Below are 99,512 nucleotides of genomic sequence, written 5' to 3'. Positions count from 1 at the left end.
CCGCTAAGGTTGGGGCTTTCTGTAATTTCATAACCTAAAAATAAGACTTGAGAACTTAATTTACAAACAGTTATTCAATATAATAATAGATTCAATTGATTTGACCTTGCAACGGTCTTAAATCGATGTATTCACTCATTTTCATTTTGGCATGAGGCGAGTTAAAACCATCTTTAAAATTTACAGGTCTATCGTCGTAAAGCGGAATAGTTTTATTGCCAGCAACAGATTTAATATATTCTAAACTCCATTTAGAATATGCCGGCCAATGGTCTATAAAATGCTCGATAACCACAGGTTTTTGTGGTTTAAAATATAGGTTTATAAAATCCTCTTTAGTAATTGTTTTTACGCGAGGAACGTCTAGAAGATTTAATTTCAAAAGCAAAAATAATTAGATCTGCAAGTTAATAAATAGTTATAGATATTTACCTAGTATGAATAAATCACATCAGACTTTTAACTAAAAAAAGATAAAATATCTCGTTTTAAATAGGCTATATTTTAGGTTGGATTTTTACTGTGTTTTTTTGAAGTAATGATTCCAAGTGTAAATCAGATTCTTGTTTTAATTGAAATTTAAAATAATCATTCAATAGTTTGATTTATAGATTTTTACATGATAATTAAATAATAAAAAGGTTTATTTGAAAGTGTATTTTAAGCCAAAAAGAGCGCTACCTTTAGGCATAGGTACGTTGTTTGTTTCGGTATATTCTGTATTGAAAATGTTACTTGCTATAAATGAAAACTCTATACTCCTAAACATATATGTTATGCTTGCATCTACTACAGAATAGCTTTCTCCAGTTGTGCGTTCTGCATATTTATAAATGATGGATTGCGATAAGTTTTTGATAAACTGAGAGGAATATCGTGCTATAAAATGATTCTTTAATGAGTTTATTGAGTATCTAGAAAATTCGGCATCTACTTGTTGGACCTCATCATTAATATAAGTGTAAGATGTGTTTATAGTTTGACCAAATTCTGCAATTCTAAAGTTGTAATTTAAATTCACATCAATTCCTTTCGTTTTCAGTTCTTGTATGTTATATGCCATCCATAAATCGTCTTCATCATCTTTAACATAATCGATTAAGTTTTTTGAATCGCGATTAAAAAGGGCTAGAGATGCATTGAACCTTTGGCTGTTATATTTAATCCCGATTTCTTCGGAGATTGCTTCTTCGGGATCTAAATTTTCGTTTCCATTGGTTGTTGGATCGCTATAATACAAATCTGTATATGTTGGAATTCTATAAGTGTACCCAATGTTTCCGTATAATTTAAAATTAGTATTAATTTTATAACCTATATCCATTCCTGGGAAAGCATGCCATTTAAAATCAGAGAAATAAGTAACTGCAATTCCAGGTGTTACATCTAATTTGTCATCGAAAAAATTAAACAGTTGTTCTAAAAACATTGTGGTTACAAAACGATCGTGATCGCCTAAATTATTACTTGCAATAAACACTTCAGAGATGTCAACTCCAAAACCTGTAACTCCTAAATTAGAAGTGTAAGACCCATTAAGTTCGGCACCAACTTTATTGGTAATATGTAAATTTCTATACCCCGTTGGGTTATTTCTGTCGTATAGATACATATCCTGGTTTCTTCTCCAATATATTTGAGGTTTAAAAACCCAATCGTTTCGATTAAATTGGGTCTGAACTCCTATCAAACTTGTTTGAGTTTCTTCGTATTGTTCTGTAGCCGATGGTGTGGCATAGAAACCGTTTGCTCCAAAATTTAGATTATTCATTGTCGCCAATAAATGAATGGGTTGTTTGCTTTTATTGAAACTACTTTTCAAAAAATAGTTATAATTATCGTAATCTGTATTATATCTATATCCAGCGGAAGTGTTTTTAGATACGTGTACAAGGTGACTAGTATCATCGAAATCTAGACCTGCAGTAATGGAACCATTTAAGGTGTGAAATGAACCCGTTTGCCCTTCAATAGATAACATTCTTTTAGTTTCTTTTTTTGTAACAATGTTTACAGCACCCGTAAAAGCATTCTGACCGAATACACGAGCTGCTGGCCCAGAAATAATTTCAATACGTTCAATAACATCTAGAGGTAGTGCAATATTCATTGTATGATGCCCAGTTTGCGCATCTTCTACTTTTATACCATCAATAAGCAATAAGGTTTGGTCAAAACTTCCTCCACGAATATATAAATCGGCTTGCGTTCCAGCTGGTCCACGACGACGAATATCTACACCAGAAACCTGTTGTAATAAATCGGCGACATTAGTGGCAGCAGACGCTTGAATATCTTTTGATGTTATAATATTAATAGATCTGGAGTTTTTTGAAAATGGAAGGTCAATTCTACTAGAGGTTATAATAACTTCTTCTAAAGTTTCCTCAGGAACAGGTTCTTGAGCAAAGGCTAATGTCGAAATTAAAATACTTAGGGAGGTAATTATTTTGGTTGGCTTCATGGCTAATATTAAAAACGTTGCAAAAGTCGTAACTTTACGGACTATTAGAATAGTCCAGTTGTAAAACAATGAATAGTCCGGTCGATACCCTTTTTGTAAAATTAATAGATTTTGATAAATCAAAATCAAAACCCTTGTATATACAGGTTTCTGAACAAATAGTGAATTTAATACAACGTGGTTATTTATTAAAAGGAACTATTTTACCTGGAACTCGTGTTTTAAGCCAGTTATTAAAAATTCATAGGAATACGGCAGTTGCTATTTACGACGAATTAGCTGCTCAGGGTTGGGTAGAAATCCTACCAAATAAAGGAACTTTTGTTTTGTTACCAGAACAAAAAACGGCAAAGATTAAAGCTGTAACATTTCCTATTAGTCAGGCTTATAATTATTCTGAAAATACAGGTTTTCCTTTTCAAAAATCCATGAATTTGGCTTCGACAGTACAGGCTACCAAAGCCGAATATGTTATTAATGATGGAAAACCCGATTTAAGATTACATCCTACATTTCAATTTTCTAGATGGTACAGTACAGCCATGAAACGAAAAACGTTGATAAAAAAATGGAACAGGACAAATGAGGGTTCCTATTCTGTTTTCGAAAATCAGCTTTGTAATTATTTAAATGCTACCCGAGGGTTTCATATTAAACCTGTTAACCTAATAAGCACACGGAGTACAGAAATGAGTTTGTATATAGTGTCGCAGTTACTTATAAAAAAAAACGATGTTGTTTTAGTAGGGAATTTAAGTAATTATGCTGCAAATATGATTTTTCAGCAAGCAGGAGCATCTATAAAAACAATTCCTGTCGATGAAGATGGTTTGGATATTGACTATATCAAAACACATTTTGTAAAAGGTACAATTAGGTGTGTTTATGTTTGTGCGCATAGAGATTATCCTACAACAATTACGTTAAGTGCACAACGGCGTTTAAAACTTATGCAATTGGCGAAACTATATAAGTTTGCTATTATTGAAGACGATTTTGATTACGATTTTCAGTTTGAAGGCTCTGCCATGCTACCTTTGGCAAGTTCCGATGCCAATGGACTTGTTATTTATTTAGGAAAGTTAGGGCAGTCTTTGTTTCCAAGTTTTCAAACAGGATTTGTCGTGGCGCCAGAAAATTTAATTTCTGAAGCCAAAAACTATCTCCAATTGTTAGACCAGCAAGGAGATTTAATTCAGGAACAAATGCTTTCCGAATTAATTTCAGAAGGTGAGATTAATCGTCTTATAAAAAAGAATATTTTAATTTATAAGCAACGTCGAGATTGTTTGTGCGAATGCCTAACAACTTATTTTGGAGCTGCTATTCGTTGGGAAATACCTTCCGGCGGATTAGCAATTTGGTTGCAGTTTAAGCCTGAAATTTCGTTGGTTAAACTTGCTGAAATCGCTGAAAGAAACAACGTGTTTTTACCAAAAACCATTCTGTATCAAGATAAAAATACATGTGCCATTCGTTTTGGCTTCGGTCATTTAAAAGAAGAAGAAATAGAAATTGTTGTTAGCACCTTAAAAACTATTTATGACACGGTCTCTTTTCAAGAAATTACTGCTGAAAACAAATAGTTTTAATGAACTAAAATCAAAAATAATCAATTCTGAATAATTAAGATAAAAATAATTTTAGTTTTAATAAAAATGTATTTTATTCGTTGATTATGAGTTATTTGTGTGTTTTTTAATAATGAAATTTTAGACATAAAAAACCCCGAGTTTAACCATCATCTCGGGGTTTAAAAACAAACTAACTCAATGTAACTCTTAAATATGTTTAGAGATTATTTCTAAAGCATCAACTATAGCAATCTCAACATCTACATGGTCTTGTTTTAAAACCTTAAGATTATTTTTTAATTGCTCTTTTGCTGAATTTGAAAGGGGTTTATTATTTGCTTTTTGAAGTATAATTGTAGCAGCTTCAGAAAGATTTTTAGAGATTGGTTCCAAACTGTTTAAAATTGGTGTTTTGTTTAGTTTAGAAAACGCTTCGTAATTTTTAGACCATATTTTTAAATACGATATAATTTCTGTTTTTGTGTTTTCAGAAGGAGATGAAACATAATTTTTTACTAAACGATTAAACGTCATAGCATCTTTTGCATCTACAGTACAAGCATCTGCAAATAATGTAAAAGGGGAGAAGGTTTTATATTCTACACCATCTTTATTTCTAGTGTAAATTTTAAGTGGCTCACAAATATTCATCAAGGTTTCTAATGAAGAAATATCTTGATTATTTGTTAAGTTTCTTAGAATAACAGTTTTGTTTGTAATGTGTGTTAAGCCTAATTCCTCTAATCTGAAATTAACGACTGCTAACCGTTTTAACATATTATCTACATTGTTCACAGATTTAGGCGACCATAAACGTTCTGCAATAGCTGCTGTTCTTGGCCAGATTCTAGAATCTAAAGTTTCAGATGTTACTAATTCGCTCCACATGGTTGCTTCTCCTCCTAAAATTCGAGCTTGTTCATCTGTTGTCAATTCTATATCTCCAATAGGTTCATTTTGGTAATGACCTACTACAGATTGCATTCTATCAATATAAAAACCGTTAGATAAAATTGTGTTGTATCCTTGCTTGGCAGCTTCAATTAAAGAGCCTCCTTTTGGTAAACCTTCATTTTCAGATCTCCACGAATGGATCACAGCTGTTGTAGGCATGGTAGGCGTCATAATTTCATCCCAACCCACAAGTTTTTTCCCTGATTTATTCAGAATTTTTTCAAGTTTTATATTAAAATATGTCTGTAAATCGTGATTCGTTTTTAAGTTATTTGCTTCTTTAAATTCCTGAATGTTTTCGTTTTCATCCCAATGTTTACCTTCATTTTCATCTCCACCTATATGGAAATAGGGGTCTGGAAAAAGTGGAGCGATTTCGGTAAACAGATTGTATAGAAATACATATGTTTCTTCGTTTGTAGGATCTAAAGTTGGATCGAAAATTCCTGAATTACGTTCTATTGTATATGTTGCTCCAGGCTTACTTCCTAATTCAGGAAAAGCCGTTAAAATAGCCGATGCATGTCCAGGAACATCTATCTCTGGAATAACACGAATTCCTAATTTAGAAGCATAAACAACGACCTCTTTAATTTGTTCCTGAGTATAAAATAATCCGTCTGAAGCTAATGCTGTTAATTGCGGATAGATTTTAGATTCAATGCGAATACCTTGATCGTCGATTAAATGCCAGTGAAATACATTCATTTTAACTGATGCCATTCCGTCTAAATTACGCTTTATCACATTTACGGGATGAAAATGTCTAGAGACATCAATCATTAAACCACGCCAAACAAAACGTGGAGCATCGGAAATTTCTGCCCCTTGAAAGTAAAAATTTGTAGCATTGCTATTCGTTAATTGTAATAAGGTTTCTATTCCTCTTAAGGCTCCAATATCTGTTTGTGCCGTAATGGTTGCTCCAGAATTAGTAACGTTTAATTGATAAGATTCGTCATTATCATTAGTTAAGGTTCCTTCGTTTTTATAACTAATTTTTATAGTTGCGTTTGTATTGTCTTTTGCAGAAGTCGGAAAACCAGAATTTATAAATACTCCAGTACGTCCTGAAAGCCGTCTTAAAAAGGAAGTCGCTACAAATCTTACACGTTCTTGTGATGGACCGTTTATAGAAATGGTTAAATTTTCAGTAATAGGAAGCATTTGCTCCGTACCCTGTATGTTTTTTGGCCAAGGCATTAAATCATAAGTGTTTGCTAACGCATCCTGAGCATAACTCAATTGGCTTGTAACGTTTATGATTATAATTAGTAATATTATTTTTTTCATTGTGTCTTGTTTAAGGCTCAATTTAGTTTGATGTACTTTTCTGTGATAGCTCTATTAATTCCTGCGGCTTTAATACGTTCTATGCCAGATTGAATTAGCGTGTCTCCTTTAATTTGAATTTTAAAGGAGAATTTGTGGTTTTTAATGTTTTCTGAAGATGTGTAACTTAAAATCTCTTCATAGTCATTTCCGTTTAAAATATAAGTTCCTCCACCACCGTAAAAATTTTCAGTGTTGTTTGTATTCTGATTGAAAAAAGCAAAATGAGAGTCATTAATAATTTTAATGAATTCGGTATGTTTTAAGTCTTTAATTTTTATTGAATCATTCTCAATAATTTCAGCATAAACCATTTTCCATGTTCCAGAAATTCCAAGGGGGATAGATTTCTTTTCACAAGAAAAGCAGATTATAGCCAAAATTATTAAGATTGATTTTTTCATTATATATTAAAAATGATAACGTTTAAAAGCTTCAATGGCAGCATAATCTGCAAGCCCTAAATCGTTATATTTTTTCGCAGTTAAGCGGTTACGGTCTTCGGCGCGAACCCAGAATTCTCTGGAATCGTCGCCTTGAAACATAACACCATCTTTTTGAGATTGGTGATAGAAAATCGCATGACGTTTTTTAAGTACTTGATCTGGACTCATTGGTACAGCCATTTCAATTTCGTAAGATTCCCATTCGTGCCAAGCACCACGGTATAACCAAACCCAGCAATCGTCCATATATGCTTTTGGTTTAAGAATGTCTATGGCTGCAAAAAGAGCATCTAAACACACTTTATGTGTACCATGCGGATCGGCTAAATCACCAGCAGCATAGATTTGATGAGGTTTAACGTGATCTATTAAAGAGACGACTATGTCTATATCTTCTTTAGTTAAGTTTCCTTTTTTTATTGTTCCTGTTTCATAAAAAGGAAGGTTTAAAAAGTGAACATTTTTGTCTTTTACTCCCAAATAACGAGTTGCTGCCAAAGATTCACTTTGTCTTATTAAGCCTTTTAATTGTCTTAGTTCTCGAGAATCAATGTCCTTGTCGGTTTTACTTTTTAGAAAACTTATTATATTTAAAGCTTCGGTAGCATCTGGATTTAATTTACAGATTATTTCGGCAAATTTTAAAGCTTCTTCGTCAGAAACAGCTATGTTTCCAGAGGTTTGGTAAGCGATATGTACATCGTGACCTTGCTCTACTAATCTATCGAAAGTCCCACCCATAGAAATAACATCGTCGTCTGGATGCGGACTAAAAATTATTACTCGTTTTTTAGCCGGATTAGCACGTTCTGGTCGGTAAGAATCATCGGCATTTGGTTTTCCTCCTGGCCAACCTGTAATGGAGTGTTGCAGGTTATTAAACATTTTTATGTTTAGGTCGTAAGCAGTGCCTTCTTCTGTTAATAAACCAGACATTCCATTATCGTTATAATCTTTGTCTGTTAATTTTAAAATGGCCTTATTTAATAATTCACTAAGCCACACTACAGCTTTTAGTTTTAAAGTGTCTGTCCAATGGCAAGATGCTACTAACCAAGGTGTTTTTACACGTGTTAATTCCGAAGAAGCTTCACTATCTATTACAAAAGTAGTATTGTCGTGATCTTGTAAATATGTAGCAGGCACGCTAGACGTTTCCTCGCCTTCAATAGTCTTTTTAAGTACTTTAGCTTTGTTTAAACCCCAACCTAATAACACAACACGTTTTGCACTTTTAACGGTTCCAATTCCCATAGTTATGGCTTTTCTTGGAACGTTGTCTATACCTAAAAAAGCAGGGGCTGCATCTGCTCGTGTTACGTGATCTAGAGTGATACTTCGTGTTCCTGAATTTGAATGAGAACCGGGTTCGTTAAAACCGATATGTCCTGTTCTTCCAATTCCTAAAAGCTGAAAATCTAATCCGCCGTAAGATTTAATTTTTAATTCGTAATCGATACAATATTGATATAAATCGTCTGCACTTACCATACCGTTTGGAATGTTTATGTTTTCTGGAAGAATATCTACATGATTAAAAAGATGTTCATGCATGAAGTAGAAATAACTCTGAATATTATCTTTCCCCATTGGGTAATATTCGTCTAAGTTAAAGGTTACCACATTAGAAAAGCTTAGCCCTTCTTCTCTGTGCATTCTAACCAATTCTTCATAAACTTTTATTGGAGACGATCCTGTAGCTAAACCTAATACACAAGGTTGGTTTAACTTTTCCTTCTCTAAAATTAATGCAGCTATTTCTTGTGCAACAATAATTGATGCTTCATTTGAAGAGTTGAAAATAACGTTGTGAATCTTTTCAAAACGTGTTTCTTCGAACTTACCAGCCTCCGTGTAGGCTATACTTTTTAAATCAGTACTATCTACTTTCATTTTAATTTCTTTTTGATAAAGTAAACGAGACGCTAATCCCGTTTACTTTGTGAACTAATCAAACACTTAATCGATTTATAAACTAATTACTTATGAATTAAAAATTAGGTAACCCAGTGTCCCACCATAATCTTGTTCCACCGGTGTCAGGTCCTTTTAGCATACCAACAGCAGCAGTTACATTGGCACCGTTTACATCTTTTTCTGTTTGCACAAAATTAATACGACGTACTTGTTCTTGTGTATCTATGGTTCCACCACTATTATTTATTACAACAGGGAATACTTTTGGGTAACCTGTGCGTCTAAATTCACTCCAAGCTTCTTGTCCGTCAGGGAAGCCAGCGATCCATTTTTGAGTAATAATTTGTTCTAATTGTTCGTCATTAGTACCAGCATCGTTGTAAGCAATTTTTACATCGCTAGGGTAAACATAATTGTTAGCAGGATTATTTGCATCGATATAATTTGCAGGTGTACTAGTCGTATCTGCTAAATAAGCGTCAACATTTGAAGCATCAGCAAGCGTAAAAGCTGCTCTAACTCCCATTTCGTAATTTTGTTTAGCATCTCCAGCGCCAGACCATCCTCTTAAAGACGCTTCTGCTTTTAAGAAATAGACTTCTGCTTGAGTCATCCATATTTTTGTTGGACCCTCAAGAAAAGATCCTAACATAGAGTGTGAACCATATTCAGATTTTGCCTCAATTTTAATTCCTTGACGAATCCCTTTATAATCACCTAATGCAGGGTTTGCTGGGTGTGCAAAAAATGTTGAGATTCTTGGGTCGTTAAAACCAGTAAGAATCGATTCCATCTCGGCACTCATACCTACATCACCCCAACCGTTACTAATTTCTATTAATGGGTGAGAAAAGCCATCCATACCAACTCGCATATCTCCTCTTTCTAAGAAACCTGCATTACTTGCTAGTGATTTTTCACCTTCAATTCTTGCTAATTCTGGAGCCACTTTAGATACTCTTATTGCTAAACGTAAGCGTAAGGCATTAGCAAAACCACGCCAATTGGCAATGTTATCTCCTGCAGGCGATGCAAAATCAGATTTATCGAAAGGCACAAATTGTTGGTTTCCTGTAAAAGGTTCTAATCCATCTATGGCTTCGTCTAACTCGTTAAAGAATGTTTCGTAAACTGTTTCTTGAGAATCGTACTCGCCAGTTGTTTCGTAGTCTCCATATTTCGAGTAGCGTATTGGTCCGAATACATCTGTAACACGATGCATACCCATAACTTTAACGGTGTTTGATAGATATACAAACATCATACTGTTTTCGTTCCCAGATGCATCTGCATTAACATTTATTTTTTCAGCAAATGGCATCACTCCATTTCCACTATTACCGTCGTAAGCATCACTCCAAATAAATCCATTCCATCCATCAACTAAACTATATGTTTGGTTGTTTATGTTTCCTGCAAAAGGAGTTGGAGATGCCATATAGCCCGAAAATACATCGGCGTTTAGGTTTTGTTGTAATTGGTAGTTCCAACCTGGATTAGTTCTGATAATATTATCGAAGATTGTAGAAAAACCAGATCCAATATTATTGAATTGCTGTGAAAGTTCCTCGTCTGAATATCCATAGGTATTTGTATTGATGTCTTCAAAATCTCCCGTACAGTTCGATAAACTTATGGCAGTCATTGCGACCATAGTATATTTAAGTATATTTTTCATTTTTCTTAGAAATTTATGTTAATGTTTAACCCGATACTTCTTGTAGAAGGCTGGTTATAAATATCTACCCCTTGTAATCCCATTCCTGTACTAGATGTAATGTTTGGATCGAATGGTGCGTCTTTGTAGAAAAAGAATAGATTAGTCGCTATTAATGAGAAATTAATGTTGTCTACAAATTTATTATCGAAAGGTAATTTGTATCCTAAAGACAGTTCACGTAAACTAATATTTGTAGCATCGTAAACATATTCTCCTAATAAACCAGCTCTTCCTCCAACAGCACTGTAATAGTCGTTGGCAGAAATTTGTGCGCTAGTACCATTCTGGTCTACCACGTTTACCATACCGTTATTGTTGTTTCTAGCATTGGCAGAATTTTGAGAAACTCCATATTGGTCATTTATAGCTTCGGTAACACTCATTACGCTTCCGCCAAAATTACCATCGATAAGGAAGTTTAAATAAAAGTTTCCATATTCGAAATCGTTATTCCATCCTAATGTAAAGTCTGGTTGTGCATAACCAACTGTTTCGAAATCTGTAGATTGTAATGCATAGCTTGTAGATCCATCTTCTTCGCTTGTAGATGTTACAACAGGAACTCCATTTTCGTCTCTAATTAAAGATCTTGCTTTAATACTACCAAAATCTTCACCTTCAATTAAAGAATATCCATATCCGTTAACTCCAGGAGCAGTAATTATAGCTTCACCGTTGTCTAAAGATGGGTGAACAGATACTACTTTGTTGGTGTTTTGTGCAAAGTTAATTGCCGTATTCCATGAGAATTTATCTGTAACTATAGGTTTTGCATTTAAAACAATTTCGAAACCTGCATTAGAAATTTCTCCTGCATTTACAATGTTTTGAGAATACCCATATGAGTTAGGTTCTGCGGTGATAAAAAATATTTGATCGTATGTTTTAGAGTTGTAATATGTAAAATCGAATCCTAAACGATTACCAAAGAATCTCCATTCTGTACCAATTTCAAATCCTTTTTGTTTTTCAGGTCTTAACGTTTCCCCTTCAATAGGAGCGTAAGGAACTATAGAAATACTATTGTTATTTTGGTTAATATAGTTTAAAGGCACTGTAACGTCTACAGGTATATCTTTACCAACTTCGGCATAAGATCCTCTAATTTTTGCAAATGAAATGGCTTCTGGCATATCAACTATTTCAGATAATACAGCTGTTATACCTACCGAAGGATAGAAAAATGAATAACTATCTGTATTTGCTAATGTAGAAGACCAGTCATTACGACCCGTAACATCTAAGAATAATAAGCCCTTGTAACCGAAGTTAGCTGAAGCAAATAAAGATTGTACTTCTCTATTCGCAACACTCTGACGGATGTTATTTGTGTTTTCGAAATTCTGAATTGCAAAATAGTTAGGGTAATTAAGCCCAGCACCATCACGACCAGAATCTAAGTAGGTTTGGTCTCCCGTTTGGTATTTTGTTAAACTTGTACCTATAAGTCCTGTAAATGTAAAGTCTTCTCCAAACGTAGTATTATAAGTTCCTATTAAGTCTATGTACTGTTGGGTATTTTCTGTTTTTTCTAAAATGTAACGTCCGTTAGACCCTGAGTTTGCAGTATCTGTTCCTGCATATTGTTTCTTTTCGTAAGTGTAGAATAATTTATCGTAACTCCCTCTAGATTGTAAAGTGAACGCATCAGAAATATTATACTTCACAGATAAGTTTGCTAAAACACGTTGCGCAACATCTTCGCTCGGGCTTCTGTTAATTAACCAATAAGGGTTTTGTTGAATGTTTTCAGAAAAAGACGTTGCGTATTGATCCATTTGGTTTAATTCAGCATTAAAATACTCATATTTGTTTTCATAAGTATCTCTGCTAATGCCTACTGGGTTTAAGTATACAGCTGTTAAGGGATTGGCATATAAACCGTTTGTTGGACGATTAGCGATGCGTTGGTCTGATAAGTTAACACTAGCAGAAACTTCTATTTTGTCGTCTAGAAATTTAGCTGTTTCTCTTATTGTAATTGTGTTCTTTGTAAGGTCGTTACCTTGAATAACACCTTCTCCAACAGTATTCGCATAAGAAAAATACGTTTGTGCTTTTTGGGTTCCTGCAGTTAAGGATATTGCATTTATAGATGTGAAACCCGTTTGAAAGAAGTCTTTGGCATCATTACTTAACCCATCTGTTTTAGTACCCCAAGACATTGGGTCTGTAACGTTTCCATTTTCGGCTATAGGCTGTCCTACAGATTTACTTTGATATTGTGATTGTAGTTCTGGTAAAGAAACTACATTATCTACCATAAAGCTAGAATTAAAATTTACTGAAACAGCACCATCTTTTCCTGTTTTAGTAGTGATTAAGATTACACCATTTGCACCTTGGCTACCGTAAAGAGCAGAAGCAGAAGCTCCTTTTAGTACAGTCATACTTTCAATATCATCAGGATTAATTAAAGACAAGGCATCTCCACCATCTCTGTTACCAGTTTGGCTACCAAAAATATCTGTGCCTGGTTCGTTACCGTCAGATCCATTTCCTCTGTTAAGCATTGGTATACCATTTACAACATATAACGGATCGTTATTCGTTGTAGAAGAATTTCCTCTTAAAACGACTTTAGAGGTTCCTCCTAATCCGGAAGAACTTTTTGTAATAGAAATACCAGCAGATTTACCCGCTAAACTATTAATAGGATTGGTTCGCTTAACACGAGTTAATTCGTCTCCAGAAACTTCTTGAGCAGAATAGGTAAGTGCTTTTTTCTCTTTCTTAATACCTAAAGCAGTTATTACCACTTCGTTTAATTGTTCGCTATCCTCGTCTAATTTAATATTGTAATTACTTGAATTGGCTACAGTAATTTGAGTTGTAGTCATTCCTAAATAAGAGAATTTTAAAATATCTCCTAAATTAGCGTCTAAAGTATAGTTCCCATCAAAATCGGTTAATGTTCCGTTCGATGTTCCTAAAACTACCACATTTACCCCAGCGATTGGCATGCCATCTGCTATAGAGGTCACAGTTCCTTTTATCTCTTTGCTTTGTGCTTGCATGAGCTGCGCACTAAAGAACAATAAAGAAAAAAGGAAAGTCATTCTTAAAAAGTGTTTCATAATTTGATTGTTTAGTCTCGGTTATTTGATTCAAGTTTATCCCTTTTTATATTTATTTTAAAATAAAATATCTAAACGACATGATTTAACATATAAATAACATTGGATTTACGATAAGCGTTTTTGAGAAATAAAGAAAGGTGTATTTTATTGTGAATTAACTATTATATTATTAAAATTGCTTAATTAATCTTGGGTTTTTTAAAATAACATTAAAGAATCTTAAAAAATTATCCAGTTGTTCACATTCAAAATAAAGCAATCTATTTCTATTAAATATCACATCCTTTTTTGGTTGGGTTACTTTGTGTTTAATGTAGTACGTTGGGGGAGTTATTTTCAAGATTATTGGTACTCCTTGAAATCCAACTTAGTAGAGTTTCCTATTCATATTATAGTTGTATATATAAACGTGTATTTCTTAATTCCTAGATTAATATTACGTAAACGCTATTGGAGTTATTTGTTTTCTTTAATTTTTATGTTAGCCATGGTTTATTTGGTAAGAACAGGATTAAATTATGTTTTAGTAACTAAAAGTATTTGGCCTGAAGCCGAAAGCAGCGGTAATTTTTTTCAGCTAAATCATATTATTGCGGTTGTTTTAGGTGAATTGTATGTTATAGCATTTGTGTCTGCTATAAAATTGTTGATAGATTGGAGTATAGAAAAACACCGAAATGAAGAATTAGCAAAACTTCAGTTAAGTACAGAACTTAAATATTTACGAACACAGATTCAGCCACATTTCTTTTTTAATACCTTAAATAATTTATATGCATTAACTTTAACTAAATCTGATAGTGCACCACAATTGGTTATTAAAATATCGGATATGATGCAATATGTGTTGTACGAGGTAAATAGTTCGAAAGCCGATTTGTTAGAAGAAATAAATCATCTCAATAATTTTATAGATATTGCGCGTTTGCGTTTTAATGAAAGCATAGATTTTGAAATGGATATTACTGGAGATATCGAAGATGTAGAAGTGCCGCCATTATTATTTTTAAATTTTGTAGAAAATTGTTTTAAACATGGTTTAAAGAATAGTGATAAAGTAACCGTACGAATGAGTATTAAAATTTTACAGAAAGATTATTTAGAGTTCACTTTAGTGAATAGTTTTAAATCTAATCCCGATATTACAAGCGAACAAGGTATAGGTATTGTAAATACTAAGCGCAGACTAAATTTACTGTTTGGAAGCAACTATATTTTAGAAAATACGATTAAAGATAATACGTATAATCTGTTTTTAAAAATTCCCATTCGATGAAAATTAAATGCTTAATTATTGATGACGAATCTTTAGCAATAAAGGTAATAGAGGATCATTTAAAAAATTTCGATCATATAGAAATTGTCGCGACTTTTAATAATCCATTAAAGGCATATCCTATAATAGAACAAGAAAAAATAGACGTTATTTTTCTAGATATTAATATGCCACAACTTAGCGGATTCGCCTTTATAGAAAACCTAAGTTATAAACCGTTAATTGTATTTACAACAGCGTATCGTGAGTATGCAGTTAAGAGTTTCGAACTAAATGTATTAGATTATTTAGTAAAACCCATCCCATTTAATAGGTTTTTAAAAACCATGAATAAAGTCTATCAACAGGCATATATTACAAGTGCAACTTCAGAATTAAATTTACAGCAAGAACCTCATATTTTTCTTAAGGTGAGCAAAAAATTAATAAAAGTGAATTTAAATGATATTCTGTATATAGAAAGCCTTAAAGATTACATTAAAGTAATTACGGCTTTTGGCGATTATGTTGTGCATAAATCATTAACCGCGATTTCTGAAGAATTACCACAGTCTAATTTTCTACGAGTACATAGGTCGTATACCATTTCCATAAATAAAATAAAGTCGGTTGAAGGTAATACCATAGAAATTGCCAACCGGAGAATACCAATAGGGAGAAATTATGTTAAAGTCACGCGAGAGCGCATCTTTAAAAGCGAAGACTCTTAAAACTAAAACAACCAATATTAATTTAAAAATCACTTACTAAAACATCATGTCTAAAACCGCAGAAACACACGCGGCACCTAAGAATACTTCTTTAGTGCCTATACTAATTATTGCCGGATTGTTCTTCATTTTCGGATTTGTTACTTGGATTAACGGTGCATTAATCCCCTTTATGAAAACCATAAACGAACTCACCGATGCGCAATCGTATTTGGTCGCTTCAGCATCCTATATTTCTTTTGTCGTTATGGCTTTACCGGCTTCTTATATTATTGGAAAAGTAGGTTATAAAAAAGGAATGTCTTTTGGGTTAGCTTTAATGGGAATTGGAGCACTGGTGTTTATACCTGCAGCCGAAGCGAGAACATATACGTTGTTCCTAACTGGAATTTTTATTCAAGGTTTAGGAATGACGCTTTTACAAACAGCATCTAATCCATACATCACCATTTTAGGTCCAATGGAAAGCGCAGCAAAACGTATTGCTATTATGGGAATAGCCAATAAGGTAGCAGGAGCATTAGGATCTTTAATTTTTGGAGCTATTTTGTTGTCTGGTATAGACGAAATTAAAGAGAAATTAACTACAGTTTCTGTAGATGAAAAAACAACTTTATTAAACGAAATGGCCGATAGTGTTGTGATGCCCTATATTATTATGGCTGTGGTGTTATTTATTTTAGCTGTTTTAATTACCAAAGCACCATTGCCTCATGTTGAAGCAGATGAAGTAGAAGACGAAAGTACTAACGGCGCTCAAGCTGTAAAAAAGACAAGCATTTTTCAGTTTCCACATTTATGGTTAGGTGTACTTGCTTTGTTTGTGTATGTAGGTGTTGAGGTTATTGCAGGAGACACGATTATCTCTTACGGATTGTCTCTTGGAATGCCTGGAGAAGAAGCCAAATCGTTTACTTTAATGACACTTTTGGCTATGGTTGCAACCTATGCTTTAGGTGTGTTTTTAATACCTAAATATGTGAGTCAAGTGTTAGCTTTAAAAGTGAGTGCTATTTTGGGTGTTGTATTTGCTATTTGCGTGTTATCGACTACAGGATTTACATCTGTACTTTTTGTTGCGGCTCTAGGGATTTCTAATGCTTTGGTATGGCCAGCAATTTGGCCTTTGGCATTAACTGGTATGGGCAAATTTACAAAAACGGCTTCAGCATTACTCATTATGGCTATTTCTGGGGGAGCAATTATTCCACCTTTATACGGTGCTCTAGTCGATTCTAAAAAGGAAGAATTAATAGTTCAAGGCTTAGATTATGCAACAGCGTCGGCTCAAGCCGCAACTTCTGGATATTGGATTTTAATTCCGTGTTATTTAATCATATTGTTTTATGCTGTTTACGGACATAAAATTGGTTTGAAAATATCATAAGAAAACACTAATGAAACAACGCATTGAATCTGTAGATCTGTTACGTGGTATAACCATTGCTGCAATGATTTTGGTAAATACACCAGGAGACTGGGGGAGTGTTTATGCACCATTTTTACATGCAGATTGGCATGGATTAACACCTACAGATTTAATTTTTCCGTTTTTTCTATTTATCGTGGGAATTTCAATTTATTACGCTTACAAATTTAAGTCGGCGACAGTCGAAAATTATAAAAAAATAGCCATTCGGAGTTTAAAACTCATCGGATTAGGGTTGTTTCTTAATGTTTTTACTCCAATTCCACCGTTTTTCGAAACATTGGAAACTGTCCGTATTCCAGGCGTGCTTCAACGTATAGGAATTGTGTTTTTTATAACGGCTTGGTTGTATCTCAATTGTAATTGGAAAACCTTGTTAGGTATTGCAATAGCTATTTTAATTGGTTATTGGGTTTTCCTTGGATTTATACCTCTGCCAAACGGAGTACCGCCAACATTTGCTCGTGCGGCTAACAATTGGTCTAATTATATCGATTTGCATGTTTTAGGAAAACATATGTGGCAACCTGATTACGACCCCGAAGGATTAATAGGAACCTTGCCATCTATAGCTACTAGTATTTTTGGTGTGTTAATCGGAAAATTTTTAGATTCTGAAACGACCAACAAAACAATTAAACTTATCGGATTTGGCATAATTGGTATTGTTTTAGGCTATTTATGGAATTCGGTTTTCCCTTTAAATAAGGCACTATGGAGTAGTAGTTTTGTATTAGCAACAGTTGGAATAGCAACAGTAATTTTAGGAATTATTTATTATATAGTTGATGTAAGAGGGGTGCATTTTGGATCTATTTTTAAATATGCTGGAATGAATGCGATTACTGTATATTTTCTATCCAGTTTAATTAGTAAAATCTTTTACCTTATACCGTTAGGAAAGGGGCAAAATATTCACTCTTGGTTGTATAATGCCTTTTTTGTTCACGATGTTATGGCTTTAAATTTATCGTCATTATTATATGCCCTAGCTGTTGTTTTATGTTATTTAGGCCTAGGATATTATCTGTATAAGAAGAGAATTTTCATTAAAGTTTAACACTCAAACACACAAGGTGCTTTAAAAGGATACATGAAAAAAATGTACCTTTATGCCATGTATGCCTTAGTCGATTGTAACAATTTTTATGCCTCTTGCGAACGTGTTTTTAATCCCGATTTGCGAGGAAAACCTATTGCCATTTTATCTAATAACGATGGTTGTGTTATCGCGCGAAGTGACGAAGCTAAAGCCTTAAACCTTCCTATGGGAGCGCCAGCCTTTAAATATGAATCGTTTTTTAAGGCAAATAATATTCAGGTGTTTTCGTCAAACTATCCGTTGTATGGCGATATGAGTTCACGTGTTATGCGTATTTTAGAACAGTTTAGTCCAGATGTTGAGGTTTATAGTATAGATGAAGCTTTTCTAGAATTAAAAGGGTTTCAAAATATAGATATTACGGCTTACGGACATGAAATGCGAACGCGTATTTTAAAATGGACAGGAATACCAACATGCGTTGGAATTGCGCCAACCAAGGCATTATCTAAAGTAGCTAATAAAATTGCGAGGAAGTTTCCCGAACACACTAAAGGTGTTTTTTTAATTGATTCTGATGTGTCTCGAATTAAAGCTTTAAAATGGCTTAAAATTGAAGATGTTTGGGGCGTTGGCAGACGATTGTCTAAACGATTAAAATCTATAAATTGTCATACTGCATACGATTTTACACAACTTCCAGACGATTATATAAGAAAACAATTTTCTATTGTCGAATGGCGATTAAAACAGGATTTGTTAGGGCATCCTACATTAAAACTGGAAGAGCCATCTCCTAAAAAAGCAATTGCAACAACACGAAGTTTTGAAGGCACTATTTCTGATTTAGATAATATTACCGAACGGATTTCTACATTTGCAACAAGTTGTGCAGAGAAATTAAGAAAGCAGAAAAGCAGTTGCCATATGATTATTGTGCAATTAAGTAGCGATCGTCATAAAAAAGACATGGCTCACGAATATGGAAGTAAAATGATTACCTTGCCGTATCCTACTGATTCATCATTAATTATAAGTACGCAAGCTGTAGCAGCCGCTAAACAATTATTTAAAGCGGGTGTGAAGTATAAACGTGCAGGTATTGTTGTAACCGGTTTGGTGCCTAATGATGCATTTCAGTTAGATTTGTTTACGTCTGAAAATCCTAAACACAAACCTTTAATGCGTGTAATAGATGCTTTAAACTCCAAGTATAAAAGTCATGCCATTAAATTAGGAAATCAGGATTTACAACGCACATGGAAAATGAAACAGGAGCGTTTATCCCCAAAATATACCACCAATATTAACGATATTATTACAGTAAAATGATGCTACATACAACTTCAAAATTAACCTTTTTTACGCCAGAAATTGTACCGGATTCTGGAGCTATTTTTGTGGACTCAGGCATTTCGGCAGGGTTTCCTTCACCAGCAGACGATTTTAAAGAAGAACGTTTATCGTTGGATGCTGAATTGGTAAGAAATAAGGAAGCGACTTTTTTTGCACGTGTTAGCGGGCAATCTATGATTGGTGCTGGACTCGATGACAACGATTTGTTGGTTATTGATAGAAGTTTAGCTCCAACTCATAATAAAATTGCTGTGTGTTTCTTAGATGGTGAATTTACAGTAAAGCGTTTAAAAGTTGAAGGTGGCGAAGTATGGCTACAACCAGAAAATCCAAATTATAGTGCAGTACAAGTTACAGATGCAAACGATTTTGTGATTTGGGGCATAGTTACCAACGTGATTAAAAGAGTGTGATAGAATGAGTGGAATTTACATCTGCTGAAATATATAAAACTAAAAACGCCTCAAAAAATTAATTTTTTGAGGCGTTTTTTATATGAGTAATAAGGTTTTTAATCCGCTAAGATTATAACTTTATTGTCTTTAGATTCTAAAGTACCAGACTTAATCTTAATAGTTAATATTTTACTATCTGACATATGTGGTTCCACTTCAGGATGTAATTTGTCGTAATCTAAATGCGACTGAGTATGTACTTTAATTTTTACAGTTCCGGCTGTTAAAAGTGATACTATAGCAGCGTGATGATTAAGCATTTCAAACTCTCCATCGGTACCTGGTACAGTAACAGCATCTACTTCCGAACTAAATAAAGTGGCTTCTGGCGATACAATTTCTAAATACATATTATATAGTTGTTTGTTAGTCGTTTATGGTCGATGGTTAAACTAGCAACCAACAACTAAAAACTATTAACTAATTATGCTTCTGCTAACATTTTTTCTCCAGTTTCAATAGCGTCTTCAATAGAACCCTTAAGGTTAAATGCTGCTTCTGGTAAGTGATCTAATTCACCAGCCATAATCATATTAAATCCTTTAATGGTGTCTTTAATGTCTACTAAAACACCTTTAAGACCTGTAAATTGTTCTGCAACGTGGAATGGTTGAGATAAGAAACGTTGTACACGTCTTGCTCTACCTACGGCTAATTTATCTTCTTCAGATAATTCTTCCATACCTAAAATTGCAATAATATCTTGTAATTCTTTATAGCGTTGTAATAACTCCTTAACATTTTGAGCACAGTCGTAATGATCTTTTCCTAAAATATCTGCAGTTAAAATTCTTGATGTAGAATCTAATGGATCTACTGCTGGGTAAATACCTAGCTCAGCAATTTTACGAGACAATACCGTTGTTGCATCTAAGTGAGCAAAGGTTGTAGCAGGAGCAGGGTCAGTTAAATCATCTGCAGGTACGTAAACCGCTTGTACAGATGTAATAGATCCTGTTTTAGTTGATGTAATACGCTCTTGCATAGCACCCATTTCTGTTGCTAACGTTGGTTGGTAACCTACGGCAGAAGGCATACGTCCTAATAATGCAGATACCTCTGAACCAGCTTGTGTAAAACGGAAAATGTTATCTACGAAGAACAAAACGTCTTTCCCTTGACCATCTCCAGCACCAGCTCCATCACGGAAATATTCTGCGATACATAAACCAGATAAGGCTACACGAGCACGTGCTCCAGGTGGTTCGTTCATTTGTCCGAAAACGAAAGTCGCTTTAGATTCTTTCATGATGTTTTTATCTACTTTAGATAAATCCCATCCTCCATCTTCCATAGAGTGCATAAAGTCATCTCCGTATTTAATAATACCAGACTCTAACATCTCTCTTAAAAGGTCATTTCCTTCACGAGTTCTTTCTCCAACTCCAGCAAAAACTGAAAGTCCACCGTGACCCTTTGCAATATTGTTAATCAATTCCTGAATTAATACTGTTTTACCAACTCCGGCACCACCAAATAATCCAATTTTACCCCCTTTTGCGTAAGGCTCAATTAAATCAATTACTTTAATACCTGTGAATAAAACTTCAGTAGATGTTGATAGATCTTCGAATCGAGGTGCTTGTCTGTGGATTGGTAATCCCGCAGCACCTGCTTTTGGCAAGTTTCCTAAACCATCAATAGCATCTCCAATTACATTGAAAAGTCTACCATATACATCATCTCCAATTGGCATTTGTATTGGGGCTCCTGTAGCAACTACTTCTGTCCCTCTACTTAATCCATCTGAAGAGTCCATCGCGATTGTACGAACAGTGTCTTCACCAATGTGAGATTGTACTTCTAATACTAGAAGTGTACCATCACGTCTTGTAATTTCTAATGAATCGTAAATTTTTGGAAGAGCTCCTTCAGAGTCGAATACAACATCGATAACTGGACCAACGATTTGTGCAACTTTACCTGTAATTTTTGACATTACTTAAATGTTTATAGATTTTTGCTTAAATTTCTTGAAAAATAACTATTTTTTCGCGCTGCAAATATAATAGTTTATAATTTAAAAAGAAATATGTTTTTATCTTTTTTATAGAATACCAAACGTCTTCAATTTGAAGACGTTTCGTTTTTTGGTGTTTATTTAATTTATTGAAGCAAAGGAGAATAGTTTGTTGGATAATCCCCAAGGTTTGTAAAGTTTCCTGAAGTTTCGAAATTCGTTTCGTAAGTAGCATCAATTGCTTTCATAAATTCGTTTGCAATTAAAGCATATCCTCTAGATGTTGGATGAACACCATCTAACGAAAAAGCCCCTCCGGTAACTAAATCACTGTTTAAAATAAAGCCATTATAACCATAACCTCCAGGTGAAGCTACTTTTTGTAATACTGAATTAGCGTCTACAAAAGCTAGACCCGCCTGATTTGCTGCAGCTTTAATTGTAATGTTGAAATTATCTACAGCCATTTTAATTTCATTTTGTTCAGAAGGGATTAAAACCCATTTATCTTCTAGCGGAAGCGTTACACCTTCAACAGAAAATTGATTTGCAATATTTTCAGGTAAACCTTGAGCGATTAAAGCGTCTGCCATAGTCTGATTAACAGTTCCTATAATTGCACTACTTCTTAGTACAAACAAATCTTCAGCAGTAGCTTGTCTTATTTGTCCATAAAAAGATCCCAATAAAGGCGCTACTATTGGGGCCGCCGCCGCGGGTAATCCCATGGATTCTAGGAAAGCTGGAAATGTTGGGCTTGCTAGTAAAGCTGCAGTAATTTCAGAAGACATATCGCTTAAATTTTCATCGTTTATAACCACAGCATTCGCACTCGTTGTTGTAAATACTACGTTACGTTCCGATTGACCATACGCATTGAATATGCTATTTAAAGATCCATAAACCAAATTCAATGTTGGAATTTGTGGTCCGAAATCAGGATTAGTTGGGTCTAATGGGTTATAAGGGACGGTTGTAAAATGTGCAATACTTGTTATATAAGGAATGTTGGCAACTACACCTTTAGCGCCTCCCGATGTTAATGTGTTTACTAATGTGCTATACGCGTAATCAAAAGTAGGCTGATCTGTAATAGGATCGGAACCATCTCCTCCAGTTGATGCATATCCTAGAATGTCGTTGTTGCCTATCCAAAGCGAAAAGAATGTTGGGCTTTGTGCCATAGTTAATTCTAACATAGAGGCATTTGGGGTATTTCCTGTCATTCTTACAAAATACGGATTTGCAAGTCCAGCTGATAAGTTTGCTATATTTCCATATCCGTTTGCTAATAAATGATAGCTTTTTGCTCCAGGAACGCCCATATTATTAAATGGTCCTGAAGGGTTGTTAAGAACAATATCTGTAGTTACAGTTACCGGTCCTATAACCGATTCTAAAGATACTGGCGGTCCTCCAGTTGTTACTAATCTGGGATTAAATCCAGGAATTCGAGTGCCATTTAAGGCTAATCCACCGTAATTATCATTTGTTAATGGTTGAATAAATTCGCTACCACCAATTATTTCGAACCGTTCTGATAACATTTTTGGAAACGAGTTTTCTTGACCTGAAATAAATAAAGCTCCATCTGTATAACCAGAAGTTAGTGAGTTTCCTAAAGATATAAAATTTGAAAAATCTGCTGAACCCGAAGTTAATGGTGGATAAATAGCCGAATCATTATCCGTACTACTATCGTCATCGTTATTACACGCAGCAAATGTTAGGGCTAGGGCTACGCACCATATATATTTTACTTTCATAAGTTAAGTTTATTATAAGTTATTGATTGTCCAAGACACATAATACATAGAACCGATGTATCCGGTTCCTATTGCAGTATAATATTCTTCACCTAAAAAGTTTGTTGCTCCTATTTTAAATGAAGATTTTAGCTTTGGCACTCTGTAGTTTACTTGTGCATCGAAGGTGTGATACGATGGAATGTTCCCATCTCCAAAGGTCGCTTGCCACAAATAAGAATCACTCCAAAGCCATGACACGTTAAAACCAAAGTTTTGAAATACATTTGCATTCCCAAAAGTCGCTTTCACTTTATTTTCCGGCGTATTAAAACTGGTTCTAAAATCTGGATAAGCAGCTTGGTCGAAATATTGCTTTGCGAATGTGTAAATGGCAGATATATCGTAATTATTAAATATTTTGGTTGAAATCTGGATTGAAGATCCTAATGATTCTATTCCGGCAGCCGAGTTTGTATATGTTTGATACGCTTTATAATCGCCGTTTTGAACAGCGGCTAAAGACAATGAGTTGTCTCCAACGGTACCGTAGAAAGGAACTAGAACGGTTTCGTTAGATATGAAATTTTTGTACTTGTTGTAATATATTTCAAAATCTACAATAAAAAGATTTAATTTTCCGCGATATCCAATCTCAAAAGACGTAACCTGTTCCGGTTGAACCAATGATATATCGGCGGCAACAGGAGCTCCCATTTGAACAGAATTTAAAGTAAATGCATTTTCGTATGCAGCTCCTCCAATAATCTCTACTGTAGCTGGCTGCCCTAATTCTTGTCCGCTTGCACTAACATCGTAAGTTCTTATGTCGCGATCTAAATTACTTTTTGCCGATCCAACCAGAATAGCACTACCTGCATCTAAACCAATAAATAAATCTTGTGTTGTTGGATTTCTAAACCCAGACTGAATAGATCCTCTAATATTATGTTGTTCTCTGGCTCCTAAGGTATAGCCTACAGAAATTCTAGGCGAAATGAAGCCATCAAATAATTCGGATTTATCGTATCGTAAAGAGGCTGTTAATTTTAAAGCTTCCTCTTTTAAGAATGTTTTCTGAAGCTGTGTGTAAATACCCATTTCAGAATATTGTATATTTTGAAATTCATCGGTGTAAATGGTTCCAGAAGAATTTAAATCGTATTTTCTATACGAGCCACCAACTTGAATTTCTGCCCAGTTTGTTAAATGACTAAAATTATAATTAGCATCTGCATGGTAATATTTAGAAGCGTCTTGAAATTTAGAACCTGAATTTAAATCGGGTTCGCTAGTTACTGTATCAAAAGCGTCATTAAATTCTTTTGTACCCGGAAGAAATCTCCCTTCATCTGCAGAAGCTCTTGCTGCGGAATGTGCTTGAGAATCTGTAGCTCCGTTTAGTGTAGCCCCTGCATACGATTGTATATAATCTCCAAACCATTGTTGGTCACTTTTCCACGTACGATTTACATTTATACCTGTAAATACCATGTCGTAGGAATCTCCTGCATTATCTGCAACGATATACCCTCTAACAAAAAAATTATCGTTTCTTACTTCGATTTTATGTTGTTGTTGGAAGAAATTTGCAATGTTATATCTGTTAGTACCTTGATAAATCGTGTTTCCTGTTCCCATTTTTCCAACGTATGCAATTTCAAATTCATCTTTCCAAGGTCTTAAATATAATCCCCAATCAGCTTTTAAGTTTTCAGCATTATAATTGGTTAAATCAATTTCATCGTAACCTGTCCTACTCACTTCTACATCCGGGATAATTCCTAATCCACCAGAAGCTGCTTTTATATTTGTAGAAACTTCATCTCCATATACATTATAGCCATCATAATCGGGAGATGCTCTTGTTGCTCCTGTGCCTGGTTTTCCTGCGTAATTATCGGCTTCCCAATCGGTACCTTTTAACCAAGAAAAGTTGACTTTTGCAGCAAATACTTCACTAAACTTGTGTGCGATTCTTACACCAACATCGGTATAGGAATTTACTCCTGCAGCATCTTGTGAAGTAACTCCTTGCTTTACATATCCGCTAATTCCAGGATAATCAAAAGGGTTTTTACTTCTCATAAACAAAATTCCGTTAAAGGCATTTGCACCATATAAGGCTGATGAAGCACCAGGTAATAATTCGATACTAATAACATCTGTTTCATTAAGACCAACTAAGTTTCCTAATGGGAAATTTAAAGCAGGGGTAGAGTTGTCCATGCCATCTACCAATTGCATAAATCGGGTATTTGAAAACGAAGCAAATCCTCGCGTATTAATAGATTTAAAAGTTAAACTGTTGGTATTTATATCTACTCCTTTTAGGTTTTCTAATCCGTCATAAAAATCTACAGAAGTCGTATTTCTAATATCTGTTAGCCCAAAACGCTCTACGGTTACTGGTGAATTAAAAATACGTTCTGGAGTACGAGATGCGGAAATAATAACTTCATCTAAAAAGGTACCTTCTATAAGTACAATGTCTATAATTTGATTATTGGAATCCACAGTTTTTATAATGGGGTCGTAGCCTACGCTACTAGCAATTATTCTAAAAGGAGGGTTTTTATCTACTGTAAATGTAAAATGGCCATCAAAATTAGTAACGGTTCCAACAGACGTCTCTTCAATTATAATATTTGCACCGGGGAGTGGCTGACTATTATTATCGACTACAGTTCCGGAAACTGTAGTTTGCGAATAGGTTATAGAATAAGTAAGTAACACGAGAAAAGTAAAGATGTATTTCATATACAGGTTTAATTAGGTTATCTAAGGAACAATATACATGTTTAAATCAAATTTTAAAACTATATTGTTAATATTAGAGTGTAATTTTTAGTAATTTCATAAATAATGAATTGGTATTTTGTGAAATTAATAATTTGGATATAGAGTGGTTGAGTTATATGAAAACAAAAAGGCATCTTCAACGTAAGTTAAAGATGCCTTTTAATATGTAATAAAAAATATGTTATTCTACAGTAACAGATTTAGCTAAGTTACGAGGTTGATCTACGTTTCTACCTAATTTAACCGCAATATGATACGATAATAATTGAAGCGGAATGGTTGTTAATAAAGGTGATAAAGATTCTGAACAATCAGGAACTTCAATAACGTAGTCTGCAAGATTTCTTACACTTTCGTCTCCTTCTGTAACGATACCTATAATTTTTCCTTTTCTAGATTTAATTTCTTGAATATTACTAACTACTTTTTCGTAATGTCCTTTTTTGGTTGCAATAACAATAACTGGCATGTGCTCGTCTATTAAAGCAATAGGACCATGTTTCATTTCTGCAGCAGGATAACCTTCCGCATGAATGTATGAAATCTCTTTTAATTTTAAAGCGCCTTCTAAAGCTACAGGGAAATTATATCCTCTTCCTAAATATAAACAGTTTTTAGCGTCTTTATAAATCTCTGCTATGGTGTTTACGTAAGCGTCAGATTCTAAAGCTTTTTTAACTTTATCTGGGATAAGTTCTAATTCGATTAAATGACGACGGAAATCTGAACTTGACATTGTGCCTTTAGCTCTAGCCAATCTTAACGCCATTAACGTTAATACAGTTATTTGAGTTGTAAATGCTTTGGTTGATGCTACTCCAATTTCTGGTCCAGCATGCGTGTAAGCACCTGCGTGGGTTTCTCTAGCAATAGAAGAACCTACAACATTACAAACACCGAAAACAAAAGCGCCTTTAGATTTCGCTAATTTAATAGCTGCTAAAGTATCTGCAGTTTCACCAGATTGAGAAATTGCAATAACAATATCTTTTTCGGTTATAACAGGATTTCTATATCTAAATTCTGAAGCATATTCTACTTCAACAGGAATGCGTGCTAAATCTTCAAAAATGTATTCTGCAACTAATCCAGCATGCCATGATGTACCACAAGCCACAATTATAATACGATCTGCGTTAAGGAACTTTTTCATGTTATCCTCAATTCCAGACATTTTAATTAGACCTTCATTTGCTCGAAGTCTCCCTCTAAAGGTGTCTAAGATTGCATTTGGTTGTTCGAAAATTTCTTTCAACATAAAATGTTCGTACCCACCTTTTTCAATTTGTTCAAGGTTTAATTGAAGCTCTTGAATATAAGGGTCGACCATAGTGTCGTCTTTTATTTTTCTAACTTTTATTTCTTTGCCTAAGCGAATAATAGCCATCTCTTCATCTTCAAGATAAATGGCATTTTTTGTGAATTCTAAAAAAGGAGAAGCATCACTAGCAATAAAAAATTCGTTTTCTCCAACACCAATTGCTAAGGGACTTCCTAGTCTAGCAGCAATTATTTCGTTTGGTTTCTTTTTATCGAAAACAGCAATTGCATAGGCGCCTACAACTTGGTTTAAAGCGATTTGAACTGCTTTTCCTAGTTTTAGGCCTTTTTCTTTTTTCAAGACTTCTTCAATCAGATTTACTAATATTTCAGTATCTGTGTCCGATTTAAAAGTATATCCTCTTGTAATTAATTCCTTTTTTAAAGATTCGTAATTTTCAATAATACCATTATGGATTATTACTAAATCTCCAGAATTTGAATAATGAGGATGTGAGTTTACATCGTTAGGAACACCATGTGTTGCCCATCGTGTATGACCAATTGCTACAGTACCATTAGTAGAAATTTCTTTTTCTACACGGGCTTCTAAGTCTGAAACTTTTCCTTTGGTTTTGCAAACTTTTAGATTTTTGCCATCGTATATTGCAATTCCTGCACTGTCGTAGCCACGGTATTCTAAACGTTTAAGACCGTTAATTACTATTGGGTAAGCTTCTCTATAGCCTATATATCCTACAATGCCACACATAAATTTTTAGTTTTTTGGTTCGGTATAATAAATTTCTAACTTTGCTCGTAAATTACTAGGAACACTAGGATTACTTCCGTGTAAAATAGTTCCTTTTGGAGATAGTACAGCACCTTCTGGAAGTGTTGTGACAACATCTCCTTCGCTGTCTAACAACTGAGCATTCAGTGTGTTATTTACGTTGGATGATAAAACTAAACCAATTTTTGTATTTGTGGAATCATTTGTCAGAATATTTTTAATATGTTCTGTAATTCGTATCTTGTATTTGTAAGTGCCTTGACTTCCAGAACGCTGCCCTAAATGGGCTATTTTGGAAGCAAGCGGATAGGTTGTGTTTACATTCGGGTCGTAAGCGTAGTCTTTTAAAGTAGTTAGATTTTTAACATCGTAAACATAAAGTCTATCGTAGGTGTGATAATCGTTGGTAGTATAAACTTTACTTGCATCTTCGTAAAATGTTAACGTCGCTTCGTTAATTAACCAATTACCTTTATGCATTAAAAAATCATCTAAGTAACTATCTGGTTGCCCGTCGCCATCTAGGTCTGGACCTTCAAATAGATTAATTACAGCCATAGAGCCTTCTCCTCCTTTTAAATATAAATCTACATCTCCAGTAAGATCATTACCAGTTTCATAATTTGTATCACTTTCGTAAGTACTTAATCTATTGATGTTGAAATTTAAAACATACTCACCTTCAGATCTGCCATCAGGATCTGTCTCTGATGAATCATCATAATCGTATGAGTATTTTACTGAAATTTCTGCATCTGTGGAATTAATATCAATTAAGAATTGATTACCCATTCCATTTATCGCTTCAGCTTTAAGATAAATACCTCTAAAATAATTTGCAAAATTATTCTGATTACTCAATTCTGCACTACCTTGTTTATCAAAAAGTAACTTTTCCCAAAATTGATTATTATTTAATAACTCGACTTGTAATCTTGGAGAATAACGTTCTGTAACTTCTAACTCTCCAGTATCTTCGTTTTCTTCTTTAACTTGAATCTCTTCATTACTTGGAAAAAAATCACCATCGAAATATAATAATTCACCTTGAAAATTATTGAAATTAATTGTTTCGTTAGAATTAGAATAGTATAACTGGCTTTCGTCGAAATTAGAAGACGGATCTGTTTCTCTTAGATAATAAGTATTCTGATAGATAGATAATTTAATAGGGCTGCCTCCATATACAGAATCTAATTCGTAAATAGTTTCGCCATCTTCTTCAATTTCTATAGCTGTAGAAAAATAAGGAATAGTTAATGTTACCGATTCTATCTGAGGATTGTCTCCGAATGTAGGTGAATACGTTTGAGGTGTCATTTGCGACACTACACTGGCAGTTGTTAAACCGTATTCTGGATCTTTAAATGCTCCCAATAAGCTGGCAGATAATCCGTTAGTTTGTACGGGTTTAACCTTTAGTGTGTATGCAAGTATAGGAAATTGAATACTATCGGTTACAAAACCTTTGCTACCAATAATATCTGTTCCAATAGAATTATAATCTTTATCGCACGCAGTAAAGACTGTAATTAGCAATAGAAATATGCTAGAGAGTTTAAATGCTTGTAAAATCTTTTTCATATATTTTTTATGAAGTAAAACGTATTATTTTAAAACTTCGTTTATGTAGAAGTTAGAATACGCCTCGCCAAATTCTTCTTTGTTTTTATATCCTAAAACTGGCTTTTTAGAATCGTTTAAATGTGAAGTTAGTTCTTCAGGAATATCTTCAGAACCAATAATAATAGCATCAGAATAATCGATAGCTACTTTCATTAAATTATTGTAGGTTGGGTCGCTTAAAGTTTTTACAACATCATCGTTAATATTGTCAAATTTCACTTTAGTGGCCATATCCTTGTTAAGCGTACCTTCGTAACCTTGGTTGTAAATAGAAGTCACAACTTTACTGTCGTTAAACAAAGGTTCTCCTGCGAAATATTCTTTTAAATACAGCGGAAGTAAAGATGCAAGCCATCCATGAACATGTATAATGTCTGGCGCCCAATTTAATTTTTTAACCGTTTCAATAACACCCTTTGCAAAGAAAATAGCACGCTCGTCATTATCTGAAAATAAAGCACCATTCTCATCTGTTAAAGTTGCTTTACGTTTAAAATATTCGTCGTTGTCTATAAAATATACTTGGATACGTTCCTTAGGTATCGATGCTACTTTTATAATTAGTGGCATGTCTAAGTCATTAATTACTAGGTTTATACCAGATAGTCTTATAACTTCGTGTAGTTGATGCCTTCTCTCGTTAATGTTTCCATATCTAGGCATAAAAATCCTGATTTGACCACCTTGTTGATTTACCATTCTAGGTGTTTCAAACGACATAGATGATATTTCAGTTTCAGGTAAATAAGGAACTACTTCAGATGATACATATAATATCCTCTTATCTTTCATAAATTACTGGGCTTTTGAGAATTCAAAATAAAAAACACGCAAAATTACAAAATTTTATGCAGATTGATGTTAAAATAATAACTTTGCCTCCGTTAATTTTTTATTAAAAGTGAAGGTAATAACAGAACAATCGGAATTAAAAAAGGAATTACAACAGCTAAAATCTCAAGGTAAGACCCTGGGATTTGTTCCTACAATGGGTGCTTTACACAAGGGACATTTGTCTTTGGTGCAACGTGCTTTAAAAGAAAATGATGCTCTTGTAGTTAGCATTTTCGTCAATCCAACTCAGTTTAACAACCCAGACGATTTGGTTAAATACCCAAGAACATTAGAGAACGATGTTGCTTTATTGCAAACGGTTTCAGATAATATATTGGTATATGCACCTACTGCAAACGACGTTTATGGAGACGAAATAGTGTCTATGCAATATGATTTTGAGGGCTTGGAACATAAAATGGAAGGTCAATTTAGACCTGGTCATTTTAATGGTGTTGGTACAATTGTAAAGCGTTTATTTGAAATCGTGACTCCAAACAGTGCTTATTTTGGAGAAAAAGATTTTCAGCAATTAGCAATCATTAAAAAAATGGTAGAGAAGCACAATGTTCCTGTTAACATAGTGGCTTGCGAGATATTACGCGAAGATAATGGATTGGCCATGAGTTCTCGGAATGTAAGATTGAAGCCAGAGTACGCAGAAGCAGCTCTGTTTATTTATAAAACATTACAAGCTGCCAAAGTTATGTTTGGCATAGAATGTGCTAATACGGTGACTAAATGGGTTGAGAATCAGTTTGAAAATCACCCCTTATTAGAGTTGGAATATTTTGTGATTGCAGATGTTGAAACTCTTGAAACCTTAGAACATAAAGATGAAAATACACTATATCGCGCCTTTATTGCAGTATATGCAGACGATATAAGATTAATAGACAATTTAGCACTAAATTAATTATCTTTGCCACATGCAAATTCACGTAGTAAAATCGAAAATTCACAGAGTAAAATGTACAGGTGCAGATTTAAATTACATTGGTAGTATTACTATTGATGAAGATTTAATGGATGCAGCAAACATTATTCAAGGTGAAAAAGTTCAAATTGTAAATAATAACAATGGTGAACGTTTAGAGACTTACGCAATTCCTGGACAGCGTAATAGTGGGGAAATTACATTAAATGGTGCAGCCGCAAGACGCGTCGCAACTGGAGATGTATTAATCCTAATTACTTATTGTATTATGGATTTGGAGGAAGCGAAAATATTTAAACCGTCTTTAGTTTTTCCAGACGAAGCAACCAATAAGCTCATTTAATTATTGAATCTAAAATTATCTAAAATATTAAAAATTACACTCCCAATTTTATTGGGAGTTTTTTTGATAGCATATTCTTTGTCTAAAGTGTCTGTAGACGAGCTTATTGTGTATTTTAAAAATGCCAATTATTGGTGGATTTTGCTTGGAGCCGTTTTAGGTTTATTAAGTCATTTATCTCGAGCTTATCGCTGGTTATTTATGTTAGAACCTATGGGATATCACGTAAAACTATCTAATAGTATTATGGCTGTTTTTGCTGCATATTTAATAAATTATACCATTCCAAGAGCTGGCGAGGTGGCTCGTGTTTCAATACTTACAACTTACGAAGGTGTGCCTTTCGATAAAGGTTTTGGAACCGTTGTTGCAGAACGTATTGCCGATTTAATTGTCATGTTTAGTATTATTTTAGTGACACTTTTCCTTCAATTCGATTTTATTTTTAATTTCTTCTTGTTAAAATTCAACTTATCAAAACTTGTTTTTGCAATGTTAGGTATGGTCGTTTTAGGTGTGGCTGGGATTTTTTATTTAAGAAAAAGCCGTTCGGGGCTGGCTATAAAAATTAGAACCTTTATTTTGGGTTTAATAGAAGGCGTTTTAAGTATTTTTAAAATGAAAAAAAAGTGGCAATTTATTGCACATACACTATTTATCTGGGCTATGTACATTTTAATGTTTTATGTTACCACTTTCGCTATAAAAGGTTTACAACCAATTTCTATGGGCGCTATTCTAATCGGGTTTATTTCTGCAAGTTTTAGTATTGCGGCTACAAATGGAGGAATTGGTTCTTATCCGGTTGCTGTTTATGCGGCATTTTCTTTATTCGGAATTGCTCAAGGACCAAGTATAGCTTTCGGTTGGATAATGTGGTCGTCTCAAACATTATTAATTATACTTTGTGGTGGCCTCTCTCTTTTGTTTCTTCCTGTTTTTAATAGAAAAAACAACCTAAAAAAGGGAAATTAGCAATTCTTTTATTAACGAATAAATTTCCTTTAACAAAAAAAGTATTTTTCATACCTTGCATTAGACTAACCATGTTCAAAAATGAAAAAAATACTTTACCTACTTATATTCATATTCTCTTGTCAAATAGCTTCGGCTCAGGCTATTTACGAAACTATAAAATCGGAGAAACTTGAGGCTACCAGACAACTAAAGATCCAATTACCTAGAAATTACAGCGAAAATATTGAGAAAAAATACCCGATAGTTATTGTTTTAGACGGTGACTATCTGTTTGAAGTGGTTGCAGGAAACATAGATTATTATTCGTATTGGGAAGATGTTCCTGAAGTTATTGTTGTTGGTATTAACGAAATTGGAGACAGATACTACGATACCATGTTTTCAGAACAGAATTCCTTACCCATAGATGCTAGTGCAAAATTTTTCGAATTTATTGGAATGGAATTGATCCCATTCATTGAGGAAAAATACAGAACAGAAGATTTTAAATTGGCTGTTGGTCATGGAGAAACAGCAAACTTTATAAACTATTACTTATTAAAAGATAAGCCATTGTTTCAGGCATATATGGTGATAAGTCCAGATTTGGCACCAAATATGACAAAATATATTCCAGATCGTTTAGGTAAAATTGATACAAAAACGTTCTATTATTTAGCAACAAGTACAGACGACCTTAAATCTGTAAAAACAGGAACTGAATTGTTAGACTTAAAATTGAATACTATAGATAACGATTATTTGCATTACGATTTTGATATGTTCGAAGGTTTAACGCATTATTCTGTGGTTGCTCAAGCAGTTCCTAGAGCTTTGGAGCGTATTTTTTATGTGTTTCAGCCTATTACTTCTAGAGAATTTGAAAAGGAAATTATGGCTTCTGACGAGCCTCCAATCGACTATTTAATAAATAAATATGCATCGATTGAAGAATTGTATGGAGTGAAAAAAACCATATTGGTAAACGATTACAAAGCTATTGCTGCTGCAATAGAAAAAAAATCAGCATTTAAAGAATATGAAGAATTAGGTAAAATGGCTCGTAAGTCATATCCTGAATCTATGTTAGGCCAATATTACTTAGCACGTTATTACGAAGAAACAAATCAGCCTAAAAAAGCTATGAAAATGTATCAGTCATCTTATATCTTTGATGAGATTGCAGGTTTAACAAAAGATAATATGATTGAGCGTGCAAACCAACTTAAAGCAGATTTCGGATATTAATGGCGAAAGTAAAAACTACATTTTTCTGTCAGAGTTGCGGAGCACAATATGCGAAATGGCAAGGCCAATGTAATTCATGTAAAGCGTGGAATACTATAGTTGAAGAAGTGATTCAAACTCCAGAAAAGAGCGATTGGAAAACACCTACTTCAAATGCTACAAAACAAGCCTCGAAACCGCTTTTAATTAATGAAATTGATGCGTCTAAAGAAGCGCGATTAGACACCTTCGATCAAGAATTTAATCGTGTTTTAGGTGGCGGAATTGTGCCGGGTTCGTTAACGCTTTTAGGAGGTGAGCCTGGAATTGGTAAAAGTACATTATTACTTCAGATCGCATTAAAATTACCGTATAAAACACTTTATGTTTCAGGAGAAGAAAGCCAGAAGCAAATAAAAATGCGTGCAGAGCGCATCAATCCCAACAACAGTAATTGCTACATTTTAACCGAAACAAAAACGCAAAATATCTTCAAACAAATTGAAGCTTTGCAGCCCGATATTGTTATTGTAGATTCTATTCAAACTCTACATAGCGATTATATCGAATCGTCTTCGGGAAGTATTTCACAAGTAAAAGAATGTACGTCAGAACTTATAAAATTCGCTAAAGAAACATCAACACCTGTTATTTTAATTGGTCATATTACAAAAGACGGACATATTGCTGGTCCAAAAATATTAGAGCATATGGTAGATACGGTACTTCAGTTTGAAGGCGATCGTAATCATGTGTTTCGGATTTTAAGAGCAAACAAAAATAGATTTGGTTCGACTAACGAGCTCGGAATTTACGAAATGCAAGGTTCTGGTTTGCGAGAAGTCTCTAATCCTTCAGAAATTTTAATTTCCAAAAAAGACGAAGAATTAAGCGGTAATGCTGTCGCTGCTACTTTAGAAGGAATGCGTCCGTTAATGATCGAAGTTCAGGCTTTGGTAAGTACGGCAGTTTACGGAACACCGCAACGTTCGGCAACAGGATTTAATGCCAAGCGCTTAAACATGTTGTTGGCTGTTTTAGAAAAACGTGCCGGTTTTAGGTTAGGAGCAAAAGATGTCTTTTTAAATATTACTGGAGGAATAACAGTCGATGATCCCGCAATAGATTTAGCGGTTGTGGCTGCCATTTTATCTTCAAATGAAGATCAAGCGCTTGCTAAGGATTACTGTTTCGCTGCCGAAGTTGGTTTGTCTGGTGAAATCCGTCCGGTACAACGCGTGGAGCAGCGCATTCTAGAAGCAGAAAAGTTAGGGTTTTCAACGATATTTGTATCTAAGTATAATAAAATATCATTAAAACCAAAAGCTATAAAAATTCAATTAATTTCTAAGATTGAGGATTTAGTAGACTTAATTGTGTGATTTTAGTAGATATTTCAATTTTAGAGTAACATTTTAAGGCAAATATAGACTAAGCCTTATAATGTTCTCTTTTTTGAACAAAATTCAAAAATTCAATTCAAACTTAAATTTATGAAAACAAACATTTTAAAATCAGCTGTACTTAGTGCAATTGCTTTTGGAAGCTTAACCGCTTGTAAAGACGATGCCAAAAAGGAAACAGCAGAAGTTGTTGTAGAAGAAGTTGTGCCTGGAATCAATTTAGATTATATGGACAATTCGGTGAAGCCAAACGACGATTTCTTTAAGTACGTTAACGGAAATTGGTTGAAAAACAATACAATTCCAGACGATAGATCAAGATGGGGAAGTTTTGACGAATTAAGACAAAAAACAGACGAAGATGTTTTAGGGATTCTAAAATCAGCAATGTCTGAAGATAAGGATTTAGAAAAAATAGTTGTGCTTCCAGGTTCAGATCAAGAAAAAGCAGTTTTTCTTTATGAAACTATTATGGATACAGTCGCTAGAAATAAAGCTGGTATTGAGCCCTTAAAACCAACTTTAGCGAAAATTGATGCTATTAATAATATTGATGATTTAGAAGCCTATTTAATAGAAATGGAACCTAAGGGAGGTGCTGGTTTTTTTAGCTTTGGAGTAACTGCAGATGCTAAAGACAGTAATAAAAACGTTGCCTATTTAGGTACTGGTGGTTTAGGTCTTCCTGATAGAGATTACTATGTTAAAGACGATACAGATTCTAAAGAAACGAGAGCAGAATATGTTGCACATATTACTAGAATGCTTCAGTTTTTAGGAGATACAGAAGAAGTTGCCAATGCGCAAGCAAAACAAGTTTTAGCTTTTGAAACGAGTTTAGCTGAACCTAAAATGGATAAAGTAGAATTAAGAGACGATAGAAAAACGTATAATCCTACTTCGGTTTCAGATTTACAAAAAATGGCTCCGGCTATAGATTGGAATGAATTTTTTCAAGGTATTGGAGCTAAAAATTTAGACACTATAATTGTTAGTCAGCCACAATATTTAAAAGCATTACAATCTATTTTAGTAAAAAACAATGTTAGCGATTGGAAAGCATATTTACGTTGGTCTGCACTTAACAGTGCCGCTGGTATGTTGAGTGATGAATTAGATTATGCAAACTGGGAGTTTTACAATAAAACGCTTCGTGGAGATATAAAACAACGACCGAGAGATGAACGTGCTTTACAAACTATTAATTGGACTGTTGGTGAGGCTTTAGGAAAATTATATGTAGACAAAAAATTCCCGCCAGAAGCAAAAGCTAAGGCTGAAGAAATGATTAAAAATGTGATTCTTGCTTTTGAAAACAGAATCGCAGTATTACCTTGGATGAGTGAAGATACGCGCCAAAAAGCGATAGAAAAACTAAGAGCAACTCAGATAAAAATTGCATATCCAGACACCTGGAAAGATTATTCTGCATTGGAAATTATGAGTATTGGCGATGGTGGAACTTATCTTCAAAACATTCAAAATGCAAGAGCTTGGAATTTTCAAGAAGATATAGATAAATTAGGCAAACCTGTAGATAAGAGCGAATGGTATATGGCACCACAAGTTGTGAATGCTTATTTCAATCCGTCTTACAACGAGATTGTGTTTCCAGCAGCTATTTTACAACCTCCGTTTTATAATTATCAAGCAGACGATGCTGTAAATTATGGTGGAATTGGAGCTGTAATTGGTCACGAGATTTCTCATAGTTTCGACGATTCTGGCGCACGTTACGACAAAGATGGAAACTTAAATAACTGGTGGACAGATCAAGATTTAGAAGAGTTTACGAAATTAGGAAAAGCATTGGCAGACCAATACAGTGGCCTAGAAGTGTTGCCAGAAACATTTATTAATGGAGAATTTACTTTAGGTGAAAACATTGGAGATTTGGGTGGTGTAAATGCTGCTTACGATGCCTTGCAATTAAGTTTTATAGAAAATGGAATGCCTGAAGATATAGATGGATTTACAGCAGATCAGCGTTTCTTTATGTCTTGGGCAACGGTTTGGAGAAGTTTATATAGAGACGATGCTTTAAAAAATCAGATTAAAACAGATCCGCATTCTCCTGGTATGAATCGTGCCGTGCAACCGCTTTTAAATGTAGATGCGTTTTATAAGGCATTTACAATTAAAGAAGGAGATAGTATGTATATCGAACCAGAAAACAGAGTGAAAATCTGGTAAGCTCATTCATTTGAGTTAATAATTTATAAACCCCCGACAATGTGTTCGGGGGTTTTCTTTTACCTTTCGTTTTAGATTAAAATTGCAAACGAATAAAATGTGATTTTTAATATATAACCATTATGAAAACAAAAGGGATTTTATTAGTCGTATTATGTGTAACTCTTTGGTCTTGCGGAACTCGGACACATCAAAGTGATGCTGAAATAGTAGAATCATTAAATAGTTACATAGTTAAAGTTAATGATAACAGTACTTTAGAGCAATCTGTAGTTGAAGGCGTTTTAACAGATATTCAAGGTGCAGAAGATATAGGAACGTATACGTATTATGATTATTCAGATACGGAAAGTAAAGCTTTGTATCGTATTAAAAATATAGAGAAAACAGGAAATACAAGAGAAGAAAATTATTATTTTAAAGATAACAAACTGGTTGCTATTACTGTAAAATCTTCAGTGACTGAGAATAAAAAAATCTACCTCAATAATGGTAAAATTATTTCATCATTAAATATAGATTCTAAAGAACAAGACCTGCTTTTAACAAAAGCCAAACGCTTTCAAAATGAATATAAAAGCAAGTAAAAAACTAAATTTTAAAGCCGATTATTTTCAATCGGTTTTTTTGAGTATTAACACCGCTGTTTTCTTAAAATTCATTAATTTCGCGTTCATATAAGAAAATAGAACGGATGAGCATGAGATTTCCTGAGTATAAAGGTCTTAACTTACCAAACGTCGCAGAAGAAATTCTTGATTTTTGGGAGTCTAATAATATATTTGAAAAGAGTATCACAACTAGAGAAGGGAAGGAACCTTATGTCTTTTTTGAAGGCCCTCCATCTGCAAATGGTTTACCTGGTGTTCACCATGTTTTAGCACGTTCTATTAAAGATATTTTTCCGCGTTACAAAACCATGAAAGGGTTTCAAGTAAAGCGTAAAGCTGGTTGGGATACGCACGGTTTACCAATTGAACTTGGTGTAGAAAAGGAATTAGGTATTACCAAAGAAGATATTGGTAAAACTATTTCTGTTGAAGATTATAATGCGGCCTGCCGTACTGCCGTAATGCGATACACAGGAATTTGGAACGACCTAACTCGTAAAATGGGATATTGGGTAAATATGGACGATCCGTATATTACTTACGAACCAAAATACATGGAAAGTGTGTGGTGGTTGTTAAAGCAGATTTACGACAAAAAGTTAATCTACAAAGGATACACTATTCAGCCATATTCTCCAAAAGCTGGAACGGGTTTAAGTTCTCACGAATTAAATCAACCAGGAACGTATCAAGATGTTACCGATACAACGATTGTTGCTCAGTTTAAAGCAAATGCAGATTCGTTACCGGACTTTTTACAAGATGAAGGCGATATCTTTTTCTTAGCTTGGACAACAACGCCTTGGACATTACCAAGTAACACAGCCTTGACTGTTGGGAATAAAATTGACTACGTTTTAGTCGAAACCTATAACCAATACACATTCGAACCTATGAATGTGGTGCTTGCAAAACCATTATTAGCAAAACAATTTGCTGGTAAATGTTTTGAAGTAGATAATAAACCTGCATTATTAGATTATAAGCATGGTGATAAGAAAATTCCGTTTTACGTTGTAAAAGAATTCAAAGGAAAAGATTTAGTTGGAATTACGTACGAGCAATTAATGCCTTACGCACTTCCAAACGATAATCCAGAAAATGCCTTTAGAATTATTGCTGGTGATTTTGTAACCACAGAAGATGGAACAGGTATTGTACATACAGCGCCTACTTTTGGGGCAGACGATGCCTTGGTTGCAAAGCAAGCCGTACCAGAAATTCCACCACTATTGGTAAAAGACGAAAATGGAAACTTAGTGCCGTTAGTAAATTTACAGGGAAAATTCAGACCAGAAATGGGAGAATATGCTGGTAAATATGTGAAAAACGAATATTATAACGATGGTGAAGCTCCAGAACGTTCTGTAGATGTTGAAATAGCCATTCGTTTAAAAGAAGAAAATAAAGCCTTTAAGGTTGAAAAATATAAGCACAGTTATCCAAATTGTTGGAGAACAGACAAACCTATTTTATATTACCCATTAGATTCTTGGTTCATAAAAGTAACCGACGTTAAAGGACGTATGGTTGAGCTAAATGATACCATAAACTGGAAACCAAAATCTACAGGAACAGGACGTTTCGGAAATTGGTTGGCAAATGCTAACGACTGGAACTTATCACGTTCTCGCTATTGGGGAATTCCGTTACCAATTTGGAGAACCGAAGATGGTACAGAAGAAATATGTTTAGGATCTGTTGCCGAATTAAAAGCTGAAATGGCTAAAGCTGTTGAAGCGGGCGTTTTAGAAAAAGATATTTTCGAAAGTTTTGAAGTCGGAAATAACTCTGAAGAAAACTATGCACAAATCGATTTACATAAAAATATTGTAGACCAAATTACTTTAGTTTCTGCTTCGGGGCAACCTATGAAACGCGAAAGTGACTTGATCGATGTATGGTTCGATTCTGGTTCCATGCCGTATGCACAATGGCATTACCCATTTGAAAATAAAGAAAAAATTGATGGAAACGAATCCTATCCTGCAGATTTTATTGCAGAAGGTGTAGACCAAACTCGTGGATGGTTTTATACGCTTCACGCCATTGCGACTATGGTATTCGATTCTGTAGCCTATAAAAACGTAGTGTCTAACGGATTAGTGTTAGATAAAAACGGACAAAAAATGTCGAAGCGTTTAGGAAATGCTGTAGATCCCTTTGAAACACTTACAGCTTACGGTCCAGATGCCACACGTTGGTATATGATTGCAAATGCAAATCCGTGGGACAATTTAAAATTCGATAGTGAAGGTATAGAAGAGGTGAAACGTAAATTCTTCGGGACACTTTATAATACATATTCATTCTTCAGCTTATATACTAATTTAGATAAATTTAGCTATAGTGAAGCAGATATTCCTCTAGCCGAACGTCCGGAATTAGACCGTTGGATTTTGTCAGAATTACATTCACTTATTCAACGTGTAGACGAATATTATGCAGAATACGAGCCTACAAAAGCGGCACGTGCGATTTCTGAGTTTACACAAGATTATTTAAGTAACTGGTATGTGCGTTTAAGTAGAAGACGTTTTTGGAAAGGCGACTACCAACAAGATAAGATATCGGCTTACCAAACACTATATACGTGTATGTTAACCATTGCAAAATTAGGGGCTCCAATTGCACCATTTTTCATGGATAAACTTTACCGAGACTTAACACAAGTGACTCAAAAGGAAACATTCGAAAGTGTACATTTGGCTGAGTTTCCTGTATTTGACGAAGCGTTTATAGACAAGTCTCTAGAACGTAAAATGGGACGCGCACAAATCATTTCATCATTGGTGTTATCCTTACGTGCTAAAGAAAAAATTAAAGTACGTCAGCCATTACAAAAAATCATGATTCCTGTAGACACTAAGGAGCAAAAGGAAGAGATTTTAGCGGTTGCCGATTTAATTAAGCATGAAGTGAATATAAAAGATATTGAGCTTATAGAAGATGCTTCAGATATATTAGTAAAACAAATAAAGCCAGATTTTAAAGTTTTAGGGCCTCGTTTTGGTAAGGATATGAAGTTGATAGCTAGTGAAATAGCGAAGTTCAGTTCAGATGATATTAAAAAAATAGAGCAAAGCGGTAGCCTAAATATTGAAGTTAATGGAAAAAGTATTACTTTAGGTCGCGAAGATGTTGAAATTATATCGCAAGATATTGAAGGTTGGTTAGTTGCCAACGAAGGAAATTTAACTGTTGCTCTTGATATTACAATTTCTGAAGAGTTAAGGAAAGAAGGAATTGCAAGAGAATTAATAAATAGAATACAAAATTTACGTAAAGATTCAGGTTTTGAAGTTACCGACCGTATTACTGTTAAACTTCAGAAGCATGAAGATATTGTAAATGCTGTAAATGTGAATTTAGAATATATAAAGGCAGAAACCTTAACCGCCAAATTAGAAATTATTGACCAAGTAAACGATGGGATAGATATTGCGTTTGATGATATAGAAACAAAATTGTTTATAGAAAAACACTAACATTATGAGCGTAGATGTAAACGTAAGATTTTCCGATAAGGATTTGGCCGAATTTAAGTTATTAATTCAGGACAAAATTGTAAAAGCTAAGCGCGACTTAGATTTAATTAAAAGTGCTTACATGAATGATTTAAATAATGGAACAGACGATACGTCTCCTACATTTAAAGCATTCGAAGAAGGTAGTGAAACGATGAGTAAAGAAGCGAATTCGCAATTAGCAATTCGTCAAGAAAAGTTTATCCGCGACCTTAAAAATGCACTTATAAGAATTGAAAATAAAACCTACGGTGTTTGCCGTGTTACAGGTAAATTAATTAATAAAGACCGTTTAAGATTAGTACCTCATGCTACACTTAGTATTGAAGCTAAAAACATGCAATAAAAGTACTTTTTAAACTTATAAAATTAAACGCCTTGCATATTTATGTAAAGGCGTTTTCTGCTTTATTATGAAATCTATATTGTTAGTTATAATCGGTTTATGTTGTTCGTTATTGAGCGCTCAAAAACGAGTTGATAAAAGTATTGATGCACAAGATATTACTACTCTTCAAATTAATGGAAAGAATTGCTTTAAAATACATGTGATTTCTACCCACACAAATCAAATAGTAATTCAGACTAGAATTGATGGTGAGCATAGCGAAGAGATGATAGTAATTACTAGAAAAAGTAACGATTCACTCTATGTGTCTACCCAATTTCAGCCATTGTTTGAAGCCGATAATGATAAATTAAGTGCTCATAAACTTATGTCTATCGAGTTAGAAATCCAAATTCCGAAACACTTTAATCTCAATATTAAAAGTGATATTTCAAGCGTAGTTACGCAAGGTGTTTTTAACACGGCTTTTATCGAGCTAAATCAAGGAAATTGTAGATTAGAATCGTTTGTAGGTTCGGCGACGATTAACACTATTCAAGGCTCTATTTATGTCGAAACCAATTTTGCAAATGTAAAAGCATCTTCAAGACATGGCGTTGTAACTATTCAGCGATTAATTTCTGGGGAGAATCAATTGGATTTAAAGTCCATTCATGGAGATATAAGTGTGTTTAAAATAGAATAATATTCCTATTTTTGCTGAAAACCCAAAACATGTCATTAAAAAAAGCAAGTCTGCTTATTGTCATAATATTACTCATCGACCAAATTAGTAAAATCTATATTAAAACACATTTTGTTTTAGGGGAAGATGTTACTGTTTTTAACTGGTTTAGAGTTTATTTTATTGAAAATGAAGGTATGGCTTGGGGAACTAAAATAAGTGATTTTACGTCTTCAATATCAGACAGAACCGCAAAAACATCGCTTACTGTTTTTAGAATTTTTGCTATTTTCGGAATCGGATATTGGTTGTATTCAACTGTGAAAACAAAAGGCCATTATTTACTTACTTTGGCGATTGCTTTAATTTTTGCAGGTGCTTTAGGGAATATCGTAGATTCTGTTTTTTACGGTGTTATTTTTAACGATAGTCACGGACAAATAGCTTCGTTCTTACCTGTAAATGGAGGTTACGATACTTTGCTTCATGGAAAAGTGGTAGATATGTTATACTTCCCGATTTGGAAAGGATATTTACCAGAATGGTTACCGCTTTGGGGTGGTAAATATTTTACTTTTTTTGAGCCTGTTTTTAATGTTGCCGATGTCGCTATAAGCACAGGATTCGTCATGCTACTTTTATTCAATAAAAAAGCATTTCCGAAAGATTAACTCCAAAATTATAATAAGTTCGCTCAACATTTTTTCTCAGCTAAATAATTAAATTTTCATTTTAAACAACTGAAGATTTTTTGTTTAAGTTTATAAATAAAGTTTGAAAGCTATGAAACAATTATCAGTGTTTGCTTTATTCGCCGGTGTTATTTTAACGACTTCTTGCCAAAATAAAGGTAAGAAAGCTGTAGAGGTAGACGACGAGTTACCTGCAACAAATCCATTTTCTAAAGCTAGTGATTTGCCTTTTCAGGCCCCCAATTTCGATGCTATTAAGAACTCCGATTTTCAGCCCGCTATTAAAGCCGGAATGAAACAACAATTAGAAGAGATTGAAGTCATAGTTACAACTTCTGATACTCCAACTTTCGATAATACGTTCGTGCCTTTAGAAAAAAGCGGACAATTATTAAAACGTGTCGATGGTGTTTTCGAATTATTATCAGGAGCTAATACCAATCCGGAATTGCAAGCTATTCAAGAAGAGTTAGCTCCGAAATATGCAGCACATAATGATGCTATTTATTTAAATTCAGAATTATTTAAACGAGTAGAAACACTTTATAATACAAGAGAGTCTCTGGATTTAGATTCAGAATCTAATCATTTGGTAGAATATTATTATCAGCAATTTGTGTTGGCAGGAGCGAATTTAGATGATGTAGATAAATCTAAACTAAAAGCATTAAATGGTGAAGTCGCTTCTTTAAGCGCCAAGTTTACGAATCAATTATTGGCTGCAGCAAAAGCAGGAGCTTTGGTTGTCGCAGAGAAAAATGTTTTAGATGGTTTGTCTGAAACTGAAATTGATGCTGCTGCAAATGAAGCGAATACCGAATGGACAATTCCGTTACAAAATACAACGCAGCAACCAGATTTACAAAGCTTGACGAATCGTGAAACGCGTGAAAAATTATTTAATAACTCATGGTTACGTAACGAAAAGGGTGACGATAACGATACGCGTAAAACAATAGAACGTATTGCAATAATTCGTGCAGAACAAGCCTCTATTTTAGGGTTTAAAAATTATGCAGAGTGGAAGCTTCAAGACCAAATGGCTAAAACTCCTGAGGCTGTGCAAGAGTTTCTAGACCAATTAGTTCCTGCAGCAATTGCTAAGGCTAAAGTTGAAGCTGCAGATATTCAGTCGTTAATCGATAGTCAAAAAGGCGAATTCGAATTAGAAGCTTGGGATTGGAATATGTATGCGGAACAAGTTAGAAAAGTACGTTACGATTTAGACGATAGTCAGATAAAGCCGTATTTCGAATTATATAATGTATTAGAAAATGGTGTATTTTTTACTGCCAATCAATTATATGGTTTAACGTTTAAGGAGCGTAAAGATTTACCAGTGTATCAAGAGGATGTGTGTGTTTACGATGTAATAGACAAGGACGGAAGTCAGATAGGATTATTTTATGGTGATTTTTTTAAACGCGATAATAAGTCTGGAGGCGCTTGGATGAGTAATATTGTTGGACAATCTAAACTTTTAGGTACACAACCCGTTATTTATAATGTGTGTAACTATACAAAACCCGCTGCTGGACAACCTGCTTTAATTAGTTTTGATGACGTTATTACACTGTTTCATGAATTTGGGCATGCCTTACATGGCTTCTTCGGAGATCAACAATATTTAAGTCTATCAGGAACAAATACTCCTAGAGACTTTGTTGAATTTCCATCTCAGTTTAACGAACATTGGGCTTTATATCCTACTGTGTTAAATAACTATGCAAAGCATTATAAAACAGGAGAGCCAATGCCTCAAACTTTAATCGATAAAATTAAAAAGGCATCAACTTTTAATCAAGGTTATGCCTTAACTGAAGTGTTATCGGCTGCTAGTTTAGATATGCAATGGCATACAATTACTAAAGATGATTCAATTGAAGATGCGAATACATTTGAAAAAGAAGCGCTAAAACGGACCCATTTAGATTTAAGTGAAGTACCTCCGCGTTACCGTTCAAGTTATTTCTTGCACATTTGGAGTAATGGTTATGCTGCAGGGTATTATGCCTATTTATGGACAGAAATGTTAGATAATGATGCCTATGCTTGGTTTGAAAATACCGGTGGTTTAACACTCGAAAATGGTCAGCGTTTCCGAGATATGATATTATCTAGAGGTAATACAGAAGAATTTGGGAAATTGTATCGTGATTTTAGAGGTCAGGAGCCAAGTATTAAACCCTTATTAGAAAATAGAGGATTAATTTAATAAGATGTTTTTTAATTTTGAAATAATTAGAAAAGCTTGCAATATTTAAGTTGTGAGCTTTAGTGTTTTAAAAGGTATAGATTCGGTTTGGAGTAACGCAATAATCTAAAGGAATATCACTGTCGTAAACATCAGAAATTTCATCTTCAGCTTCAAAAAAAGAGACTCCAATTTTTATTGTATTAGGATTGCAAGCGTTTAAAAATCGATCGTAAAACCCTTTGCCATAGCCAATTCTATTTCCTGTTTTATCGAATGCTAAAAGCGGAATAAATACAACCTCAATACTTGAATTTGGTATCGGAATACCATCTATTGGTTCCGGAATATTGTGAGTGTTTTTCTTTATAGTTGTGGCATCTGTAAGTAAAACATGGTGCATTAATCCTGTCTTGAAATCACTTTTAGAAATCACTATATTTTTATCTTTACCAGAGAGAATATTCAGAATAAATTCAGTGTTTACTTCTTTTTGTTCTTCGATAGTTAAAAAAATATGGTAGAACGATTTGTCCCAAATAGGAAGGTTTAAAAGCTGATTTGAAATAGCGATACTTAAATCGTCGCAAGTTTCTAGAGATAAAGCTTTTCGTTTTGTTTTATATGCTTTTCGTAATTCAGATTTAGTCATGAATTAACGTTTCAGTTTTCTAGTAATATGAAATAAAGCATCACCTTGATACACAATAGGAGATTCGTTTACATTGATAATATAACCGCTAGTTTCTGCCTTTACATAATCGTTGAATTTTCCATACGGATCGGTTATATTTCCTATAATATCACCTCTTACTACTTTGGTTGACATTAGGTCTAAAGCGGGTCTAAACATTCCGGAATAGTTAGCACGTTGCCATCTGCTTTCTAAAATAAAAACACATGGTTTTTTAGGAGGAGTTGCTTTAAATTTAGCATTAAGCATGTCTAAATGAGCTAATACGCGTTTGGCACCGTTTACACCAGTGTTAGTAACGTTTAGGTCTAGATGAATAGATTTTCCGCCTTCAAAAAGTAACATGGGAATCCCTAGTTTAGAGCACGTATAACGAAAGGATTTATTAAGGTTTTTTGCGTACATCACGAAAGGCGCTCCAAATGCTTTTGCTAATTCGTCCAATTCTACATCGTCCTTCATAATTCGGATTTGTGGGGCATTAAAACGGCCTGCACCACCCGTATGAAAATCGACTACATAGTCTACTGAAGGAATAACCTCGTGAATTAATTTATAAGCCACTTGACTAGCAAGCGAACCATTTTCATTTCCAGGGAATACACGGTTTAAATCGCGACCATCTGGAAATTCTCGTTTTAAGTTTATAAACCCAAAAATGTTAATTACAGGTATACAAATAATGCTACCGCGTTTAGGCTTGTTTATGCCTTTGGCTATAAGTTGTCGCACTATTTCTACACCATTTACTTCGTCCCCATGGATTCCCGCAGTAAATAAAACGGTAGGGCCAGGACGTCTTGAACGTTCAATGAAAATAGGGACATCGACACTGGAAGATGTGTGCAAATTAGCCACGTCGAAGCTAATTTCCGCACTTTCTCCTGGAAGAATTTTTTGTCCTAAAACGTGTAAAACATCCTTGTTAAATATCATTTATCGTTTTGAGTTTCGTTCAATAAATGTAATAATATTTTTTGCAATATTTTTACCTGTAGCCCCTTCAATACCTTCTAATCCTGGCGTCGAATTTACTTCTAAAAGTAATGGGCCACGAGCAGATTGCAACATGTCTACACCACAAACTGGAAGTTTTAAAGCAGCAGCAGCGTTAATCGCTAATTTTAATTCGGCTGCATCTAATTTTATAATATTTGCAGATCCTCCACGGTGTAAGTTAGATCGGAATTCACCTTCTTTTCCTTGACGTTTCATAGCTCCAACCACTTGTCCGTCTACAATTAAGGCTCTTAAATCGGCACCATTGGCTTCCTTAATAAATTCCTGAACTATAACTCTTGCTTGTAAACCATTAAAAGCTTCAAGCACAGATTCTGCAGCATTTTTAGTTTCTGCTAAAACGACACCTAATCCTTGTGTTCCTTCTAATAACTTTATGATTACTGGAGTTCCGCCAACGTGAGCGATAACCTCTTCAACATCTCTAGAATAGTTAGTAAAAACGGTTTTAGGCATTCCAATTCCTGCTTTGCTTAAGTGTTGTAAAGATCTTAATTTGTCTCTAGAACGCTGTATCGCATCAGAAGTAACGATGGTAAACACATTCATCATTTCAAACTGACGAACCACTGCGCAACCATAAAAAGTAACAGAAGCTCCAATTCTAGGAATTATGGCATCAACATAATCTAAATAACGATTTTTATAGTAAATGCTTGGTTTCTCCTTTTCAATAATAATGTCGCATTTTAGCGGATCGACAACTTCCACTTTGTGACCTCGTTTTTCGCCTTCAACAATTAAGCGTTCTGTGGAGTAAAGTTCTGCGTTTCTTGATAAAATTACAATATTCATTAGCCTTTTAAATTAAGAGATAGGTTTTGTAGATCGACATCAACTAAAAATTTTCGTTTTAAAAATTGTCTTCCAATTAGCACAGGAAATCGCATATCGTCTCGCGTGCTTAAAGTTAAGTTGATCTTGTACGTTTTACCAAAAATTATCACTTCGGATTTTATTTTATATCTATTTTCTTTTATTCCGTTGCTACTTTTTACGTTAGTAAAAGTGTATTCTGTAAAAATGACTTCTTTACTGCTAAAATTAGGGTGACCTTTACTGTAAAAGGTGCAACGTAAGATGTTGTTTTCTTCTTTGATTTCGGAACAATGAATTGCAGAAGTATATGCTCCTGTATCTATTTTCACGTCTATATTAAACAAATCTAATTTCGGGAAATCAAATTTATCTACTCGACCTATTGTACGTTTATCCATGTTGGTGTTAAAAAGGCGAAAGATATTTAAAGTAGAATTAAAAGTACAATATAATTTACTAAATTTTATACAATGAAATTGGTTTTAATATTGTTGTAGTATCTTTGTTCTATGGACGAAACCGCGTTACAACTTCAGTTAAAAACCTTGCCTTCTTCACCTGGTGTGTATCAGTATTATGATGTAAACGGCACTATAATCTATGTTGGAAAAGCTAAGAATTTAAAGAAACGTGTGACGTCTTATTTTACAAAAACTCACGATAATGGAAAAACTAGAGTCCTTGTAAAAAAGATTGTCGATATAAAACATATTGTAGTCGAAACAGAAACCGATGCCTTATTATTAGAAAATAATTTAATAAAAAAACATCAGCCACGTTACAATGTATTGTTGAAAGACGATAAAACATACCCGTGGATTTGTATTAAAAAAGAACGATTTCCCCGCGTGTTCTCTACCCGGAGAGTGATAAAAGACGGTTCGGAATATTTTGGACCGTATACAAATTTTAAAACCATTCATACCCTTTTAGATTTAATAAAAGGCGTGTATTCTTTAAGAACTTGTAATTACGATTTGTCTGAATCTAAAATACAATCTGGAAAATATAAAGTCTGTTTAGAATTTCATTTAGGGAATTGTAAAGGCCCTTGTGAAGATTATGAAACGATAGAAGAATACGATAAAAACATAATTGCAATTCGAGAGATTTTAAAAGGAAATTTTAAAGATTCCTTATCTCAGTTTAAAAATCAGATGAAGCAATTAGCAGCAGATTTAAATTTTGAAGAAGCACAAAAAGTAAAAGAAAAAATTCAAGTTTTAGAAAATTATCAAGCAAAATCTACGATTGTTAATCCTAAAATAAGCAATGTAGACGTGTTTTCTATTATGAGCGACGAGAGTTTTGGGTATGTAAATTTCCTTCAACTATCGTATGGTTCAATAATTCGGTCGCATACCTTAGAAATTAAGAAAAAACTTGACGAAACCGACAAACAATTATTGGAATTAGCAATAACTGAAATTCGTCAGCGTTTTCATTCTAATTCAAAAGAAATATATGTACCTTTTAAAGTAAGTTTGGGTGAAGATATACGTGTTACAATACCGCAGTTGGGAGATAAAAAACGCATTTTAGATTTGTCTTTAAGGAATGCTAAATATTACCGTATGGAGCGTTTTAAACAAATTAAAATTACCGATCCCGATAGGCATGTAAATCGTATAATGGCGCAAATGAAAACCGATTTGCGTTTACATGAAGAGCCACGGCAAATAGAATGTTTCGATAACTCGAATATTCAAGGAACACATCCGGTAGCGGCATGTGTGGTTTTTAAAGACGGGAAGCCAAGTAAAAAAGATTATAGGCATTTTAATATAAAAACGGTTGAAGGTCCAGACGATTTTGCGTCTATGGAAGAAGTGGTTTTTAGGCGTTACAAACGTTTAGTCGAAGAACATGAGCCATTGCCACAACTTATAATTATTGATGGAGGTAAAGGACAATTATCTTCAGCATTAAAAGCTTTAGACGATTTAGGCTTACGCGGAAAAATAGCAATTATAGGAATAGCGAAACGTTTGGAAGAATTATTTTATCCAGACGACCCAATTCCGTTGTATTTAGATAAGAAGAGTGAGACGCTGAAAATTATTCAGCAGTTACGTAACGAGGCACATAGATTTGGTATAGAGCACCATAGAAACAGGCGTAGTAAAAGTGCTTTAAATACAGAGTTAGAAACCATTCCTGGAATTGGAGAAAAAACAATTGTAGAACTATTAAGTCACTTTAAATCTGTAAAACGAATTTCTAATGCAGCTTTAAAAGATTTAGAGACTGTAGTAGGGGTTTCGAGAGCAAATAAAATTTTTAATCATTATAATAAAAACTAAATACATGCGCGTAATTTTACTTTTTTTTGCTTTTTTTATTGGAGTTTTTGCGCATGCTCAAGAACAAAAAATTAGCGATACTAAAGACTTAAAAGTTGGATTGGTTTTAAGTGGAGGTGGAGCTAAAGGTTTGGCGCATATTGGTGTGCTTAAAGTTATAGATAGTTTAGGTGTTCGAATAGATTATGTTGCAGGAACAAGCATGGGTGCTATTGTTGGGGCGCTTTATGCCTCTGGATATACAGGAGTAGAAATAGATTCTATTTTTAAAACCATCAATTTCGATAGTATTATTACAGATAATCTTCCGCGTGAAGCAAAGACGTTTTACGAACGTGAAAATTCCGAGCGTTATGCGTTAATATTGCCTTTTGATAATTTTAAAATGCGTTTGCCTACAGCCTTTTCCAGAGGTCAGAATACGTTTAATTTGTTGTCTGAACTGACCTTGCATGTTAATGGTATTACAGATTTTAGTAAGTTGCCTATTCCCTTTTTCTGTATGGCGACAAATATTGAAACAGGTGAAGCTGTTCAGTTAGAAAACGGAAATTTAGCCCAGGCGGTTATGGCAAGTGGTGCTTTGCCAACATTGTTTCAGCCTGTTTATATTGGCGACGATGTGTATATAGATGGTGGTGTGGTTAATAATTATCCTTCAGCAGAAATGAAAGCCAAAGGTATCGATATAATTATTGGTGTCGATGTGCAAGATGCATTGTCTAAAAGGAAAGATTTAAAATCGGCTACAGAGATTCTATATCAAATTCAGAATTATAAAACACTCAGCGACATGGCTGAAAAAATTAAAGAAAGCGATATTTATATCGCACCTAATATTGAGGATTTCAATGTTATTTCTTTCGATGAAGGTGAACAAATAATTAAAAATGGTGTTTTAGCAGCGAATAGAAATATAGAACAATTAGAAGATGTTGTAAGTAAACAGCATATTAAACGTAAAGTCGTAAATCCAATTAAGCATATGGATTCCATTTCAATAAATGGCATTCAGATTCATGGAAACGATAAGTATTCTCGAGCCTATATCTTAGGGAAATTAAAACTAAAAAGCGATACCCGAGTTAGTTATGGCGATTTTTCTAGTGGTGTAAATAACCTTATTGCAACAAACAATTTTCAAAGTTTTACCTACGATTTGTTACCATCTAAAACTAAGCCAGGTTACGATTTAATAACAGATGTTAAGGAAAGTCCTAAAAAAACTGAGCTTAAATTCGCATTGCATTACGACGGATTGTATAAAAGTGCAGCACTAATTAATGTAACAAGTAAACGGCTTTTAACGAATAATGATGTTGCTTCTTTCGACCTTATTTTAGGTGATAATGTACGTTACAATTTTGAATATTATATAGATAAAGGGTTTTATTGGAGCATAGGTGTGCGTTCGCGATTTAATCAATTTAATAGAAATGTGGCTGCATCTTTACTTCTTGGAGATGACTATGTTGGAGTTAATAAAATTGATGCGGAATTAAAAGATTTTACCAATCAGTTTTATATTCAAACGCAGTTTTTAAGTGATATGGTATTAACATTTGGTGCAGAACAGAAATTCTTAAAAATTTCATCCGAAACCATAAGCGAAACACCAGAAGCTTCTGATAAGATTTTCGAAGACACTAATTACTTTAGTACTTTCGCGAAATTAAATTACGATTCTTATGATAATAAGTATTTTCCAAAGGAAGGGGTTTATTTTAATGCCGATTTTCATTTGTACTTCTATGCGATGTCAAACGATAGAGAATTTACTCAGTTTTCTATAGCAAAAGCAACATTAGGGTATGCGTTTAAGTTGAGTAATAGATTTTCGGCGGTTGTAACCAATGAAGGTGGTTTTAGAATTGGTGAAAATGATAGTCCGTTTTTAAATTTTGCATTTGGTGGTTATGGAAGAAATTTAATAAACAATATTAAATCGTTTTATGGCTACGACTGGCTATCCATTTCAGGGGATAGTTTTGTGAAATTAACTATGAAAATAGATTATGAGTTTGCGAAAAAAAATCATCTTAGTGCTATTGCAAATTTCGCAAATATTGAAAATAATGTTTTTGACTCGGGCGAATGGATTACTTCACCCGATTATTCCGGATATGCTTTAAGTTATGGATACGATTCTTTTTTAGGTCCTATTGAAGCAACGTATTCCTATTCTCCAGAAACAAAGAAAAGTATTTGGTATTTAAATATCGGATTTTGGTTTTAATAATATTTATGGATTTTATAACGCAGATAATTTATAAATCATGGTTAATATTACGATATTTGTAATATTATGACTTTATTTTGGGTAAATGTATTAAAAGAAAACCAGAATAATTTGTAGTAATTGATCCTTTAAAAGATATTGTTTAATTACTAAATTAATTATTATGCCTTTCTATCATAAACTGGGTAAAATCCCTCCAAAGCGTCATACACAATTTAGAAAACCAGATGGAAGTCTATATTCCGAACAGTTATTCGGAACCATTGGTTTCGATGGGATGTCAACAAATTCTTATCACGAACAACGTCCAACGCAAGTCAAGGAAATAAAGAAACAATACAGTGTTGCTCCTAAAATTGCGAAAGCTAATAATATACAATCGTATAGGTTAAAAGGATTTCAGGTACAGCCAGAACAGGACTATTTAGATAGTCGGAAAATTGTATTAACTAATAGTGATTGTCATATAATTCTTGCAGCTCCAAAACAATCTACTTCTGGTTATTTTTATAAAAATACAGATTCAGACGAATTGATTTTTATTCATCGTGGTACAGGGAAATTAAGAACACATCTCGGGAATCTCGATTTTAAATACGGCGATTATTTATTAATTCCTCGCGGAATTATCTATAAGATTGATTTCGATACCGAAGATAATAGATTGTTTATAGTCGAATCTCATCGTCCTATTTATACCCCAAAACGCTATCGGAATTGGTTTGGTCAATTATTAGAGCATGCGCCATATTGCGAACGTGATATTCGTAGACCAGAAGAATTAGAAACCCATAATGAAACCGGCGAGTTTTTAATTAAGGTAAAAAAGCAAGGCGATATTTTCGATATGGTTTATGCATCCCATCCGTTTGATGTAGTGGGTTACGACGGGTATAATTTTCCGTATGCATTTTCCATTCACGATTTCGAACCCATAACAGGACGTATTCATCAACCGCCACCAGTACATCAAACATTCGAAACAGATGCGTTTGTTGTGTGTAGTTTTGTGCCGCGTTTATACGATTATCATCCGCAAAGTATACCAGCACCTTACAATCATAGTAATATAGATAGTGATGAGGTGCTATATTATGTCGATGGCGATTTTATGAGCCGAAACGATATTGAAGCTGGACATATATCTTTACATCCTGCAGGTATTCCTCACGGTCCTCATCCTGGTGCGGTTGAGCGTAGTATTGGTAAAACAAAAACAGATGAATTGGCCGTTATGGTCGATACCTTTAAGCCGTTACAGCTAACAGAAGAAGCTATGAAAATTGCAGATGAGACGTATTTTAAGTCGTGGTTGTAAAAAGGCCAAATTGAAAAAAGAATAGAGAAACAAGAGAAAAGAAAAATAAAATGGAATCCAGAAAACGACATAATTATAAGAATCTTAAGATTTGGAAATTAGGTATAGAGATTGTGGATGATGTTTACATTGTTACATCTGAGTTTCCAATAGAAGAGAAGTTTGGGTAGTCGTCACAATTAAATAGATGTTCTGTTTCAATACCTAGTAATATTGCTGAAGGGTCTTCGAGAACAGATAAATCTAATTCCCATTTTATAGATATTGCTCTTGGTTCGTCTTTTGAGCTCGAAACACAATTAATTATAGCTTGTAAAAGAAGTTATATATCTGTAGATAAATTAAATCAACTTCAAGAAAAAATAGAAGAATTTCAAAAAATGACTATGAGTTTTCAGAATAAATTCTAACGTCTTTTCTCTAAAATTAGAAATTATGGGTGAACATATGGATTCAAATATTAAAAAAATTTTCAAAGACGCACAAGATTTTCTTCCGCTTTTAGGAACAGATTATGTCGAGTTTTATGTGGGAAATGCGAAACAAGCGGCTCACTTTTATAAAACTGCGTTTGGGTTTCAGTCCTATGCATATAAAGGACTAGAAACAGGAAGTAAAGATACTGTGTCTTATGTTTTAAAACAGGATAAGATAAGATTGGTATTAACCTCGCCTTTACATTCCAAACATCCTATTAACGATCATATTGTTACACATGGAGACGGTGTAAAAGTAATTGCACTTTGGGTGGAAGATGCTAAAAGTGCTTACGAAGAAACCATAAAACGTGGTGCAAAATCGTATATGGAACCCATGGTTGAAACTGACGAGTTTGGAGAAGTGGTTCGCGCAGGAGTATACACGTATGGAGAAACGGTGCATATGTTTGTAGAGCGTAAAAACTATAAAGGGCCGTTTTTGCCAGGATTTACAGTTTGGGAATCCGATTACAGTCCGGAATCTGTAGGTTTAAAATATATCGACCATATGGTTGGTAATGTAGGTTGGGGACAAATGAATACCTGGGTCAAATGGTACGAAGATGTTATGGGTTTTGTGAACTTTTTGTCATTCGACGATAAACAAATTCATACTGAATATTCAGCACTTATGAGTAAAGTAATGAGTAATGGGAATGGAAGAATTAAATTTCCAATTAACGAACCTGCAAAAGGTAAAAAACGATCTCAGATTGAAGAATATCTAGATTTTTACGAAGGTCCAGGAGTTCAGCATATTGCGGTTGCTACAGACGATATTATTTCTACAGTGTCTGCATTAAGAAATAGAGGTGTAGAGTTTTTATCCACTCCGCCAGAAGCATATTATAAAGCTGTGCCAGGGAGATTGGAAGCATACAGCCATGAGTTACGAGAAGACATCGAAACCTTAAAAAGCTTAGGTATTATGATAGATGCCGATGAAGAAGGGTATTTGCTTCAAATATTTACAAAACCTGTAGAAGATAGACCAACATTATTTTTCGAGATTATTCAGCGTATGGGAGCCAAAGGTTTCGGAGCCGGTAATTTTAAAGCACTTTTCGAATCAATCGAACGGGAACAAGCTAAAAGAGGGACGCTTTAACGTAAGTTTAATATTAAAACATGTAAAACACTATCATTAATTTTTGATGGTGTTTTTTTCTTTTAATACATTTGGAATAGTAATTGTAATTAAATGCATACAATAACAACTAAGATGTTTAGTTATTGGTTACAATTCAAGACGGTTTATGAAACAATTTTTTATCTTTTTCTTATTTATTGTAGGTTTTAGTACAACAGCTTCGGCTCAGAATGAAAGTGCTTTTCAAGAAGGTGAATGGTTTAAATTTGAAATGAGCTATAGTGGATTTCTCAAAGCAGGAGAAGCAACTTTAGAAGTTAAAAATAATCATTATAAAGGGGTTCCGATGTATCATATAGTTGGTAAAGGTTGGACAACAGGTGCTATAAAATGGTTCTTTAAAGTTGAAGATCGTTATGAAACCTATATTGATAAATCAACATATTCCCCTTATAAATTTATTAGAAAAATTGATGAAGGCGGACATACAAAAGATATCGAAATAGAGTTTGATCGCGATAATAATAAGGCATTCGTTTATAATAAAAAAAGAAATTCTAGTAAAGAATTTGAGACCAAACCTAATGTACAAGATATGGTGTCTACTTTTTATTATTTAAGAAATAAACTCGATATTAAAAGCCTTAAAATTGGGGAAGAGGTACAAATAAATATGTTCTTTGATGATGAGAATTATGCCTTCAAATTAAAATATTTAGGTGAAGAAATTATCGAAACAGATTTTGGTAATATGGCAGCTTTAAAATTTAGACCATATGTAATGGCAGGTCGAGTATTTAAGGAAGAAGAGAGTTTAACACTTTGGGTTTCTAAAGATGAAAATAAAATTCCTTTGCGCATAAAAGCCGATTTAGCCGTGGGATCATTGCGTGCGGATTTAACAGCTTTTAAAGGCTTAAAACACCCTTTTAAAATAATTGTAAAGCAATAGTGAAAATCGAATTCGAATGGTTTATTTTCAATGCGACTTCAACTGTTACTTAAGCATGTTTGTAACATTTTAAAAACATGTAGAAACAAGGTTTAAGACATGTTTTTTAATTTGTAGCCAAAAGAGATAGAAAAAGATTACAAAAAGGGTCGAAATAGGCTATTTATTAACAGTTTTGGGAAGGTGTTACCAAGATGAATTTATTAATTTAGCCGAAATCTAGAACAGGCATAATCTTTGCGCAACATTTTACAGTTGTCTATGCTTGTAAAAGAACATCACGTGTAAGTAAAGTTTAGTGTCACGATGTTAAACGGTTGTAAAACCTGAATTTTTTGATACATAACAACACAAAAATCATAACAACAAAAAAAGCAAATATTTTTTCCAGATTTATGGACCAAACAAGAATTAGCAGATTGGGGAAAAGATGTGTCATTGTTTTTGCAGCTACACTAAGCTTAGTGAGTTGTAAAGACGACCGTCAAGAACAAAGTAAAGAAGACTTAGCAGTAGTCGAAGTCGTAGTGCCAGATCCAGATATTTACGAATTTGGCTTCAATTTAAACGATTATATTGTTAAACGGGATACCGTTAAATCGGGCGATAGTTTTGGTAAAATTTTAGAACGCAATAATATCGGGTTTTCTAAAATTTACCAGATAGCAGAAAAAGCCAGGGATAGTTTCGATATTAGAAAAATTCAAATCGGTAAACCTTACACGCTACTTTGTTCTAAAGATTCTTTAGAAACACCAAGAAGTTTTATTTATCAGCCTAATAAGGAAGAGTATATAGTGGTTGATTTTCATGATACTATTCATGCATATACGAGTAGAAAACCTATTAAGTATGTAGAAAAAGAATATTCGGGAGTTATAAATAGTAATATTTCTCAAACGTTAGCCGACGATGGATTAAGTTTAATTTTAGCTTATAAAATGTCCGATATTTATGCTTGGACAATAGATTTTACAAGACTTCAAAAAGGCGACCGTTTTAAAGTTATTTATACAGATAAGTATATCGATGATACTATTTATGCAGGAATAGATAAAATTAAAGCGGCTTATTTTCAGCATAACACCGAACCGTTTTATGCTTTCGAGTTTGAAACAGATACCGTTCTTGGTATTACAGATTTCTACAACGAACAAGCCAAAACATTACGCCGTGCATTCTTAAAAGCACCAGTAGAGTACAAACGAATTTCGTCGCGATATAATTTAAACAGAAGAATTGCCTTATATGGTAATAAAATTCGTCCGCATAAAGGCACCGATTTTGCTGCTAATATAGGGACCCCTATTGTAGCGACTGCAAATGGACGTGTTTCAAAATCGAGTTATACTGGCGGTAATGGAAACTATGTGAAAATCCGTCATAATAAGGTTTACGAAACGCAATATCTTCACATGCAAAAGCGTAAAGTAAAAGAAGGCGATTACGTAAAACAAGGCGATGTAATTGGTTGGGTTGGAATGACAGGAAATACGTCTGGACCTCATGTCTGTTACCGATTTTGGAAAAACGGTGTGCAAGTCGATCCGTTTAAACAAAAATTACCTGCGGCAGAACCTATTTCAGAAAACTTAAAAGTGAAATATTTAGACTATATTAAACCCATTAGATTACAAATAGATGCTGTACCCTTTTTAGAAGACAAACAGCAAACAGAAGAGCAAAACTTAATAACACAAGCATATTAATCATGGCATTACCAACAATCAACCCAACTACAACAGACGCATGGAAAAATCTTCAAAAACATTTTGAAGAGATCCAGAACATTCACATGAAAGATTTATTTGCTAACGATGCAAATCGTGCAAATAACAATACCATTATATGGGAAGACTTTTATGTAGATTTCTCGAAGAACAGAATTACTGAAGAAACGATGAAATACTTGCTTCAGTTGGCAGATGAGGTGAAGTTGAAAGATGCAATGCAAAGCTATTTTTCTGGTGATGTTATTAACGAAACCGAAGGAAGGGAAGTTTTACATACGGCCTTAAGAGCTCCAGAATCGGCTACAGTTATGGTCGATGGCGAGAATGTAATGCCTGAAATATATCGTGTAAAAGCAGAAATGGAAACCTTTACTAATAAGGTTGTAAATGGCGAATTAAAAGGTTTTACAGGAAAACCATTTACAGATGTTGTAAATATTGGTATTGGTGGTTCGGATCTTGGTCCTGCTATGGTTGTAGAATCTTTACAGTTTTATAAAAATCATTTAACGACACATTTTGTAAGTAATGTCGATGGGGATCATGTAAATGAAGTGATTAAGGTTTTAGACCCAGAAACAACACTTTTTGTAATTGTGTCTAAAACATTTACAACACAAGAAACCTTATCTAATGCAAATACATTACGTACTTGGTTTTTAGAACATGCCAATCAAGAAGCAGTTGCAAGTCATTTTGTGGCAGTATCTACAAATATTGAAAAAGTAAAAGCATTCGGAATAGACGAAACAAATATTTTTCCGATGTGGAATTGGGTTGGTGGTCGCTTTTCATTGTGGAGTGCTGTAGGATTAACAGTTAGTTTAGCTGTTGGTTACAAGAATTTTGAAAGTTTATTAGAAGGTGCTCACGATATGGACGAGCATTTTAGAACTACAGATTTTGATAAAAATATACCTGTTGTATTAGCGCTGTTAAGTGTGTGGTATAACAATTTCTTTGGTGCAGAAAGTGAAGCAGTTATTGGGTATAGTCAATATTTAACACAATTTGCAACGTATCTTCAACAAGGGATAATGGAAAGTAATGGTAAAAGTATAGATCGTAATGGAGATCGTGTAAATTACCAAACTGGAACTATTATTTGGGGAGAGCCAGGAACAAATTCACAACACGCATTTTTTCAGTTAATTCATCAAGGAACAAAATTAATTCCTGCAGATTTTATTGGTTATGTAGAGTCTTTATATGGTGATACAGATCATCAAGATAAATTAATGTCTAATTTCTTAGCCCAGACAGAAGCACTTCTAAATGGAAAAACGAAAGAAGAAGTTTTAGAGGAAATGAAATCTCAAAATTTATCTGAAGCAGAACAATCAAAATTACTTCCTTTTAAAGTTTTTGAAGGTAATAAACCAACAAATACTCTCTTTATAAATAAACTTACACCTAAAAGTTTAGGTAAGTTAATTGCAATGTACGAGCATAAAATCTTCGTTCAAGGGGTGATTTGGAACATTTTTAGCTACGATCAATGGGGTGTAGAGCTAGGAAAGCAACTTGCAAGTAAAATTTTAAAAGAATTTGACGGAACTGAAAATTATGAACATGATAATTCTACTCTTAATCTTTTAAACTTTTATAAAAAAGGACGTCAATAAATTATAAAGACGTAAAAAACTCTCTAAAAATTCTTCATTTTTTTTATTTGATGCATTATCTGTATATTGCACAATGTTAAAAACCTTAACATTTAGGTAATAGTAGATAGGTAATAAGCACTACTTTTGCACTCGTAAAATTAACTCAAATAACAAAAATGAAGAACATTACACAAAACTTATTTTTTGCAATTATCATGGTCTTTAGTACTGTGTCTTTTGCGCAAAGTATTGTTACAGGAACTACTGTTGATCCAGATTCCAAAATGCCTTTACCAGGTGTAAACGTGGTGGAAAAAGGAACGACAAACGGTGTTTCGAGTGACTTCGATGGAAAATTTACGTTACAGACAACTAAAACAGATGCTGTAATAGTTATTTCTTACATCGGTTATTTATCTAAAGAAATTCCAGTATCAGGAACTGTAGATTTAGGTAAAATTAGATTAGAGTCTAGTGAATTCGGATTAGACGAAGTTCAAATTATTGCTTCTGTAGCAGTAGACAGAAAAACTCCTGTTGCTGTATCTACAATTAGAGCAGCAGAAATTCAATTAAAATTAGGAACTCAGGAATTTCCTGAAATTTTAAAATCTACTCCTGGAGTTTACGCAACTAAAGCCGGTGGTGGTTTTGGTGATGGTCGTATTAACCTAAGAGGTTTTGAATCTAACAACGTTGCGGTTTTAATTAACGGTATTCCTGTTAACGACATGGAAAATGGCGCTGTATACTGGAGTAACTGGGCTGGACTTGCAGATGTTACTAGTTCTATGCAAGTACAACGTGGTTTAGGAGCTTCTAAAGTTGCCGTACCATCTATTGGAGGTACAATTAACATTCTTACAAACACTACAGATGTAGAAGCTGGAGGTTCTGTTGGATCTACTGTTGGTAACGATGGTTATTTAAAGTGGGGTGGTTCTTATTCTACTGGTTTAATGGATAATGGGTTTGCTGTTACGGTTTCTGCTTATAAAACAGATGGTGATGGTTATGTAGATGGAACAGAATTTAATGCTGTATCTTACTTTGCAAATATTTCAAAAAATATAGGTGAATATCATAAATTATCTTTTACTGTTTTTGGAGCACAACAACAACACGGACAAAGACAAAATAAGCAATTAATTAATACGTTTAGAGCATCAGACGATGGAATAAAATTTAATGCAGATTGGGGATATAAAAATGGTCAAGTTACTCACCAAGAAGACAATTTTTATAATAAACCACAAATTTCATTAAACTGGTATTGGGATTTATCTGAAAACACAACTTTAGCAACCTCAGCATATGCATCATTCGGAAACGGTGGTGGAGGTGGTTACGCCGGAGTTAATAAATTTGGCTTAGGAGATAACGGTGTTACACCTTACAGAATTGGTGTTTACGGACCTACAAATTTTGATATTATTGTTGATGAAAACCAAGAGGCAGGTGCTAATGGTTCTGAAACTATTTTAAGAGCTTCTCGTAACAACCATCAATGGTATGGATTATTATCTAGCTTAAATACGAAGATAGGAGATAATATAGAAGTAGTAGGAGGTTTAGATGTAAGAACATACAAAGGAATTCACTACACTGAAGTTACAGATTTATTAGGAGGTCGTTTTTATGCAGACGATAGTAATGTAAACGATCCAAATGCAACGTACCAAGTAGGAGACAAATACTCTTATTATAATGATGGATTTGTAAACTGGTTCGGTCTTTACGGTCAAATGGAATACTCTCTTGATAAACTTGCTGCATTTGTATCTATTGCAGGATCTAATACATCTTATAAAAGATTGGATTATTTTCAATACTTAGACAGCGATCCAGCTAGAGAAACAGATTGGTATAACTTTTTTGGATATAGCATTAAAGGGGGAGCAAACTACAACTTAACAGATAATCATAATGTGTTTGCAAATATTGGTTACTTCCAAAAAGCTCCAGATTTCGATACAGTATTCTTAAACTTCTCTAACGATTTTATTAACCCTGACGCTAAAAATCAAGAGATCTTTAGTATGGAATTAGGGTATGGTTACAGATCAGAAAAATTATCTGCTAATGTAAACATCTACAGAACGGTTTGGGATAACAGATCTGAAACGTATTCGTATCAGCAGCCAGATGGAAGAAACGCTACAGCTAATATTTTAGGTGTAAATGCAATTCACCAAGGTATAGAATTAGACTTTGTATATAGAGCAACAGATAAGTTAAAACTTACAGGTATGGCATCTTTCGGAGATTGGAGATGGGATAACGATGTTAAGAATGTTCAAATTTTTAACGAAGATCAAGAATTAATCGAAACTATAGATTTATACATTGAAGATCTACACGTAGGTGATGCTGCTCAAACTACAGTTGCTTTTGGTGCTAATTACGAACTTATAGAAAAAACAGTATTGTCGTTAGATTACAATTACTACGATAACTTATATGCAGATTTCGATCCTAGTAATAGAACAACACCTAATGCTCCAGACGCTTGGGAAGTACCAGCGTATAGTTTATTCGATTTAGGTTTGTCTCATAACTTTATGATGGGACCATTCGATGTGTTTTTATTAGGAAGAATGAACAATATTTTTAATGTAGACTACGTGTCTGATGCTCAAGATGGAGCTGGTTCAGGAGCAAGTACTGCACTTGTTTATTACGGAGCAGGTAGAACGTTTAGTATTGGTGCTAAGCTTAACTTTTAAAAAAAAATTAAAATGAGAAAAATAGTATTTTTATTAGTAGCTATAGGCGCAATGTTAACTAGTTGTGACCCTATGGAAGATGTTTACAACGAAATTGGAGATGTAGACCGAACAATTGTTGGTGTTGAAAATTATACGTTAACAGACGATGATTATGCCGAATTAGGATTAGACGATCTTATGTTTGCAACTGAGGATGAAGCAAAAGAATTATTACCTTCATTTTTAGCAACAAAATATCCGTATTGGGGATTAGGTTCTTCTATTTTAGTAGATTATAATCTTGCGCCTACAGGTATTGAGGGTGTTAGTGAATTAATTTCTGCTAGTAGATACACTTTATCTAAAGACGATTATGCCGCTTCTGGAAGTGAAGGTGCAGGTTTTTACCCTAGTGAAGATCCTACAGATTATCTTACTGCAATTTTAACTTCACAATTTCCAGATGCAGTAGCGGGAGACGTTGCTTTATTAGAATATAAGCAATACACAGAAATACCAGTTGTTGGTGTTTCTAATTTAGTAGATTCAGATTTCGTATCTGCTGGAACATTATTAGACTGGACTAGTATATCTGTAACAGGAGATCAAGTATGGGAAGGTAGTAATTACGGTGCAAAAATGAATGCTTATACTACTAAAGCTAATGTAAACGAAGATTGGTTAGTATCTGCAGAGATTGATTTAACTAATCAAGATAATCCATTATTCCAAGTCACTCAAATTTTAAATTATGCTGGTGATCTTGATTGGTATAATATTCTTATCTCAACAGATTATGATGGAGATGTAGCTACCGCTACTTGGGATACTATTACAGTATCGCCTGCTCCAGAAGGTTCTAGTTGGACAGCAGTGACTTCAGACGATTATAGTTTATCTGCTTACGAAGGTGAAACTATTCATATTGCATTTAAATACCAATCAGACGATGTTGCAGCAGCAACTTGGGAAATTGAAGACGTATATGTAAAAGTAATAGGTGTAGAAGGTCAAACTGTAGATCTTTCTAGTTATTACGAATATACTGCAGAAGGATACTGGCAAATATTAGATAAAGCATATTATTTAAGTGCTGCAGATTACGATAGTATGGGGACTGGTTCTGGACAACCAGGACAGTATAATAACTTTAGTAGTTCTATTTTACCTGCTAACTATATACCAACATTCTTAGCTAACAAATATCCATATGCACAAGAAGAAGATGAAATGGAAATTACGTATAAGTATTATAATGGAGCAGCAACAGTTGTTTCAGGTAATAGTTACACGTATATGAATGGTGTATGGGGAGCATACCAAGCATCTTTACAATTTGGTAATGAAGGTAGCTCATGGGTGCCAGATAACACTATTAGATATGAATTAATTAGAACCGATTATGATTATATGGCGGCTCAATTAGTAGATGTTGAAGGTTATGCAGGTGCGGCTTCTAGTATGGGTAACTACGGAAACTTAGATAGAAGACCAGGGAATTCTAATTTCTGGAGTGGTGCAGATGAAGAAAATAATGCTGGTATTACAGATATGATTGAAACTGCAATGGCTATTTTACTTGATAAAATGGATCCAAATGCAGCTGAAGGTCAGAAATATTTAATGACGTATGATATTTATAATGGTACAAATACCATAGAAAATACATCAATGATTAAAACAGGTGGCGTTTGGGTTAGAAATAAGTAATCCATATTAAACTTACAAAAATTAAAACCATGTAGAAATACATGGTTTTTTTATGCCGTTAAATTGTTTACATTTGTTTTTAATAAAATTAATATCTTCATCATTATGTACAGTGTAATTAGAAATTTACATTCCTATTGGGCGTTTTTAGTATTGGCAGTCTTAATAATTGCCACAGTTAATAGTATTATAAAATATGTTGGCAAAAAAGAATACAGTCCTGTAGATTTTAGATTGGCTTTATTCACAATTATTGTAACTCATATTCAGTTATTAATAGGGATTATTCTGTATGTTGTTTCTCCAAGAATGGCTCTGTTTGGAGAAATTGGAATGGGAGGTATCATGAAAGATCCAATCAGCAGATTATATTTAATAGAACATCCAATAATCAACATAATAGCACTTGTATTTATTACAATGGGCTATTCTAAACACAAAGTAAAATTATCATCTCATGCAAAGTTTAAAACCATATCTATATTTTATACTATTGGTTTGATTCTCTTGCTATCAAGAATTCCATGGAGTACATGGTTAGGAATATAAATTATAAAGCGGCTAAGAGCCGCTTTTTTTATGTTTAGACTTTTCCTTAATTACATAAATATATACCGGGAAATGATCGCTATAGCCATTAGTGAATCCTTCATAACCAAAACTTCTAAATGGATAGCCTTTGTACGTTCCTGTTTTTGTGATTAGAAATTGAGCATTAAAAATGCCAACTTTATAAAACCGAAACGAGCTAAAATCGGTTTCCAATAAAGGTTTAGTAACCAAAATCTGATCGAAGAGGCTCCATTTATCACGATAAGCAGTTGTGCCAAGTCCATCGTTATAAAGTTGCTCCATGGGGTTGTAAATGCCTTTTAATCCTACTTTGTTTCTCTTTTTCTTAGTCTTTAATACAGTTTTAAAACTCGCATTTGTAGGATCGTCGTTAAAATCGCCCATAGTTATTATTTTGGCATAGGGATCTATTGTTTGCAGTGAGTCTATAATTTGCTTATTCAGTGTTGCGGCTGCTATACGTTTAGAATTACTTTTAGTTTCTCCACCACGTCTAGACGGCCAATGGTTCACAATAATATGAATTAAATCGTTATCCAGTAGTCCGCTAACAACCAATTGATCTCGTGTGTAAATAGGAGTGCCTTTAAGTTCATCTTTTAAGTGAAGTGGATAATTAGAAGTTGCTATTGGAGTAAACACGCTTTTCTGGTATAATAATGCAACATCTATCCCACGGCGGTCTGGAGAGTCAAAGTGAACAATTCCATAATTGTGTTTAATTAGCAAAGAATCATTTATTAAATCTTCTAAGACATCACGATTTTCTACTTCAGAAACACCTAAAATTACTGGAGAATTATGAGTCACCTCAAAACCAATTTCAGAAATTACACGAGACATGTTTCTAACCTTCTTAGCATACACTTCTGCCCGGTTTTCCTTCAATTCCATTATGGGACTACTTTCATCAAAAGTTATAGGATTGTCTTCAATATCAAACAGATTTTCAAGATTGTAAAAGGCAATCGTATGTATGGTAAATTCTCTATCCTGTGCCCAAATTAATGATGAATTAATAAGGCATATTAGGTACAAAATAGATCTTAAAACGTTCATTATAAACTAAATATATATCTAAATATAATATATTTTAAATAAAAATCATTAAATTAAAGTTCCCTAATCTATTGATAGTTAGAAAGTAGTGAATTTAAAGTTCTATTTTAATGAAAAATTTCATTCTAATAAGTCTATGTTTTTTTTGTAGTTTCCAATCTGTTTTGGCACAAGTTCAAAACATTTCTGGAAGTGTTAAAGACGGGGTGTCTTTGCTGCCTCTTGATCAGGTTTCTATTCAAATTGAAGGTACAAACTACAGTGCCGAAACTAATAAGTTAGGCGAATTTAATATTGAAAACACTAATGTTTTTGGTGAATACATACTTAAACTAAGTAAGACAGGTTACGCAGATAAACGCTATCCAATTATTATTTACAGGGATATTGCTTTACATATTGACGATATGTTTTTACAACGTGATGCTACAGCAAACCAAGATCTTTATACTATTATTTTAACTGACGATGAGTTAAACGACGATACAGGTGTGGCCGATAATATCTCTGGACTACTACAAGCGTCTCAAGATGTTTTTCAGCGAACAGCAGCATTCGAATTTAGTGGATCTTTCTTTAAAATTAGAGGATTAGATTCTAGTGAAGGCACACTTTTAATAAACGGAATTGAAATGAACTCCATGTATAACGGGAGGATGCAATGGAGCAATTGGGGAGGCATTAATGATGTGATGCGTAACCAAGAGTTTAGTTTTGGTTTATCTGCTTCCACGCTTAATTTCGGTGGTGTTCTAGGTGCGACAAGTGTAAGTACTAGAGCTTCAAAATATAGACAAGGCGGCAGAATTACATATACGTCTTCTAACCGAAGTTACTCTAATCGATTAATGGCAAGTTATGCCTCTGGTTTAGTTAAAAACGGTTGGGCATATGCACTTTCTATTGGTAAACGTTGGGGAAACGAAGGTTACCAAGATGCTACGTTTTACGATGCAAATTCATTTTTTATTTCTGTAGAAAAGAATTTTGGCGAAAAGCAAAGTTTAAATTTCACAGGTATTTATACGCCAAACAAACGTGGAAAATCGTCTCCGAATACTCAAGAAGTTTTTAATTTACGAGATATTAAATACAATGAATATTGGGGCTATCATAATGATGAAAAACGAAATTCACGAATTAAAGATGTCTCCCAACCTATTTTTATATTGAGCCATTTCTGGGATATAAATGCAAATACAGAACTTCAAACTAACATGAGTTATACCTTTGGAAAACAAGGTCAAAGTCGGTTAGATTATCCTGGCGGCGGAAATCCTAGCCCTGCATATTATCAAAAATTACCGAGTTATTATTTAGCTAAAGTCGAACCTGATTATACAAATGCTTATCTCGCCGAACATGAATTTATTAGCAATGGTCAAGTTAATTGGAATCGTATGTACGATGCTAATATTACGAATGCAGATCAAGGTTTAGAGGCCGCTTATATACAATACCAAGACCGAACAGACGATAAGCAATTCACCATAAATTCAATTTTAAATACAGAAATTAACGACCATATTTTATTAAGTGGCTCTCTGAATTATTCACAATTAAAATCAAATAATTTTGCTGAAATAAATGATATGTTAGGCGCATTATATTATTTAAATGTTGATGCTTTTGATGGTTGGCAATACGATATGCAAAATCCTAATGCATTGGTAGAAGAAGGTGGCAAAATTAAATACAATTATATAATGAATGCAAGTATAATCTCTGGTTTTGCACAAGCGCAATTTAAATATAGAACCATCGATTATTTTATAGCACTTAATATTAATAATACTAAATATCAGCGTGAAGGATTGTTTCAGAATGAAGCCTTTCAAAATAATTCATTAGGAAAAAGTGCCTCTTTAAATTTTATAGGTTTCGGGATTAAAAGCGGCTTGACTTATAAATTCACTGCAAAGCATGTTGTAGATCTTCATGCGGCATATCTTACAAAAGCACCAGATTTTCAAAGTTCATTTTCTAACCCAAGAGAGAATAACGCTGTAGTTAAAGACATTTCAGAAGAACATGTTATGGCTTTCGATCTAAGTTATATTTACAGATCGCGAATTATAACATCTAAGTTAACGGGGTTTTACATTGATAATAAAGGGAGTAACGAAATCGGATTTTATTATGCAGATGGATTAACATCTGCAGGTATTGTGTTTAATGAAACATCGGCTTTTGTACAAGAAATTCTGTACGGTGTAAATACACTTCATTATGGTTTTGAATTGGGAATTGAAGCAAAATTAACATCGTCTTTTAAATTAAAAGCAGCGGCATCTGCTGGACAATATATTTATAATAACAACCCTGATTTATATTTAACCTCGTCTAGTTTTGTAACCGATGATGGCTCCATAAATTTTGGAGAATCTGATCTCAAAAATTATAAAGTTGCAGGAGGTCCGCAATCTGCTTTTTCCTTTGGTTTTGAATATAGCGATCCCGAATATTGGTGGTTTGGAGCCACGGCAAATTATATGGTGAATACATATATAGATGTGAGTCCACTTACCAGAACAGCCAATTTTTATTTAGATGATGATGGTTTGCCATTTATCGATTACGACGAAAATGTGGCAAAACAATTATTAAAACAGGAGCGATTTGACGATTATTTGGTTGTGAACTTAATAGGCGGGAAATCATGGAAGATTGCTGATTATTACCTTGGCCTGTTTGTTAGCATTAATAATCTATTGGATAATACCTTTAAAACTGGTGGATTTGAACAAGGTAGAAATGCCAATTATAGAGAATTGAAAGAAGATAATGAACACCCAATTCGAGTGTTTGGACCAAAATATTGGTACGGACGTGGTACAACTTATTTTGCCAATGTAAATATTAGATTTTAGAAAAGAGTAAATTTTTGAAGGATGAAAAAGATAAAAAATACAAACCGGATTTTAAGTATTTTGTTTTTAATGCTTTTAATGTCTTGCGTCCAAGACGATGATTTTTCGGTGCCTTCACCATTAAATCAAGAAGAGAATGAGGCTTTAATCGATATTCAAAAAGGCATCGAAGAAGGTGTCATTACAGAGATTTCAATAGAGGCTTTAAAACAACAATTCGTTGCTGGAGAAGTTGTACAGTTCTCTTCTAATAGTGTGGTGAAAGGGTATGTGTCATCGTCTGATAAAACAGGAAATTTTTATAAAGAAATATATATTCAAGATCAGCCTTCTAATCCAAAAGCAGCTATAAATATTGTTTTAAATCAAGTCGATTCTTATAATCAATTCAACTTAGGGCGAGAAGTCTACATTTCATTAAAGGATTTATATTTAGGAGAAACAGTATCAGAAGTTTTGGCTATTGGAGGTTTTGAAGATGGAAGTAGAGTAGGTTTGCTAACCGAAAATCAGATTAAATCCCATCTGTTTCGCTCCTCAGAAACGGTTGAAATAGAACCGTTAGAACTTAATTTTTCAGATATCAATGAGAATTATATAGGGATGTTTATTGTGATAAATAATGTTGAATTCCCAGAAAATCTAAAAGATCAATCCTATTTTAATGCGATAGATGATTTCGATACGCAACGCACTATGCAACGTTGTGAAGGCTTTAGCTACGAAGAATTTATTTTAGAAACAAGTTCGTTTTCATCATTTAAGAATGAAATCTTACCAACGCAAAACGGTACGATAAAAGGTGTGATTTCTAAAAGTTATGGTGGCGATAATTTTGTACTCGTTTTAAATGATACTAAAGATGTTGTCATGACAGATTCGCGGTGCTCCCCTTTAAATGCCGATGATTTTACCGTGATATTCGAAGAGACTTTTAATGATGCCATCGATAATGAAACTCTAGATACAGAAGGTTGGATTAATTTTTCAGAACGTGGGCAAGTTCTTTGGACCGAACAAATTTATAGTAAAAATGGATATGCAGAGTTTGGAACTTTTGGAGCGAATGATACGGCTAATGTTGGTTGGTTAATATCGCCTGGTATTGATATGGATGTTTATTTGAATGAATTTTTAAACTTTAAAATGGGGCAACATCACTTGGATTCTGTTCGTAATAAAATTGAAGTTTTAGCTTCTACAGATTTTAATGGTACCGATGTACTTAATGCCACATGGACCGTAATTAACGCAAAAGTTCCAACTAAATACGACGAATGGTATGCCTTTAAAGATTCCGGATTAGTAGATATATCTGAATATACAGGAACCCTTTATGTTGCTTTTAAAGTAACAGGTTCAGGTACGAATGAAGCTTTAGATGGCTCTTACCAATTAGATGATTTTAGAGTGTTAACCGAGAAATAAATTACACGATTTTAGGAACGTCACGTAAGAGTAAATATACAGGAAAATGATCGCTATAACCACCTTTGTATGTTTTTCCAGCATAAGTTCTAAACGGCTGACCTTTAAAACGACCTTTATATTGTTTTAAAAAATCGGGATCAAAAATATTAGCATTATCAAAATTATGAGTTCCTGGTTTATGGTCAAGAAAATTATGAGTCAACATAAACTGATCGAACACATCCCATTTAAACCTGTAATTTACAGTACCACGATCGAAAGATGTTAAACTTTCCATCGGATTAAAAAGATTATTGTTATTCACTAACGCTTGTACACTTTCACTAGCCGAGTTATCGTTAAAATCTCCCATAATAATAATTTTAGCATCAGGGTCTTCAGCTTTTATACTTTCAATAACTTCAGTGGCTTTGTTAGACACTTCCATACGTTTTGGCTCGTTAGATTCCTCGTGCTTAGATGGCCAATGATTCACTAAAAAATTCATGGGCTCTCCATTTAAAATTCCTGTTACACGTAATATATCTCTTGTATAATCAGCAAGACCGTCTTCATCCTCTAAAACGATAGAATAAGGTGCAGAATCTGTTACTGTAAATTGGGTTTTATCGTAAATAAAAGCCACATCAATGCCTCGCTCATCGGCAGAATCGTAATGCACAAAATCATAAGGAATATCCTTTAAGTGTTCAGAATCTATAAGATCTTGAATTACTTTTGCATTTTCAACTTCGGCAACACCTACAATTGTAGGATGTGTTGCTGTTTCCGTTTTTCCAATACTTGAAATTGCTAATCCTAATTTAAACAACTTGTTTTCGTATCGTTTTAAAGTCCAACGTTTTTCTGAAGTCGATAAAAAATCATTATCGTTTATCTTCGGATCGTTGGTGATGTCGAATAAATTTTCTAAATTAAAAAAGGCAATAGTTTTCATGTTATGATGTAAATTTCTATGGCAAGATAAGACTTCAAAAGTAAATAGGAATCTTAAAAATATAAAAATTAATCAGCGTACAATTATGTAACTTTGTGCTTTAAATCAATTTATGCTAGAAAAAAAGGATACAAACTTAGAAAGAGCAGTATTAATAGGTGTTGTCACTAAAGAGCAAGACGAAGAACAGTCTAAAGAGTATTTAGACGAATTGGAGTTTTTAACCTTTACTGCTGGAGGTGAAGTGATAAAACGATTTACTCAAAAAATGGAAAAGCCAAATCCTAAAACCTTTATCGGTACTGGAAAGATGGCAGATGTACAGCTATTTATTGAAGAAAATGATATCGGTACAGCTATTTTTGATGATGAATTATCATCAGCTCAAGAACGAAATATAAGTAAAATATTAAATTGTAAAGTTTTAGACAGAACCAATTTAATCCTCGATATTTTTGCCCAACGTGCTCAAACTAGTTATGCTAGAACGCAAGTAGAATTGGCGCAATGTGAATATTTATTACCACGTTTAAGAGGAATGTGGACACACCTTGAACGCCAAAAAGGGGGAATTGGAATGCGTGGACCTGGGGAAACTGAAATTGAAACAGATAGACGTATTGTTAGAGAGCGAATTGCATTATTAAAAGAGAAAATTAAAACGATAGACAAGCAAATGTCTGTGCAACGTGGTAATCGCGGTGCTATGGTTCGTGTGGCTTTAGTTGGGTATACCAATGTTGGAAAATCGACTTTAATGAATGTGATAAGTAAAAGTGAGGTGTTTGCCGAAAACAAATTATTTGCAACTTTAGATACAACTGTTAGAAAAGTAGTAATCCATAATTTACCATTTTTATTAAGTGATACTGTTGGATTTATTAGAAAGTTGCCAACGCAATTGGTAGACTCTTTTAAAAGTACTTTAGATGAAGTTCGCGAAGCCGATTTGTTATTACATATTGTAGATATCTCTCATCCAAATTTTGAAGATCATATCGCATCTGTGAATAAAATTTTAGGAGAGATTAAAGGTGCTGATAAACCTACTATTATGGTCTTTAATAAAATTGATGCTTATGAAGCTGAACCTTTTGATGAAACCGATTTACAAGAAGTTCGTAATACTTCTCATTATTCGTTAGATGAATGGAAACGTACTTGGATGAACAAATTAGGAGATAATGCATTGTTTATATCAGCATTAAATAAAGAAAATTTAGAAGATTTTAAAAAACGAGTTTACGATGAAGTAAGAGAAATTCACATAACACGTTTTCCTTATAACAAATTTTTATATCCAGATTATGATGATCTTGATTTAAGTGAAGAAGAATAAAAATTTATAAAAAATGCGCTACCAAGCGCATTTTTTTATACCCATATTTTAAAAAGTTACTTTCTGTAGAATTTAAAACGCAGTAGATAAATTTCTGTAACTTGTAAGAGCAAACCATTCATAACATTATGACGAAGTTTAAACACCGTAACGTGCACACTCAAGGTGCAGATAAATTTACGGGAATAGAATTAAAAGATCCTGCAGATCATGCTGCTGGATTTACAGCTGTAAAAATAGCATTGGAGCATGTGTTTAAAGAAATGGGAGTAATAAGGTCTTTAAAAACTTTATCTCATATGAATCAAATTGATGGATTTGATTGCCCTGGTTGTGCTTGGCCAGATCCAGAGAAGCGTTCAAAATTAGGTGAATATTGCGAAAATGGAGCAAAAGCTTTGTCTGAAGAGGCTACTAACAAAGAAGTTGATGCTCGTTTTTTTGAAAGGCATTCTATAGAGGAAATCTCGACATGGACCGATTATAAAATAGGGAAAAGTGGTCGTATCACGCAACCCATGCTTTTAAAGCCTGGTGGTATTTATTACGAACCCATCAGTTGGGAAGATGCTTATCTAGTTATTGCAGATCATTTACATGCGTTAGAAAACCCAAACGAAGCTATTTTTTATACTTCAGGGCGATCAAGTAACGAGGCTGCATTTTTATATGGTTTGTTTGCAAGGGCTTTCGGAACTAATAATATGCCGGATTGTTCTAATATGTGCCATGAATCTAGTGGTGTAGGACTTTCGGAAACATTAGGAATAGGAAAAGGCTCTGTGAAATTAGAAGATTTTGATAAAGCCGAAGTTGTTTTAGTTATTGGGCAAAATCCAGGAACAAATCACCCCAGAATGTTATCTGCTTTAGAGAAATGTAAATCAAACGGCGGACATGTAGTGAGTATAAATCCGTTGGCAGAAGCGGGTTTAGCACGTTTTAAAAACCCACAAGAAATTTCTGGCATATTAGGATCAGGACATAAGCTTGCCGATTATCATTTACAGGTAAGAATAAATCAAGATGTGGCTTTATTGAAATTGATTCAGAAGAAATTAGTACTATTAGATGCTTTGGATCAAACCGTTTTCGATCATCAATTTATAGAAAAATATACTGAAGGTTACGAAGCTTTAGTTTCTCATTTAGATACACAATCGGAAGACGAATTGTTACAATTATGTGGTGTAGATATTTCTAAAATAGATGAAGTTGTTACCCTTTTAGCGAATTCAAAAAAAATAATTATATGTTGGGCTATGGGCTTAACGCAGCATAAAAATGGGGTAGATAATATTAAGGAATGTGTTAACTTATTATTGTTAAAAGGGAGTTTAGGAAAACTGGGAGCAGGAACTTGCCCAGTACGTGGGCATAGTAATGTACAAGGTGACAGAACCGTTGGTATTATGCATTATGTGTCTAAGTCTTTTAACGAGGCAGTAAAAAACACCTTTGGTTTTACTCCGCCAGAAGATCAAGGTTTAGATGTGGTAAATGCCATTCAAGCGATGCATAATACAAAAGGAAAAATCTTTCTAGCATTGGGAGGTAATTTTGTTTCGGCAGCTTCAGATACAGAGTATACAGCTAAGGCGATTCAAAATTGTGACCTTACTGTGCAAATAAGTACAAAGCTGAATAGAAGTCATTGTATTGTTGGTAAAACTGCATTGATTTTGCCTACGTTAGGACGATCTGATCAAGATTTTAATGCAGGGAAACAACGTCATTTTACGGTTGAAAATAGTATGGGTGTTGTGCATCAATCCAAAGGTTTCTTACATCCCATTTCCAAAAATATAAAAAGTGAACCAGATATTATTGGAGGTATTGCAGATGCTTATTTTAAAGGAAAGCATCCTGTAGAATGGAAAACAATAAGTACAGATTATGAATTACTTCGCGAAAAAATGGGACTGGTAATTAGTGGTTTTGAAGATGTAAATACAAAGTCCAAAGGCGTAGGATATTATTTGCCTAATAATGTCCGTGATCTAGACTTTAGCCGACTGCCAAATAAAAAAGCAAAGTTTACAGTTACAGAATTACCACAACACGATTTAAAACTAGACGAATTTTTATTGATGAGTATTAGGTCTCACGACCAATTTAATACTACTATTTATGGCTTAGATGATAGATATAGAGGTGTGCATAATGAAAGGCGTGTGTTATTTATGAACGAAAGCGATATGGAAAAGTATAAGTATAAAAAGTTCGACGTTGTTAATTTAATGAGTAATTACAAAGGAAACGAACGCAAAGTGTTCAATTTCTTGGTGATTCCTTATAATATACCTTCAGGAAATTTAGCTGCGTATTATCCAGAAACAAATCCGTTAATTCCTATCGATGAATATGCGATTAAAAGTAATACGCCCATAAGTAAATCTGTGAAAGTTACTGTAGAGAAAGCAATTTTGTAATTTGAATACAAATTACAAAAAGGGCCTCAATATTAAATTGAAGCCTTTTTTTATATAAATATTTTGTTTGCTTTAGCTTAGAATGCGTAGCTTAAACCAAATGTCCAATATGTCTGTAAGTCGTTATCAACATTGTCGAAAGTTGCGTTTGTATCTCCCATAGTGTTCACGGCATAGTTAAGTGCTTCTTGTTTATTGTCTCTCAGTCCAAATTCAAAACCAAGTCCAATACCTCTCCAAATTTCATAACCAAAAGCGTTTGTCCATGTCCAGCTAGATAAGTTTGAGCTTTCGTAAGACAAGAATGTTGTAAAGTTAGAATGAATGTTTAATTTCCCGATAGATTTTCCGTAGTTAGCCACAAGTTTTGCTCCTAAAGATGAATCGAAAATTGTATCATCATTACTAAATACAAAGTTGTAGTTTAAAGGATGAATAACCACTATTAAATCTGAAATTGGTGTCCATGTAATACCAACCCCTAAATCTAGGTAACCAGGATCATTAAAGTTGTTTAATAAGGTTGTTCTGTATTCTCCTAAAGCAGAAGCTGCTAGTTTTTCGCTAAGTTTATAACCATAAAGTGATGTAATTGTAAAGACATCTGTAGCTTGTCTAAAACTGTCGTTATCGCTTGAATCGTCTTTGTCGTCAAACTTTACCCATGCTAAATTAATGTTTGCTGATGAATACCAGAAAAATGTTTCTTTGTTTAATTTAGCGTAAGGATTTACAGTAATAGTAATGTTTCCAGCAGAATTATTAGGAGTTCCTTGAGCGTACCAATTGTTAAATTCAGAAAAATTAGCGCCTATAGTACCAAAAGCTCCATAATGCCAACCTGGATATTTATCAATTTGTTTTTGAAGAGCATCAACTTCTGATTGAAGTGAACTTACAGAATCTTTTTTAGCCTTCTGTAACTCTTGTAGTTCACTCTTTGTTTGAGCAAACGAAGCTGTAGCAACCAATAGGAAGCAAATAGTAAAAATTCTTTTCATAATTTTTGGATTAAATAACGTTTAATTTGCAAAAATATAAGTTGTTTATTAATAATATAGGAAAAATTATTATTTTCTTTTGTAGAGTGGAACGCTTGAACAAGCCTCGCCAAACATTATAGATCGAGCAATAGGTCTAATTTTATTACTAATCATGACATAAGCACTCTCTGGGACAGGTTTTTTAGAACACCCTTTTATTATTACTGGTGCATCTTTAAATTCAGAAACATCTAAATCATTTATAATATCTTGATAGATCGATGTTTCTAATTGTTTAATGTCTCCTAGATTTACTTTTTCGGCATAAGGTTCTAGTTGTAAAGTAATCAACATGTAAGCCCAAGATGGTACGATGGCATCTGTACTGCATGTTAATGCGACATATGTGTTTGTATATTGTTCCCAGTTATGAGATAAAACGTGTGCTCTAAAATCGTTTTCACGAAGTACTAAACCTTCTAAAAGCCAATCTTTAATATCCAATAAAACTCTAGACCCAGAAGGGTAATAATCTTCAAGGTCTAAAACTTTTAGTTTACTATTGGCGACTCTATTTAAAATATCTTCTGCCATATTAAAGCATTCCTAATTCTAGTTTCGCTTCTTCGCTCATTAAATCTTGACTCCATGGTGGGTCGAAAGTAATTTCTACTTCAGCATCTTTTACCATATCTAAAGATTTTACTTTTTCTTCTACTTCTAAAGGTAATGTTTCTGCAACAGGACAATTAGGTGTAGTTAACGTCATAAGTATTTTTACTTCGGCATCTTCGTTTACAAATACGTCGTAAATTAATCCTAACTCGTAAATATCTACTGGGATTTCTGGATCGAAAATGGTTTTTAAAACCTTAACGATTTTTTCGCCTAATTCGGCTGTATCTAGTTCTTTACTCATTTTAACTTAGTTGTGTTTGGTATGCAATAGCATACAATTTTAATTGTTTAATCATGCTTACTAAACCATTTGCTCGGGTAGGAGATAAATGTTCTTTCAAACCAATTTTATCGATAAAATCGGTATTAGCGTCTAGTATGTCTTTTGGATGCTGATTTGAAAATGAACGAATTAAAATAGCTATAATTCCTTTGGTAATAATCGCATCGCTATCTGCTGTAAAAATCACAGAACTATCTTTTAATTCGGCATGTACCCAAACTTTACTTTGGCATCCTTTTATAAGATTGTCGTTGGTTTTGTATTGTGTATCGATTAGTGGTAATGTCTTTCCTAAATCGATCATATATTGATAACGTTCTTCCCAATCTTCAAACATTGAAAATTCGTCTATTATTTCGTCTTGTATGTTTTGTATCGTCACGTGTTTTGTTTTTATCAAAATTACAAATAGTAAATGTGTTAATCAACCGTTTTGGCAAGAGATAAAATGTATTCTACCAAGGGTTTGATTTCTGAATTCGGATTTTTATGGTCAAATTCTGGTGTGCTATATTTTAAATCGTCTTCAATAATTTGTAATCTAGCAGAAGCCGCTCCATCAGTATGGCGTAGCGCAGAAGGTGCTTCTAAGGTTGAGAGTGTATCTAAATCTACTGCATCTATTTTGTTCAATAAAATGTCCCATTCCTTTTTAGAAAGATTTCTTATCTTGTCTGGTCCATATTGCTCCTTTATAACTAATATTTTCTGGTCTTCGATTTTTATTTCCAGAAATGAACCTCTAGTAATCGCACTGTATCCTATGAGAACCTTATTTTGAGAATCTGAAATTCCCGAGGAGTTTATAGTATTTTGAGCTGGAACTTCACTATTTTTAGTTGGCCCACATGCACTAAATAATATAATACTTACTAGGAGTGTGATGTGTTTCATAACTCAAAATTTATACTTGAAAATTACAAAAAAAGAAGCCAATATCTATTTAAGATAACATCATTTTAGCTTTTTTAACACCTGCAACTAAAGCATCAATTTCTGTTTTAGTATTGTAAAATGCAAATGAAGCCCTTACTGTTCCTGGGATTTTAAAGAAATCCATAATAGGTTGAGCGCAATGGTGTCCAGTTCTTACCGCTATTCCTAATTTATCTAAAATCGTACCAACATCGTACGGATGAATACCTTCAAGATTAAATGAAATAACCGATGTTTTATGTTTAGACGTACCGTAAATTTTTAAGCCTTCAATTTCAGAAAGTTTTATAGTTGCATATGCTAATAATTCATGTTCATATTCTGCAATGGCTTCAAAACCAACACCGTTCATGTAATCTATTGCGGCACCAAAAGCAATACCACCACAAATATTAGGTGTTCCTGCTTCAAATTTATGAGGCAAATCTGCGTAAGTAGTTTTTGCGAAAGTTACTTCGGCAATCATTTCACCACCACCTTGATATGGTGGTAATTTTTTAAGCCATTCTTCTTTTCCGTAAAGCATACCTTCTCCTGTTGGTCCACACATTTTATGAGCAGAAACAACATAGAAATCGACATCTAAAGCTTGAACATCTGGTTTAATATGTGGACACGATTGTGCACCATCTATTAAAACAGCAGCGCCAAAGTCATGTGCTTTTTTAATTATATATTCAATAGGATTTATAGTTCCTAAAGCATTAGAAATATGGTTAACAAAAACCAATTTAGTGTTTTTAGAAAGGAGTTTGTCGTATTCCGACATGATTAACTCGCCTTCTAAATTCATAGGGATAACTTTAAGTTCGGCACCCGAACGTTCGCATAACATTTGCCAAGGCACAATGTTACTATGATGTTCTAAAGCTGAAACTATAATTTCGTCACCCTTTTTTAATAGTGATGAAAATCCATTGGCAACTAAATTAATACCGTGAGTTGTACCCGAAGTAAATATAATTTCGTGAGAAAACTTGGCATTAAAATGGGTCTGAATTTTTAATCGTGCTTGCTCGTAAGCATCAGTAGCCTCTTGACTTAACGTATGTACACCACGATGTATGTTTGCGTTATAATTGCTGTAATAGTCTACAATAACATCGATAACGTGCTGAGGCGTTTGCGATGTTGCAGCATTATCTAAATACACTAAGGGTTTGCCATTTACTTGTCTATTAAGTATCGGAAAATCTTGTCTTATGTGTTCAACGTTAAACATAATTGATGTTTTAGCCCAGATAGAGGCAGTTGTTGGAGCTCTTTTTCGAGTAAGCGAGAAAAAAGCGACTGCCGAAAGCTGGAATTAGCTTCTAATTTTAAAGATCAAATTCTAGATTCACACCTAGTTTTTCTGCTATAATTTTAGTAATACGTGTTTTAAGTTCAGGGATTTTAACAGTATCTAAGACGTTATTACTAAAGGCATACATTAGTAATGCTTTTGCTTCTTTCTCAGGAATACCACGAGTTCTCAAATAAAACATTGCATTTTCGTCTAGCTGACCAATAGTACATCCGTGAGAACATTTTACATCATCTGCAAAAATTTCTAATTGTGGCTTACTGTTAATGGTTGCCTTGTCGCTTAATAAAATATTATTGTTAGACTGGAAGGCATTTGTTTTTTGTGCTTTTTTATCGACTACAACTTTTCCGTTAAAAACACCTGTACTACTATCGTTAAAAATACCTTTATAATCTTGGTGACTTTCGCAATTTGGTTCAATATGGTGAACCAATGTGTTGTGGTCTACATGCTGTTTTTTACCAATAATCGTAATACCATTAAGAGTCGAGTCGATACGTTCTCCATTTTGATAGAAATGTAGGTTGTTTCTAACCAGTTTCCCTCCAAAAGAGAAGGTGTGTACAGAAACATGACTTTCTTGTTTCTGATTTACAAACGTGTTGTCTATTAGCGTGGCATTTTCATTATCGTTTTGTAGTTTGTAATAATCTACAATAGCACGTTTGTTAGCAAATATTTCGGTTACCGAATTGGTTAAGACCGGGTTATCTGTTAAACTTTGATGACGCTCGATAATTTGTACGTGGCTATTCTCGTCTACAACAATTAAGTTCCTAGGTTGAAGCATTACTGCTTCTTCAGAACCTGTAGAAAAGTGTATAATTTGAATTGGCTTTTGAACCAATTTATTTTTAGGAATGTGAATATAAGCACCCTCGTTACTAAAGGCAGTGTTTAAAGAAGCTAAACTGCTTTTTTCTGCCACTTTGTTAAAGTAGTTTTCTATAACCAAACGATATTTAGGTTTGTTTAAAGCCGATGACATTAAACAAACATCTATCCCATCGTGAGTAGTTTGAGATAAATGCGAAGAATATTTTCCATCGATAAAAATGATTTTGTACGCATCTATTTCGTGTATCAAATAAGATTTAATATCACTAAATTCTACAGCATTTTCTTGCTTAGGGAATACGCTGTAATCTTGTTTTAAAACACTGTTTAGTGAGGTGTATTTCCAGTCTTCATCCTTTCTTGAAGGAAATCCGTCTGTTTCAAATATTTTTAAAGCCTCGTTACGTATAGCATGTACAGGTGTATCTACATCGATTTTATTTTCGAATGCCATAAACGAAGACACTAATTTTTCTTTTAAATTCATTTGTCTTTTGTTGTTAGTTGTTTGTTAATAGTTGGTCGTACAACATTCTGTAAACCAAAAACTAATAACTATAAACTAAATTTAAGCGTTCACTTCTTCTTTAATCCAGTCGTAACCTTTTTCTTCTAATTCGTGTGCTAATTCTTTTCCACCCGATTTTACAATACGACCGTTATATAACACATGTACAAAATCTGGAACGATATAGTCTAACAAACGTTGGTAGTGTGTAATTAAAATAACGGCATTGTCTTTGCTTTTTAATTTATTTACACCATTGGCAACAATACGTAAAGCATCGATATCCAAACCAGAATCCGTTTCGTCCAAAATAGCTAATTTAGGTTCTAGCATAGCCATTTGAAAAATTTCGTTACGTTTTTTTTCTCCACCAGAAAAACCTTGATTAAGAGAACGTGATAAAAATTTTCTATCGATTTCTAATAATTCAGATTTTTCACGAATTAACTTCAACATCTCTTTAGCAGGCATATCTTCTAAACCTTTTGCTTTTCGCGTTTCGTTAATTGCTGTTTTTATAAAATTTGTTACAGAAACACCAGGGATTTCAACAGGGTATTGAAACGATAAAAAGATGCCTTTATGTGCGCGTTCTTCAGCCGATAATTCTTCAATTTTCTCTTCGTCAAAGAAAATATCACCATCGGTTACTTCATATTCTTCTTTTCCTGCGATAACTGAAGCTAATGTACTTTTTCCAGAACCGTTTGGTCCCATAATAGCATGAACTTCACCAGGATTAACCACTAAGTTAATTCCTTTTAATATCGCTTTATCTTCTACGCTTGCGTGTAAATTATTAATCTTTAACATTACTCTTTATCTTAGTTGTTGATGTCGTTTAATTTTATTTCTTGATCGTCTTGTACTAGCGGTTGACTAACATTTATAATTTCTATTATTTCAATTATAAACGGCCAGCCTTCTGTGCCTTCAGGTTTTGGTTTAATGATTCCTTTAATTTCTACATGAACCATGTCTGTGTTTTCTTTTTTGTACGCTTTAGCTTTATTGTCTAATTCGTGCATTTTATCATTTTGAATAACACCGTAAACTTCATTTGTAGTTTGTAAAACAGCCGCATTATCGAAAAACACAAATTCTCCTTTTAAAACTTTAAATTCTTCATTTTGTTCTAGTGAAGTCGTTTCTGAAGTTGATTTTGTGTCGTTTTTACAACTTACAAATGCTGAAACACAAAGTAACAATACAAGTACTCTTTTCATTTTATGTATTTTGAATGATTATCCTACAGAACCTTCTAAACTAATTTCCAATAATTTTTGAGCCTCTACAGCAAATTCCATTGGTAATTTGTTTAATACATCTTTACTAAATCCGTTTACAATTAAAGCAATTGCTTTTTCAGTATTGATTCCACGTTGGTTACAATAGAAAATCTGGTCTTCACCAATTTTACTTGTTGTTGCTTCGTGTTCAATTTGTGCAGATTTATTTTTTACTTCGATGTAAGGAAATGTATGAGCACCACATTCGTCACCCATTAGTAAACTATCGCATTGCGAGAAGTTTCTGGCATTTTCTGCTCTTGGGCTAATTTGAACCAATCCTCTGTATGAATTTTGAGATTTACCAGCAGAAATACCTTTACTAATAATGGTAGATTTAGTATTCTTTCCTAAATGAATCATTTTCGTACCCGTATCTGCTTGTTGGTAATTATTAGTAACTGCTATCGAGTAAAACTCGCCAATAGAGCCGTCACCTTTTAAAATACAACTTGGGTATTTCCATGTAACTGCAGAACCTGTCTCAACCTGTGTCCATGAGATTTTTGCGTTTTTCTCGCATAAACCACGTTTGGTTACAAAATTGTATACACCACCTTTACCTTCAGCATTTCCTGGATACCAGTTTTGTACTGTAGAATATTTAATTTCAGCATCGTCTAAAGCGATAAGTTCTACAACAGCTGCGTGTAATTGATTTTCATCTCGACTTGGTGCTGTACAACCTTCTAGGTAACTTACATAACTGCCTTCGTCTGCAATTAGAAGGGTACGTTCAAACTGTCCAGTTCCTCCTTGGTTAATTCTAAAATAGGTAGACAATTCCATAGGACAACGAACGCCTTTTGGAATGTAACAGAAAGATCCATCACTAAATACTGCAGAATTTAGAGCTGCGTAATAGTTGTCTTTTTGTGGTACAATTGTCCCTAAATATTTTTTAACCAGTTCTGGATGTTCTTTTATAGCTTCGGAAATAGGCATGAAAATAACCCCTTTCTCTGCCAATGTTTTTTTGAACGTTGTCGCTACAGAAACAGAATCTACAACAATATCCATTGCTACGTTGTTCATCTTTTTCTGTTCGTCTACAGAAATTCCTAGCTTTTTATACATGGCTAGTAAATCTGGATCTACATCGTCTAATGTTTTATTAGGGTCTACCGATTTTGGTGCAGAATAATAAGCTATTGCTTGAAAATCTGGCTTAGTATAACGTACGTTAGCCCATTCTGGCTCAGTCATTTCTTCCCATGCACGAAAAGCTTCAATGCGCCAATCGGTCATCCATTGCGGTTCTTCTTTTTTTAGAGAAATAGCACGTACAATATCTTCATTTAAACCTATAGGAAAAGTGTCAGATTCAATATCTGTGTAAAAACCATATTCGTATTCTTTGGTTTTTAATTCTTCCCTTAAGTCATCCTCTGTATACTTACTCATATTGTCTTTTCAATTCTTTAAATAAATTAATTATAGTGAAAAACTTTCTCCACAACCGCATGTTCTGTTTGCGTTAGGATTGTTAAACACAAAGCCTGCACCATTTAAACCACCTGAGTATTCCAGTGTAGTTCCAATTAAATACAAAAAGCTTTTTTTGTCAACAATAATTTTTACACCATTGTCTTCGAAGATTTTATCTTCCTCTTGTTGTTCTTTGTCAAATTTTAAATCGTATGACAATCCAGAACAACCACCACTTTTTACACCTACGCGAACATAGTCGGTAGTTGCGTTATACCCATCATCAGTCATTAGTTCAATGACTTTCTTTTTGGCTGTTTCAGATACTTTTATCATAAATTAAATAGATTAATTCTAAAGAGACTACAAATATACAATTTAAGTAGGGTTTTACCATGCAACCTTACATTATATTAACTAATAGTGAGATTGTTTTTAATTATAGTTTTTGTAAACCTGAATTGTGAGTTTAAGGATTCTTTTCGTGCCATTAATTAAGTCTTTTTATTTTTTTATCAATAGTGTTTTTTTAAATATTTGTTTTATTCAGTAATCTGTAAAACAGTTAGTTATATGTGTCTATTTTATTGTTTTTTATTTAATGAATGCTATTTCAATTTGATTTTTAAACCCGTTATGTGTTTCGGTTAAACTTGCAGTTCTTAACGATAATGTTAAAAGAATTAACTTATAATTTGGCCATTATTTAACTTAATATCATTGCTAAAGGTTCGTTGTTGTTGGCAAACATGATTAATATCATAGTTTTTTTAATTTTATAATTTAATTCACACTTAATAGATTAAAAACTGTTAATAGTTTGTGCTTCTTCTGTTGCATCTAATTGTTAATTTTAAAATCCCAGCTGCGTTTAGTTATAATTAGAAATAAGCTTCTTATTTTTGCAGTATGATAGAGGATAAAAATCAACAACGTACAGAATTAAGTGAATTAGGTGAATTCGGACTTATCGATCATCTGACTAAGCATTTTGAGATTAAACAAGAATCAACTATAAAAGGTATTGGAGACGATGCGGCAGTTTTAGATTTTAAAGACAAACAAGTCGTTGTTACTACAGATTTATTGGTAGAAGGCGTGCATTTTGATTTAAGTTATATGCCGTTAAAACATTTAGGATATAAAGCAGTTGTTGTAAATCTGTCTGATGTATTTGCAATGAATGCAGATGCTACTCAAATTACCGTTTCTATAGCGATGTCTAATCGTTTTCCGTTAGAAGCGTTGGAAGAATTATATGCTGGAATAGAAACAGCGGCTAAGCTTTACGGTGTAGATGTTATTGGTGGAGATACCACATCGTCTACAACTGGACTATTAATTTCTATTACTGCTTTGGGTACTGTTTCTAAAGACGATGTTGTATATAGAAATGGTGCAAAACCTAATGATCTGTTAGTGGTTACAGGTGATATTGGAGGTGCTTATATGGGGCTTCAGGTTCTTGAAAGAGAGAAAGAAGTGTTTAAGGTGAATCCTAATAATCAGCCAGATTTAGAGCCATATACATATATTATTGAGCGTCAGTTAAAACCTGAAGCGCGACAAGATATCGTAAAATTATTGAAAGAATTAGAGGTTAAACCAACGTCTATGATTGATATTAGCGACGGATTGTCTTCAGAAATCATTCATTTATGTACGCAAAGTAAAGTAGGTTGTGATTTATATGAAAATAAGATTCCTTTAGATCCTCAATTTATTAGCACATGTGAAGAATTCGATATAGATGGAACCACGGTTGCATTAAGTGGTGGCGAAGATTATGAATTGCTATTCACTGTGTCTCAAGAAGATTTCCCTAAAATTAAAGCTAATCCTAATTTAACTATAATAGGATTTATGACTGAAGAAAGTGCAGGAATGCATTTGGTAACCCGTGCAGAAACTAAGATTCCGTTAAAAGCGCAAGGTTGGAATGCTTTAAGTTCAGACGAAAAATAAAATTATAAGTATGACGGCTCAGAAAATGTTTTGTCTTTTAGACGTGCAATTTTTGAGCTGTGAATACGTTCTAAAATCGCGTTTATATCTTTAAACTTAGGTGTAAGCTCTATTAAATTCCCGTTACTATTTGTTGTTAATTCCCGTTTGCAATGTTTGCATTTGTATTCTTTAACATGATATGTAACTTGTTTGGTAACTTCGTATTTATGACCAAAAATATTACAGTACAATCTTGGTAATGTACTTGTTTTTTGAATCGAATTTTTCATTAGTTTGAGTATTAAGTGTTTAAACTTATGAAAAATTTATTAACAATTCGTCAAAGCGCTTATTTATTCGATGAAATGCATTAATTCGTATAATGTTTCACTTTCGTTTTCTATATAACTCATGTGTCCATCGGGAAATTCGACTAATTTAACTTCTGTGTTTAATGTTTGTTGAATGAGTGATTTGGGGTCTAAAACAGGGTCGTTCTTACCGTAGATAATCATTTTTTTATAAGGTGAAAAGTGAAATAATACTTCTAAATCTTGTCGCACTTTCATGCCTTCTTGGGCAGCGATATAACCTTGAAGCGGGGTACGGAGGGCTTCTTCTTTTAGCCAGGCAACATCTGTAGCGAATTTTTTGGTGTTGTCTGTTTTAAATAAATTCGCGATAGACATTTTTACCATGGCTTCGTAATTTTGTTTTACAACCGCTATGGCTCTATTGCGTAAATCGATACGTTCTGGAGAATCTGTTTTTGCTGTAGAATTCATTAATACTAATCCTTTAATGTTATCTGGTAAACGTTCGGCTAAAACCAAAGCGACGTAGCCTCCCATGGAATGTCCGACTATATAATAGCGTCTAATTTTTAAATGGTTTAAAACCGTTTGCACAGCATCGGCCATCATATCCATCGTGTGGATGTAGCCAATACAAGCGGTATCTCCATGTCCCAACAAGTCGATACAAATTACACGATTTTTTTTTGCGAGTTCTGGAGCCATGCGTTTCCACATGCTACTGTTCTCTAAAAATCCGTGAAGTAAAATTATAGCAGTGCCTTTTCCTTGATCGCTAAAATATATAGGAGAGCCTTTGTGTTGTAAAATCATAATTAAGAATTATGGTGTAAAAATAATCGCTTCATTTTAAAATGAATAATTTTAAACTTTAAGTTTTTAACTATGTAAGCGTTTTATGGCAGAAAAAGCTTTGTTTACATAACCTTCTTCTACCAACACGGTAAATTCGTTTGTGGTTGAAACCACTTCGTAAAGCGTGATACCTTCCCAGGCCAAGCGCTTAAAAATCTGATAGTATAAACCTGCAATTTTAGTGTTATCTGCTGGTAAATTTATGCTTATTGCAGATAAATTATTTTGTAGCCCAATTTGGTTTTCATTTATAAAAAGACTTTCTATATGGTCTTGTTCAGAACTAGAAATCACAATGTTACTTTCATGAATCCCGCGTGTAAACGCATAAAATATATTCGATTTATCTCCTATTTTACGAATCACTTTGGCATGGCTTTCAAAAAGAGTAGTAGAATTTTTAAAGGTGTAGTTCGATAAATTCGAGCGTACCGTTATATCTCCTAAATTATTTAAAACCCTTTTTAATCGCACCGAATTTCCTAAATCTTTTGGTGGAGTGTAACGGCGTAAAGCCATCATAATAGCGCCAGATTTTACGGGTTTTCTAAGCATTTCTGTTATAGGGTCTACTAATTCGTTGGCTAAAGCCGAATAGTTTACAATGTTTCTAGAAATGGCTTCTTCTAAAAAAGGTTGTGCTAATAAAATTTCTTCTACACAAGAGGCTATAGTTCTCATTTGTTAATTATTTAACAATTTGTACAAATTTAGAACAAATTTTTCATTTTTATTTTAATTCATTTAACTCTGATTACATTTGAGCCTTTAAAACTATAAATTATGCTTGTATTAAAATTTGGTGGAACTTCTGTTGGGTCGGTAAAAAACATGACCAATGTTAAAAGTATCGTGTCGGAAGGTGGTAGAAAAGTTGTGGTGTTATCGGCAATGTCTGGGACTACAAATGCTCTAGTTGAAATTTCTAAAACAATTATTGAAGGGAATTCTCAAGAGGCTTTAAGTCTTGTTGAAACCTTATATAATAATTATGTTGTCGTGGTAAACGATTTGTTTTCGAAACAAGAATTTATCGACGAATCTTTACAGTATATAGACTCTGTTTTTGGAGAATTAAGAGGTTTAACCACTCAGCCAACAAACAAGTTGCTTTATAAAATAATCGTGTCTAAAGGAGAATTATTATCTACTTTCATGTTTAGTCGATTTTTACAACAAGACGGTATAAAAGCGACATTAATTTCGGCTTTCGATTTTATGCGTACAGATAGATTACAAGAGCCAGATTCATTTTATATTAAGCAAAATTTAGGACGTATTTTAAATGAAAATCTAGATACTGAAATTTTTATCACACAAGGATTTATTTGTTTAGATGCAGATGGTCAGATTTCGAATTTGGAACGTGGTGGAAGCGATTTTACAGCAAGTATAATTGGTGCAGCAGTAAAGGCTGAAGAGGTGCAGATTTGGACAGATATTGATGGGTTTCATAATAACGATCCAAGGTTTGTGCAAGACACCGATGCGATCTCGCATTTATCATTTGACGAAGCTGCTGAATTAGCTTACTTTGGAGCAAAAATTTTACATCCGCAAACAGTTATGCCTGTACGTGATTTAAAAATTCCTGTACGTATTAAAAATACGATGGAGCCAGCCGCTCATGGAACATTAATTGATGATTCTGCGGAAGGTGAAGGTATAAAAGCTATTGCTGCTATTGATGGTATTACAGCTATAAAAATTAAATCTGCACGTATGCTTCAAGCGTCTGGTTTCTTGAAAAAAGTATTCGAAATTTTTGAAAAATATCATACTTCAATAGATATGATTACAACATCGGAAATTGCAGTGTCTTTAACTATAGACGATGCTACGTTTTTGCAAGATATCGTATCTGAATTAGAAGAGTTTTCTAAAGTAGAAGTTGATAAACATAGAACCATTGTATGTTTGGTAGGAAACAATATAGTGCATCATCCAGATACGCATAAATTGTTTCAAATTTTACAAGATATAAATATCAGAATGATCTCTTATGGAGGAAGTAATAATAACATTTCATTGTTAATAAATACAAGTGATAAATTAGAAACGCTTCAGAAATTACACCGTTATGTTTTTGAAACTGTAGTGGTATAAATAAGTAAATTAAATTAGAAAATGAGGTATAGAAAAGCTGTTGAAAAAGACATGAAACCTGTCGCTGAATTATTTAATTCTTATCGCGTTTTTTATGGAAAAAAGTCAGCTTTTGAAGCTGCTGAAGAATTTATATATGAAAGGTTGAATAATAGCGACTCCGAGATTTTTGTTGCTGAGAATGGAGATGGTAATTTAGTTGGTTTTGTTCAACTGTATCCTTTGTTTTCTTCGACTAGAATGGAGAAATTATGGTTATTAAATGATTTGTTTGTAAACCCAGATTTTAGAGGAAAAGGTGTGTCTATAAGTTTAATTGAAAAAGCTAAAAATCTAGTTCGAGAAACTAATGCTTGCGGAATGTTTTTAGAGACATCGAAATCAAATTTAATAGGAAATAAATTATATCCTAAAACAGGTTTTGAATTGAATAACGACTCTAATTATTACGAGTGGAATAAAAGCTAAAAATGAAATATTTGTAACCGTTTGAAACACCATAAACTTTAAAAATAATATTGACAAAAAATAGTGATTAGATTAATTATAGTTTAAAAAAACGACACTTTTAAAAGTGTCGTTTTTTTTGTGAATTTTTATTATTTAAAAGTATAACCAATTCTTAAATGAAGATTAATAGCGGCTTCTGTATCGTTGCCGTAATAGTAGTCGTTTGAGTCTGGTAAATAGTGAATAACTCCAAGTCCAATTCCGGTTTCGTAATTAAAATTTTTGCCGATATTTCTGCGAATTCCCCATGTAGGAATTACAGATATACTACTTAAAACAGAGAGGTTATCTTCGTTTGAAATTACAAACCAATCCGGACGGTAACTTGTATTTAGACTCACGTAATTTCCGCTATTGTGATCTATGCGTTTCTGTTTTGTATTACGTTTTTTTAAGTTGTAATACCAGCGCGGTTCTAAAGTAATTACGGGGGTCATAAGAAAACCGAAGTCATTATAGTAACTCGAAAAAATACCGCCTTCTAAGCCAATTTCACTGCGTAATGCGATGCTGTTAGATAATCTGGCTTCGTTGCTTGCAAAAATGCCGGGAACCCCCAGTTGAACATTAAAAATAGACTTTTCTACTGATGGAGCTTGTGAATACCCGTATAGAGAAATAAAGAAAAAAGATAAAGCGATAAGGAGGTTTTTCATAACGGTAATGATTTCGTATTAATTGATTTACAGCCGACCAAATATCATAAAAAAAAGCAGAACTTATAATTAAGTTCTGCTTTAAATGTTTTGATGTGTTTTTTTATTAAGAATTCATAAGTGATTCTATTTCATCAGCATCAATAGGAATGTTTCTCATTAAATTAAAAGGATCTCCGTTTTCTTGAATAACAACATCGTCTTCTAAACGAATTCCAAATTTTTCATCTGGAATATATATCCCTGGTTCAACAGTAAAAACCATATTGGCTTTCATTGGTTCTGTAAGAATTCCGTAATCGTGAGTGTCTAATCCCATATTGTGAGATGTACCGTGCATAAAATATTTTTTATATGCTGGCCATTCAGGGTCTTCGTTTTGTACATCGGCTTTGTCTAATAAACCAAGTCCGAGTAATTCCGAAGTCATAATTTTTCCAACTTCTTTATGGTATTCTCCCCAGATATTTCCAGGAGTAAGCATTTTTGTAGCTTCGTCTTTAACGCGATTTACAGCCTTATAAACAGCTTTTTGTCTGTCAGTAAATGTTCCTGAAACAGGAATAGTACGTGTCATGTCCGAAGAGTAATTTGCATATTCTGCTCCAACATCAAGTAGAATTAAATCGCCTGCTTTACATTCTAAATTATTTTCAATATAATGTAACACATTTGCGCTATTTCCGGAAGCTACAATTGGTGTGTATGCAAATCCTTTAGAACGGTTATTTAAAAATTCGTGCATAAATTCCGCTTCAATATTGTATTCCATAACACCTGGTTTCACAAAATTTAAAATGCGACGGAATCCTTTTTCTGTAATATTACAAGCTTCTTGAATTAAATCAATTTCAATTGGATTTTTTATAGAACGTAAACGCTGCAGAATCGAATTGCTTTTGGCAACGCTATGTGCTGGATATTTTTCTCTTAACCATTTATTGAATCTGTCTTCGCGAGTTTCAGTTTCTACATTTGCTCTGTAATGTTCATTAGTATTTATATATACCGTTTCGCATTGCGTCATGATTTCTTTAAAAACACGTTCGAAATCTTGTAACCAATACACTGTTTTAATTCCCGAAGTTTTAAACGCTGCTTCTTTGTCTAGTTTGGCACCTTCCCAAATTGCAATATGTTCGTTGGTTTCTGTTAAAAATAGAATTTCACGATGTTTCGGATTTGGGCAATCTGGAAACAAAACTAAAAGACTGCTTTCTTGGTCTACGCCACTTAAGTAAAAAATATTTCGATCTTGCTGAAAAGGTAAAGCGCTATCTGCTCCTATAGGGTAGACGTCGTTTGAGTTGAAAACAGCTAAACTGCTGGGTTTCATTTTAGCAGTAAAATGTGCTCTATTTTGTGTAAATAAATCTGAATTTATGTGATGGTATTTCATTTCAATTGAAGTTTAAATGAGATGTTTTTTCAAAATTACATATATAACAGGTCTTGGTGTAAATTGAAACCTTAAATTGATGTTAAAGATTATTACATGTCTTTTAATTTAGCATCTAAGTATTTGTACTAATATATTATCTACGTATTTATTCGAATTGGTGTTTTATAGGGTAAATTTAGACTTTGCGTTAAAGGTGAAAAATATTTCTTTTTGGTTCAACGTTTGAATTGAATAAAATAAAATCATAATAAGCTATCAATAAGGGTTTTATGTAAGTTCTTTAAAATGGTTCTAAATTTAAATTAAAGTGCTTCAGATTTTGCCTATAACACTATTCTAGTTTAAATTTGTTAGGATAAAACTAACATTAAAAAATAATGAGCGGAATTCTAAATTCGTCGATTGGAAGAAAATTTGCCATGGCACTTTCGGCACTCTTCCTAATGATTTTTGTACTACAACATTTTGTAATTAACCTATTATCTGTCATTAGTCCAGATACCTTTAACGAAGTATCTCACTTTATGGGGACATTTTGGGTAATTCAATATGTAATTCAACCTATTTTAATTATTGGTGTTATTTTTCACTTTGTAATGGGGTTTGTATTAGAAATCAGAAACAACAAAGCAAACGGTATTAAGTATGCCAAAAACAATGGTGCTGCTAATTCTACTTGGATGAGTAGAAACATGATTTGGAGTGGAGGGTTTATCCTTGCATTCTTGGTTATACATTTTATCGATTTCTGGATTCCAGAGATAAATACAAAGTATATAGTTGGTGACATGTCCGGTTTGCACAATGGGGAGTTTAGATACTTTCATGAACTACAAGAAAAATTTGTTCCGCTTTGGCGAGTAGCTCTTTACTGTGTGGGTTTTGTGTTTTTAGCACTTCACTTATTACATGGATTTAGTTCTGCATTTCAATCTGTAGGAGCAAATAATAAATATACAAAAGGATTAAAGGGATTTGGAAAAGCGTATGCAATCATCATTCCACTAGGATTCATTTTTATTGCATTGTTTCATCACTTTAATCACTAAAAAATATCTAATATGGCTTTAGATTCAAAAGTACCAGTAGGTCCAATTAAAGATAAATGGACAGACTATAAAAATCATATAAATCTTGTAAACCCTGCTAACAAACGTAATATCGATATTATTGTTGTGGGTACAGGTTTAGCAGGAGGTTCGGCAGCAGCAACGTTAGCCGAATTAGGATATAATGTAAAAGCATTTGCTTACCAAGATTCTCCTCGTAGAGCGCATTCAATTGCAGCGCAAGGTGGAATTAATGCAGCAAAAAATTACATGGGAGATGGTGATTCTAATTACCGTCTTTTTTACGATACTGTAAAAGGTGGAGATTATCGTTCTCGCGAAGCAAACGTTCACCGTTTAGCTGAGGTTTCTGGTAATATTATCGACCAATGTGTGGCTCAAGGAGTTCCTTTTGCACGTGATTACGGTGGATTATTAGATAACCGTTCGTTTGGAGGTGTATTAGTATCTAGAACATTTTATGCTAAAGGACAAACAGGACAACAATTATTGTTAGGAGCATATTCTGCAATGAACCGTCAGATTGCACGTGGAAAGATTGAAATGTTTAATCGTCACGAAATGTTAGACGTTGTAAAAGTTGGTGGAAAAGCTAGGGGTATTATCGCTCGTAACTTAATTACTGGTGAAATTGAACGTCACTCTGCGCATGCTGTTGTAATCGCAACAGGTGGATACGGAAATGTATATTTCCTTTCTACAAATGCAATGGGATCTAACGTTACTGCAGCTTGGAAAATTCATAAAAAAGGAGCGTATTTCGCGAATCCTTGTTATACACAAATTCACCCAACATGTATTCCGCGTTCGGGAGATTATCAGTCTAAATTAACATTGATGTCTGAGTCTTTACGTAACGATGGTCGTATTTGGGTACCTGCTAAATTAGAAGATGCAAAAGCGATTCAACAAGGGAAATTAAAACCTATTGATATTGCAGAAGCAGATAGAGATTATTACTTAGAAAGACGTTATCCAGCGTTTGGTAACTTAGTACCTCGTGATGTTGCTTCGAGAGCTGCAAAAGAACGTTGTGATGCTGGTTTTGGTGTTAATGCTACAGGAGAAGCTGTATATTTAGATTTTGCTTTTGCAATTAACCGTTATGGAATAGAGCAAACAAAAATTCATAATATTTCTAATGCATCTCCGGAAAAAATATACGAATTAGGACAAGCTATTGTAGAAGAAAAATACGGTAACCTATTTCAAATGTATGAGAAAATCGTTGATGAGAATCCATACAAAACACCAATGATGATTTACCCAGCAACGCACTACACAATGGGTGGTGTTTGGGTTGATTATAACTTAATGACTACGGTTGAAGGTCTTTACTGTATTGGTGAAGCAAACTTCTCAGATCACGGAGCAAACAGACTTGGAGCTTCGGCTTTAATGCAAGGTTTAGCCGATGGTTATTTCGTATTGCCTTATACTATTGGGGATTATTTATCTCATGATATTAGAACAGGAAAAATTCCAACTAATACTCCAGAATTTGATGCTGTTGAAAAAGAAGTAACAGATCGTATCGATTTCTTTGTGAATAACAAGGGAACAAAATCTGTAGATTATTTCCACAAGAAACTTGGAAAAGTAATGTGGGATAAAGTAGGAATGTCTCGAAATGCACAAGGTTTAACAGAAGCTATGGCCGAAATTAAAGCCATTCGTGAAGAGTTTTGGAAAGAAGTTATGGTTCCTGGAACTGCTAACGAAATGAACCCTGAATTAGAAAAAGCAGGACGTGTTGCAGATTTCTTAGAATTAGGAGAATTGTTCGCAAAAGATGCTTTAGTAAGAGCAGAATCTTGTGGAGGACACTTTAGAGAAGAATCTGTAGAATTAGACGGCGAGCAAAAAGGTGAAGCAAAACGTGACGATGTTAACTTCGCGTTTGTATCAGCTTGGGAATACAAAGGAGAACCTGCAGATGCGGTTTTACATAAAGAAGAATTAGAATTTAAAGATATTGAACTGAAACAGCGTTCATACAAATAAGATTGACATTATGGATAATATGAATCTAACGCTTAAAATTTGGAGACAAAAAGACTCAAGTACAAAGGGTCAAATGGTCGATTATAAAGTAACTGATATTTCAGAACATATGTCTTTTCTTGAAATGATGGATGTTTTAAACGAACAATTAGTAAACTCTGGTGAAGAGCCAGTAGCTTTCGATCATGATTGTCGTGAAGGAATTTGTGGTATGTGTTCGCTATATATTAATGGTGAAGCTCATGGTCCAGACCGTGGAATCACAACATGCCAATTACACATGAGAATGTTTAAAGATGGCGATACCATTACTATCGAGCCATGGAGAGCCGCAGCTTTTCCTGTTATTAAAGATTTAATTGTAGATAGAATGGCTTTCGAGCGTATTCAGCAAGCAGGAGGTTATATTTCTGTAAACACGTCTGGAAATACACAAGATGCAAACTCAATTCCAATTTCAAAACACGCCGCAGATGAAGCTATGGATGCTGCAATGTGCATTGGTTGTGGGGCTTGTGTTGCAAGTTGTAAAAACTCGTCTGCAATGTTATTTGTAGGTGCAAAAGTATCTCAATATGCATTATTGCCTCAAGGTCAAGTTGAAGCTGCAGATCGTGTTAGGAATATGGTAGCTCAAATGGATATTGAAGGTTTCGGAAACTGTACAAATACAGGAGCTTGTGAAGTAGAATGTCCTAAAGGGATTTCTTTAGAGAATATTGCACGTATGAATCGTGAATATTTAAAAGCGACATTATAAGGTTAATTAAAACGTTTTAAATTAGTATAATATTAAGAATCCCAAGCACACAGCTTGGGATTTTTTGTTTAGTTTTATTCGTTTTTAATTTATTACATGCATAAGATGAAATCTCCTATTACTTTTTATAAAGAACAATCTGAACGACATCAGGTAAAAGCTACGGCCTTAAATAAACAAATGCGCCTTCTAAGTGTTTTACGTTTATTGGTGTTTTTGGGAGCAGCCTACGGTATGTATTTAACGTTCTCGAATTGGCAGATTGCTGTTGCTATTGCAGTTGTGGGAATTGCTTTATTTCTGTTTTTATTGTTGAAGTATACCAACATTAAGCAACAACGGAATTTAGAAAAAGCAATTGTTGCTATTAATGAAGATGAAATAAAAATTAAAAATGAAGGTTTCTTCGATCGTGCAGATGGTTCAGAATTTCAAGATCCGTTGCACGAATATTGTTTAGATATCGATTTATTCGGGAGAGGTTCCTTTTTTCAGAATATAAATAGAACCTACATAAAAGAAGGCGCTCATAAGCTTTCTGAGGCACTTAAAGCAAATGATATTAATCATATAAAGTCACGTCAACAAGCGATAAAAGAGCTGTCTGATAAGGCGATTTGGAGACAAAATTATAGTGCCATCGCGAGTTTAATTGAGGTAGAAACCCCAGCTAAAAGTATTAATGCTTGGTTGTTTAATTATCAGCCAAAATTTAAATCTTTTTTAAAAGTATTACCTTGGATTTTTACAGTAGTCACTCTTGTGATTTTTGCCTTTGTGTATGTAAATATGGTGTCTGCAAATTTGTTAGGAATTTGGTTGCTAATAGGTTTAGTGACTACTGGATTTTATTTAAAATCGATTAATATAATAGCTTCACAAACCGAAAAATTAAAAGAAACGTTTAAACAATATTCGGCCTTATTAGATAAAATAGAACAAGAAACATTTCAATCTGAATTATTGATTGAAAAACAAAATATGATTACCCAAGACCACGAGAAAGCTTCAGAAATATTTTCTGAATTATCACGATTATTAGACCGTTTAGATAATAGAAATAATTTAATCTCGGCTATTTTCGGAAATGGTTTTTTTCTGTTAGATATTAAAAATGCGTATGCTATCGAGCAATGGATTAAAAAATATTCGCACAAAACCACAGATTGGTTCGATGTGATTTCATTTTTCGATGCTTACAATTCTTTAGGAAATTATACCTTCAATAATCCTGAATTTATATTCCCTGAAATTAATAAAAACGAGGATGTTATTTTGGCTAAAAATTTAGGTCATCCGTTGTTAAAAATGGCTAAGCGTGTCGATAATAATTTCAATATTAAAAATGAAGAATTCTTTATTATTACGGGCGCAAATATGGCAGGGAAAAGTACGTTTCTTAGAACGGTTTCGCTTCATATCGTCATGGCGAATGTTGGACTTCCAGTATGTGCCGAAACCAGTTTTTATAATCCGATAAAGTTAATTACAAGTATGCGCACAAGTGATTCGTTAACCGACGATAGTTCGTACTTCTTTTCAGAATTAACGCGTTTAAAATACATTGTAGATGCGATTCAAACCGATCGTTATTTTATTGTTCTAGATGAAATTTTAAAAGGAACTAATAGTACAGATAAAGCGATTGGTTCGCGTAAGTTTGTCGAGAAATTAGTAGCCTCGAATGCAACTGGAATTATTGCAACTCACGACTTGAGTTTATGTGAAATTTCAGAAGAATTATCAGAAGTGAAAAACTATTATTTCGATGCTGAAATTATTAATGACGAACTCCATTTTGACTATACATTTAAAGATGGAATTTGCCAGAATATGAATGCTAGTTTTTTACTTAAAAAGATGGAAATAATTTAGGGGAGAATCTAGATCGCTTTGCTATTAGAATCAAGAATCAAGACTGTTTTTAGGTTAGTTTAAAAATTAGTTTTCAATTTTAGTTATTCATGAATTCATGGGCTTTATTAAATAGTATATTATTAATTAAAACACGCCGTCAAACTGAATTTATTTACAGTGTCACACAAGTAGCTAAATACACAGTTTAAAAGTCCTAATAATGAGATCCTGAAACGAGTTCAGGATGACGTTCAACCAAAGAGTAAGGAGAGGGGTTCAAGTGCTCGATTTTTTTCTAACGTTCTTAAATACTCTTCATTAAGACGTCGTCAAACTGAATTCAGTTCAGTTTCACACAGGTAGCTAAATACGTAGTTTGAAAGTCCTAATAATGAGATCCTGTAACGAGTTCAGGATGACATACAACCAAAGTTTAAGAAAAGAGATTAAAGTATTAAATACTGTTTTTACGATTAAAGGAACTTTAACAATAAGTCTTCAAACTGAATTTGTTTAAAGTGGTAATACAACTATCTCAACGAAATAAATTAAAGACTCTTGCTTCAATAATACTAAATCTTTTTACTCTTTGGATTTTTTCGGTTTGAGAATAGTGAGATAATCTCGATTGAGTTTTCTCTTATTCTATAGTATAATGAATTGTGTTTTTCGATTACGGCTTTTCGTATTCCTTTTTTTCAAAGGAAGAAGGAAATATTTCTGGATTTTTCGAGATAATCTCTATAGTAGTATGGTCTAGTTTAGCAGCTAACTTTTTTAATTCTTTTTCGGTCCAATTAACTTCCAAATAATCAATTGTATATTTTAGCTCGGAAATAGCATGATCAGTCCAAAGAATTTTATAGCCACTTCTCATAGTGTTTTTTGACATTTGAATGAGAAGTTAGTTTGCCTTTTTCGGCATCTTCAATTCCTTTTTCTATAGAGTTTTGTTCTTCTTTAGAGATGGTATTCCACCAATCGGTTTTTTCTTTTTTTCTCAACTTCATTAATTTGTCAATCATAGATTGATCTTCCAAAGTGGAAAGCCATTGAATTAATTCAATTTTCTTATTTTGAAGATTTGTATCCATAACTTAAAGTTACAAATTTATTGGTCCGTTTTAGTTTTTTAGATGTGCTTTTTGGAGTTGAATACTAAAGGGCTAAATTTTAATTATCCATTTCCAAAAACTCTTCTAATTCTTCAACTGAAAAATTTTTCATTAAAATTTTTCCTTTAGAATCAAGTAGGTAATTTGAGGGAACAGAATTTATCATCAGCTTTTCGGAAAAAACAAGCTCTTTATCAAGATATTGATGCCATGGAAGGTCATGCTTCACTATCAAATCTTTCCAATCTTCAATGCCTTCATCTGTATCTATTGAAATTGCTATAACATCAAATTTTTCGCGTTTAGTGTTATTATAAATTTTTAAGATTTTCGGAAAATCTCTAATACATGGTCCGCAATAACTTCCCCAAAAATCGACTAAAATGTATTCCGAATTAAATGTGTCAAATGAAATGGCATGTTCCTTATCATCAAAATCAATTAAAGTCGCTTTTGGAAGTATTCCATTAACAGATGAAATACTAGAAATCTCCATTTTTGATTTTATTTGAGTTCCAGTATATGTTGCTTTCAACTCATCAGAAAGGTTTTCGAAGGCTGAATGATACATGTCCTTATAACCAAATATTGTAAAGTTTCTTGCTAACAACCACATGCCAACATAAGAATTGGGATTGCTTTTTATATAGTTTATTAAAATTTCATCTTTTTCATTCCATATACTACGCATCCTTAAACTTGAAATATTTTTTAAAGAATCTGATAATGAAATATTCCAGTTCGCTTTTAAAGCAAGATATTCGTTATTTAGTTTTTCTTCTAATGGTAAATATGTCTTAAGATATTCTTCATTAGTACTTGAGTTTATTATCTCAGGAGTGATATTCATGTCCAAAGAGTCTAATTGAACTGATTGAACCTTATTTTCTAAAAAAAACAATCCGGAAAAATCCCGGGTGTTAGTAGCAAAATAAAAGGGGTGTGGATATGCAAGATCCCCTTCCATAGTAAAATTATTATTTATAATACTAGTCATTTCCTTTCCAAACTCGTATTGATAAAAGTCACCTAATATAAATCCATTAGCTAAAGCAATAGAATCTCCTTCTTTAGCTTTTAAAACGCCATTTAATGTGTAATTATTTTTCTCTTGACCTAGACATTTACCAGTAGCCAATACAGATATAAAAACTAAACTCAATAATACATACTTTTTTATCATATTTTTTTATTTTTCTTTTGTGGACTAGGTAGAATCACAACCTAATATTTTGATATTTATAATTTTACATATCATTTTTGTAAAACAAATAGCCTTATTTTTCAGTTATCCGTTTTGGGGTTTAATCTCAAGTCCTTCTAATTTTTCAAACCAGTTTGGACCATCTATATTCATTTTTAGAGGTCAGTATATAAATACTTATCTTTAAACCTAAGAAACACATTAAAACATGAACATATTTACAGGTCAAAATCTTCTAGAGTTTTCTGATCGATTTAAAACCGACCTTGATTGTAA

At 33.6% G+C, this 99,512-nt stretch carries 78 protein-coding genes and 2 pseudogenes; 41 read left to right on the top strand and 39 right to left on the bottom strand.

Annotation, left to right across the window (positions count from 1 at the left end; all coding sequences use genetic code 11):
• Positions 1 to 118: 118 nt before the first annotated feature.
• A pseudogene (locus R6X41_RS14400) lies at positions 119 to 382 on the bottom strand (cupin-like domain-containing protein); the annotation flags it as partial.
• Between the two features lie 261 nt (positions 383 to 643).
• The gene (locus R6X41_RS14395) at positions 644 to 2,464 is read right to left on the bottom strand and encodes a TonB-dependent receptor plug domain-containing protein (protein WP_318501045.1); all 1,821 of its coding nucleotides are present in this window, start codon (positions 2,462 to 2,464) and stop codon (positions 644 to 646) included.
• A gap of 68 nt (positions 2,465 to 2,532) precedes the next feature.
• On the opposite strand from R6X41_RS14395, the gene R6X41_RS14390 reads away from it, so the two are divergent.
• A complete protein-coding gene (locus tag R6X41_RS14390) occupies positions 2,533 to 4,050 on the top strand; it encodes an aminotransferase-like domain-containing protein (RefSeq protein ID WP_318501044.1) in 1,518 nt (505 codons plus the stop codon).
• Between the two features lie 195 nt (positions 4,051 to 4,245).
• Here R6X41_RS14390 and R6X41_RS14385 read toward each other — a convergent pair whose 3' ends face one another.
• The 5 genes from R6X41_RS14385 to R6X41_RS14365 all read right to left on the bottom strand — a co-directional run bounded on the left by R6X41_RS14385 (position 4,246) and on the right by R6X41_RS14365 (position 13,484).
• Positions 4,246 to 6,285 (bottom strand): beta-N-acetylhexosaminidase, encoded by a 2,040-nt coding sequence (locus tag R6X41_RS14385; RefSeq protein WP_318501043.1) that lies wholly within the window; start codon positions 6,283 to 6,285, stop codon positions 4,246 to 4,248.
• Positions 6,286 to 6,302: 17 nt separating this feature from the next.
• Positions 6,303 to 6,728, bottom strand: a complete 426-nt coding sequence (locus tag R6X41_RS14380; RefSeq protein ID WP_318501042.1) for a hypothetical protein — start codon at positions 6,726 to 6,728, stop codon at positions 6,303 to 6,305.
• 6 nt (positions 6,729 to 6,734) lie between these two features.
• On the bottom strand, positions 6,735 to 8,663 hold the full coding sequence (gene nagB, locus R6X41_RS14375; protein WP_318501041.1) for a glucosamine-6-phosphate deaminase: 1,929 nt from the start codon (positions 8,661 to 8,663) through the stop codon (positions 6,735 to 6,737).
• A gap of 97 nt (positions 8,664 to 8,760) precedes the next feature.
• Complete coding sequence (locus R6X41_RS14370) at positions 8,761 to 10,365, bottom strand: SusD/RagB family nutrient-binding outer membrane lipoprotein (RefSeq protein ID WP_318501040.1); 1,605 nt, start codon at positions 10,363 to 10,365, stop codon at positions 8,761 to 8,763.
• Positions 10,366 to 10,370: 5 nt separating this feature from the next.
• The gene (locus tag R6X41_RS14365; RefSeq protein WP_318501039.1) at positions 10,371 to 13,484 is read right to left on the bottom strand and encodes a SusC/RagA family TonB-linked outer membrane protein; all 3,114 of its coding nucleotides are present in this window, start codon (positions 13,482 to 13,484) and stop codon (positions 10,371 to 10,373) included.
• 238 nt (positions 13,485 to 13,722) lie between these two features.
• Between R6X41_RS14365 and R6X41_RS14360 the strand changes: the two genes are divergently transcribed.
• The 6 genes from R6X41_RS14360 to R6X41_RS14335 are packed head-to-tail and all read left to right on the top strand — an operon-like array spanning position 13,723 to position 19,713.
• Complete coding sequence (locus tag R6X41_RS14360; protein ID WP_318501038.1) at positions 13,723 to 14,763, top strand: sensor histidine kinase; 1,041 nt, start codon at positions 13,723 to 13,725, stop codon at positions 14,761 to 14,763.
• Positions 14,760 to 15,473: a LytR/AlgR family response regulator transcription factor gene (locus tag R6X41_RS14355; protein WP_318501037.1), complete on the top strand. Its 714-nt coding sequence runs from the start codon at positions 14,760 to 14,762 to the stop codon at positions 15,471 to 15,473. The genes R6X41_RS14360 and R6X41_RS14355 overlap by 4 nt, the downstream gene beginning before the upstream one ends.
• A 46-nt stretch (positions 15,474 to 15,519) precedes the next feature.
• Entirely contained in the window at positions 15,520 to 16,860 is a 1,341-nt protein-coding gene (locus tag R6X41_RS14350; protein ID WP_318501036.1) for a sugar MFS transporter, read from the top strand.
• Between the two features lie 10 nt (positions 16,861 to 16,870).
• Complete coding sequence (locus R6X41_RS14345; protein WP_318501035.1) at positions 16,871 to 17,962, top strand: acyltransferase family protein; 1,092 nt, start codon at positions 16,871 to 16,873, stop codon at positions 17,960 to 17,962.
• Positions 17,963 to 18,019: 57 nt separating this feature from the next.
• Positions 18,020 to 19,276: a Y-family DNA polymerase gene (locus tag R6X41_RS14340; RefSeq protein WP_318501046.1), complete on the top strand. Its 1,257-nt coding sequence runs from the start codon at positions 18,020 to 18,022 to the stop codon at positions 19,274 to 19,276.
• Positions 19,273 to 19,713: a LexA family protein gene (locus tag R6X41_RS14335; protein WP_318501034.1), complete on the top strand. Its 441-nt coding sequence runs from the start codon at positions 19,273 to 19,275 to the stop codon at positions 19,711 to 19,713. Before R6X41_RS14340 ends, R6X41_RS14335 begins: the two co-directional genes overlap by 4 nt.
• A 98-nt stretch (positions 19,714 to 19,811) precedes the next feature.
• Here the strand turns inward: R6X41_RS14335 and R6X41_RS14330 are convergent, their stop codons facing one another.
• The 7 genes from R6X41_RS14330 to R6X41_RS14300 form a co-directional block, all read right to left on the bottom strand.
• A complete protein-coding gene (locus R6X41_RS14330) occupies positions 19,812 to 20,105 on the bottom strand; it encodes a hypothetical protein (protein ID WP_318501033.1) in 294 nt (97 codons plus the stop codon).
• A gap of 74 nt (positions 20,106 to 20,179) precedes the next feature.
• Positions 20,180 to 21,694, bottom strand: a complete 1,515-nt coding sequence (gene atpD / locus R6X41_RS14325) for a F0F1 ATP synthase subunit beta (RefSeq protein WP_318501032.1) — start codon at positions 21,692 to 21,694, stop codon at positions 20,180 to 20,182.
• 167 nt (positions 21,695 to 21,861) lie between these two features.
• Positions 21,862 to 23,481 carry an SGNH/GDSL hydrolase family protein gene (locus R6X41_RS14320; RefSeq protein ID WP_318501031.1) on the bottom strand — a complete coding sequence of 540 codons (1,620 nt, stop codon included), beginning with the start codon at positions 23,479 to 23,481 and terminating at the stop codon, positions 21,862 to 21,864.
• 12 nt (positions 23,482 to 23,493) lie between these two features.
• On the bottom strand, positions 23,494 to 26,220 hold the full coding sequence (locus R6X41_RS14315) for a TonB-dependent receptor (protein ID WP_318501030.1): 2,727 nt from the start codon (positions 26,218 to 26,220) through the stop codon (positions 23,494 to 23,496).
• 223 nt (positions 26,221 to 26,443) lie between these two features.
• Positions 26,444 to 28,294 (bottom strand): glutamine--fructose-6-phosphate transaminase (isomerizing), encoded by a 1,851-nt coding sequence (gene glmS / locus R6X41_RS14310; RefSeq protein ID WP_318501029.1) that lies wholly within the window; start codon positions 28,292 to 28,294, stop codon positions 26,444 to 26,446.
• A gap of 6 nt (positions 28,295 to 28,300) precedes the next feature.
• Positions 28,301 to 29,899, bottom strand: coding sequence for a BamH family beta-barrel-assembly machinery protein (gene bamH, locus R6X41_RS14305; RefSeq protein ID WP_318501028.1), 1,599 nt, complete (start codon positions 29,897 to 29,899; stop codon positions 28,301 to 28,303).
• A gap of 24 nt (positions 29,900 to 29,923) precedes the next feature.
• Positions 29,924 to 30,733, bottom strand: a complete 810-nt coding sequence (locus R6X41_RS14300) for a glycogen/starch synthase (protein ID WP_318501027.1) — start codon at positions 30,731 to 30,733, stop codon at positions 29,924 to 29,926.
• Positions 30,734 to 30,842: 109 nt separating this feature from the next.
• On the opposite strand from R6X41_RS14300, the gene panC reads away from it, so the two are divergent.
• From panC to dcp, 12 genes are all read left to right on the top strand, one after another.
• Entirely contained in the window at positions 30,843 to 31,691 is an 849-nt protein-coding gene (gene panC, locus R6X41_RS14295) for a pantoate--beta-alanine ligase (RefSeq protein ID WP_318501026.1), read from the top strand.
• 13 nt (positions 31,692 to 31,704) lie between these two features.
• On the top strand, positions 31,705 to 32,055 hold the full coding sequence (gene panD / locus R6X41_RS14290; protein WP_318501025.1) for an aspartate 1-decarboxylase: 351 nt from the start codon (positions 31,705 to 31,707) through the stop codon (positions 32,053 to 32,055).
• A gap of 63 nt (positions 32,056 to 32,118) precedes the next feature.
• Positions 32,119 to 33,030: a lysylphosphatidylglycerol synthase transmembrane domain-containing protein gene (locus R6X41_RS14285; RefSeq protein WP_412176270.1), complete on the top strand. Its 912-nt coding sequence runs from the start codon at positions 32,119 to 32,121 to the stop codon at positions 33,028 to 33,030.
• A gap of 81 nt (positions 33,031 to 33,111) precedes the next feature.
• Positions 33,112 to 34,260: an alpha/beta hydrolase gene (locus R6X41_RS14280; protein ID WP_318501023.1), complete on the top strand. Its 1,149-nt coding sequence runs from the start codon at positions 33,112 to 33,114 to the stop codon at positions 34,258 to 34,260.
• The gene (gene radA, locus R6X41_RS14275) at positions 34,260 to 35,621 is read left to right on the top strand and encodes a DNA repair protein RadA (protein WP_318501022.1); all 1,362 of its coding nucleotides are present in this window, start codon (positions 34,260 to 34,262) and stop codon (positions 35,619 to 35,621) included. The genes R6X41_RS14280 and radA overlap by 1 nt, the downstream gene beginning before the upstream one ends.
• A gap of 111 nt (positions 35,622 to 35,732) precedes the next feature.
• Entirely contained in the window at positions 35,733 to 37,835 is a 2,103-nt protein-coding gene (locus R6X41_RS14270) for a M13 family metallopeptidase (RefSeq protein ID WP_318501021.1), read from the top strand.
• Between the two features lie 122 nt (positions 37,836 to 37,957).
• Positions 37,958 to 38,422 (top strand): hypothetical protein, encoded by a 465-nt coding sequence (locus R6X41_RS14265; protein WP_318501020.1) that lies wholly within the window; start codon positions 37,958 to 37,960, stop codon positions 38,420 to 38,422.
• Between the two features lie 107 nt (positions 38,423 to 38,529).
• The gene (gene ileS / locus R6X41_RS14260; protein ID WP_318501019.1) at positions 38,530 to 41,934 is read left to right on the top strand and encodes an isoleucine--tRNA ligase; all 3,405 of its coding nucleotides are present in this window, start codon (positions 38,530 to 38,532) and stop codon (positions 41,932 to 41,934) included.
• Between the two features lie 4 nt (positions 41,935 to 41,938).
• Positions 41,939 to 42,319, top strand: coding sequence for a TraR/DksA family transcriptional regulator (locus R6X41_RS14255; RefSeq protein ID WP_318501018.1), 381 nt, complete (start codon positions 41,939 to 41,941; stop codon positions 42,317 to 42,319).
• A 67-nt stretch (positions 42,320 to 42,386) separates the two neighbouring features.
• Positions 42,387 to 43,007: a DUF4097 family beta strand repeat-containing protein gene (locus tag R6X41_RS14250; protein ID WP_318501017.1), complete on the top strand. Its 621-nt coding sequence runs from the start codon at positions 42,387 to 42,389 to the stop codon at positions 43,005 to 43,007.
• A 29-nt stretch (positions 43,008 to 43,036) separates the two neighbouring features.
• Positions 43,037 to 43,657 carry a lipoprotein signal peptidase gene (locus R6X41_RS14245; RefSeq protein WP_318501016.1) on the top strand — a complete coding sequence of 207 codons (621 nt, stop codon included), beginning with the start codon at positions 43,037 to 43,039 and terminating at the stop codon, positions 43,655 to 43,657.
• A 112-nt stretch (positions 43,658 to 43,769) separates the two neighbouring features.
• Positions 43,770 to 45,893 carry a peptidyl-dipeptidase Dcp gene (gene dcp / locus R6X41_RS14240; protein ID WP_318501015.1) on the top strand — a complete coding sequence of 708 codons (2,124 nt, stop codon included), beginning with the start codon at positions 43,770 to 43,772 and terminating at the stop codon, positions 45,891 to 45,893.
• Between the two features lie 67 nt (positions 45,894 to 45,960).
• Here dcp and R6X41_RS14235 read toward each other — a convergent pair whose 3' ends face one another.
• The 4 genes from R6X41_RS14235 to R6X41_RS14220 are packed head-to-tail and all read right to left on the bottom strand — an operon-like array spanning position 45,961 to position 48,803.
• Positions 45,961 to 46,524: a 5-formyltetrahydrofolate cyclo-ligase gene (locus R6X41_RS14235; RefSeq protein ID WP_318501014.1), complete on the bottom strand. Its 564-nt coding sequence runs from the start codon at positions 46,522 to 46,524 to the stop codon at positions 45,961 to 45,963.
• Positions 46,525 to 46,527: 3 nt separating this feature from the next.
• Complete coding sequence (locus tag R6X41_RS14230; protein ID WP_318501013.1) at positions 46,528 to 47,502, bottom strand: succinylglutamate desuccinylase/aspartoacylase family protein; 975 nt, start codon at positions 47,500 to 47,502, stop codon at positions 46,528 to 46,530.
• Positions 47,503 to 48,381 carry a 30S ribosomal protein S6--L-glutamate ligase gene (gene rimK, locus R6X41_RS14225; RefSeq protein WP_318501012.1) on the bottom strand — a complete coding sequence of 293 codons (879 nt, stop codon included), beginning with the start codon at positions 48,379 to 48,381 and terminating at the stop codon, positions 47,503 to 47,505.
• A complete protein-coding gene (locus R6X41_RS14220) occupies positions 48,381 to 48,803 on the bottom strand; it encodes an ATP-dependent zinc protease family protein (protein ID WP_318501011.1) in 423 nt (140 codons plus the stop codon). Before R6X41_RS14220 ends, rimK begins: the two co-directional genes overlap by 1 nt.
• Positions 48,804 to 48,914: 111 nt before the next feature.
• Here R6X41_RS14220 and uvrC point away from each other — a divergent pair, with 111 nt between their 5' ends.
• From uvrC to R6X41_RS14165, 11 genes and pseudogenes are all read left to right on the top strand, one after another.
• The gene (gene uvrC, locus R6X41_RS14215) at positions 48,915 to 50,708 is read left to right on the top strand and encodes an excinuclease ABC subunit UvrC (RefSeq protein WP_318501010.1); all 1,794 of its coding nucleotides are present in this window, start codon (positions 48,915 to 48,917) and stop codon (positions 50,706 to 50,708) included.
• Between the two features lie 4 nt (positions 50,709 to 50,712).
• Complete coding sequence (locus tag R6X41_RS14210; RefSeq protein WP_318501009.1) at positions 50,713 to 52,944, top strand: patatin-like phospholipase family protein; 2,232 nt, start codon at positions 50,713 to 50,715, stop codon at positions 52,942 to 52,944.
• A gap of 166 nt (positions 52,945 to 53,110) precedes the next feature.
• Positions 53,111 to 54,265, top strand: coding sequence for a homogentisate 1,2-dioxygenase (locus R6X41_RS14205; RefSeq protein ID WP_318501008.1), 1,155 nt, complete (start codon positions 53,111 to 53,113; stop codon positions 54,263 to 54,265).
• Between the two features lie 182 nt (positions 54,266 to 54,447).
• Positions 54,448 to 54,675, top strand: a pseudogene (locus R6X41_RS14200) (four helix bundle protein); the annotation flags it as partial.
• Positions 54,676 to 54,700: 25 nt separating this feature from the next.
• The gene (gene hppD / locus R6X41_RS14195; RefSeq protein WP_318501007.1) at positions 54,701 to 55,852 is read left to right on the top strand and encodes a 4-hydroxyphenylpyruvate dioxygenase; all 1,152 of its coding nucleotides are present in this window, start codon (positions 54,701 to 54,703) and stop codon (positions 55,850 to 55,852) included.
• A gap of 148 nt (positions 55,853 to 56,000) precedes the next feature.
• A complete protein-coding gene (locus R6X41_RS14190) occupies positions 56,001 to 56,786 on the top strand; it encodes a DUF3108 domain-containing protein (RefSeq protein ID WP_318501006.1) in 786 nt (261 codons plus the stop codon).
• Positions 56,787 to 57,181: 395 nt separating this feature from the next.
• Positions 57,182 to 58,495, top strand: coding sequence for a M23 family metallopeptidase (locus R6X41_RS14185; protein WP_318501005.1), 1,314 nt, complete (start codon positions 57,182 to 57,184; stop codon positions 58,493 to 58,495).
• Positions 58,496 to 58,497: 2 nt separating this feature from the next.
• Complete coding sequence (gene pgi, locus R6X41_RS14180; RefSeq protein WP_318501004.1) at positions 58,498 to 60,144, top strand: glucose-6-phosphate isomerase; 1,647 nt, start codon at positions 58,498 to 58,500, stop codon at positions 60,142 to 60,144.
• Positions 60,145 to 60,302: 158 nt separating this feature from the next.
• Positions 60,303 to 62,852 carry a TonB-dependent receptor gene (locus R6X41_RS14175; RefSeq protein ID WP_318501003.1) on the top strand — a complete coding sequence of 850 codons (2,550 nt, stop codon included), beginning with the start codon at positions 60,303 to 60,305 and terminating at the stop codon, positions 62,850 to 62,852.
• A 12-nt stretch (positions 62,853 to 62,864) separates the two neighbouring features.
• Entirely contained in the window at positions 62,865 to 64,544 is a 1,680-nt protein-coding gene (locus R6X41_RS14170) for a choice-of-anchor J domain-containing protein (protein WP_318501002.1), read from the top strand.
• Between the two features lie 105 nt (positions 64,545 to 64,649).
• A complete protein-coding gene (locus R6X41_RS14165; protein ID WP_318501001.1) occupies positions 64,650 to 65,093 on the top strand; it encodes a hypothetical protein in 444 nt (147 codons plus the stop codon).
• Between the two features lie 12 nt (positions 65,094 to 65,105).
• On the opposite strand, the gene R6X41_RS14160 is transcribed toward R6X41_RS14165, so the two are convergent.
• Positions 65,106 to 66,176, bottom strand: coding sequence for an endonuclease/exonuclease/phosphatase family protein (locus R6X41_RS14160; protein WP_318501000.1), 1,071 nt, complete (start codon positions 66,174 to 66,176; stop codon positions 65,106 to 65,108).
• Between the two features lie 110 nt (positions 66,177 to 66,286).
• Between R6X41_RS14160 and R6X41_RS14155 the strand changes: the two genes are divergently transcribed.
• Positions 66,287 to 69,046: a carboxypeptidase-like regulatory domain-containing protein gene (locus tag R6X41_RS14155; RefSeq protein WP_318500999.1), complete on the top strand. Its 2,760-nt coding sequence runs from the start codon at positions 66,287 to 66,289 to the stop codon at positions 69,044 to 69,046.
• Between the two features lie 21 nt (positions 69,047 to 69,067).
• A complete protein-coding gene (locus tag R6X41_RS14150; RefSeq protein ID WP_318500998.1) occupies positions 69,068 to 70,474 on the top strand; it encodes a DUF5689 domain-containing protein in 1,407 nt (468 codons plus the stop codon).
• Position 70,475: 1 nt separating this feature from the next.
• Here the strand turns inward: R6X41_RS14150 and R6X41_RS14145 are convergent, their stop codons facing one another.
• Positions 70,476 to 71,414, bottom strand: coding sequence for an endonuclease/exonuclease/phosphatase family protein (locus R6X41_RS14145; RefSeq protein ID WP_318500997.1), 939 nt, complete (start codon positions 71,412 to 71,414; stop codon positions 70,476 to 70,478).
• A gap of 112 nt (positions 71,415 to 71,526) precedes the next feature.
• Here R6X41_RS14145 and hflX point away from each other — a divergent pair, with 112 nt between their 5' ends.
• Positions 71,527 to 72,753 carry a GTPase HflX gene (gene hflX, locus R6X41_RS14140; RefSeq protein ID WP_318500996.1) on the top strand — a complete coding sequence of 409 codons (1,227 nt, stop codon included), beginning with the start codon at positions 71,527 to 71,529 and terminating at the stop codon, positions 72,751 to 72,753.
• A gap of 128 nt (positions 72,754 to 72,881) precedes the next feature.
• Complete coding sequence (locus R6X41_RS14135) at positions 72,882 to 75,185, top strand: FdhF/YdeP family oxidoreductase (protein ID WP_318500995.1); 2,304 nt, start codon at positions 72,882 to 72,884, stop codon at positions 75,183 to 75,185.
• Between the two features lie 77 nt (positions 75,186 to 75,262).
• Here the strand turns inward: R6X41_RS14135 and R6X41_RS14130 are convergent, their stop codons facing one another.
• From R6X41_RS14130 to R6X41_RS14080, 11 genes are all read right to left on the bottom strand, one after another.
• Positions 75,263 to 76,186: a DUF3078 domain-containing protein gene (locus tag R6X41_RS14130; protein WP_318500994.1), complete on the bottom strand. Its 924-nt coding sequence runs from the start codon at positions 76,184 to 76,186 to the stop codon at positions 75,263 to 75,265.
• A 69-nt stretch (positions 76,187 to 76,255) separates the two neighbouring features.
• Positions 76,256 to 76,762, bottom strand: coding sequence for a DUF2480 family protein (locus tag R6X41_RS14125; RefSeq protein ID WP_318500993.1), 507 nt, complete (start codon positions 76,760 to 76,762; stop codon positions 76,256 to 76,258).
• Position 76,763: 1 nt separating this feature from the next.
• Positions 76,764 to 77,087 (bottom strand): DUF59 domain-containing protein, encoded by a 324-nt coding sequence (locus R6X41_RS14120; protein ID WP_318500992.1) that lies wholly within the window; start codon positions 77,085 to 77,087, stop codon positions 76,764 to 76,766.
• A gap of 1 nt (position 77,088) precedes the next feature.
• Entirely contained in the window at positions 77,089 to 77,511 is a 423-nt protein-coding gene (locus R6X41_RS14115; protein ID WP_318500991.1) for a SufE family protein, read from the bottom strand.
• 38 nt (positions 77,512 to 77,549) lie between these two features.
• A complete protein-coding gene (locus R6X41_RS14110) occupies positions 77,550 to 78,023 on the bottom strand; it encodes a hypothetical protein (protein ID WP_318500990.1) in 474 nt (157 codons plus the stop codon).
• A 49-nt stretch (positions 78,024 to 78,072) separates the two neighbouring features.
• A complete protein-coding gene (locus tag R6X41_RS14105) occupies positions 78,073 to 79,287 on the bottom strand; it encodes an aminotransferase class V-fold PLP-dependent enzyme (protein ID WP_318500989.1) in 1,215 nt (404 codons plus the stop codon).
• 97 nt (positions 79,288 to 79,384) lie between these two features.
• Positions 79,385 to 80,698: a Fe-S cluster assembly protein SufD gene (gene sufD, locus R6X41_RS14100; RefSeq protein WP_318500988.1), complete on the bottom strand. Its 1,314-nt coding sequence runs from the start codon at positions 80,696 to 80,698 to the stop codon at positions 79,385 to 79,387.
• An 81-nt stretch (positions 80,699 to 80,779) separates the two neighbouring features.
• Positions 80,780 to 81,532 carry a Fe-S cluster assembly ATPase SufC gene (gene sufC / locus R6X41_RS14095; protein WP_318500987.1) on the bottom strand — a complete coding sequence of 251 codons (753 nt, stop codon included), beginning with the start codon at positions 81,530 to 81,532 and terminating at the stop codon, positions 80,780 to 80,782.
• A gap of 11 nt (positions 81,533 to 81,543) precedes the next feature.
• Positions 81,544 to 81,945, bottom strand: a complete 402-nt coding sequence (locus tag R6X41_RS14090; RefSeq protein ID WP_318500986.1) for a hypothetical protein — start codon at positions 81,943 to 81,945, stop codon at positions 81,544 to 81,546.
• An 18-nt stretch (positions 81,946 to 81,963) separates the two neighbouring features.
• On the bottom strand, positions 81,964 to 83,412 hold the full coding sequence (gene sufB, locus R6X41_RS14085) for a Fe-S cluster assembly protein SufB (RefSeq protein WP_318500985.1): 1,449 nt from the start codon (positions 83,410 to 83,412) through the stop codon (positions 81,964 to 81,966).
• A 30-nt stretch (positions 83,413 to 83,442) separates the two neighbouring features.
• Positions 83,443 to 83,772, bottom strand: coding sequence for a HesB/IscA family protein (locus R6X41_RS14080; RefSeq protein ID WP_318500984.1), 330 nt, complete (start codon positions 83,770 to 83,772; stop codon positions 83,443 to 83,445).
• 573 nt (positions 83,773 to 84,345) lie between these two features.
• Between R6X41_RS14080 and thiL the strand changes: the two genes are divergently transcribed.
• Positions 84,346 to 85,401, top strand: coding sequence for a thiamine-phosphate kinase (gene thiL, locus R6X41_RS14075; RefSeq protein WP_318500983.1), 1,056 nt, complete (start codon positions 84,346 to 84,348; stop codon positions 85,399 to 85,401).
• Between the two features lie 2 nt (positions 85,402 to 85,403).
• On the opposite strand, the gene R6X41_RS14070 is transcribed toward thiL, so the two are convergent.
• From R6X41_RS14070 to R6X41_RS14060, 3 genes are all read right to left on the bottom strand, one after another.
• Complete coding sequence (locus R6X41_RS14070; protein WP_318500982.1) at positions 85,404 to 85,673, bottom strand: DUF1660 family phage protein; 270 nt, start codon at positions 85,671 to 85,673, stop codon at positions 85,404 to 85,406.
• Positions 85,674 to 85,736: 63 nt separating this feature from the next.
• Positions 85,737 to 86,510 (bottom strand): alpha/beta fold hydrolase, encoded by a 774-nt coding sequence (locus R6X41_RS14065; RefSeq protein WP_318500981.1) that lies wholly within the window; start codon positions 86,508 to 86,510, stop codon positions 85,737 to 85,739.
• Between the two features lie 66 nt (positions 86,511 to 86,576).
• Positions 86,577 to 87,233 carry a hypothetical protein gene (locus R6X41_RS14060; RefSeq protein WP_318500980.1) on the bottom strand — a complete coding sequence of 219 codons (657 nt, stop codon included), beginning with the start codon at positions 87,231 to 87,233 and terminating at the stop codon, positions 86,577 to 86,579.
• Positions 87,234 to 87,335: 102 nt separating this feature from the next.
• On the opposite strand from R6X41_RS14060, the gene R6X41_RS14055 reads away from it, so the two are divergent.
• Positions 87,336 to 88,658 (top strand): aspartate kinase, encoded by a 1,323-nt coding sequence (locus R6X41_RS14055; RefSeq protein WP_318500979.1) that lies wholly within the window; start codon positions 87,336 to 87,338, stop codon positions 88,656 to 88,658.
• Positions 88,659 to 88,679: 21 nt separating this feature from the next.
• A complete protein-coding gene (locus R6X41_RS14050) occupies positions 88,680 to 89,126 on the top strand; it encodes a GNAT family N-acetyltransferase (RefSeq protein ID WP_318500978.1) in 447 nt (148 codons plus the stop codon).
• Between the two features lie 131 nt (positions 89,127 to 89,257).
• Here R6X41_RS14050 and R6X41_RS14045 read toward each other — a convergent pair whose 3' ends face one another.
• A complete protein-coding gene (locus tag R6X41_RS14045; RefSeq protein WP_318500977.1) occupies positions 89,258 to 89,824 on the bottom strand; it encodes a hypothetical protein in 567 nt (188 codons plus the stop codon).
• Between the two features lie 106 nt (positions 89,825 to 89,930).
• Positions 89,931 to 91,223: an aminopeptidase P family protein gene (locus R6X41_RS14040; RefSeq protein ID WP_318500976.1), complete on the bottom strand. Its 1,293-nt coding sequence runs from the start codon at positions 91,221 to 91,223 to the stop codon at positions 89,931 to 89,933.
• Positions 91,224 to 91,603: 380 nt separating this feature from the next.
• Here R6X41_RS14040 and R6X41_RS14035 point away from each other — a divergent pair, with 380 nt between their 5' ends.
• The 4 genes from R6X41_RS14035 (at position 91,604) to R6X41_RS14020 (ending at position 96,935) form a co-directional block, all read left to right on the top strand.
• Positions 91,604 to 92,275 (top strand): succinate dehydrogenase cytochrome b subunit, encoded by a 672-nt coding sequence (locus R6X41_RS14035; RefSeq protein WP_318500975.1) that lies wholly within the window; start codon positions 91,604 to 91,606, stop codon positions 92,273 to 92,275.
• A 12-nt stretch (positions 92,276 to 92,287) separates the two neighbouring features.
• On the top strand, positions 92,288 to 94,300 hold the full coding sequence (locus R6X41_RS14030; RefSeq protein WP_318500974.1) for a fumarate reductase/succinate dehydrogenase flavoprotein subunit: 2,013 nt from the start codon (positions 92,288 to 92,290) through the stop codon (positions 94,298 to 94,300).
• A 10-nt stretch (positions 94,301 to 94,310) separates the two neighbouring features.
• On the top strand, positions 94,311 to 95,060 hold the full coding sequence (locus R6X41_RS14025; protein ID WP_318500973.1) for a succinate dehydrogenase/fumarate reductase iron-sulfur subunit: 750 nt from the start codon (positions 94,311 to 94,313) through the stop codon (positions 95,058 to 95,060).
• 105 nt (positions 95,061 to 95,165) lie between these two features.
• Positions 95,166 to 96,935, top strand: a complete 1,770-nt coding sequence (locus R6X41_RS14020; protein WP_318500972.1) for a MutS-related protein — start codon at positions 95,166 to 95,168, stop codon at positions 96,933 to 96,935.
• A gap of 655 nt (positions 96,936 to 97,590) precedes the next feature.
• Here the strand turns inward: R6X41_RS14020 and R6X41_RS14015 are convergent.
• From R6X41_RS14015 to R6X41_RS14005, 3 genes are all read right to left on the bottom strand, one after another.
• Complete coding sequence (locus R6X41_RS14015) at positions 97,591 to 97,809, bottom strand: hypothetical protein (RefSeq protein WP_318500971.1); 219 nt, start codon at positions 97,807 to 97,809, stop codon at positions 97,591 to 97,593.
• Positions 97,778 to 98,011, bottom strand: a complete 234-nt coding sequence (locus R6X41_RS14010; RefSeq protein WP_318500970.1) for a hypothetical protein — start codon at positions 98,009 to 98,011, stop codon at positions 97,778 to 97,780. Before R6X41_RS14010 ends, R6X41_RS14015 begins: the two co-directional genes overlap by 32 nt.
• Before the next feature lie 79 nt (positions 98,012 to 98,090).
• The gene (locus R6X41_RS14005; protein WP_318500969.1) at positions 98,091 to 99,215 is read right to left on the bottom strand and encodes a TlpA disulfide reductase family protein; all 1,125 of its coding nucleotides are present in this window, start codon (positions 99,213 to 99,215) and stop codon (positions 98,091 to 98,093) included.
• Positions 99,216 to 99,512: the final 297 nt, after the last annotated feature.

Origin of the sequence: Formosa sejongensis, from assembly GCF_033447105.1 — a bacterium.
Lineage (GTDB): Bacteria > Bacteroidota > Bacteroidia > Flavobacteriales > Flavobacteriaceae > Formosa.
This window is presented reverse-complemented; position numbering and strand designations above follow the sequence as displayed.

Coding starts and splice junctions, on each gene's coding strand:
- R6X41_RS14395 (WP_318501045.1), bottom strand. CDS start 2,464: ATGAAGCCAACCAAAATAATTACCTCCCTAAGTATTTTAATTTCGACA.
- R6X41_RS14390 (WP_318501044.1), top strand. CDS start 2,533: ATGAATAGTCCGGTCGATACCCTTTTTGTAAAATTAATAGATTTTGAT.
- R6X41_RS14385 (WP_318501043.1), bottom strand. CDS start 6,285: ATGAAAAAAATAATATTACTAATTATAATCATAAACGTTACAAGCCAA.
- R6X41_RS14380 (WP_318501042.1), bottom strand. CDS start 6,728: ATGAAAAAATCAATCTTAATAATTTTGGCTATAATCTGCTTTTCTTGT.
- nagB (WP_318501041.1), bottom strand. CDS start 8,663: ATGAAAGTAGATAGTACTGATTTAAAAAGTATAGCCTACACGGAGGCT.
- R6X41_RS14370 (WP_318501040.1), bottom strand. CDS start 10,365: ATGAAAAATATACTTAAATATACTATGGTCGCAATGACTGCCATAAGT.
- R6X41_RS14365 (WP_318501039.1), bottom strand. CDS start 13,484: ATGAAACACTTTTTAAGAATGACTTTCCTTTTTTCTTTATTGTTCTTT.
- R6X41_RS14355 (WP_318501037.1), top strand. CDS start 14,760: ATGAAAATTAAATGCTTAATTATTGATGACGAATCTTTAGCAATAAAG.
- R6X41_RS14350 (WP_318501036.1), top strand. CDS start 15,520: ATGTCTAAAACCGCAGAAACACACGCGGCACCTAAGAATACTTCTTTA.
- R6X41_RS14345 (WP_318501035.1), top strand. CDS start 16,871: ATGAAACAACGCATTGAATCTGTAGATCTGTTACGTGGTATAACCATT.
- R6X41_RS14340 (WP_318501046.1), top strand. CDS start 18,020: ATGTATGCCTTAGTCGATTGTAACAATTTTTATGCCTCTTGCGAACGT.
- R6X41_RS14335 (WP_318501034.1), top strand. CDS start 19,273: ATGATGCTACATACAACTTCAAAATTAACCTTTTTTACGCCAGAAATT.
- R6X41_RS14330 (WP_318501033.1), bottom strand. CDS start 20,105: ATGTATTTAGAAATTGTATCGCCAGAAGCCACTTTATTTAGTTCGGAA.
- atpD (WP_318501032.1), bottom strand. CDS start 21,694: ATGTCAAAAATTACAGGTAAAGTTGCACAAATCGTTGGTCCAGTTATC.
- R6X41_RS14320 (WP_318501031.1), bottom strand. CDS start 23,481: ATGAAAGTAAAATATATATGGTGCGTAGCCCTAGCCCTAACATTTGCT.
- R6X41_RS14315 (WP_318501030.1), bottom strand. CDS start 26,220: ATGAAATACATCTTTACTTTTCTCGTGTTACTTACTTATTCTATAACC.
- glmS (WP_318501029.1), bottom strand. CDS start 28,294: ATGTGTGGCATTGTAGGATATATAGGCTATAGAGAAGCTTACCCAATA.
- bamH (WP_318501028.1), bottom strand. CDS start 29,899: ATGAAAAAGATTTTACAAGCATTTAAACTCTCTAGCATATTTCTATTG.
- R6X41_RS14300 (WP_318501027.1), bottom strand. CDS start 30,733: ATGAAAGATAAGAGGATATTATATGTATCATCTGAAGTAGTTCCTTAT.
- panD (WP_318501025.1), top strand. CDS start 31,705: ATGCAAATTCACGTAGTAAAATCGAAAATTCACAGAGTAAAATGTACA.
- R6X41_RS14280 (WP_318501023.1), top strand. CDS start 33,112: ATGAAAAAAATACTTTACCTACTTATATTCATATTCTCTTGTCAAATA.
- radA (WP_318501022.1), top strand. CDS start 34,260: ATGGCGAAAGTAAAAACTACATTTTTCTGTCAGAGTTGCGGAGCACAA.
- R6X41_RS14270 (WP_318501021.1), top strand. CDS start 35,733: ATGAAAACAAACATTTTAAAATCAGCTGTACTTAGTGCAATTGCTTTT.
- R6X41_RS14265 (WP_318501020.1), top strand. CDS start 37,958: ATGAAAACAAAAGGGATTTTATTAGTCGTATTATGTGTAACTCTTTGG.
- ileS (WP_318501019.1), top strand. CDS start 38,530: ATGAGCATGAGATTTCCTGAGTATAAAGGTCTTAACTTACCAAACGTC.
- R6X41_RS14255 (WP_318501018.1), top strand. CDS start 41,939: ATGAGCGTAGATGTAAACGTAAGATTTTCCGATAAGGATTTGGCCGAA.
- R6X41_RS14250 (WP_318501017.1), top strand. CDS start 42,387: ATGAAATCTATATTGTTAGTTATAATCGGTTTATGTTGTTCGTTATTG.
- R6X41_RS14245 (WP_318501016.1), top strand. CDS start 43,037: ATGTCATTAAAAAAAGCAAGTCTGCTTATTGTCATAATATTACTCATC.
- dcp (WP_318501015.1), top strand. CDS start 43,770: ATGAAACAATTATCAGTGTTTGCTTTATTCGCCGGTGTTATTTTAACG.
- R6X41_RS14235 (WP_318501014.1), bottom strand. CDS start 46,524: ATGACTAAATCTGAATTACGAAAAGCATATAAAACAAAACGAAAAGCT.
- R6X41_RS14230 (WP_318501013.1), bottom strand. CDS start 47,502: ATGATATTTAACAAGGATGTTTTACACGTTTTAGGACAAAAAATTCTT.
- rimK (WP_318501012.1), bottom strand. CDS start 48,381: ATGAATATTGTAATTTTATCAAGAAACGCAGAACTTTACTCCACAGAA.
- R6X41_RS14220 (WP_318501011.1), bottom strand. CDS start 48,803: ATGGATAAACGTACAATAGGTCGAGTAGATAAATTTGATTTCCCGAAA.
- uvrC (WP_318501010.1), top strand. CDS start 48,915: ATGGACGAAACCGCGTTACAACTTCAGTTAAAAACCTTGCCTTCTTCA.
- R6X41_RS14210 (WP_318501009.1), top strand. CDS start 50,713: ATGCGCGTAATTTTACTTTTTTTTGCTTTTTTTATTGGAGTTTTTGCG.
- R6X41_RS14205 (WP_318501008.1), top strand. CDS start 53,111: ATGCCTTTCTATCATAAACTGGGTAAAATCCCTCCAAAGCGTCATACA.
- hppD (WP_318501007.1), top strand. CDS start 54,701: ATGGGTGAACATATGGATTCAAATATTAAAAAAATTTTCAAAGACGCA.
- R6X41_RS14190 (WP_318501006.1), top strand. CDS start 56,001: ATGAAACAATTTTTTATCTTTTTCTTATTTATTGTAGGTTTTAGTACA.
- R6X41_RS14185 (WP_318501005.1), top strand. CDS start 57,182: ATGGACCAAACAAGAATTAGCAGATTGGGGAAAAGATGTGTCATTGTT.
- pgi (WP_318501004.1), top strand. CDS start 58,498: ATGGCATTACCAACAATCAACCCAACTACAACAGACGCATGGAAAAAT.
- R6X41_RS14175 (WP_318501003.1), top strand. CDS start 60,303: ATGAAGAACATTACACAAAACTTATTTTTTGCAATTATCATGGTCTTT.
- R6X41_RS14170 (WP_318501002.1), top strand. CDS start 62,865: ATGAGAAAAATAGTATTTTTATTAGTAGCTATAGGCGCAATGTTAACT.
- R6X41_RS14165 (WP_318501001.1), top strand. CDS start 64,650: ATGTACAGTGTAATTAGAAATTTACATTCCTATTGGGCGTTTTTAGTA.
- R6X41_RS14160 (WP_318501000.1), bottom strand. CDS start 66,176: ATGAACGTTTTAAGATCTATTTTGTACCTAATATGCCTTATTAATTCA.
- R6X41_RS14155 (WP_318500999.1), top strand. CDS start 66,287: ATGAAAAATTTCATTCTAATAAGTCTATGTTTTTTTTGTAGTTTCCAA.
- R6X41_RS14150 (WP_318500998.1), top strand. CDS start 69,068: ATGAAAAAGATAAAAAATACAAACCGGATTTTAAGTATTTTGTTTTTA.
- R6X41_RS14145 (WP_318500997.1), bottom strand. CDS start 71,414: ATGAAAACTATTGCCTTTTTTAATTTAGAAAATTTATTCGACATCACC.
- hflX (WP_318500996.1), top strand. CDS start 71,527: ATGCTAGAAAAAAAGGATACAAACTTAGAAAGAGCAGTATTAATAGGT.
- R6X41_RS14135 (WP_318500995.1), top strand. CDS start 72,882: ATGACGAAGTTTAAACACCGTAACGTGCACACTCAAGGTGCAGATAAA.
- R6X41_RS14130 (WP_318500994.1), bottom strand. CDS start 76,186: ATGAAAAGAATTTTTACTATTTGCTTCCTATTGGTTGCTACAGCTTCG.
- R6X41_RS14125 (WP_318500993.1), bottom strand. CDS start 76,762: ATGGCAGAAGATATTTTAAATAGAGTCGCCAATAGTAAACTAAAAGTT.
- R6X41_RS14120 (WP_318500992.1), bottom strand. CDS start 77,087: ATGAGTAAAGAACTAGATACAGCCGAATTAGGCGAAAAAATCGTTAAG.
- R6X41_RS14110 (WP_318500990.1), bottom strand. CDS start 78,023: ATGAAACACATCACACTCCTAGTAAGTATTATATTATTTAGTGCATGT.
- R6X41_RS14105 (WP_318500989.1), bottom strand. CDS start 79,287: ATGTTTAACGTTGAACACATAAGACAAGATTTTCCGATACTTAATAGA.
- sufD (WP_318500988.1), bottom strand. CDS start 80,698: ATGAATTTAAAAGAAAAATTAGTGTCTTCGTTTATGGCATTCGAAAAT.
- sufC (WP_318500987.1), bottom strand. CDS start 81,532: ATGTTAAAGATTAATAATTTACACGCAAGCGTAGAAGATAAAGCGATA.
- R6X41_RS14090 (WP_318500986.1), bottom strand. CDS start 81,945: ATGAAAAGAGTACTTGTATTGTTACTTTGTGTTTCAGCATTTGTAAGT.
- sufB (WP_318500985.1), bottom strand. CDS start 83,412: ATGAGTAAGTATACAGAGGATGACTTAAGGGAAGAATTAAAAACCAAA.
- R6X41_RS14080 (WP_318500984.1), bottom strand. CDS start 83,772: ATGATAAAAGTATCTGAAACAGCCAAAAAGAAAGTCATTGAACTAATG.
- thiL (WP_318500983.1), top strand. CDS start 84,346: ATGATAGAGGATAAAAATCAACAACGTACAGAATTAAGTGAATTAGGT.
- R6X41_RS14070 (WP_318500982.1), bottom strand. CDS start 85,673: ATGAAAAATTCGATTCAAAAAACAAGTACATTACCAAGATTGTACTGT.
- R6X41_RS14065 (WP_318500981.1), bottom strand. CDS start 86,510: ATGATTTTACAACACAAAGGCTCTCCTATATATTTTAGCGATCAAGGA.
- R6X41_RS14060 (WP_318500980.1), bottom strand. CDS start 87,233: ATGAGAACTATAGCCTCTTGTGTAGAAGAAATTTTATTAGCACAACCT.
- R6X41_RS14055 (WP_318500979.1), top strand. CDS start 87,336: ATGCTTGTATTAAAATTTGGTGGAACTTCTGTTGGGTCGGTAAAAAAC.
- R6X41_RS14050 (WP_318500978.1), top strand. CDS start 88,680: ATGAGGTATAGAAAAGCTGTTGAAAAAGACATGAAACCTGTCGCTGAA.
- R6X41_RS14045 (WP_318500977.1), bottom strand. CDS start 89,824: ATGAAAAACCTCCTTATCGCTTTATCTTTTTTCTTTATTTCTCTATAC.
- R6X41_RS14040 (WP_318500976.1), bottom strand. CDS start 91,223: ATGAAATACCATCACATAAATTCAGATTTATTTACACAAAATAGAGCA.
- R6X41_RS14035 (WP_318500975.1), top strand. CDS start 91,604: ATGAGCGGAATTCTAAATTCGTCGATTGGAAGAAAATTTGCCATGGCA.
- R6X41_RS14030 (WP_318500974.1), top strand. CDS start 92,288: ATGGCTTTAGATTCAAAAGTACCAGTAGGTCCAATTAAAGATAAATGG.
- R6X41_RS14025 (WP_318500973.1), top strand. CDS start 94,311: ATGGATAATATGAATCTAACGCTTAAAATTTGGAGACAAAAAGACTCA.
- R6X41_RS14020 (WP_318500972.1), top strand. CDS start 95,166: ATGAAATCTCCTATTACTTTTTATAAAGAACAATCTGAACGACATCAG.
- R6X41_RS14015 (WP_318500971.1), bottom strand. CDS start 97,809: ATGTCAAAAAACACTATGAGAAGTGGCTATAAAATTCTTTGGACTGAT.
- R6X41_RS14010 (WP_318500970.1), bottom strand. CDS start 98,011: ATGGATACAAATCTTCAAAATAAGAAAATTGAATTAATTCAATGGCTT.
- R6X41_RS14005 (WP_318500969.1), bottom strand. CDS start 99,215: ATGATAAAAAAGTATGTATTATTGAGTTTAGTTTTTATATCTGTATTG.